Annotated in this window: 94 protein-coding genes and 2 pseudogenes; 24 read left to right on the top strand and 72 right to left on the bottom strand. The window is 72.1% G+C overall.

What is annotated here, in order from left to right; genetic code table 11:
• Positions 1–100: 100 nt before the first annotated feature.
• A complete protein-coding gene (locus ABZ564_RS05655; protein WP_360849922.1) occupies positions 101–505 on the bottom strand; it encodes a DUF5997 family protein in 405 nt (134 codons plus the stop codon).
• A gap of 58 nt (positions 506–563) precedes the next feature.
• Between ABZ564_RS05655 and ABZ564_RS05650 the strand changes: the two genes are divergently transcribed.
• The 4 genes from ABZ564_RS05650 (at position 564) to ABZ564_RS05635 (ending at position 3,495) form a co-directional block, all read left to right on the top strand.
• Positions 564–1,349: a LysR family transcriptional regulator substrate-binding protein gene (locus ABZ564_RS05650; protein ID WP_360849919.1), complete on the top strand. Its 786-nt coding sequence runs from the start codon at positions 564–566 to the stop codon at positions 1,347–1,349.
• A 167-nt stretch (positions 1,350–1,516) separates the two neighbouring features.
• Complete coding sequence (locus ABZ564_RS05645) at positions 1,517–2,029, top strand: DinB family protein (protein WP_360849916.1); 513 nt, start codon at positions 1,517–1,519, stop codon at positions 2,027–2,029.
• A gap of 45 nt (positions 2,030–2,074) precedes the next feature.
• The gene (locus ABZ564_RS05640) at positions 2,075–2,572 is read left to right on the top strand and encodes a peptidylprolyl isomerase (RefSeq protein WP_360849913.1); all 498 of its coding nucleotides are present in this window, start codon (positions 2,075–2,077) and stop codon (positions 2,570–2,572) included.
• 143 nt (positions 2,573–2,715) lie between these two features.
• Positions 2,716–3,495: a Clp protease N-terminal domain-containing protein gene (locus tag ABZ564_RS05635; protein WP_360849910.1), complete on the top strand. Its 780-nt coding sequence runs from the start codon at positions 2,716–2,718 to the stop codon at positions 3,493–3,495.
• Between the two features lie 192 nt (positions 3,496–3,687).
• Here the strand turns inward: ABZ564_RS05635 and ABZ564_RS05630 are convergent, their stop codons facing one another.
• Positions 3,688–5,154: a PLP-dependent aminotransferase family protein gene (locus tag ABZ564_RS05630; protein ID WP_360849907.1), complete on the bottom strand. Its 1,467-nt coding sequence runs from the start codon at positions 5,152–5,154 to the stop codon at positions 3,688–3,690.
• Between ABZ564_RS05630 and ABZ564_RS05625 the strand changes: the two genes are divergently transcribed.
• Together ABZ564_RS05625 and ABZ564_RS05620 are read left to right on the top strand one after the other, a co-directional pair.
• The gene (locus ABZ564_RS05625; RefSeq protein ID WP_360849904.1) at positions 5,153–6,109 is read left to right on the top strand and encodes a DMT family transporter; all 957 of its coding nucleotides are present in this window, start codon (positions 5,153–5,155) and stop codon (positions 6,107–6,109) included. The genes ABZ564_RS05630 and ABZ564_RS05625 overlap by 2 nt on opposite strands.
• Before the next feature lie 47 nt (positions 6,110–6,156).
• Positions 6,157–6,372, top strand: coding sequence for a DUF1918 domain-containing protein (locus tag ABZ564_RS05620; protein WP_360849901.1), 216 nt, complete (start codon positions 6,157–6,159; stop codon positions 6,370–6,372).
• Between the two features lie 23 nt (positions 6,373–6,395).
• On the opposite strand, the gene ABZ564_RS05615 is transcribed toward ABZ564_RS05620, so the two are convergent.
• On the bottom strand, positions 6,396–7,664 hold the full coding sequence (locus tag ABZ564_RS05615) for a family 10 glycosylhydrolase (protein ID WP_360849898.1): 1,269 nt from the start codon (positions 7,662–7,664) through the stop codon (positions 6,396–6,398).
• A 197-nt stretch (positions 7,665–7,861) separates the two neighbouring features.
• Between ABZ564_RS05615 and ABZ564_RS05610 the strand changes: the two genes are divergently transcribed.
• Positions 7,862–8,722 carry a 3-hydroxybutyryl-CoA dehydrogenase gene (locus tag ABZ564_RS05610; protein ID WP_360849895.1) on the top strand — a complete coding sequence of 287 codons (861 nt, stop codon included), beginning with the start codon at positions 7,862–7,864 and terminating at the stop codon, positions 8,720–8,722.
• Between the two features lie 134 nt (positions 8,723–8,856).
• Here ABZ564_RS05610 and ABZ564_RS05605 read toward each other — a convergent pair whose 3' ends face one another.
• From ABZ564_RS05605 to ABZ564_RS05480, 26 genes are all read right to left on the bottom strand, one after another.
• Positions 8,857–10,332 (bottom strand): aldehyde dehydrogenase family protein, encoded by a 1,476-nt coding sequence (locus ABZ564_RS05605; RefSeq protein WP_360849892.1) that lies wholly within the window; start codon positions 10,330–10,332, stop codon positions 8,857–8,859.
• Between the two features lie 38 nt (positions 10,333–10,370).
• On the bottom strand, positions 10,371–11,267 hold the full coding sequence (locus tag ABZ564_RS05600) for an isocitrate lyase/phosphoenolpyruvate mutase family protein (RefSeq protein ID WP_360849889.1): 897 nt from the start codon (positions 11,265–11,267) through the stop codon (positions 10,371–10,373).
• A 55-nt stretch (positions 11,268–11,322) separates the two neighbouring features.
• A complete protein-coding gene (locus ABZ564_RS05595) occupies positions 11,323–11,907 on the bottom strand; it encodes a thiamine pyrophosphate-dependent enzyme (protein ID WP_360849886.1) in 585 nt (194 codons plus the stop codon).
• On the bottom strand, positions 11,907–12,431 hold the full coding sequence (locus ABZ564_RS05590) for a hypothetical protein (protein WP_360849883.1): 525 nt from the start codon (positions 12,429–12,431) through the stop codon (positions 11,907–11,909). Before ABZ564_RS05590 ends, ABZ564_RS05595 begins: the two co-directional genes overlap by 1 nt.
• A 22-nt stretch (positions 12,432–12,453) precedes the next feature.
• Positions 12,454–13,773 (bottom strand): ATP-grasp domain-containing protein, encoded by a 1,320-nt coding sequence (locus ABZ564_RS05585; protein ID WP_360849880.1) that lies wholly within the window; start codon positions 13,771–13,773, stop codon positions 12,454–12,456.
• A complete protein-coding gene (locus tag ABZ564_RS05580; protein WP_360849877.1) occupies positions 13,770–14,801 on the bottom strand; it encodes a hypothetical protein in 1,032 nt (343 codons plus the stop codon). The genes ABZ564_RS05585 and ABZ564_RS05580 overlap by 4 nt, the downstream gene beginning before the upstream one ends.
• 45 nt (positions 14,802–14,846) lie before the next feature.
• Positions 14,847–15,704: a TauD/TfdA family dioxygenase gene (locus ABZ564_RS05575; protein WP_360849874.1), complete on the bottom strand. Its 858-nt coding sequence runs from the start codon at positions 15,702–15,704 to the stop codon at positions 14,847–14,849.
• Positions 15,705–15,737: 33 nt separating this feature from the next.
• A complete protein-coding gene (locus tag ABZ564_RS05570) occupies positions 15,738–16,130 on the bottom strand; it encodes a hypothetical protein (protein ID WP_360849871.1) in 393 nt (130 codons plus the stop codon).
• Positions 16,127–17,485 carry a cation:proton antiporter gene (locus ABZ564_RS05565; protein WP_360849868.1) on the bottom strand — a complete coding sequence of 453 codons (1,359 nt, stop codon included), beginning with the start codon at positions 17,483–17,485 and terminating at the stop codon, positions 16,127–16,129. Before ABZ564_RS05565 ends, ABZ564_RS05570 begins: the two co-directional genes overlap by 4 nt.
• A complete protein-coding gene (locus ABZ564_RS05560; protein ID WP_360849865.1) occupies positions 17,478–18,791 on the bottom strand; it encodes a GTP-binding protein in 1,314 nt (437 codons plus the stop codon). Before ABZ564_RS05560 ends, ABZ564_RS05565 begins: the two co-directional genes overlap by 8 nt.
• Complete coding sequence (cysD, locus tag ABZ564_RS05555) at positions 18,791–19,687, bottom strand: sulfate adenylyltransferase subunit CysD (protein WP_360849862.1); 897 nt, start codon at positions 19,685–19,687, stop codon at positions 18,791–18,793. Before cysD ends, ABZ564_RS05560 begins: the two co-directional genes overlap by 1 nt.
• Positions 19,688–19,707: 20 nt before the next feature.
• The gene (cysC, locus tag ABZ564_RS05550; RefSeq protein ID WP_360849859.1) at positions 19,708–20,271 is read right to left on the bottom strand and encodes an adenylyl-sulfate kinase; all 564 of its coding nucleotides are present in this window, start codon (positions 20,269–20,271) and stop codon (positions 19,708–19,710) included.
• Positions 20,268–22,262, bottom strand: coding sequence for an inositol monophosphatase family protein (locus ABZ564_RS05545; protein WP_360849856.1), 1,995 nt, complete (start codon positions 22,260–22,262; stop codon positions 20,268–20,270). Before ABZ564_RS05545 ends, cysC begins: the two co-directional genes overlap by 4 nt.
• Positions 22,228–23,496 (bottom strand): MFS transporter, encoded by a 1,269-nt coding sequence (locus ABZ564_RS05540; RefSeq protein WP_360849853.1) that lies wholly within the window; start codon positions 23,494–23,496, stop codon positions 22,228–22,230. Before ABZ564_RS05540 ends, ABZ564_RS05545 begins: the two co-directional genes overlap by 35 nt.
• Before the next feature lie 112 nt (positions 23,497–23,608).
• Positions 23,609–24,655 carry an aspartate carbamoyltransferase gene (pyrB, locus tag ABZ564_RS05535; RefSeq protein WP_360849850.1) on the bottom strand — a complete coding sequence of 349 codons (1,047 nt, stop codon included), beginning with the start codon at positions 24,653–24,655 and terminating at the stop codon, positions 23,609–23,611.
• Between the two features lie 107 nt (positions 24,656–24,762).
• A complete protein-coding gene (locus ABZ564_RS05530) occupies positions 24,763–24,978 on the bottom strand; it encodes a hypothetical protein (protein ID WP_360849847.1) in 216 nt (71 codons plus the stop codon).
• Between the two features lie 46 nt (positions 24,979–25,024).
• The gene (locus ABZ564_RS05525; protein ID WP_360849844.1) at positions 25,025–25,897 is read right to left on the bottom strand and encodes a TauD/TfdA family dioxygenase; all 873 of its coding nucleotides are present in this window, start codon (positions 25,895–25,897) and stop codon (positions 25,025–25,027) included.
• Positions 25,898–25,969: 72 nt separating this feature from the next.
• On the bottom strand, positions 25,970–27,226 hold the full coding sequence (locus ABZ564_RS05520; RefSeq protein WP_360849841.1) for a hypothetical protein: 1,257 nt from the start codon (positions 27,224–27,226) through the stop codon (positions 25,970–25,972).
• Positions 27,201–29,144, bottom strand: a complete 1,944-nt coding sequence (locus ABZ564_RS05515; RefSeq protein ID WP_360849838.1) for an alpha/beta fold hydrolase — start codon at positions 29,142–29,144, stop codon at positions 27,201–27,203. The genes ABZ564_RS05520 and ABZ564_RS05515 overlap by 26 nt, the downstream gene beginning before the upstream one ends.
• Positions 29,141–30,205, bottom strand: a complete 1,065-nt coding sequence (locus ABZ564_RS05510) for a histidinol-phosphate transaminase (RefSeq protein WP_360849835.1) — start codon at positions 30,203–30,205, stop codon at positions 29,141–29,143. Before ABZ564_RS05510 ends, ABZ564_RS05515 begins: the two co-directional genes overlap by 4 nt.
• Positions 30,206–30,238: 33 nt before the next feature.
• A complete protein-coding gene (locus ABZ564_RS05505; protein WP_360849832.1) occupies positions 30,239–31,249 on the bottom strand; it encodes a hypothetical protein in 1,011 nt (336 codons plus the stop codon).
• Positions 31,250–31,791: 542 nt separating this feature from the next.
• On the bottom strand, positions 31,792–32,580 hold the full coding sequence (locus ABZ564_RS05500; RefSeq protein ID WP_360849829.1) for a hypothetical protein: 789 nt from the start codon (positions 32,578–32,580) through the stop codon (positions 31,792–31,794).
• A 225-nt stretch (positions 32,581–32,805) separates the two neighbouring features.
• A complete protein-coding gene (locus ABZ564_RS05495; protein ID WP_360849826.1) occupies positions 32,806–32,958 on the bottom strand; it encodes a hypothetical protein in 153 nt (50 codons plus the stop codon).
• A gap of 172 nt (positions 32,959–33,130) precedes the next feature.
• Entirely contained in the window at positions 33,131–33,280 is a 150-nt protein-coding gene (locus tag ABZ564_RS05490) for a hypothetical protein (protein WP_360849823.1), read from the bottom strand.
• Between the two features lie 296 nt (positions 33,281–33,576).
• On the bottom strand, positions 33,577–34,509 hold the full coding sequence (locus ABZ564_RS05485; RefSeq protein WP_360849820.1) for a LuxR C-terminal-related transcriptional regulator: 933 nt from the start codon (positions 34,507–34,509) through the stop codon (positions 33,577–33,579).
• Positions 34,510–34,729: 220 nt separating this feature from the next.
• Complete coding sequence (locus tag ABZ564_RS05480; RefSeq protein ID WP_360849817.1) at positions 34,730–35,182, bottom strand: NUDIX hydrolase; 453 nt, start codon at positions 35,180–35,182, stop codon at positions 34,730–34,732.
• A 210-nt stretch (positions 35,183–35,392) separates the two neighbouring features.
• Between ABZ564_RS05480 and ABZ564_RS05475 the strand changes: the two genes are divergently transcribed.
• Complete coding sequence (locus ABZ564_RS05475) at positions 35,393–35,593, top strand: 3-hydroxyacyl-CoA dehydrogenase family protein (RefSeq protein ID WP_360849814.1); 201 nt, start codon at positions 35,393–35,395, stop codon at positions 35,591–35,593.
• 100 nt (positions 35,594–35,693) lie between these two features.
• Here the strand turns inward: ABZ564_RS05475 and ABZ564_RS05470 are convergent, their stop codons facing one another.
• From ABZ564_RS05470 to infC, 8 genes are all read right to left on the bottom strand, one after another.
• Positions 35,694–37,043: a transcriptional regulator gene (locus tag ABZ564_RS05470; RefSeq protein ID WP_360849811.1), complete on the bottom strand. Its 1,350-nt coding sequence runs from the start codon at positions 37,041–37,043 to the stop codon at positions 35,694–35,696.
• Between the two features lie 310 nt (positions 37,044–37,353).
• A complete protein-coding gene (gene pheT, locus ABZ564_RS05465) occupies positions 37,354–39,864 on the bottom strand; it encodes a phenylalanine--tRNA ligase subunit beta (protein WP_360849808.1) in 2,511 nt (836 codons plus the stop codon).
• Positions 39,864–40,991 (bottom strand): phenylalanine--tRNA ligase subunit alpha, encoded by a 1,128-nt coding sequence (gene pheS / locus ABZ564_RS05460; protein WP_360849805.1) that lies wholly within the window; start codon positions 40,989–40,991, stop codon positions 39,864–39,866. Before pheS ends, pheT begins: the two co-directional genes overlap by 1 nt.
• Before the next feature lie 152 nt (positions 40,992–41,143).
• A complete protein-coding gene (locus tag ABZ564_RS05455; RefSeq protein WP_360849802.1) occupies positions 41,144–42,295 on the bottom strand; it encodes a PAS domain-containing sensor histidine kinase in 1,152 nt (383 codons plus the stop codon).
• Between the two features lie 120 nt (positions 42,296–42,415).
• On the bottom strand, positions 42,416–43,258 hold the full coding sequence (locus ABZ564_RS05450; RefSeq protein WP_360849799.1) for an RNA methyltransferase: 843 nt from the start codon (positions 43,256–43,258) through the stop codon (positions 42,416–42,418).
• Positions 43,259–43,395: 137 nt separating this feature from the next.
• Complete coding sequence (rplT, locus tag ABZ564_RS05445; protein WP_143625552.1) at positions 43,396–43,779, bottom strand: 50S ribosomal protein L20; 384 nt, start codon at positions 43,777–43,779, stop codon at positions 43,396–43,398.
• Between the two features lie 107 nt (positions 43,780–43,886).
• Positions 43,887–44,081, bottom strand: a complete 195-nt coding sequence (rpmI, locus tag ABZ564_RS05440; RefSeq protein WP_003970213.1) for a 50S ribosomal protein L35 — start codon at positions 44,079–44,081, stop codon at positions 43,887–43,889.
• Between the two features lie 122 nt (positions 44,082–44,203).
• On the bottom strand, positions 44,204–44,866 hold the full coding sequence (infC, locus tag ABZ564_RS05435) for a translation initiation factor IF-3 (protein WP_360849952.1): 663 nt from the start codon (positions 44,864–44,866) through the stop codon (positions 44,204–44,206).
• Positions 44,867–45,252: 386 nt separating this feature from the next.
• On the opposite strand from infC, the gene ABZ564_RS05430 reads away from it, so the two are divergent.
• Positions 45,253–45,615: a DUF1844 domain-containing protein gene (locus ABZ564_RS05430; protein ID WP_360849795.1), complete on the top strand. Its 363-nt coding sequence runs from the start codon at positions 45,253–45,255 to the stop codon at positions 45,613–45,615.
• Between the two features lie 81 nt (positions 45,616–45,696).
• On the opposite strand, the gene ABZ564_RS05425 is transcribed toward ABZ564_RS05430, so the two are convergent.
• Positions 45,697–46,425 (bottom strand): SseB family protein, encoded by a 729-nt coding sequence (locus tag ABZ564_RS05425; RefSeq protein ID WP_360849792.1) that lies wholly within the window; start codon positions 46,423–46,425, stop codon positions 45,697–45,699.
• 86 nt (positions 46,426–46,511) lie between these two features.
• Here ABZ564_RS05425 and ABZ564_RS05420 point away from each other — a divergent pair, with 86 nt between their 5' ends.
• The gene (locus tag ABZ564_RS05420) at positions 46,512–47,402 is read left to right on the top strand and encodes a serine hydrolase (RefSeq protein WP_360849789.1); all 891 of its coding nucleotides are present in this window, start codon (positions 46,512–46,514) and stop codon (positions 47,400–47,402) included.
• Between the two features lie 12 nt (positions 47,403–47,414).
• On the opposite strand, the gene mycP is transcribed toward ABZ564_RS05420, so the two are convergent.
• Positions 47,415–48,599, bottom strand: a complete 1,185-nt coding sequence (gene mycP / locus ABZ564_RS05415) for a type VII secretion-associated serine protease mycosin (protein WP_360849786.1) — start codon at positions 48,597–48,599, stop codon at positions 47,415–47,417.
• The gene (locus tag ABZ564_RS05410) at positions 48,596–49,369 is read right to left on the bottom strand and encodes a hypothetical protein (protein ID WP_360849783.1); all 774 of its coding nucleotides are present in this window, start codon (positions 49,367–49,369) and stop codon (positions 48,596–48,598) included. Before ABZ564_RS05410 ends, mycP begins: the two co-directional genes overlap by 4 nt.
• Before the next feature lie 556 nt (positions 49,370–49,925).
• Here ABZ564_RS05410 and ABZ564_RS05405 point away from each other — a divergent pair.
• Complete coding sequence (locus ABZ564_RS05405) at positions 49,926–51,128, top strand: amino acid deaminase/aldolase (protein WP_360849780.1); 1,203 nt, start codon at positions 49,926–49,928, stop codon at positions 51,126–51,128.
• A 105-nt stretch (positions 51,129–51,233) separates the two neighbouring features.
• On the opposite strand, the gene ABZ564_RS05400 is transcribed toward ABZ564_RS05405, so the two are convergent.
• From ABZ564_RS05400 to ABZ564_RS05385, 4 genes are all read right to left on the bottom strand, one after another.
• Positions 51,234–51,539, bottom strand: a complete 306-nt coding sequence (locus ABZ564_RS05400; RefSeq protein WP_360849777.1) for a DUF2510 domain-containing protein — start codon at positions 51,537–51,539, stop codon at positions 51,234–51,236.
• Between the two features lie 38 nt (positions 51,540–51,577).
• The gene (locus ABZ564_RS05395; RefSeq protein WP_360849774.1) at positions 51,578–52,366 is read right to left on the bottom strand and encodes a 3-oxoacyl-ACP reductase; all 789 of its coding nucleotides are present in this window, start codon (positions 52,364–52,366) and stop codon (positions 51,578–51,580) included.
• 7 nt (positions 52,367–52,373) lie between these two features.
• Positions 52,374–53,738 carry an aldehyde dehydrogenase family protein gene (locus ABZ564_RS05390; protein ID WP_360849771.1) on the bottom strand — a complete coding sequence of 455 codons (1,365 nt, stop codon included), beginning with the start codon at positions 53,736–53,738 and terminating at the stop codon, positions 52,374–52,376.
• A 112-nt stretch (positions 53,739–53,850) separates the two neighbouring features.
• Positions 53,851–55,218: a glutamine synthetase family protein gene (locus ABZ564_RS05385; RefSeq protein WP_360849767.1), complete on the bottom strand. Its 1,368-nt coding sequence runs from the start codon at positions 55,216–55,218 to the stop codon at positions 53,851–53,853.
• 109 nt (positions 55,219–55,327) lie between these two features.
• Here ABZ564_RS05385 and ABZ564_RS05380 point away from each other — a divergent pair, with 109 nt between their 5' ends.
• The gene (locus ABZ564_RS05380; protein WP_360849763.1) at positions 55,328–56,053 is read left to right on the top strand and encodes a gamma-glutamyl-gamma-aminobutyrate hydrolase family protein; all 726 of its coding nucleotides are present in this window, start codon (positions 55,328–55,330) and stop codon (positions 56,051–56,053) included.
• On the opposite strand, the gene ABZ564_RS05375 is transcribed toward ABZ564_RS05380, so the two are convergent.
• The 3 genes from ABZ564_RS05375 to ABZ564_RS05365 all read right to left on the bottom strand — a co-directional run bounded on the left by ABZ564_RS05375 (position 56,033) and on the right by ABZ564_RS05365 (position 58,509).
• Positions 56,033–56,995, bottom strand: coding sequence for an aminoglycoside phosphotransferase family protein (locus tag ABZ564_RS05375; RefSeq protein WP_360849759.1), 963 nt, complete (start codon positions 56,993–56,995; stop codon positions 56,033–56,035). The two genes, ABZ564_RS05380 and ABZ564_RS05375, sit on opposite strands and share 21 nt — an antisense overlap.
• Positions 56,992–57,492 (bottom strand): GNAT family N-acetyltransferase, encoded by a 501-nt coding sequence (locus ABZ564_RS05370; protein WP_360849949.1) that lies wholly within the window; start codon positions 57,490–57,492, stop codon positions 56,992–56,994. The genes ABZ564_RS05375 and ABZ564_RS05370 overlap by 4 nt, the downstream gene beginning before the upstream one ends.
• Positions 57,493–57,573: 81 nt before the next feature.
• On the bottom strand, positions 57,574–58,509 hold the full coding sequence (locus ABZ564_RS05365) for a LysR family transcriptional regulator (protein ID WP_360849756.1): 936 nt from the start codon (positions 58,507–58,509) through the stop codon (positions 57,574–57,576).
• 71 nt (positions 58,510–58,580) lie between these two features.
• On the opposite strand from ABZ564_RS05365, the gene ABZ564_RS05360 reads away from it, so the two are divergent.
• Positions 58,581–59,729, top strand: a complete 1,149-nt coding sequence (locus ABZ564_RS05360) for a TDT family transporter (RefSeq protein ID WP_360849753.1) — start codon at positions 58,581–58,583, stop codon at positions 59,727–59,729.
• Between the two features lie 27 nt (positions 59,730–59,756).
• Here ABZ564_RS05360 and ABZ564_RS05355 read toward each other — a convergent pair whose 3' ends face one another.
• The 3 genes from ABZ564_RS05355 to ABZ564_RS05345 form a co-directional block, all read right to left on the bottom strand.
• Positions 59,757–60,302: a helix-turn-helix domain-containing protein gene (locus tag ABZ564_RS05355; RefSeq protein WP_360849751.1), complete on the bottom strand. Its 546-nt coding sequence runs from the start codon at positions 60,300–60,302 to the stop codon at positions 59,757–59,759.
• A 172-nt stretch (positions 60,303–60,474) separates the two neighbouring features.
• Positions 60,475–63,108 (bottom strand): ABC transporter permease/substrate binding protein, encoded by a 2,634-nt coding sequence (locus ABZ564_RS05350; protein ID WP_360849749.1) that lies wholly within the window; start codon positions 63,106–63,108, stop codon positions 60,475–60,477.
• Complete coding sequence (locus ABZ564_RS05345; protein WP_360849746.1) at positions 63,101–64,228, bottom strand: glycine betaine/L-proline ABC transporter ATP-binding protein; 1,128 nt, start codon at positions 64,226–64,228, stop codon at positions 63,101–63,103. Before ABZ564_RS05345 ends, ABZ564_RS05350 begins: the two co-directional genes overlap by 8 nt.
• Before the next feature lie 260 nt (positions 64,229–64,488).
• Here ABZ564_RS05345 and ABZ564_RS05340 point away from each other — a divergent pair, with 260 nt between their 5' ends.
• The 4 genes from ABZ564_RS05340 (at position 64,489) to ABZ564_RS05325 (ending at position 67,901) form a co-directional block, all read left to right on the top strand.
• A complete protein-coding gene (locus ABZ564_RS05340; protein ID WP_360849946.1) occupies positions 64,489–65,397 on the top strand; it encodes a 5'-3' exonuclease in 909 nt (302 codons plus the stop codon).
• Between the two features lie 77 nt (positions 65,398–65,474).
• Positions 65,475–66,317, top strand: a complete 843-nt coding sequence (locus tag ABZ564_RS05335; protein WP_360849743.1) for a siderophore-interacting protein — start codon at positions 65,475–65,477, stop codon at positions 66,315–66,317.
• Positions 66,318–66,558: 241 nt separating this feature from the next.
• A complete protein-coding gene (locus ABZ564_RS05330; protein ID WP_360849740.1) occupies positions 66,559–67,143 on the top strand; it encodes a sigma-70 family RNA polymerase sigma factor in 585 nt (194 codons plus the stop codon).
• On the top strand, positions 67,140–67,901 hold the full coding sequence (locus tag ABZ564_RS05325; protein ID WP_360849737.1) for an anti-sigma factor: 762 nt from the start codon (positions 67,140–67,142) through the stop codon (positions 67,899–67,901). The genes ABZ564_RS05330 and ABZ564_RS05325 overlap by 4 nt, the downstream gene beginning before the upstream one ends.
• A 64-nt stretch (positions 67,902–67,965) precedes the next feature.
• Here ABZ564_RS05325 and ABZ564_RS05320 read toward each other — a convergent pair.
• A pseudogene (locus ABZ564_RS05320) lies at positions 67,966–68,097 on the bottom strand (DUF1295 domain-containing protein); the annotation flags it as partial.
• Between the two features lie 354 nt (positions 68,098–68,451).
• Here ABZ564_RS05320 and ABZ564_RS05315 point away from each other — a divergent pair.
• The 3 genes from ABZ564_RS05315 (at position 68,452) to ABZ564_RS05305 (ending at position 71,389) form a co-directional block, all read left to right on the top strand.
• Positions 68,452–69,999 carry a molybdopterin-dependent oxidoreductase gene (locus tag ABZ564_RS05315; RefSeq protein WP_360849943.1) on the top strand — a complete coding sequence of 516 codons (1,548 nt, stop codon included), beginning with the start codon at positions 68,452–68,454 and terminating at the stop codon, positions 69,997–69,999.
• Positions 70,000–70,110: 111 nt separating this feature from the next.
• The gene (locus ABZ564_RS05310) at positions 70,111–70,758 is read left to right on the top strand and encodes a fasciclin domain-containing protein (protein ID WP_360849734.1); all 648 of its coding nucleotides are present in this window, start codon (positions 70,111–70,113) and stop codon (positions 70,756–70,758) included.
• A gap of 184 nt (positions 70,759–70,942) precedes the next feature.
• Positions 70,943–71,389 carry an SPW repeat protein gene (locus ABZ564_RS05305; protein ID WP_360849731.1) on the top strand — a complete coding sequence of 149 codons (447 nt, stop codon included), beginning with the start codon at positions 70,943–70,945 and terminating at the stop codon, positions 71,387–71,389.
• 107 nt (positions 71,390–71,496) lie between these two features.
• Here the strand turns inward: ABZ564_RS05305 and ABZ564_RS05300 are convergent, their stop codons facing one another.
• From ABZ564_RS05300 to ABZ564_RS05245, 12 genes are all read right to left on the bottom strand, one after another.
• Entirely contained in the window at positions 71,497–74,331 is a 2,835-nt protein-coding gene (locus ABZ564_RS05300) for a DEAD/DEAH box helicase (RefSeq protein WP_360849940.1), read from the bottom strand.
• A 44-nt stretch (positions 74,332–74,375) separates the two neighbouring features.
• Positions 74,376–75,293, bottom strand: a complete 918-nt coding sequence (locus tag ABZ564_RS05295; RefSeq protein WP_360849728.1) for a diacylglycerol kinase — start codon at positions 75,291–75,293, stop codon at positions 74,376–74,378.
• 17 nt (positions 75,294–75,310) lie between these two features.
• Positions 75,311–76,261 (bottom strand): twin-arginine translocase subunit TatC, encoded by a 951-nt coding sequence (tatC, locus tag ABZ564_RS05290; RefSeq protein ID WP_360849725.1) that lies wholly within the window; start codon positions 76,259–76,261, stop codon positions 75,311–75,313.
• Positions 76,262–76,313: 52 nt separating this feature from the next.
• Positions 76,314–76,601 (bottom strand): Sec-independent protein translocase subunit TatA, encoded by a 288-nt coding sequence (gene tatA, locus ABZ564_RS05285; RefSeq protein ID WP_360849937.1) that lies wholly within the window; start codon positions 76,599–76,601, stop codon positions 76,314–76,316.
• Positions 76,602–76,821: 220 nt separating this feature from the next.
• Entirely contained in the window at positions 76,822–77,019 is a 198-nt protein-coding gene (locus ABZ564_RS05280) for a hypothetical protein (protein ID WP_360849722.1), read from the bottom strand.
• 56 nt (positions 77,020–77,075) lie between these two features.
• A complete protein-coding gene (locus ABZ564_RS05275) occupies positions 77,076–77,354 on the bottom strand; it encodes a hypothetical protein (RefSeq protein WP_360849720.1) in 279 nt (92 codons plus the stop codon).
• Between the two features lie 18 nt (positions 77,355–77,372).
• Entirely contained in the window at positions 77,373–78,329 is a 957-nt protein-coding gene (locus ABZ564_RS05270) for a WYL domain-containing protein (protein ID WP_360849717.1), read from the bottom strand.
• 13 nt (positions 78,330–78,342) lie between these two features.
• Positions 78,343–79,296 carry a WYL domain-containing protein gene (locus ABZ564_RS05265; protein WP_360849714.1) on the bottom strand — a complete coding sequence of 318 codons (954 nt, stop codon included), beginning with the start codon at positions 79,294–79,296 and terminating at the stop codon, positions 78,343–78,345.
• A gap of 119 nt (positions 79,297–79,415) precedes the next feature.
• Positions 79,416–79,787 carry an FKBP-type peptidyl-prolyl cis-trans isomerase gene (locus ABZ564_RS05260; RefSeq protein ID WP_360849711.1) on the bottom strand — a complete coding sequence of 124 codons (372 nt, stop codon included), beginning with the start codon at positions 79,785–79,787 and terminating at the stop codon, positions 79,416–79,418.
• A 43-nt stretch (positions 79,788–79,830) separates the two neighbouring features.
• On the bottom strand, positions 79,831–80,787 hold the full coding sequence (locus ABZ564_RS05255) for an FKBP-type peptidyl-prolyl cis-trans isomerase (RefSeq protein ID WP_360849708.1): 957 nt from the start codon (positions 80,785–80,787) through the stop codon (positions 79,831–79,833).
• 148 nt (positions 80,788–80,935) lie between these two features.
• Complete coding sequence (pafA, locus tag ABZ564_RS05250) at positions 80,936–82,297, bottom strand: Pup--protein ligase (protein ID WP_360849705.1); 1,362 nt, start codon at positions 82,295–82,297, stop codon at positions 80,936–80,938.
• A gap of 9 nt (positions 82,298–82,306) precedes the next feature.
• Entirely contained in the window at positions 82,307–83,566 is a 1,260-nt protein-coding gene (locus ABZ564_RS05245) for an MFS transporter (protein ID WP_360849702.1), read from the bottom strand.
• Between the two features lie 131 nt (positions 83,567–83,697).
• Here ABZ564_RS05245 and ABZ564_RS05240 point away from each other — a divergent pair, with 131 nt between their 5' ends.
• A complete protein-coding gene (locus ABZ564_RS05240; protein ID WP_360849699.1) occupies positions 83,698–84,723 on the top strand; it encodes a LacI family DNA-binding transcriptional regulator in 1,026 nt (341 codons plus the stop codon).
• Between the two features lie 67 nt (positions 84,724–84,790).
• Here ABZ564_RS05240 and prcA read toward each other — a convergent pair whose 3' ends face one another.
• The 6 genes and pseudogenes from prcA to arc form a co-directional block, all read right to left on the bottom strand.
• Positions 84,791–85,618, bottom strand: coding sequence for a proteasome subunit alpha (gene prcA, locus ABZ564_RS05235; RefSeq protein ID WP_360849696.1), 828 nt, complete (start codon positions 85,616–85,618; stop codon positions 84,791–84,793).
• A gap of 63 nt (positions 85,619–85,681) precedes the next feature.
• Positions 85,682–86,527 (bottom strand): proteasome subunit beta, encoded by an 846-nt coding sequence (gene prcB / locus ABZ564_RS05230; protein WP_360849693.1) that lies wholly within the window; start codon positions 86,525–86,527, stop codon positions 85,682–85,684.
• Positions 86,479–86,661 (bottom strand): annotated as a pseudogene (locus ABZ564_RS05225) (endonuclease domain-containing protein); the annotation flags it as partial. The gene prcB and the pseudogene ABZ564_RS05225, both read right to left, overlap by 49 nt.
• Before the next feature lie 103 nt (positions 86,662–86,764).
• A complete protein-coding gene (locus tag ABZ564_RS05220; protein WP_360849690.1) occupies positions 86,765–86,983 on the bottom strand; it encodes a ubiquitin-like protein Pup in 219 nt (72 codons plus the stop codon).
• Between the two features lie 130 nt (positions 86,984–87,113).
• Complete coding sequence (dop, locus tag ABZ564_RS05215) at positions 87,114–88,625, bottom strand: depupylase/deamidase Dop (protein WP_360849687.1); 1,512 nt, start codon at positions 88,623–88,625, stop codon at positions 87,114–87,116.
• 238 nt (positions 88,626–88,863) lie between these two features.
• Entirely contained in the window at positions 88,864–90,630 is a 1,767-nt protein-coding gene (gene arc, locus ABZ564_RS05210; RefSeq protein WP_360849684.1) for a proteasome ATPase, read from the bottom strand.
• Positions 90,631–90,872: 242 nt separating this feature from the next.
• Here arc and ABZ564_RS05205 point away from each other — a divergent pair, with 242 nt between their 5' ends.
• Entirely contained in the window at positions 90,873–91,184 is a 312-nt protein-coding gene (locus ABZ564_RS05205; RefSeq protein WP_360849681.1) for a ferredoxin, read from the top strand.
• 19 nt (positions 91,185–91,203) lie between these two features.
• Here ABZ564_RS05205 and ABZ564_RS05200 read toward each other — a convergent pair whose 3' ends face one another.
• The 3 genes from ABZ564_RS05200 to ABZ564_RS05190 form a co-directional block, all read right to left on the bottom strand.
• Positions 91,204–91,791, bottom strand: coding sequence for a hypothetical protein (locus ABZ564_RS05200; protein ID WP_360849678.1), 588 nt, complete (start codon positions 91,789–91,791; stop codon positions 91,204–91,206).
• Between the two features lie 266 nt (positions 91,792–92,057).
• The gene (locus ABZ564_RS05195) at positions 92,058–92,963 is read right to left on the bottom strand and encodes a tRNA (adenine-N1)-methyltransferase (RefSeq protein WP_360849675.1); all 906 of its coding nucleotides are present in this window, start codon (positions 92,961–92,963) and stop codon (positions 92,058–92,060) included.
• 63 nt (positions 92,964–93,026) lie between these two features.
• The gene (locus ABZ564_RS05190) at positions 93,027–94,277 is read right to left on the bottom strand and encodes a site-2 protease family protein (protein ID WP_360849672.1); all 1,251 of its coding nucleotides are present in this window, start codon (positions 94,275–94,277) and stop codon (positions 93,027–93,029) included.
• A 107-nt stretch (positions 94,278–94,384) separates the two neighbouring features.
• On the opposite strand from ABZ564_RS05190, the gene ABZ564_RS05185 reads away from it, so the two are divergent.
• On the top strand, positions 94,385–95,263 hold the full coding sequence (locus ABZ564_RS05185; RefSeq protein ID WP_360849669.1) for a RecB family exonuclease: 879 nt from the start codon (positions 94,385–94,387) through the stop codon (positions 95,261–95,263).
• A gap of 38 nt (positions 95,264–95,301) precedes the next feature.
• Complete coding sequence (locus ABZ564_RS05180) at positions 95,302–95,973, top strand: response regulator transcription factor (RefSeq protein ID WP_360849665.1); 672 nt, start codon at positions 95,302–95,304, stop codon at positions 95,971–95,973.
• Positions 95,974–95,990 lie beyond the last annotated feature (17 nt).

The raw sequence follows: 95,990 nt of genomic DNA, 5'->3' as shown, positions 1-95,990 counted from the left end.
CCGCCCCCCACCTGGGGCCCCCCCCCGCGGCCGGGGGGGGGGGGGGCCGGGGTGCCCCCCCCCCCCCCCACCACCCCGCGTCGCGTCGCGGACTGCCGCGTCAGGAACGGGGCTCCTGCGGCCCGGCGGCGCGCTCGGCGTTCCGCTCCTTGATGCGGATGTTCTCCTTGCGGACGTCCGCCTGAGTGGCGCGCTCCTTCTGCAGCCACTCGGGGTTGTCCTGCTTCAGTGCGTCGATCTGCTCGGTGGTCAGGGGCTCGGTGACCCCGCCGCGGGCCAGGCCCGAGATGGAGACGCCCAGCTTGGACGCGACGACCGGGCGCGGGTGCGGGCCGTTGTCCCGCAGGTCGCGCAGCCACTGGGGCGGATCGGCCTGGAGGGCCGCCAGCTCGGCGCGCGAGACGAGACCCTCCTGGAATTCGGCGGGGGTGGCGTCGAGGTACACACCCAGCTTCTTCGCCGCGGTCGCGGGCTTCATCGTCTGGGCGGTCTGGTGGGACTTCATGAGGTCAAGGGTATCCAGCGCGTGCGGCTCCCTCGACCACGGCCGGTAACCTGGCGGGGTGACAGGCCCGGAAGCAACCCCTTCGTTCCGGCTGGCGTACGTCCCCGGAGTGACCCCCACCAAGTGGGTGCGGATCTGGAACGAGCGCCTGCCCGGTATCCCCCTGACCCTCGTCCAGGTGCCCGCGGACGGGGCCCAGGACCTGCTGCGCGCCGGTGACGCCGACGCCGGGTTCCTCCGGCTGCCGGTCGACGGTACGGATCTCAGCGCGATCCCCCTGTACACGGAGACCACCGTCGTCGTGGTCCCGAAGGACCATCTGATCGCGGCGGTCGATGAGCTGTCCGTCGCCGAGCTGGCCGACGAGATCGTGCTCCACCCGCTGGACGACACCCTGCCCTGGGAGGGGTTGCCCGGCCGCCCGGCGGTCGAGCGGCCGGCGACCACGGCGGACGCCGTCGAGCTGGTGGCGGCGGGCATCGGCGTCCTCGTCGTCCCCCAGTCGCTGGCCCGGCTGCACCACCGCAAGGACCTGACGTACCGGCCGCTGACGGACGCGCCCGAGTCGCGCGTCGCCCTGTCGTGGCCGCAGGAGAAGACCACCGACCAGGTGGAGGACTTCATCGGCATCGTGCGCGGCCGGACCGTGAACAGCTCGCGCGGCCGGGCGGGGGCGGAGCCCGCGGCCCGGGCGAAGGCCAAGGACAAGCCGAAGCGGGCCTCGGGCACGGGGGCGGGGAAGGGTGCCCGGGGCGGATCGGGGAGCTCCGGCGGAGCCAGGGGCACGCGCGGCACCAAGGGCGGCGCGGCCCCCAAGCGCGGAAAGCCGCGCCGGAGGCCGTAGGCCGTCGGTTCGCGCCCGCCTGAGGCCGTGGAGTCGCGCACGCCGGAGGCCGTAACCGGTGGTGCGCGCCCCGACGGCGCCCGCAGACCGGGGCCGGAACCCGCCGGAGGCCGTGGCGCGGCCCGCCGGGGCGCCGTTGTCGGACCCTCCTGGCAGCATCGGTGACCATGACGCACATCGAACGCCCGATGCCACCCCTCGACGCCGACGAGCGCCCCGGCCTGGAGAGCTGGCTCGACTTCTACCGGGCCACCGTGGCCCTGAAGTGCGAGGACCTCTCCGACGAGCAGGTGCGCAGCGCCTCCGTACCGCCGTCGTCGCTGACGCTGATGGGGCTCGTCCAGCACCTCGCCGAGGTCGAGCGGAACTGGTTTTGCCGGGTCCTGACCGGCGAGGACGTCCCGCCGGTGCACGGCGGGCCCGCCCGTCCCGAGGGCCATGACGGAGGCTTCGAGCTCGCCGGGGGCGCCACGTTCGCCGGTGCCCGCGCGGCCTGGCAGGAGGAGATCGCCGTGTCCCGCGCGGTGTGCGCCGAGCGGTCGCTGGAGGACTCGGCGCCCTTCATGGGCGGCGAGGTGAACCTCCGGTGGATCTACCACCACATGATCGGCGAGTACGCCCGCCACAGCGGCCACGCCGATCTGCTCCGCGAGCGGATCGACGGGAGCACCGGTGTCTGAAGGGGCGGGCGTCGGGCCCGTTCGGGCAGATGTCAGGATGGTTGTATGACGAGCCAGGTTTACTTCGACATCACCATCAACGACGAGCCCGCCGGGCGGATCGTCTTCAATCTGTTCGACGACGTCGTTCCCAAGACCGCCGAGAACTTCCGCCAGCTGGCGACCGGCCAGAACGGCTACGGCTACAAGGGTTCCTCCTTCCACCGGGTCATCCCGGAGTTCATGCTCCAGGGCGGCGACTTCACGCGCGGCGACGGCACGGGCGGCAAGAGCATCTACGGTGCCAAGTTCGCCGACGAGAACTTCAAGCTGGCGCACACCAAGCCCGGCCTGCTCTCCATGGCCAACGCCGGCCCGAACTCGAACGGGTCGCAGTTCTTCATCACGACGATCGTGACGTCCTGGCTGGACGGCAAGCACGTCGTCTTCGGCGAGGTCGCCGACGAGGACAGCATGGTCCTGGTCAAGCGGATCGAGTCCCTCGGCTCGCAGAGCGGCCGCACCCAGGCGAAGATCACCATCGCCGACTCCGGCGTCCTCTGAGTCGCGGATTCCCCGCGGACAGCCCCCGGCTGACCGAACGCGCCGCCCGACGTTTCCCGTCGGGCGGCGCGTTTCGTCATTCGGGACACGTGCATCGTCAACCGACAGTTGACACTTCTCCACTGTCAACTTACGGTTGACGCATGACGAATCCCGTAGTCCCGACGCGACCCGTCCGCCTCGACGACCTGATCGAAGCCATCAAGAAGGTCCACTCCGACGCCCTCGAACAGCTCCAGGACGCCGTCATCGCCGCCGACCACCTCGGCGACGTCGCGGACCACCTGATCGGCCACTTCGTCGACCAGGCGCGCCGCTCCGGCGCCTCCTGGACCGACATCGGCAGGAGCATGGGGGTGACCCGGCAGGCCGCGCAGAAGCGCTTCGTCGCCAAGGCCCCCGGCGAAGGCACCGACCTCGACCCGAGCCAGGGCTTCGGCCGCTTCACCCCGCGCGCCAAGAACGTGGTGATGGCGGCCCAGAACGAGGCACGGGCGGCCGGCAACCCCGAGATCGGCACGGCACACCTGGTCCTCGGCCTGCTCAGCGAGCCCGAAGCCCTCGCGGCGGCGTTCATCAAGGCGCAGGGCGTGGCCCTGGACGCCGTCCGGCAGGCGGCCACCGACGCGCTCCCCCCGGCCACCGACGGCGAGATCCCCGAGCTGATCCCGTACAACGGGGACGCGCGCAAGGCGCTGGAGCTGACCTTCCGCGAGGCCCTGCGGATGGGGCACAACTACATCGGCACCGAGCACATCCTGCTCGCCCTGCTGGAGCACGAGGCCGGCTCCGGCGTGCTCAGCGGCCTCGGTATCGACAAGGCGACAGCCGAGCAGGCCATCGCCGAGGCGCTCTCGCTCCTCGCCGCCGGGCAGAAGAAGCCCGCGTCCGAGGCCCCGAAGGCCCCCGGCCAGGAGGGCTGACCTCCACCTCTTCGCACCTCCGCGCCCTGACGCCTCGGCGTGCCCCGGTCTCCGGGCGCGGGCTCCAGCGGCGCGGCAGGCCGGTGAGGGTGACGGTGGACAGCGGACCGACGTCGACGTCCCGGTACGAGGACGACGGGCCTTCAGCACGTAGCCGAGGAGGCCCCGGGGGCCCTGCCCACAGGTCCTGGGTCAGCCGGCGGGGGACGCCGCGGCCGGGGCTCCCTCCCAGGCGGTACGCAGTCGGCGCACGCCCTCCGCGATCTCGGCCGGTCCGGCGACGGAGGCGAAGCTCAGCCGGACGTGCGGGGCGGGAGGCTCGGCGCCGAAGTACGGCCGTCCCGGCGCGACGGCCACCCCGGCGCGCAGCGCCGCCTGGACCATCGCGGACTCGTCCGTACCGGCCACGGAGCCGGGCAGGCGCAGCCAGAGATAGCCGCCGCCGGCCGGGAGGTGCGGCAGCCCCAGGCCGGGCAGCGACTCGCCCAGCGCCGCCGCCATCGCCGTGCGCCGGGCGCCGAGCTCGGCCGCCACGGCACGCAGGTGCCGGCCCCAGGCGGGCGAGCCGACCAGTTCGAGCGCGGCCTCCTGGAGCGGCCGGGGTACGAAGAAGCTGTCGACGACCTGGAGGCCCCGCAGCCGTTCCAGGGCCGGGCCACGGGCGGCGAGCGCGCCCACCCGCAGGCTGGGCGAGGCGGCCTTGGTCAGGGAGCGGATGTGCACGACGACCCCGTCGGGGTCGTCGGCGGCGAGCGGGCGGGGCAGCGGGCCCGCGTCGTCGTGGGCGAGGAGGCGGGCGAAGTCGTCCTCGATGACGAAGGCCCCGGCCTCCCGGGCGATCCGGAGGACCTCGGGGCGCCGCGCCTCGGACAGGACGGTACCGGTCGGGTTCTGGAAGAGGGGCTGGCAGACGAAGACGCGGGCCCCGGTGGCGTGGAAGGCGGCGGCGAGCAGGTCGGGGCGGACGCCGTCGGTGTCCACCGGGACGGGCACCGGCCGCAGCCCGGCCGCCCGGGCGGCCGCCAGCATGCCGGGGTAGGTGGGCGACTCGACGAGCACGGGGGCGCCGGGCGGGGCGAGTGCCCGCAGCGCGGTGGCCAGGGCGCTCTGGCCGCCGGCGGTGATCAGCACGTCGGCGGCCCCGTGCGCGGGGCCGATGCCGCGGGCGAACCAGGCGCGCAGCTCGGTGAGTCCGTCGATGGGCGGGCGGCTCCAGGCACCCGGGCGGCGGCCGGCCCGGGCCAGGGCGGCGGCCAGGGCCCGTTCGGGCTGGAGCGAGGTGTGCAGATAGCCGCCGTTGAGCTCGATGACGCCGGTGGGCGGGGCGACGAGGCTGGCCAGCAGACCGGACACGTCGACGCTGCGGGGCAGCGCCTCCGGGCCGCCGTCGCCACTGAGCGAAACCTCCTGCCAGGAGGTGTCACCGGCCGGGGGTGCCGCCTGGGCGAGGGACCTGGCCCGGTAGGCGCCGGAGCCGGGGCGGGTGACGACGAGCCCTTCGGCGGCGAGCTGAGCGACGGCCCGCGACACGGTGACGGGGCTGGCCCGGAAGCGTTCGACAAGGGCGCGACTGGATGGCAGCTTCTCACCAGGAGAGTAGCGGTTCACCTCCGCCCGCAACGCTGCGACCAACTCCCCCACACTGCTACGCTCTTGCATGAGAGCAGAGGATAGCGCTACTTCAGGAATCAGGATAGCGGTCGAGCCCGTCAACGGTGGACTGCGGCAGCCCGCCCCGGCCCGTCCCGGGGCCCGGCGAGGGACGCTGCTCGCACTGTTGGGCGTGGTGACGTTCTCGCTGACCTTCCCCTCCACCGCCTGGGGTCTGGAGAGCTTCGGCCCCTGGTCGCTGGTGGCACTGCGCAGCCTGCTGGCCACGGCGCTCGCCGGCGGGTTCCTCCTCGCGGCCCGGGCGCGGGTGCCGGCCCGGGAGCACTGGGCGGGGCTCGCCGTCGTGGCGGGCGGCGTGGTGGTCGGCTTCCCGCTGCTGACGACGCTGGCCCTGCGGACATCGACGACCTCGCACGCCGCGGTGGTCGTGGGGCTGCTCCCGTTGACCACGGCGGCCTTCTCCTCGGTACGGACCGGGACGCGCCCGCCCCGCGCCTTCTGGGCGGCGGCGGTGGCCGGGGCGGCCGTGGTGATCGCCTTCACCGTGTCGCAGAGCGGCGGGGCGCTGTCGGCCGGTGATCTCTTCCTGTTCGGCGCGCTGCTGGTGTGCGCGGCCGGGTACACCGAGGGCGGCCGGCTCGCGAAGGTGATGCCGGGGTGGCAGGTGACCGGCTGGGCACTGCTCCTCACACTGCCGCTCATGCTGGCGGGGGCCGCCGTGGCATTGGCGTACGAGCCGGTGCGGCCGAGCGTGCACGGGGTCGTCGGGCTGGTCTGGGTCTCGGCCGTCTCCACGTTCCTCGGGCTGTACGTCTGGTACCGGGGCATGGCGGAGATCGGGGTGGCGCGGGCCAGCCAGCTCCAGCTGGCCCAGCCGCTGCTGACCCTGTTCTGGTCGTTCTTCCTGCTCGGCGAGGAGATCGCGGCGGCGGCCCCGGTGGCGGCGGTCGCGGTCCTGGTCTGCATCGCGCTCACCCAGCGCGCGGCCCGCACCCGGTCATAGACTGGCGGCAGCAGGGCATCACGCCACCCGTGAGGAGGTCACTCCCGATGGAGGCACACACGGGCGACCGGCTGCTGACGCACGGCAGGACCGTGGGTCAGCACGACCGGGTCGCGGAGATCGTCGAAGTGCTCGGGTCCGGGGGCTCTCCCCCCTACCGCGTCCGTTTCGACGACGGACACGAACACCTGCTCGCACCGGGCCCCGACACCGTCGTCCAGCACACGGGCTGCACGTCGGGCCGGGACTCGGACATCACCTAGGTGCCGCGGCACCGGCACGTCCGTCAGCGCGGCGGCCTCGCGTACGTCCGGTAGTGGTCGGCGACCACCCGGTCCATCGCGCCGATCCGGTCCGCGGCCACGCTCTTCGCCGAGAAGTAGACGTGTCCGCGGACCTGGTCGTGCCGGGCCGCGAGGTCCATGTGGCGGGACAGCTCCACGGGGTCCTGCCAGGCCGCGGGCCGGGCTGAGTCGCCGCACTTGTACAGGGCCTCGCCGATGAACAGGTCGACGCCCGTGCCGCGTACGGTGTCGGACCACCAGGGCACGAGGACGGCGTAGTCGGCCGCCGTGTCGCCGATGTGCCAGTACAGCTGCGGGACGACGTAATCCAGCCAGCCCTTCTTGATCCAGCCCCGGGTGTCCGCGTACAGGTCGTCGTACGTCTGCACCCTCGCCCTGGTCGGCGAGCCCTCCGGGTCCGTGACGGCGTTGCGCCAGACGCCGAAGGGGCTGATGCCGAACCGGACGCCGGGCTTCAGCTCCTTGACGCGTTCGGCGGTCTCGCGCACCAGCTTGTCCGTGTTGTCGCGGCGCCAGGCGGCCTTGTCGGGGAAGCCGGCTCCGTACTTCTCGTAGGCGGCGCCGTCCGCGAAGGTCTGGCCGGCCACCGGGTACGGGTAGAAGTAGTCGTCCCAGTGCACGGCGTCGACGTCGTAGCGGCGAACCGCGTCGAGCATCGCGTCCTGGACGAAGGCGCGGACCTCGGGCAGGCCCGGGTTGTAGTAGAGCTTGCCGCCGTACGGCAGTGCCCAGCCCGGGTTGCGGCGCGCGGGGTGGGAAGCGGTGAGCCGTGCGGGGTCGGCGTGGTGCGCGACCCGGTACGGGTTGAACCAGGCGTGCAGCTCCAGGCCCCGGTCGTGCGCCTCCCGGACGGCGGTGCCCAGCGGGTCCCAGCCGGGGTCCTTGCCCTGCGTCCCGGTCAGGCACTCGGCCCACGGCTCGTACGACGAGGGCCACAGCGCGTCGGCGCTCGGGCGGACCTGGAGGATCACCGCGTTCAGCTTCCGCTCCACCGCCTCGTCGAGGTGGGCGGTCAGCTCGGCCCGCTGCGCGGCGGCGGACAGGCCCGGCTTCGACGGCCAGTCGGTGTTGGCGACGGTCGCCACCCACATGCCGCGCAGCTCGCGCCGCACCACATCGCGTCCGGCGGCCGGACCGGGAAGGGCCCGCGCCCGCCGGGGCCGCGCGGCGGCGTCACCGGCCACCGCCACCGCTCCCACCGCACCGGCGACCGCACCGGTCACCAACCCTCTTCGGGCCACTCCTCGCATCGCGTCGCACCCGCTCTCTCTCCGCACTCGACCAAATCCCCGCATTCCTGGCACCGGGGTGTCCGGAGCCGAGCATGCACGCCCCGGCCTGCCATTCCTGGTAAGGCGCGGAGTAACGTCGGGGAGTCGTGGTGGAGTCCGGAACCAGACGGAAGCCGCCGAACGGGAACAGCGAAAGGCACGAGGTGACGGACTCTATGGCCGACATTGCACGCGTCGGAGTGGTGGGCTGCGGCCAGATGGGCGCGGGCATCGCGGAGGTGTGCGCGCGCAGCGGCCTCGACGTCAAGGTGGCCGAGACGACCGGCGAGGCGCTGGAGATCGGCCGCACCCGGCTCCACAACTCCCTGTCGAAGGCCGCCGAGCGCGGCAAGATCACGGCGGAGGAGCGCGACGAGACGCTGGGCCGGCTCAGCTTCACCACGGACCTCGGCGAGTTCGCCGACCGTGACCTCGTCATCGAGGCCGTCGTGGAGAACGAGCAGGTCAAGACCGAGATCTTCCAGGTGCTCGACCAGGTGGTGACCCGCCCGGACGCGATCCTGGCCTCCAACACCTCCTCGATCCCGCTGGTGAAGCTGGCCGTCGCGACCTCTCGCCCGGACCAGGTCATCGGCATCCACTTCTTCAACCCGGCGCCGGTGCAGAAGCTCGTCGAGCTGATCCCCGCGCTGACCACGTCGGACGAGACCGTCAAGCGCTCCGAGGCCGTGGTCCAGGACGTACTGGGCAAGCACCCGATCCGCGCCCAGGACCGCTCCGGCTTCGTCGTCAACGCCCTGCTGATCCCGTATCTGCTCTCGGCGATCCGGATGTTCGAGTCGGGCATCGCCAGCCGCGAGGACATCGACAACGGCATGGAGATGGGCTGCGCCCACCCGATGGGCCCGCTCAAGCTCGCGGACCTGATCGGCCTGGACACCGTCGCCTCGGTCGCCGACTCGATGTACGCGGAGTACAAGGAGCCGCTGTACGCCGCTCCCCCGCTGCTCCAGCGCATGGTGGACGCGGGGCGGCTGGGCCGGAAGACGGGGTCGGGGTTCTACCCGTACGCCTGAGTTCGCGGACGCGCGGGCCGGTGATCTCCCGTGCCGCCCACGAGGGAGGCGTGCGCATGACTGCTCCGCGTCTGCCTTCGTCGCCCGGTGCGGTACCGGGCGACGAAGGCGCTTCTCGTCGGAACGGGACAGGATCAGTAGGAGATGCAGGCCGTGCGCCATTCCGTGTAGAAGTCCCAGACTTGGGGCGAGCACTCGGCGGGGCCGTACTGGGACTCCTTCGCACCGATGTGCGGCATGTGCGGGTACGCGCCCACGCCGGGGCGGTTGACGTGGAGCATGCCCGCCTCGATGCGGTCGAGAGCGGTGAAGGCCAGCGTCGGGTCCTTCGTGAAGATCGCCGCGGCCATGCCGTAGCGGACGGAGTTGACGATGCGCAGGCCGTCGTCGAGACCGTCGCACTCGATGACCGAGAGGACGGGGCCAAAGATCTCCTCCTGCGCGATGTAGCTGTCCGCGCGAACCCCGTCCAGCACCGTGGGGGCCATGAAGTACCCCTCCGGGAGCCCTTCGGTCAGTCGCTCGCCGCCGGTCACCCTGGTCGCGCCCTCGGCGAGGGCCTGGCGCACGCCGTCGACGCAGGCGCGCAGCCGGTCGGCACTGACGACCGGGCCGAGCTGGGCGGCGGCGTCGAGGCCGCCGCCCACACGCAGGGCCGCCGCGCGGTCGGCGAGGCGGCGGACCAGTTCACCGTGGACCGCCTGGTCCACCACGACGCGGCTGGTGGCGGAGCAGCGCTGGCCCGCCTGCCCGAAGGCGCCGGCCGCGATCGCGTCGGCGGCCGCGTCCAGGTCCGCGTCCGCGAGTACGAGCGCGGCGTTCTTGCCGCCCATCTCCAGCTGGGTGCGCAGGAACCGGTGCGCGCCCGCGGTGTGGATGGCCCGGCCCACCTCCACCGACCCCGTGAAGGAGACGCCTGCCACGGCGGGCTCCTTGACCAGGGCCTCCCCCACCTCGCGCCCACCGTGCACCAGGTTCAGCACACCGCCGACGGCGCCCGCACGGACGAAGCACTCCACCAGCAGCGACGCCGTCAGCGGGGTGAGCGGCGACGGCTTGAGCACGGCGGTGCACCCGGACACCAGGGCGGGGGCCACCTTCCACGCGGGGATGGCCAGCGGGAAGTTCCACGGGGTGACCAGGCCGACGACGCCGATCGGCTCGCGCCGGGTCAGCGCCACGGTGCGCGGGTCGTCCGCGGGCAGGGTGGCGCCGCCGAGGCGCCGTCCCTCCCCCGCCGTGTACTCGAGGAGGGCGACCGTGCGGTCGACCTCGCCGAGCGCCTCCTTGAGGAGCTTGCCCTGCTCACGGGTGATCGCCTCGCCGAACTCCTGACGTCGTTCGGCCACGAGGCGGGCCGCCCGCAGGACGATCTCCCCGCGCCGGACCGGACCGAGCGCCCGCCAGGCGGGCAGGGCGGCCTGGGCGGCAGCGACCGCCGCCAGCGCGTCGGCGGGACCTGAGTCCGCGCTGCGGCTGACGACGTCCGTGAGGTCGCCGGGGTTGCGGTTCTCCTGGGTGCGGCCCGACTCTGCGTCGCACCAGCGGTCCGCGATGTGGTTGCGGACCTCGACGACCGGGCGGCGGTCGGCGGTTCGGCGGGGCTCCATCGTGATCCCTTCTGTCGGTCGGGGTGGGCGGCCCTGGATCAGGCGAGGGCGTCGTACGTGGCGGTCAGCTCGTCGTGACGCTGCTGCCGGGCGAGCAGGTCGTCCACGTTCTGGAGCGCGAAGATGTCCTTGAGGCTGGCGATGCTGCCTTCGACCCCGTAGGTCGAGCCGTCGCCGCCGATCTGGGAGAGGACGGTGCGCATCGCGGTGATGGAGGCGCGCAGGCCCTGGTTGGCGTAGATCACGCCGCCGAAGCCGTGCTCGGCCAGCTCCTCGGCGGTCACCTGCGGGTAAGTGGTCGGGACCACGATCACGGGCAGCTCGCCCCGGTAGGCCTCGCGGAAGGAGTAGACCTCCTCGGGGCTGCCGATCTTGGAGTGGATGAGCAGCGCGTCGGCACCCGCCGCCTCGTAGACGGTCGCACGGCGCAGCGCCTCGTCGAGCCCGACACCGGAGATGAAAGCCTCGATACGGGCCACCACGACGAAGTTCTCGTCGGTGCGGGCCTCCTTGGCGGCGGTGATCTTCGCGGCGAAATCGCCGATCGGGGCGAGGTCCTGGTTGCCCGCGACGAAGCTGTTCATCTTCGGGAACTGCTTGTCCTCGATGCAGACGCCGGCCAGGCCGCGGGACTCGTAGGAGCGGACCATGTGGGCGACGTTGCCGACGCCGCCGAAGCCGGAGTCGCAGTCCGCGAGGACGGGGATGCCGACGGCGGCGGCGATCTCGGCGGCGGCTTCCAGGCACTCCGCCATGGACAGGATGTTGGCGTCCGGGAGGGCGCGGGCGGCGGAGATCTCCAGGCCGCTGGCCCACACCGCCTCGAAGCCGGCCTCCTCGGCGAGCTTGGCGCTCAGCGCGCTGTGCGCGCCCATGAAGCGGGTGATGGTGGAGCCGGTGAGGGCGTTGCGCAGGGCGTGGGTCTTGGCGGACATGAGGTGCTCCTTCAGGTGATCAGGGAAGTAACAGAGAACGGGGTGCGGAGTGCGGTTACGCCGCCGCCTGATTGACCGCGCCGTGGACGCGCTCGACGATCTCCCGCGGGGTGTACGTCACACGGCGTCCCGGGCCGCCGGTGCGGGGGCCTGTGAGGGCGTGCAGCAGGGTCGGGCCCTCGGGCAGCTGGACCGTGCGCAGTTCGTCGGCGTTTTCCACGCGCAGAGCGGCGTGGTAGCCGGCGGCTCGGGCGAGGGCGACGAAGTCGGAGCGCTGGACGGTGGTCTGACCGCCCGTGCTCTCGTGCATGCCGTTGTCGATGACGACGTGGAGCAGCGTCGTGCCGGATGCCGCAACCAGCGGCAGGACGCCGAGGTTCATCAGGAGCGAGCCGTCGCCGTCGAGGGCGATGACGGTGCGGCCGGGGCGGGCAAGCGCGATGCCGAGAGCGACGGGTGCGGCCATGCCCATGGAGCCGACGAGGTAGAAGTTCTCAGGCCGGTCCGCCGCGTTGAACAGCTCGCGGGTGGTGAATCCACAGGTCGACACGATGATCGCGTCGGGGTGGCGGTCGATGAGCTCGGTGACGACCTCGGAGAGGCTCAGCTCGGCGGTGGTGACGGGTGACGGTGCGGACATCAGATGCCTTCCCGGACGATGAGCACGCCGCAGCGCTGCTCCTTGTCCATCTGCTCAAGCACGTGGGAGACGGAGCCGGCGGCGTCGGCCGGGTCCAGGACGGTGTGCGGGAGCGCGAACAGGTCGAGCAGGCGGAGCAGCTCGGCGCCGATCACGTCGTGCTCGACGGCGTCGTTGCCGTCGTGGCCGCGCCAGCTGACGACGAGCAGGACGGGCACGTCGTAGATGAGGTTGAACGAGGTGAGGACGTTCAGGCAGTAGCCGAGCCCGGAGTTCTGCATCAGGACGACGGCGCGCTCGCCGGCGACGACGGCGCCGGAGGCGATGCCGACGGCGCTGTCCTCCCGCGGGGCGGAGACATAGCGCAGGGTCTTGAGGCGTTCGTCGTCGCCGGGTTCCTCAAGGAGCCGGAACGCGCCGTTCAGCAGACTGCACGGCACGCCCGTGGCGAGGGAGTACCCATGGTCCACCAAACTGTGCAGCAGGTCGCGGGCCGTGGTCGAGCCCAGGGTTGTCGCGTGCATCGTGACCTTTCGTAAGGGAGCGTCAGCGGGTCGGGAACGGGACTGGGCTGCCGTCGGCGGTCGAGACGAACTCGACGCGGTGCGCGGCCACCACGCGTTCGGCGGTGGCGAGCGCGGACCGGACGTCCTGGTCGGCCACCAAGAAGGTGAGGATGTTGTACGGGCGCTCCGGGTGCAGTTCGGCGCCGGGCGCGAAGCGGGTCTTACAGAACGCCAACTCCGGGAAGTTCGCCAGGAGTTGCTCGGAGGACGTCTGACGGACCAGCGTCACTGGTTCGGCGGGCGGCGGCACCGAGCGGTACAGGGCATACCTGACGGCGGGGTAGGCGCCCTCGATCGTGCGGCCGAGCGCCAGGCGCATGATGTCGGCCTCGATGTCCGAGCCGCCCGCGCCGCGTACAAGGTGGCCCATGGGGCCGCCGAGGCGGGCGTTGAGCTCGATGCACGCCGGGCCGTCCGCGGTGAGCTTGATCTCCACGTGGGTGGCGCCCCAGCGGATGTCCAGGGCCTGGATGATCCGCTCGGCGTGGTCGAGTACCTCCTGGCGCCGGTCGGCGGGCAGCGACGTGGGCATCACGTGCCCGGCCTCGACGAACCCGTCCAGCGGGAGTTTGTCCGTGATGGCCACATGGGTGATCCGGCCGTCCTCGACGAGCGATTCCACGCTGACGTAGTCGCCGAAGCCGGGCCGCCCGTACCAGTCGTCGCCGACGAGCAGTTGCTCCAGGACGAAGACGGGTTCCGGATCGAACAGGGGTGACGCCCGGTAGGCGCGGAACGCCTCCGCCACACGCCGGCGCAGCTCGTCCTCGGTGCGCACCTTGCTGACCAGAAAGCTGGCCGCTCCATGCACCGGCTTGAGCACCGCGGGGAAACCCACTTCGGCGGCCGCCGCCGCAACGTCGTCCTCGCGGGTGATCTCGGCGAAGCGGAGCTTCTCCACGCCCGCCTCGCGCAGGCGGCGCCGCTGCGCGAGCTTGGACTGAGCGGTGCGGACCACCTCCGGTGTGTTGCCGGGCAGGCCGAGGCGTTGCTGCGCCTCGGCCTGTACGACGAGCATCGGCTCGCCGAAGGTGGCGATGCCGTGGACGGGGCGGCGGGCGTGGAGCTTCTCCAGCAGACCGGGGATGCTCGCGTGGTCGTCGGGGGTCAGCCACTCACCGGTGAAGCGGGTGCTCCAGTCGGACCGGAGCCGCTCGACGGCGGCGGCCGGGGCGCCCGCGGTCCCGTACCAGACGACGCTCACCTCGTCCGTCACCTGGCGGGCCACCGTCAGCGCGGTGTCCGGGGAGATGCCCCCGGCACCGAGGAGCAGAACCAAGTGGGAGGCGGTGACGCTCACTTGGCGCCTGCCATGGCGGGCAGCAGCACCTCGGTGACGAGCCGCCGCATGTCCTGCTCGTCGTGCGGGTCGACCAGCTGGACGCCCATGCCCTTGCCGACCCGCTCGCGGGCCGCCATCACGTTGCGGTGCGGCACGCCGTGGACCGGCGGGATGGTGATGCCGTTCTGGGCGAGCCAGGTGTCGGCGCCGAGGGACGCCATGGCGTCGGAAGGCACCAGGACCAGGGCGCGCGCGGCGGCGACCAGGTCGGCGTCGCGCAGGATGTTCGGGATGCCAGCGCCCCAGAGGTCGCCGCCGAGTTCGGCGATGACGATGTCGGCGCCTTCGTCGGTGAGACGGCTCACCAGGTGGCGGGCGGTGCCGACCACCGCTTCGGGTGTGTGCCCGTACGTGGTGGCGAGGCCCGCGTCCACGAAGTCCGCGGCGCAGTGGGCGCCCGCGTCGGCGAGGGTGAGCAGGTCCCGCAGCCGGCCGGTGCCCGCCAGCTTGGTGACGCCGACCCGCAGCCCGTGCCGGGCGGCGAGGTGGTGCACGAGCGCCGAGGCGAAGGTGGTCTTGCCGACCTCGGCGGCGGTGCCGCCGATGAAGACCACGGGCGTGGCGGGGACGGACGCCGCAGTCCGCGGGCGCAGCCGCACCACCTCTCCGCTCTCGTCGGCGGCGAGACCCACCAGTTCGAGGGCGGTCGCCGTGCCGAGCGACGCGGGCGACGAGGCGGCGGTGCCGATGACGCCGCCGACGGCGAGCAGGTCTGCCGGGGCTCCGGCCCTGACGGCGAGTCCGCCGTCGGGCAGCCCGCCGTAGATGGAGGTGGTGGAGTGGCGGTCGCCCAGGACGCCGACGATCTCGTCGCCGACGCGGATGCGGACGTCACGGCCGTGGGTGTTCTCGACCCGGGGGTAGGCGCCGACCCGGACGACGCGGGCGATGACGAGGTCGCCCGCGTGTCCGGTGCCGACCACGGGGGTCAGCTGCTCGGGAAGCGTTCCGGCGCCCCGCGTACAACTCGCGATAACTGTGCTCATGTCTCTTTCCAGAAGGGGGAGTTGATGAGGTGAGGGGCCTTGCGGCTACTGGATGTTGACGCTCCAGATGGCGCGCGGATTCACTGTCTGCCCGCCGTCGGCGCCGGTGCGCGCGGCCACCACGTGCTGGCGGCCGTGGCCGTAGCGGTCGTTGTCGATGACGACGACGTCGCCGGCGTTCATCACGTACCGATGGGTGACCGCCGGGTCGTTGGCAACCTGCTGGAAGCGGGTGACCGCCTCGAACCAGCGCTCACCGTCGTCGAGGGACTCGGCGGCCATGCGGAGCCGGCCGATGTCCTGCGGCAGCCTGACCGCGACGTCGTCGGCGACCGGGGTGTACCGCGGGGTGCCGGGCACGTACAGGAAGGGGACCAGCGAGGGTTCCTCGTCGAGGTGGGAGGCGGGGAAGCTCATCGCCCTGCTGGTGAGCAGGCGCAGGTCCTCGGCCCAGTGCTCGGGATGGCGGCGGCGCACCTCCGCGAGCACGTCGCCCCAGCGGACGATGAGGGACTCGCCGTTACTGCCGGGCTCGAGGTCCTGCCAGCCGGGGTCGGTCATCAGCATGGCCAGGAAGAGCGGGCGGCGGCGGGCGAAGGAGCGGCCGGAGTGCATCGGCAGGGAGCCCGCCTTCTCCTGGACCCGCTCGGGTCCCGCAGCCTGCGGTGCCCGGCAGCGGACGATGTTGATCGCCTCGTGCAGGGTGTAGAGGTCCTTCGTCGAGCCGGCCGCGTAGTTGGGGCACAGCTCGCCGAGGCGGGAGAGCAGGCCGATGTACTGGTCGACGTCGATCGGGAAGTTCCGCAGGTAGGCGAGCCGGTGCTCGGCGACGGACGCGAGCGCCGCCTCTTCGATCTCCTCCGGCGCGCGGCCGGAACAGTCGATGGCAGAGCTGTCGAACATGGGTGACTACTCCCAGGGAAGGAAGGCGGGTGGTCAGCGGGGCAGGGCCAGGCCGTACTCGTCCAGCAGCCGGAACAGGTCGGGCGGAGCGCCGGCCGCGACGGCCGGCTCCAGGAACGGGGTGCCCGCGCTCCGGTGGCGGGCGCGGACCGCGTCCAGGCCCGCCGGCTGTGCGGCGCTGTCGAGGACGACGGCGAGGAATCCGTTGGCGGCGAGGATCTCGGCGACCAGGCCGGTCCGCCGGACGGCGGCCTCAGGGGGCTCGCCGGGGACGTCGCCGACCGCTGTGTCGAGCACGGTGACCCGGCGGTGGTGGCCGGTGGTCAGAAGGGTGGCGAGGTCCTGCGCGGCGGCGCGGGCGGCCGGGCTCGCCGGGAGCCAGAGGGTGGCTCCGGGCAGGCAGGTGCAGACGGGTGTGGCGGTCATGCAGCTTTCGCTCCCACGGGGTCCGGATGGGTGTCGGGTGCGGCCGTGTCCGGATCGTCCGGCTCGTAGTCGTCCGTGCGGGGCAGCAGTCCTCGCCGGATCGCGTGGTCGAGCCAGGTCCCGGCCATCAGGGACGTGATGACGGCGGTGAGCACCAGGGTGGTGAAGAGGGTGGCGTCGACAATGCCCGCGTCGTAGGCGAGGGTGCCCAGGACGATGCCCGGTCCGCCCCGGGCGTTCATGGCCACGGCGAGGTTGACGGCCTTGAGGGGCGTACTGCCGGACCAGCGGGCTCCCGCGTACACGCTGCCTGCCTTGACCGCGCAGGCGAAGGCGATGAAGGCCAGCGTGAGCAGCGGGTCAAAGGAGTGGACCAGGTCCAGCTTCAGGCCAACCACGGCGAAGTACACCGGGATGAAGAAGTTGACCGAGAAGGCGTGGACCACCCGGGCTCCCTCACTCTCCCCCGCCGCCCTGGAGCGGCCCGCGATGAGGCCGACGACAAAGGCGCCGTACATGGGGGTGATGCCGAGGAAGAGGCAGCAGGCCGCCGCGGCCAGGACCAGGGAGACCTGGATCGCGACCGAAGTGGGCCGCCGGGCCTCGGTGGCGGACCGTCCGGCGAGGAAGCGCCGGGCCTGTGCGCCGGCGACCGCCATGAGGCCGAAGAAGACGACCGACGCCGTCGCGTGGTAGACCACGGCACCGGTGCCGGAGCCGACACCGAGCAGGTGCGGGACGCCGAACGCCTCGCCCCCGTGGCCGCCGACCATGCCGAGCGCGGTCGCGATCACCACATTGAGCGCGATGTCCTCCAGGACGGCGACGGACAGCACGATCCGGGCGAAGTTCGTACCGATGATGCCGAGGTCGAGCATGATCCGCGAGATCACCGGGATGCTCGTGATGGCGACGGCGCAGGCGAGGATCAGCGTCAGGGCGGTCCTGTTCCCCGCCGGTCCCAGCAGCCGGTCGGTGTCGATGAACGGCACCAGGGCGAGCCCGAAGAGGAACGGCACGGCCATGCCGACCACCGCGACGACGCCCACGGTGCGGCTCTCGCGCCGGGAGAAGACCTCCCGCATCTGCCGGCCCGCCAGGAACATCAGCAGGAGCATGCCCAGTTGGTAGATCAGCGAGAGTCCCGTCGCGGACGCACCCGTCTTCGGGAACAGCCAGCTCTGTGCGTCCGGCGCGAGCACACCGAACAGGGACGGCCCGAACAGCAGCCCCCCGGCGATCTCACCGATCACCGGGGGCTGACGGAACCGGCCGAAGAGCCGGCCCAGCAGGTGCGCCGCCACGAGGAGCAGCACGAGGCCTGCCAGGAGTCTGAACAGGTCGGCGTCAGTCATCACTGCTCCAGGGGCTGCGGGGGCCGATCATGCCTGCGGTGCGGGTGGTGCCGTCCGCAGGGTCGATCAGCAGGAAGGAGCCGGTGCCTCGATGGTCCGCGTAGATGTCGAAGGCGAGCGGCTCGGCGGTGCGCAGCACGACCCGGCCGATGTCGTTGACGGCGAGGCTGTCGTCGGCGGGGTGTTGGACCAGAGTGTCGATGTCGATCCGGTGGGGGATCTCCCGGACCACCGCGCGGACGGTGCGGTGGGCGTGCTTGACGAGGACCTTCTCCCCCGCCCGCAGGGCTCGTTCGTGGAGGTGGCAGACGGTCGCCTCGATGTCCTGGCCGACCCGGGGGCCCGGCCCGGCGGCGAGCACGTCGCCGCGCGAGATGTCGAGGTTCTCGGCGAGCCGCACGGTGAGGGACTGGCCTGCCGTCACCCGGTCCACTGCGGTGCCGAGGACGTCCAGGGCGGCCACGGTGCCGGTCTGCCCGGAGGGCAGCACGGTTACGGCGTCGCCGACGCCGATCGTGCCGGAGGCGAGCCGTCCCGCGTAACCGCGGTAGTCGCGGAACTCGCCCTGCTGAGCGCGGATCACGTACTGGACGGGGAACCGGGCCGGGGACGCGGCCCGGTCGGTGTCGGTGGGCACCGATTCCAGGTGCTCCAGGAGCGTCGGTCCGGCGTACCAGGTCATGTGGGCGGACGGCTCCACGACGTTGTCCCCGGCGAGCGCGGACAGCGGGATCGCCACGATGTCACCGAGCCCGAGGCGCTCCGCGTACGACGTGAACTCCTCGCGGATCGCGGCGAACACGGCCTCGTCGTGGTCGACCAGGTCCATCTTGTTGACGGCGAGGACCACGTTCGGGACGCGCAGCAGCGCGACGACGGCGGCGTGTCGGCGGGTCTGCTCCAGGACGCCGTTGCGGGCGTCGACCAGGATGACGGCCAGGTCGGCCGTGGAAGCGCCGGTCACCATGTTGCGGGTGTACTGCACGTGCCCCGGAGTGTCGGCGAGGATGAACCGGCGCCGGGGGGTGGCGAAGTAGCGGTAGGCCACGTCGATGGTGATGCCCTGCTCGCGTTCGGCGCGCAGGCCGTCGGTGAGCAGCGCGAGGTCGGGCACGCTCTGGCCACGGGTGCGGGAGACATGCTCGATGGCCTCCAGCTGGTCGGCGAGGACCGACTTGGAGTCGTGGAGAAGGCGTCCGACCAGCGTGGACTTGCCGTCGTCGACCGATCCGGCGGTGGCGAACCGCAGCAGGGTGCCGGCCGAAAGGGCGGCGTGACACGGGGAGTTCGCGGTGGTGGTTGTCATTAGAAGTACCCCTCGCGCTTGCGGTCTTCCATGGCGCTCTCGGAGAGCTTGTCGTCGGCGCGGGTGGCGCCGCGCTCGGTGAGGCGACTGGCGGCGACCTCGGCGATGACGTCGACGACGGTGGCGGCCGTGGAGTCGACGGCGCCGGTGCAGGACATGTCGCCGACCGTGCGGTAGCGGACCACGCGCCGCTCGGGGGTCTCATCGGCCTTGGGGCCGCCCCAGTCACCCGCGGTCAGCCACATACCACTGCGAGCGAACACCTCGCGCTCATGGGCGAAGTAGATCTCGGGAAGCTCGATCTTCTCCTGCTCGATGTACTGCCAGACGTCGAGTTCGGTCCAGTTGGACAGCGGGAAGACGCGGACGTGCTCGCCTGGGTTGTGGCGGCCGTTGTAGAGGTCCCACAGTTCGGGGCGCTGGCGGCGCGGGTCCCACACGCCGAACTCGTCGCGCAGTGAGAAGACGCGCTCCTTGGCGCGGGCCTTCTCCTCGTCGCGGCGGCCACCGCCGAAGACCGCGTCGAAGCGGTGGCGTTCGATGGCGTCGAGCAGGGGCACGGTCTGGAGCGGGTTGCGGGTGCCGTCGGGGCGTTCGGTGAGCCGGCCGTCGTCGATGAAGTCCTGGACGTGGGCGACGTGCAGGGTCAGTCCGTGCTCGGCGGCCATGCGGTCTCGGAAGTCGATGACCTCGGGAAAGTTGTGCCCGGTGTCCACGTGGAGGAGGCAGAACGGCACCGGCGCCGGCCAGAAGGCCTTCAGCGCCAGGCGCAGCATCACGATGGAGTCCTTGCCGCCGGAGAAGAGGAGCACGGGGCGCTCGAACTCGCCCGCCACCTCCCGGAAGATGTAGACGGACTCCGCTTCCAGGTCGTCCAGGTGGGTGGGTCGGAACACGGAGGCTTGCGTCACGGTCGTCACGCCAGTCCCTTCTCGGTCATCAGTCGGTGCAGTTCAGTCACGGATTCGTCGACCGCGCGGCCCTCGGTCCACAGCCTGAGGTCGGGTGCTTCGGGCGCCTCGTACGGGTCGTCGACCCCGGTGAGGTGGGTGAGTTCGCCCGCCGCCTGCTTGGCGTACAGGCCCTTCACGTCCCGTGCGGAGCAGACGTCGAGCCCGGTGGCGACGTGCACTTCCAGGTACGGGGTGCCGGCCGCGCGGTGCCGTTCGGCCACGGCGGCACGGGCGTCGGCGTACGGGGCGATCACCGGGACGAGCACGGTGGCCCCGAGCGAGGCGAACTTTTGGGCGACGAAGCCGATCCGGGTCACGTTGGTGTACCGGTCCTCGCGGCTGAAGCCGAGGCCCTTGGAGAGGAACTCGCGGACCTCGTCGCCGTCCAGGACCTCGGTTCGGTGGCCCTCGGCGGTCAGGCGCTCGGCCAGGGCACGGGCCAGGGTGGTCTTGCCCGCACTGGGCAGCCCGGTGAGCCAGAGCGTCGCCCCGCGCCGGGGCGTGCCGCCGGCGGTGGGCACGCTCATCGCCCCTCCTCCGCGCGGATCGCGGCCAGCAGGGCCTCGGAGTCCTCGGTCCGGCAGATCAGCAGGTCCGGCAGGTAGGGGTCCTCGCGGTTGTAGCGCAGGGGCGAGCCGTCGAGGCGGGAAACGCACAGCCCGGCGGCGATCGCCATGGCCGCCGGTGCGGCGGAGTCCCACTCGTACTGGCCACCCGCGTGGATGTAGGCCCGGGCCCGTCCGCGCACCACGGCGGCGGTCTTGGCCCCGGCGGAGCCCATCCCGGTCAGTTCGGCACCGACGCGCCTCGCAACCCGGGAAAGGAAGGCCGGGGGCCGGGTGCGGCTGCCGAGCACCGGCAGCACGGCAACGTCTGTGTCGGGTGTGGGCGCCGGGGCGGCGGTGGAGAGGGTCACGCCCTGGGCGGGCAGCGCCACGGCTCCCGCGACCAGGCGTCCGTCGGCCCACAGGGCGACGTGCACGGCCCAGTCGTCGCGGCCCGCTTCGGAGAACTCGCGAGTTCCGTCCAGTGGATCAACGATCCAGACGCGGCGTGCCGCGATCCGCGCCGGATCGGCCGCCCCCTCCTCGGAGAGGACGGCGTCCTGCGGGCGGTGCCGGGCCAGTTCGGCCATGAGGAAGTCGTGCGAGCGGGAGTCGCCGAGGTCCTTGAGATGGCGCGGCTCCCGGAAGGCAGCGTCGGTCCGCAGCGTGAGAAGCAGCGCGCCCGCCTCCTCTGCGAGCCGGTGGGCGAGCGCGTGGTCGTCGGCGGAGCAGCCCGTCCCGTCGTACGCGTCGGTGTACGCGGGGCGGCGCCCGCGCACGGTCGTCGCAGCGAACAGCCGCCGCATCCAGGCCTCCAGTTCCGCCGGGTCGGCGCCCGCGACCATGCCCGACAGGGGCAGGTGCTCGGGGCGGTAGGAGTGCTTGAGCGGGGTGGGGGTGCCCGGTGCCACCATCGTGTGGCCGATCACCAGCGGATCGTCCAGGAGTCCTGGGGGGGCCTCGACGGTGACCTCGGCGCCTCCGTGTACATGGCCGGGGAAGAGGAAGAAGCCGTACTTGAGGTCCTCGCGGGCGGCGCCGACAAGGTGGGTGGCCAGGGTGCCCTCGATGTCCGAGGCCATGTCGAGGGCGTGCAGGTGGGCGCCGGTGCGCAGTTCGGTGGCGCGGACGATGTAGCCGCCACCACAGCGGGCCGCGACCTCCATGAAGACGGGGCCGTCCTCGGTCATGATCGCTTCGAGGTGGAAGGTGAGGGTCTCGCCGCCCAAGGCCCGGACGCAACGCACCGCCCAGTCCGTCAGTTCGGGGTCGTCGAACTGGACCGAACCGACCGGTTCGCCGTTCTCGAAGCGCAGCGGGGTGCCCACGTAGCGGGAGGGCTGGGCGACGACGACCTCGCCCTGGAACAGGAAGCCGTCGATGTGCCAGATGGGGCCCTCGACGTACTCCTCCAGCTCGTAGCGGGCACGGAAGTCACCGTCCTGCCCGGCTTCCTGCTCGCGGACGTACGCCAGGGCTTCGGTGACGGTGCCGAAGGACCGCACGCCCTGGCTGCCGCCCTCGTCACGGGGTTTGACGATGGTGCGGCCCTGCCACGGAACCGCCGCCGCGTCCGCAGGGCCGAGGGTGTCGAGCGACAGGTAGCGCGGCACGCGGAAGCCGGCGTCGGCCAGGGAGTGCTTCATCGCGACCTTGTCGCGGAAGTTGCGGGCCGTGTCGGGTCGCATTCCCGGGATGCCGAACTCGGCTCGCAGATCGGCGGCCGGAGTGATCAGCTGCTCGTGCCGGGCGATGATCCGGTCGTACGGGGGGCGGTCGGCCAACAGGGGGCGCAGCTGGTCCGCGACTGGGCGGGCCGGGTCCCAGGCGAACGTGTCGCAGCGGATGTGGGCGGGGATGTTGTCGAGGTATGCGCGGGCGCCCGCGTATGTGACCTCGTGTCGATCGTGGTCGATGGCCCGCTCGTAGCCGAGCCGGTCAAACAGGTTCTGGTGAAGCACCAGTATCCGCAACGGAGTTCTCCCTGAGGGTGAGGTGGACGACGGCCAAAGCGGCCAAGCCGCACAGGCCCATGAAGAAGAAGAGGGCCGGGTTTCCGCACACGCCCAGCACCAGGCCGCCGGCCGCAGGGCCCACGCCCATGCCGAGGTTGCGCAGGGTGGAGGCGCCGAAGTAGGTGCCGCGCAGGTCTGCGGGGGCCAGTTCGTCGACGACGATGCTGACCGTGGGGACGACGAGCACCTCGGCGAGGCTGATCACGACGACGAGGGCGACGAGGCCCGCCTTGCCAAGGTCCAGGAAGCCGAAGATCAGGCACACCGCCGCGAACAGCGCGTTGCCGAACAGGATGGTCCGCCGGGAACTGAGCTGCTTGGCGATCGCGGTGGCGAGCGGTTGCAGCACGATGACACCGACCGCGTTGACGGCGAGCAACAGCGAGAAGAACCGCACGCCGTCGCTGAATTCCTCGCTGACGAGCACGGAGAGGTTCGACCCGATCTGGCAGTACGCCAGGGCGAACAGGATCATCGACACGGTCAGGCCGAGGAAGATGCGGTCGGTGGCGAGGACCTTCAACGCGCCGGTGAAGGTGGGACGCTCGGACGGTCCGCCCGCGTGCTCGAAGGCCCGGCCGCGGGTGATCCACCAGAAGGCCAACGCGAAGACCAGGTAGGCCAGGCCCGAGACGACGAAGGCTGCCCCGGCGGAGGCGAGCCCGAGGAGGACTCCGGCGGGCGGTCCGACCGCGACGGCGCAGTTGGTCAGCACGTAGCGGTGCCGGAAGACGGCCGGGCGGTGCTCCTTGGGCAGGCTGTCGGCCATGAGGACCTGGGTGACGGGCCAGAAGAAGGCGGACATGACGCCGTAGCCCGCGTTCAGCACGCCGAACAGCACGGGGAAGGCGGCCGTCCCCTTCAGGAACGTGGCCACCAGGAAGAACAGCAGGAAGATCGCGGCGCTGCCGAACAGCCCCACCAGGAGCACCAGTCGTTTGCCGACCCGGTCGGAGAGGACGCCGCTGAAGAAGCCCGCGCCCAGTGAGCCGATCTGGCTGAGTCCGACGATGACGCCGATGACGTAGGGCGGGACGTCGACGTTCTCGCTCAGGTAGATCGTCATGAACGGGATGCAGAGGAAGGAGACCATCTTCAGAAAGAAGGTGCCGGCCATGGTGACCGAGACAAGCGGGCTCCGGTACAGGGCGAAAGCCGCGCCCCGGGTCTCTTTGGGTGATGCGACAGTCATGGCGCCTCTTTCTGACTCCGAGTCCGCGGTCGGGAACGGGAAACGCCGGGGCGGTCCGGTCGTGGTGACCGGTCCGCCCCGGCGTTCCGGGGATGCTGTGTGAAGTCGCCGTCTACAAGGCGGTGTTGCGGTAGAAGGGGGCATCGTCCGGGCCGGTGTACTCCGGCCGGTACCAGGTCGCGGGGCGCAGGGCGTCGGGGATCTGCTCGGCGACGCCGAGCACGGACGCGAACAGCGCCATCCGCACGGGAATCCCGGAGTCGGTCTGGCGGAAGATCGCGAGGCGGGAGTCGGAGTTGAGGTCCATGGCCAGGTCGTTGGAGCCGGCCCTGCTGTCCCGTGGCAGCGGGTGCATGATCACCGTGTCGGCCCGGCAGACCCTGCTCACCAGGGACTTGTCGATACGGAACTCCTCGCCGTACGACACCGGCCCCCCGCCGAAGCGTTCGGTCTGCAGCCGGGTCGCGTAGACAACGTCCGCGTCCTTCAGTGCGATCTCGGGGGATTCGCTCAGCTCGATCCGGTGCCCCCGCATCTCGGCCCGCTCCAGCAGGGCGACGGGCATCCCCAGATGCGCAGGGGCGACGCACACGATGGTCAGGTCTTCGTAGAGAGAGATCAGGTTGATCAGCGAGTGGACCGTGCGGCCGTACCGCAGGTCGCCGACGAGAGCGACCCGGCGGCCGTCCAGGCCGCGGCCGTCGCGCCCGAACTCCCGATGCAGGGTGAACATGTCGAGGAGGGCCTGGGTCGGATGCTCACCGGCACCGTTGCCCCCGTTGATCACGGGAACGTTGGTGGCGGCCATGAACTCGTGCACGGCGTCGTCGTCGGGGTGCCGCACCACCATGAGGTCGCAGTAGCCGCTGACCACACGGCTGGTGTCGGCGTAGGACTCTCCTTTGGAGATCGACATCAGCTCCGCGTTAGTGCAGCTGAGCACTCCGCCGCCCAAGCGCAGGAACGCCGACTCGCAGCTGAGCCGGGTGCGCGTGCTTGCCTCGAAGAAGAGGCTCGCCATCACGGCACCCTCCAGGACCCGGGCCACCTTGCGGCCGCGGGCGACCGGCACGAGCAGGTCCGCGAGGGAGAACAGCCTCTCCAGTTCGTCCCGGTCGAAGAGTTCGCTGGACAGAACGTGCTTTCCGGTGAGAGACATGCCGAACCGACCTTCTTTAGTTGCTGAACAGTGTGCAAATTGCCAACAGGCTAAGGGTACGGTTCCGGTCCGCCGCCCTCTGGCCGCGGACCGGAACCGGACTGTGATCAGCCGCTGGTCAGGGCCACCAGCTGGACCGACGAGACGTTCCGCTGCTCGACCTCCTTGAGGGAGGCCACCGCGGTGTCCAGCGACTGGGCGGCCGCCGAGCCACCGGACGCGCCGATCAGGGCGTCGAGTTCGCCCTGGAGCTCCGCGCAGACCTCGACGAGGTCGGCCTGCTCGTCCTGCTCTGCCGCGGGCTTGTCCTGAGAACTGCTCATGACGTCAATCTCCTTGTCGGTGTGCGAACACGAGGCCGGACGGCGCTCAGTGAACGGTGACGCTCCACAGTTCACGGTTGTTCGTCCGGGCCTCGCCGTCGACGACGTACTCGCCGACGATCTTGAGGCGGCCGTGCGCGAAGCGGTGGTTGTCCAGGAGCAGCAGGTCGCCGCTGTCCATCGGGAAACAGGCGAAGTACCGCTCCTCGGCGCTCGCCTCCATCAGGTACGCGAGCGAGTCGCGGTAGGCCTCGAATTCCGGGATCTGGTCCCGGATGCCCTCGATCTTGTCGCCAAGGTCCTGCTTGAGGCGGACGCCCACGTCGTACGGGCCGCGGGCGTCGTCCAGCGTGTACAGCACCGGCTGGGAGCTGAGCTCCTCGCGGACGTTGTTCGCCTGGAAGGTTATCGGCGTGCTCGACAGCCGGGCGAAGTGCTCCTGGAACACCTCGCCGTCACGCTCGGCGAGCTGCGTGAACAGGTCGTTCCAGCCGACCACGACGGACTCGCCGCGCTCGCCCTCCGGCACCTCGCGCCAGCCGGGATCGACCATCAGCATCGCGAAGTGCGAGGGGCGCGGGGAGCGCCAAGAGCGGGCCGAGTGCGGGCGCAGCCCGCCGGCGACGTAGTGCACCGACTGGGCGCCGGTGGGCTTCTTCTTGTACTTGACCCGGTTGATCTGCGGATGCGGGTCGGTCTTGGCCAGTTCGCTGAGCGAGGAGTAGTTCGTCAGCGGCTCGCCGAAGTGGCCGAGGAAGGCGAGGTACTGGTCGGGGTCCAGGGGGAAGTCCCGGATCAGGCAGATCCGGTGCTTCTCCATGACCTCACGGGCGTCGTCCGCGATCTGCTCGACCGTGCGGCCCGCGCCCTTGATGTGCTCGTCCTGGATGACCCGAGCCAGCCGGCTCTCTGTCTGCATCGTGCGTTGCCTCCTTGGCAGGTGGGTGCGGAGCGGCGCGGTGGGCCGGCCGCTCCGGGAAGGTTCCGCCGCTCAGGCTGCGGTGGCCGTGGCGCGGCGCTGGAAGTCGCGCGCTTGGGCGACCCGGCCCGACCGGGCCAGCAGGGAGGCGTGCGTGAGCAGCGTCAGGCGGTCCGCCTCCGGGCGCTCGACCTCGGGGCCCAGCAGGGCGAGGGCTTCGTCGAGGCGGTCCCGGCCGGCGAGGAAGTTGGCGAACTCCACGCGGAGTTCGCTCTGGTTCGCATTGGCGGCGAGGCTCTGCCGGTAGAAGACCTCGGCGAGTTCCGGGTCGGCGAGCTCGCCCGCGGTCAGACCGGCCAACTTGCCGAGTGTGTACGGGTGCTGGGGGCGGACCGCGAGGGCACGGAGCATGAGGCTGCGGGCCTGGTCGGTGTCGCCCTCGTGTGCGGCCACGTGGAGCGCGTAGTTGCACAGGGTGCGCGGGTGCAGCGGGTCGAGACGCAGCGCCTCGCGGTAGCGTCCGCCCGCATACGCGGCGTCCTGCCTCTTGTGCTCGGCGAAGAGCGCGAAGTTGCTGTTGACGCGAGCGTAGCGGGTGTCGGCGGCGACCGGACGGCCCGCCTCCCGCTTCTTGTCGTCGGGGGCCCAATGGATCTTCTCGGTCCAAAGGCACAGCAGCCGCAGGTCGTTCGCGTCCTCGGGGAAGCGCGCCTGGATCTCGGCGAGGCCGATCGGGTCGGGGCGGTCGGCGAGGTAGCCGAAGCGGCCCATGGTCTCCCACTCGGAGAGAGTGATCAGCTCCTTGAGTTCCTCCGGGTAATCGGGCCGGATCGTCGTGGCGTTGACCCGGCTGCTGTCGAAGAGGACTGACCGGTCGAACGTCTCGCCGGCCTGCTCCAGGAAGCGGGCGAAGTCCTCGGCGAGGTTCTCCTGCTTCCCGATGAAGTCGATCTCGTCGTCGGGGGCGCCCACGTACGAGGTGTAGATGTTGCCGAGGGCGCCCGGCAGGAGGGTCGCGGCGCGGCGCACGAAGGTCTGGAAGTCGTCGCTCTGGCAGTGCTCGTCGAGCGGGTACTGCGGCCGCCAGCCCTTCTCCATGCGGTACGACCAGTAGGAGCGGTACCACTCCAGCGGGTCACGCACGAAGGCGCCGACGAAGCCGTACCGGGAGCGGTCGAAGGAGGCGAGCAGGTCGTGCTCCCGCATCGCCGGGTCGCCGAGGTCCTCGAAGGCGAGGCCGAGTTCCCGTATCTTCCGGCGTATCCAGGTACTGCCCGTCTTGGGGGTCAGCAGCAGCAACGCGTTACTGCCGGTCAGGTGAATTGCCATGCTCTGCTCCAGAGTTCAGCGCCTCGGCCGCCTTGCGGCGGGCGGCGCGGGGTGAGTCGAACACCTTCAGCGTGGTGCTTTCGACCGGTGTCCCGGGCACCGTGCAGGTGGCTGGAGCCAGCCAGCGGTCCAGGTGCTCGGCGATGAGCCGGTCCAGTGCGGCCCGGTTGCCGGTGGTCACCACTTCGTGGCCCTCGTCGGGGAACAGGGCGAGGCAGGCGTCGCGGTCGGCCCTGGCCAGCGCCATGAACATGCGGGACGCCATCTCGGCGGGCACCCGGCTGTCGTTGGCGCCGTGCACCAGGAGCACCGGGCAGCGCACCCCGTCCGCCCGGTTCACCGGTGAGGCCGCCGTCAGCGCCGCACGCTGCTCGGGCACGGCCGGGTCGCCGATGCGGCGGCGCAGCATCGGGGCCGCCGACCGCCAGAACGCCGGGGGTTCCTCGACGAACCGTACGAGGTCGGTCAGGGGCGAGGTCGCCACCACGCAGCGCAGGGGGCGCGCGGTGGTCGCGGCCATCTGGAGCACCGCGTATCCGCCGTAGCTGCCGCCCATGAGCGCGATCCGGTCCGGGGCGGCGAGCCCTTCGGCGACCGCCCAGTCGAGGGTGTCCTCCAGGTCGTCCTGCATGGCAGCCCCCCATTGCCGGTCCGCGGCGTTGATCCACCCCGCGCCGAAGCCGGTGGAGCCACGGAAGTTGGGCTCGATCACGGTGTAGCCAAGGGCGGCGACTGCGGCGCGACGCTCGGCGTACCGCCAGCCGCTGCGCCGCCAGGGCCCGCCGTGAACCAGCAGGACGGCCGGGCCGGGTGTGCCGTCGCGCCGCTCTTCGGTGCGGCGGGTCACGTAGGTGACGGCGTGGCCGCCGCCGCGCAGCGGGACCCGGACGGGTCGGCACTCCACGGGCAGCGGTTCCTGTTCGGGGCGGGCCCGGCTCAGCGGCCAGGTCTCGCCGCGCGCCACGTCGTGCAGCGCGTAGTGCGCGTCGCGATCCGGCCGGTGCATGGCGACCAGCCATAGGGGCCCTCGTCTTTCCAGGACGGTGAGCTCGGTGGCGAGTTCCTCTCGCAGCCGGGCGACGGGCGCCGTCCACCGCTCGTCGAGCGGCACGCAGGACGTTCGGGCCCGCTCGGTGTGGACCAGGTCCGGGGCTCCGGTGTCCGTGGCGAAGAGGACGTCCGCGTAGTCGCCGCCCTCGACCCGGTGCAGCGTCCGCGGCGTTCCGGCCGGCTCTCCCGGTCGGCAGTCGAGCTCCGCAAGACGTACGCCGCCGGGCCCGTCCGGCAGCACCATGTACAGCCGGTCCGGGTCGTCGCCGAAGCGCAACACCCTGGCGGTGAGCGCCTCTTCGTGCGGTATCCGCAGGAAGAGGGCACCGGCCGGGTCGCCCGCGGCGGGCACGTGGCGCAGTTCACGGGTGCCGTCCGCGAGGACGGACTCGGTCAGCCGGGGCTGCAGTTCGCGGTCGAAGTACACCGCGGCGTGCGCGCTGTCGCGCAGGGCCGGGGTGGTCTCGCCGGTGCGCAACGAGATGTGCAGGTAGTCACGGTGTCCGGGCTCCGCGCCGTCGGCGGAGACGACGACCTCGTCGGGCCGCCGCTCGGACAGGCCGACGACCCGGGTCCGCCGCAGCGAGCCGTCGCCGAGCGGGCGCCACTCACCGGACTCGACCCGGACCAGGAAGTGGCTCCAGTCCTCGGCTCCGTCGGCGTCCGCCTCGGCGAGGCCGACGCCCGGCAGGTGGGTCCAGGTGAAGGCGCGGCAGCGGGCCGCTCCCACGTGGGAGCGGCCGAGTTCGCGGCGCGCCGCCACGTCGTACAGGACGAGGCGGGGGGCCTCGGAGCCGCCGCACAGCCATCCGGCGAAGCAGCCGTCGGCGCTGAGCGCGGGCCGCCCGTGGAATTCGCCGCCGCTCACCCCGTGGTCCGGGCGCGCTCGCCCGCCTCGTGCGCTGCTGCGACGCACTTCACGACGGCGTCGATCTCGCTCTCCCGCGGCACGCTGATCCGTACGCCGACGGGCCAGTCCTCGGGGTAGTCCTTGAGGTCGTGCAGCAGGCGGGTCAGGTATCCGGCGGCGCGCAGCTCGGCGACGATCCTGGCCGCGTGCGGGCTCTCCAGACAGATGTAGTTGGCGTCGGAGTGCCAGACCCGGATGCCGTCGATCCGCGCGATCCCGACCACCAGGCGTTCGCGGCACTCCAGGGTCCGCCGGATGCTGTCCTCGACGGCGGCGGGCTCGGCGAGCAGGCGCAGCGCGGTGTGCTGAGCGACGCCCGAGACGCTGTTGGGCATGAGCCAGAACGGGAAGCCGTCGCGGGTGAACGCCTGGGACACGGCGAAGCCGATCCGCAGGTTCGCGAGGCCCCATGCCTTGGAGAAGGTGCGCATCACCACGAGGTTGGGGAACTCGGACACAAGGCGCATCGCGGTGTCCGGGGCGAAGTCGGCGTACACCTCGTCCACAACGACGAGTCCGCGGGCACGCTCCAGGAGGGCCGCGATGTCGGCGGTGGGGAACTGGTAGCCGAGCGGGTTGCGCGGCGAGCACAGGACGATGATCGCCTCGGGCCGGTCGAGGTACGGCTCCAGGGAGGGCAGCAGGTCCTCGGGCTCGCGCACGGGCACGCTCGCGTAGTTCCAGCCCTGCTGCCGGGAGATGGTCGCGGTGAGGTGGAAGTTCGGGGTCACGTCGACGACGAGGCCCTGGTAGGCGCCGCGCAGCAGGGTGTCGATGAGCTGGGTGGCGCCCGCGCCGACCCGGACGTACGGCGCGGGGAGGTCGAAGCGGGCGGCGACGGCGGCCGCCACCTCGTCGCTCCAGACGTCACCTCGGTTGGTGATGTCCATGGCCTCGGTGGCCGACCGCATCAGGTCGGTCTGCTCTTGGGCGTCCAGGAACTGGTTGCCCGTCCAGGTCAGGTTCAGGTGCGTGGTGTCGGTCCGGTTCGCCGGGTCGGTCTGGTTCTTCTGGGGCATCGGGTCTCCGCCTAGGTGTGGTGACGCTGGGATTCAGAGGTGGAACCGGCGCTTCTTCCCACCGGGCGGGGTGATGCGGGCGCACCGCTCCCACCGGACGTCCTCGTCGGGCAGCAGGCCGGCCAGGGCGTCGCGCAGCGCGGCGGCCAGGGCGTCGGGGGCGTCGTACGTCGTCTCGGCGGCCCAGCGCAGGAGTGTCCCGCCGTCGTCCGGCCGCCGGGCCAGCTGGAAGTCCGCGAGGCCGGGCAGGAATCCGAGGGCGCGGGTCACCTCGTCGGCGGGGAGTTCCCGCGTGCGGAAGCGGACCGTCTCCGGTTCCCGCCCCCACAGGCGCGTCAGCCGCTGGGTGCCGTCCGGGCCGGTGGCCAGCTCGGCTCGGTCGCCGGTGCGGTAGCGGACGAAGGCGGTGCTGTGGTTGACCAGGTTGGTCAGCACCAGCTCTCCGGTCCCGGACGCGGAAGTCCCGCCCTGCTCGTCCAGGACTTCCAGCCGTACGTTCTCGCCGAAGACCCGGTACGTCGTCCCGTCCGGCTCGGTCGCGGCGATGAGGCCGCCCTCGGTCGAGGCGAGCGCGTCGATCACAGGCGCGCCGAAGTAGTCGGTGAGCCGTCGGCGGTCGTCGGCGTGCAGCGGTTCACCGCTGACCAGCAGCAGCCGGGGGTGCCAGGGCGCGCGTGCGAGGCCCAGGCCGAGGAGGGCGGTGCGCAGTTCCAGCAGGTAGGTCGGCTTGCCATAAAGGACGGGGGCCGGGAACTTCCGCAACACGGGCAGCACGGCGTCCGCCGACTCCGGGAGCTGAAAGCGCAGGTAAAGCCCGTCGTTCAGGGATGGCAGGGGCCTTACGAAACTGGGGCGTCCCGGCTTGTTGCTGACGAACAGAACGGCCGGCCGGCCGCGTTGGAAAAGATCTTCGGGAAGACCCGCATGGTCACGGATCTGGGCGAAAAAATAGTAGTTGACGGCGTACCAGGCGGCGTCGTCGAGCGTGACGTTCAGCGGATTCCCTGTGGTTCCGCTCGAGCTGAGCGTGTACAGGCCGTTCATGGAATCCGAAAGCCGGAATCGAGTCCCGTCCGCCTGGTGATCAGCGCGACCGACGAGTGGCCACCCGACCGTCACGTCCGCGTCTCGCGGAAGATCACGGTAGAAGGGCGCACTCTCGCGTACGCGGCGCAGGAATTGCTCGTACGGACTCGAGCGCGGGCCGGACGCGGCAGCCGTTCCGGCCCGCTCCTCCCATGCGGTCCGTGCCCGACGGACCACTTCCAGCGAGTCCGCTATGGCGTCGTTCGAATCGGGAAACATTGCCCCTGCTTCTTCGGCGAGCGGAAAGAAAAAGGGGCCACCGCGACACTGGGAAACTACACCAGTCGCGTGACACCCGATCAGAGCGGGAAAGTCGTCGGCTGAAAATTTCGACACTTCTTCCGCCGCGAAGAGTGTGACACTTCGACGAGGCGGTGTCAAACAGCGGCGAAAGATTTGTCCGAGGAAACACGGGAACCCCCGAAAGGGTCCGGTCGATGGCTTTCAAGAAGCCGGACCAGACCCTTTCAAGGGCTGCGATACATTCCAGGCGGCAAGAACTACCCGGCAGCAAGAGACGCCAATTCATCGACGTCATATTCGGCCCGCGCATGACTTCCGTAACGCGTCAGCTTGCCTCGGCTGGCCCATTTACGAATGGTCGCCTCGGTGACACCGGCCGCTTGGGCCGCGAGACGCGTGGGCAGGGTCTTGCGGGTGCGTGTCGACGCGACGGCGGCTCCGGCCAGCGACCGGTGCAGCGTCAGCCACGCGTCGGCGGCCCAGACGTGGCCCGCTCCGCAGCGCACCGCTCCGACGGCCATCTCCACGGCCGTCCCGCACCCGGGCCGGGGGCAGGGGCCCAGGGAGACGGGGCGCCGCACGGAGTGCCCGACGAGGGCCCGGGCCGTCGCGACCAGGGCGGACATCTCGTCGACCAGTTCCGCGTTGGCACCTGGCCGGACGGCGAGAACGTCCAGGTGCCGCAGGAGGAAGGAGACGAGGGCCCGTACCTCGCGTTCGGGTGCCGGGGCCGCCACCGCCCCGGTCAGTGATCCGGCCCAGCAGGCCAGAACCGAGACCATCCGCGTGCGGGCCGCGGACGCCTCCTCGTTGAGGACGAGGCCGAACTGCCGACTGCCGCTCACCCGCTCACCCCTGCTGTTGCCGGCGGGCGTCAGGAGGTACTCGATCTCCCGGTGGAGCCGGGGCAGTTCGGCGAGGTCCCCGGCGACGCCGTCGCGGCAAGCCCGGCACAGTCGCGAGTCCGTGGGGTTCGGCGGGGCCGGTACTCGGCTCGTCGCACAGGTGGTGACCGGACACCGGGCGGTGTCGGCGGAGTGGTGCATGATGCTTCCCGGGGCTCGGACTCGAACGCTCGCGGACACGGCGGTTCGGCTGGGGAGTGTTTCGAAAGTAGCGCCGTCCGCCCGGAGGGCGGGCCGGGCGGCGTCTGGTGCGTGCGATCGCAAGGCGGGGGGACGCCCGCATACCGGATGCATTCGGTCGTTCCGACAACGCGGCGAGGCGCCGTAGCTGTCGTCGTGCGCCCGCCGGAGGTTACGGGACAGCCCTTAGTCCCAGCCCCAGCTGTCGGTGGAGGCCCCGTCGGCGCGCGTCTCGTGGGCGGTGACCGCCTGGCTCGCCGAGGTGGCGGACGCGGTGGCAAAGACGGCGGCGAGCACAGCGCCGGAGCAGGCGAGGGCAGTCAGAAAGCGCTTAGACATGTTCGTCCTCTTCGAAAAGCACGGTTCATCGTTTGTTTTTCCGGGAAGCGGAAGATCCTCAAGAGAGTTCCGAGGAGTTTCTCCGCCTGCGGCCGGTTAAAAGTGACACACGATCCGAGCACATCTCCAGGGATACCTTTGGCCTCAAGGTGCCCAGTCACCAAGGTGCCATTCAGTGTTCGGCCCGGTCGGCCGAGGAGTTCACGAGAATCGCGGCGTCGCACAGCCCGGCGGCCCAGGGTTCGGCGGGAAACGTCAGATCGGCCCGCATCGGATCGCCCCCGATGAGCTCGCGCACCGCCCGCAGAACCCGCTCGCTCACGGCCCCGACATTCTCCCCGTTCATATAGAGAACACCGCTATGCCCGAATTTGCTCGTTCTAGGCGCGTAGACATGTTGAAGGTCTGATGCCGACGCCTCGGACAATTTTCGGGCGACATCACGAATGTCGACCGGCCCGGCTCCTGCCCGCAGTATGGCGAACCGGATATGGATTGCATACATGACGGCCCATGATGGCATCAAGAGACCGCAAAAAAACGTGGCACGAAGGCCGCAAACTGCCATGACACCAGACGGCCAGGCCCGACGCCCGGTCTGCCCGGAAAACGGCTCGTTCAGATCCACCCGGCGCGCGTCGCCAGCACCCCGGCCTCGAAGCGGCTGCGTGCCCCGAGGCGCCCCATGATGTCCGCCATCATGCGGCGCACCGTGCGCAGCGAGACACCGAGCTTGCGGGCGGCCATCTCGTCCGTGTTGCCGAGTTCGAGGAGCTTGAGCAGCTCGGCCTCCTGGGGCGTCAGCCCGTCCGGTGAGCTGGCCACCCTCGCTCCGCCCAGGGGCCGCGCCTGCGACCACGTCGACTCGAAGAGATGGACCAGGGCGGCCAGCACTCCGGGTGCCCGCACCACGATCGCCCCCGCCTTGCTGTCCTTGGTGTCCACAGGCAGGAGCGCCACCGACCGGTCGACGACGAGCATGCGGACGGGAAGGGACGGGATGGTCCGGATCTCGCCGCCGAGTTCCGCGAGCCAGCGGGCGTACTCGGTGGTCGCCCGGTCGTTGCGGACACTGTCGAGGTACAGGGTGCGGATTCGCACGCCCGCCGTCAGGCTGCGCTCGTCCAGCGGCCGGCTGGCGTCCAGGGCCTCCTGGCTCTGCGCGCCGCCGGGCATGAAGGAGAGGAGTTCCTCCTGGGCCCGCTCCGCGAGTTCGGCGAGGCGGGCGCGCACGGAGGCGATGTTGTCGAGCCGTTCGAGGCCGAGGTTGCCGCGTTCCCCGCGCTGCACCGCGTAGACGGCCACCAGTTCGGCGGCCTCCCGGCGTGCCATCGCCAGCCGCGCCTGCTGGGCCCGGATCTCGCTCTCCCGCTGGTTGAGCAGGGCGGCCAGGCTGGCCTCGGGGTTGAGCGCTATCGGTGTGACCGTGTCACCGTGCGCGTAGAGCATGGAGAGTTCGGCCAACTCGTCCAGACTGTCGCGTACATCGGACTCGGTCCTGGCCAGGTGCGCGGCGATCTCGGCGACTCCCCAGTGCGGAAACCCGACCAACGTCCGATATACGTCCAGCGGCCTGTCGCTCAACCCCAGGAACGACGCGAGTATCCCCGGCTCCCCCGACTCCGGCTCACCCGGGCCCCGCCCCTCCGCATGCATCAGCCAAAGCCTCTCACCAGCACAAACAAAGAATCTTCACAGACCAATAGTAGACTCGCCCTCTCGTCCCGGTCATGGGGGCTTGATCTGTCGGGCCCGGCCTCGCGTCGGCGGCTCAGCGGCCGACCGGTACGCCGTCCACCAGTTCCACCGGCCCGGTCCCCGCCGTACGCACGGCGAGCGACTCCCGCAGCTGCCCCCAGAGCGCGGTGGACAGGAGATCCTCGGCCTCGCGCGGCGGACACATGCGCCACTCCACCAATTCCGCCTCGTCAAGGCGTACGCGGGCCAGACCGCTGCCCCGCACCTGTCCGCCGTCGAACACGTGCACCGTCCGCGGACAGTCGCCGGGCCGGTTCACCCAGTCCACGCTCAGCAGCCGGCCGGGCTCGACCGACAGCCCGAGTTCCTCCGCCACCTCGCGAACGGCCGCCTCGCGCGGGGTCTCCTCGCCCGCCTCCACGGTCCCGCCGGGCAACCCCCAGCCCTGCCCCGTGGCCGGCGCTCTGAGCCGCACCAGAAGGACGCGCCCCTGCTCGTCACTGAAGACGACCCGCGCCTTGGCCATGACTCCTGGCCGCGCCGTGCCACTGGACCTCCGTCTACGGAAGTCGATCGGGAAGAACCGCATGCCGGGAGCGTACCCACCGCGCTTGCCAGCGCCCTCGCCGGCGACCGTCCGCTCCGTCCGAGGACCCGGTCCGGCGGCTGAACCGCCTGCGTGCCGCGTCCGGGGTCACGACGGGGCGCCCCATGCTGCGCGGGCTACTGTGGGCTGGTGGGCGACTACGCCCTGCGTGAGATCGTCGCTTCCGCTCTACGGGCTTTCAAGGCAGCTCTGCTCACGAGGGTGGACTGCCGGCCGACCTCGCGCTCCGGGCCGGAGCTCACTGCCGCCGCTCCCCCGCCGCTCCAGCGCATGGTGGACGCGGGGCGGCTGGGACGGAAGACGGGGTCGGGGTTCTACCCGTACGCCTGATCGCTCCGGTCCGTGCGTGCGGGGGTCGCGTCGCCCTCGCGCGTACGGGGCCGCGGCGCGGCCCAGCCGTGGGCGCTGCGGCGTCCTCGGTGACTGCCGCTCACAGCGGTACGCGCAGCGCCCCCTCCACGCGTTCGGCGGCCCGCTCCGCGTCGGCGCTCCCGCTGGCGACCAGCTCCGCGCGCACCGCCCGCAGCCGGTCGCGCAGCCGCTGCGACTCCATGCCCCGGACCCGGTCCGCCATCTCGGTGGCCGTCGCCGCCGCCCGGTCCGCCTCGCCCCGGCGCAGTTCGATCGTGGTGAGCATGGCCAGGCGGTGGACCCGCCCCCGGTCGTGCGCGGGCGTGCGGACCGCCGCCACCGCGTGCTCCCGGGCCGCGGCCAGGTCCCCGAGGCCCAGCAACGCCTCCGCCACCTGCACATCGACCAGACCCGGCTGGACGTACCCCGTCTCGTCCGGCTCCCGGCCCGGCCGGATGCGGGCGGCCTCCGACTCGGCGCGGCCGATGCACGTCAGCGCGCTCGCCCGGTCGCCGAGCCCGGCGTACGCCTTGGCCTGCATCGCGTGGAGGTCGGCGGCGAGCGCGGGGGTGATCTCGCGCCCCGCCGCGCGCAGGGCCGCCTCCGCGAAGGCGACGGACTGGCGGTACTCCGCGAGGAACAGCGACTGGTTGACCAGCAGCGCGATCACATAGCCGCCGAGGCCCCGGTCCCCGCTCGCCTTGGCCAGCCGCAGCGCCTGGTGGAAGTAGCGCTGGGCCAGACCGTGCGCGTCGGAGTCGTAGGCGCAGATGCCCGCCACGGCCACCAGCGCGCCCGTGGCGCGGTGCAGTTGGCGGCCCGTCGCATCGCTGTAGCCGCCGCGCAGCAGGGGGGCGGCCCGGGCGTTGAGGAAGCCGACGACGCGTGGACGCGTCGCGATTCCACCCGCCTTGCGGTACATCAGTTCGTAGTGGTCACGGGCGGCCCGCAGGGTTGCCATGTCGGCCGCGTCCACCCCGGCCGGCCCGGTCCGCGACACATCGGCGTCCTCCGGCGGGTTCTCCCACTCCCAGACGGGCATCACGGCGCCGGTCCCGGTGACGGCCGGAGCGGCGACGACGTGCGGGCGCTGCTGGGCGTCGGAGCGCCACACGGCGGTGGCCCGTTCGACGAGACCGCTGAGCGAGGAGCCCTGGGCGGGCGCGTGGCCGTCGGGGACCGCCATGCCGATGTCGTCCAGCGACACGGCCCTGTCCAGGCGGTTTCCGAGCACCTCGCAGATCAGGTCGGGCACCTGGCCGCGCGGGCGCTGGCCCTTCAGCCAGCGGGCGACGGCGGTGTGTTCGTAACGCAGGCCGAGCCCGCGCGCGCGGCCGGCCCGGTTCACATGGGCGGCCAGTCCGGCCCGGGAGACGCCCGCCTCCTCGATCAGGGCCTCCAGCGCGGTGTTGGGCTCCTTGGGCCCCATGTCCCCCTCCGGTGGGTCGGCACGCCAGGACGTGTCGCCCCAGTGGAGCACGATTCACACGGGGTGTGAACGGAATGCCCGAACCGTCCCGCCGCGCACGCTGCCGGAGCGGCCGGGGGCTCGCTTGAATGGATCCCTCGCAGGGCGCGGACGGGCCGTCGGCTCCCCCTCGTACAGCACGGCGGCCCGCCTCCGCGCGGTCCACCCCGCCGGCCTGCCCGACACTCCGCGGCGGGGACGGACGGGCGAGCACACAGGAGGGGCGTATCCGGTCGCCGGATACGCCCCTCCTTCTTGTGCCGGGGTGGGACTACGCTCCGCGCAGTACCGCGCCCGTGCGCTCGGCGGCCAGGGCCACCGCGGCGTCGCGGGCGGCGCTCGCCTCGTCGACCGTCAGGGTGCGGTCGGCGGCGCGGAAGCGCAGCGCGTACGCCAGGGACTTGCTGCCCTCGCCGATCTGCTCGCCCGTGAAGACGTCGAACAGCCGCAGCGACTCCAGGAGCTCGCCCGCGCCCTCGCGGAGCGCCCGCTCCACGTCGGCTGCGGGCACGTCCTGGCCGACGACCAGCGCGACGTCCTGGGTCGCCACCGGGAAGGCGGAGATCCGCGGAGCCCGCAGGACGCCGTCGACGGCCTGCTCCAGGACGTCGAGGTCGACCTCCATGGCACAGGTGCGCTCGGGCAGGTGGAGCTCCTTGATGACGCGCGGGTGCAGCTCACCCGCGTGTCCGAACAGGGTCTCCTCGCCGGCCACCGTCACGTACAGCGCGGCGCAGCGGCCCGGGTGCCAGGGGGCGTGCCGGTCGGCGCGGACGGTCACCTCGACGCCGGCCTCGCGGGCGACGGTACGCGCCGCCTCGACGGAGTCCGCCCAGTCGGCGGGGCGGCCCTTGCCCCACCAGCCGGCCTGCTCGCGGGCACCCGCGAGGACGACGGCGGCACGGCGCGGCTGGTGCGGCAGCGCGGCGTCGAGCGAGGCGACCTCCTCGCCGGAGGGGCGCCGGTCGACGGGGAGCCGGACGGGCTTGGTCTCGTCGCCGGTCGGCCTGAAGACGAGGCCGGTCTCGAAGAGGGCGAGGTCGTGGCTGCCCCGGCCGTCGTTGCGCCGCAGCGCGCCGAGGAGGCCCGGCAGCAGCGTGGTGCGCAGCGAGGGCTCCTCGTCGGAGAGCGGGTTGACGAGCCTGACCGTGCGGCGGCGGGCGTCGTCCGCCTCCAGGCCGAGCTGGTCGAGGACCGCCTCGCCGATGAACGGGTAGTTCAGCGCCTCGACGTAGCCCGCGCCCGCGAGCGCCCGGCCGACGCGGCGGTGCAGCCGCTGGCGGTCGGTGAGGCCTCGGCCGGACGGCGGCGTCGGGAGCGTGGAGGGGAGGTTCTCGTAGCCCTCGAGGCGGATGACCTCTTCGGCCAGGTCGTTCGGCTCGGTGAGGTCGGGGCGCCAGGACGGCGTGGTGACCAGGAGCTCGTCCTGCCCGTAGACGTCGCAGCCGACCTCCTGGAGGCGGCGCACGACGGTCTCACGGCCGTAGGCGACACCGGCGACCTTGTCGGGGTGGTCGGCCGGCATCGTGATGGTGCGGGGCGCGGACGGGGCGCTGACCTCGGTGACGCCCGCCTCGGCGGTGCCGCCGGCCAGGAGGACCAGCAGGTCGACGGTGCGCTGGGCGGCAGCGGCGGCGGCCTGCGGGTCGACGCCGCGCTCGAAGCGCTTGGACGCCTCGGAGGGCAGCTTGTGGCGGCGCGCGGTGCGGGCGATCGAGATCGCGTCGAAGTGCGCGGCCTCGATGACGACCTCGGCGGTGTGCGCGTCCTCGGCCGTGTCGGCGATCTCCGTGTCGGCGCCGCCCATGACGCCCGCGAGGCCGATGGGCCCGCGGTTGTCGGTGATGACGAGGTCGCCGGAGTCCAGGACTCGGACGGCGCCGTCGAGCGTGGTGAGCTTCTCGCCCTGCTCGGCGCGGCGGACCCCGATCGGGCCGTCGATGCGGCTCCGGTCGTAGGCGTGCAGCGGCTGGCCGAGTTCGAGCATCACGTAGTTGGTGATGTCGACGGCGAGCGAGACGGTCCGCATGCCGGCCTTCTGCAGCCGGCGCTGCATCCAGATCGGGGTGCGGGCCTCGGGCTGCAGGCCGACGACGGTGCGCGCGGTGAAGCGGGAGCAGCCGATCGGGTCGGAGATCTTGACCGGGTAGCCGTACGCGTTGGGCGCGGGCACGTCCAGGAGGGCCGGGTCGCGCAGCGGCAGGCCGTAGGCGATGGCGGTCTCGCGGGCGACGCCGCGCATGGACAGGCAGTAGCTGCGGTCGGGCGTGACGGCGATGTCCAGGATCTCGTCGCGGAGCTCCAGCAGCTCGATCGCGTCGGTGCCCACCTCGTACTCCGGCGGGAGGACGATGATGCCGTGCGTGCCGTCGTCGCCCATGCCGAGCTCGTCGGCGGAGCAGATCATGCCGTGCGAGGTCCTGCCGTACGTCTTGCGGGCGGCGATCGCGAAGTCGCCGGGCAGTACGGCGCCGGGCAGGACCACGACGACCTTGTCGCCCACGGAGAAGTTACGGGCTCCGCAGACGATCTCCTGCGGCTCGCCGGTGCCGTTGGCGGTGCCGACGTCCACCGTGCAGAAGCGGATCGGCTTCTTGAAGCCCTCCAGCTCCTCGATGGTCAGCACCTGTCCGACGACCAGCGGGCCGGTGAGGCCGGCGCCGGTCTGCTCGACCGTCTCGACCTCGAGGCCGACGGCGACGAGCTTGGCCTGTACGTCACGGCCGGTCTCGGTGGCCGGCAGGTCGACGTATTCCCGCAGCCAGGAAAGCGGGACGCGCATCAGATCTCCATCCCGAAGGGCCGGGTGAACCGGACGTCACCCTCGACCATGTCTCGCATGTCTTCGACGTTGTGGCGGAACATCAGCATCCGTTCGATGCCGAACCCGAAGGCGAATCCGCTGTACTTCTGGGGGTCGACGCCGCAGGCGGTGAGCACCTTGGGGTTGACCATGCCGCAGCCGCCGAGCTCGATCCAGCCCTCGCTGCCGCAGGTGCGGCAGGGGCGGTCGGGGTTGCCGACGGACGCGCCGCGGCAGACGTAGCAGACCATGTCCATCTCGGCGGACGGCTCGGTGAACGGGAAGAAGTTCGGCCGCAGCCGGGTCTTCATGTCCGGGCCGAAGAGCGCCTGGACCATGTGGTCGAGGGTGCCCTTCAGGTCGGCCATGGTCAGGCCCTCGTCGACGGCGAGCAGCTCGATCTGGTGGAAGACCGGGGTGTGCGTGGCGTCGAGCTCGTCGGTGCGGTAGACGCGGCCGGGGCAGACGACGTAGACCGGGGGCTCGCGGTCGAGCAGGGTGCGGGCCTGGACCGGCGAGGTGTGCGTACGCAGGACGACACCGGACTCGTCGTTCTTCCTGCCGTCGGCGCCCTCGACGAAGAAGGTGTCCTGCATCTGCCGGGCCGGGTGGTCGGGCACGAAGTTGAGGGCGTCGAAGTTGAACCACTCGGCCTCGACCTCGGGGCCCTCGGCGACCTCGTAGCCCATGGCCACGAAGACGTCGGCGACGCGCTCCATGAAGGTCGTCAGCGGGTGACGGGCGCCGGCCGGGGTGCGGTCGTAGGGCAGGGTGACGTCCACCGCCTCCTCGACCAGGACCCGGGCGTCCCGCTCGGCCTCCAGCTCCGTCTGGCGGGCCGCGAGGGCGCGGCCCACGGCGGCGCGGGCCTGGCCGACGCGCTTGCCGGCCTCGGCCTTGGCCTGCGGGGGCAGCGCGCCGATCTCGCGGTTGGCGAGCGACAGGGGCGAGGTGCCACCGGTGTGCGCCGTCTTCGCCTGGGCGAGCGCTTCGAGGTCACCCGCGGCGGCGAAGGCGGCGAGCGCCTCGTCCCGGATGCGCTCGATCTCTTCCGGTTTCAGTGCCTCGACCTCGACTGGGTCGTACGACTTGTTCGGTGCCGACATCTCTTCCCGTGCTTCCGATTGGCTGAGTGCTGCGCTTACCGGGGGTACTCCCGGACCCCCGTGACCTCGCTCGAAGACCGGAGGACGCAAAGGTGCCAAGGGTCGAGTCTAAGGGTCGCGGGGCGGGTGGGGCGCCCGTGGGCCGCTCGGCCTTAACCGAGGTAGGCCGGCGTGCTCACGGGCAGCATAAATCGGAACTCCGCTCCGCCTCCGGGGCCGCGGCCGACCGTGATGGTGCCGCCGTGGGCCTCGACGATGCCCTTGACGATGTAGAGGCCCAGGCCCGTGCCGCCGCGCTTGCTCCCCCGCCAGAAGCGGGTGAAGACGCGGCCCATCGACTCCTCGGGGATGCCGGGACCTTCGTCGCTCACGGTGACGGCCGCTCCCCTCTCGTCGCTCTTCGCCGGTGCGGGTGCCACGTCGATGGTGACAGTCCCCTCGCCGTGCCGCACGGCGTTTTCCAGCAGGTTGCCGAGCACCTGGTCGACCTTGTCCGGGTCGGCCCACACCGCGGGCAGCGGCTGGCAGGTGCGGACGAGGAAGCGGCCGGGGTCCTGGCCGGCCGCGGTGTGCGCCCGGACGTGGCGTTCGACGGCGGCGGACAGGTCGACGGGCTGGCGGCGCAGTTCCAGGCGCCCGGAGTCGATCCGGGAGATGTCCAGGAGTTCGGTGATGAGGCGGGTGACCCGGTTGGCGTCGGCGTAGACCGTCTCCAGCATCAGGCGCTTCTGGTCGTCGGTGAACCGCTCCCACTTGGCCAGCAGGGTCGCGGTGAAGCCCTTGACCGAGGTGAGCGGGGAGCGCAGTTCGTGGGCGACGGTCGCGATCAGTTCGGCGTGGCTGCGCTCGGTGCGGCGGCGGGCCTCGGTGCCGCGCAGGCTGATCACCAGGCGGCGGACCGGTCCGGCCGGCGTCTCGCGCACATAGCGGGCGGAGACCAGGACCTCGCGCCCGCCGGGCAGCAGGAGGTTGCGCTCGGGCTGGCCGGTCCGGGTGGCGAGGCCGCCGTAGGGGTCGGTCAGCTCCCACCAGCGGCGGCCCTTGAGGTCCTCCAGCGGGAGCGCGTGCTCCACCGGGCGGCCGAGGGCGGCGGCCCCGGGGACGGCGGTGATACGGACGGCGGCGGCGTTGAAGCAGATGATCCGGCCGGACTCGTCCGCGACGACGAGCCCGTCGGGGAGGTCGTCGGGGTCCAGCCCGAGGCCGCCCGCCGCGGCGTCCGCGACGGCGGGGCCGTCCAGTTCGCCGGCGGCGCGCACGACGGCCGCGTGTGCCGCGCGCGGCCCGCTCATGCCGACAGCCATTCCCGTCCCCCACCTCTCGAACCGGTGCAGTGGGCCCCGAGTTCGTCACCCTACTAGTCGTCGGTGACGGAGCGACACCCTGCGGGGGCTCTCCGTCGGCGGCAGGGGGTGCGTCAGGGGTCAGCCGGTGGTGCGGCGCGGGCGCTGGGCGCGCGCCGAGGCGTAGAGGCAGACCGCGGCGGCGGTGGCGAGGTTGAGACTTTCCGCCTTGCCGTGGATCGGCACCCGCACCACGGCGTCGGCCAGGGCGCGGGTCTCCTCGGGCAGCCCCCAGGCCTCGTTGCCGAAGACCCAGGCGGTGGGTCCGCCCATCGTGCCGGCGTCGAGTTCGTCGTCGAGGTCGTCGCTGCCGGCGCCGTCGGCGGCCAGGATGCGGACGCCCGCCTCGCGCAGCCCCCGTACGGCCTGCTCGACGGGGACGCCCACGGCGACCGGCAGGTGGAAGAGCGAACCGACCGAGGCGCGTACCGACTTGGGGTTGTACAGGTCGACGGAGGCGTCGGTCAGGACGACCGCGTCGGCGCCCGCCGCGTCGGCGCAGCGCAGCACCGTGCCGGCGTTGCCGGGGTCGCGGACGTGGGCCAGGACGGCGACCAGCCTGGGCCGGGCCGCGAGGATCGCGTCGAAGGGCGAGTCGAGGAAGCGGCAGACGCCGATCAGCCCCTGCGGGGTGACGGTCTGGGAGACGTCGGCCAGGACGTCGCCGTCGGCGAGGTGGACGCGGGCGCCGGCCGCATGGGCGGCGTCGACGATGGGGGCGTAGCGTTCGGCGGCCTCGACGGTGGCGAAGAGTTCGATGAGGGTCGGCTCGCCGTCGGCACCCCGGTGATCGGCGGCCTCGCGCACGGCCTGCGGCCCCTCGGCGATGAACCTGCGCTCCTTGCCGCGGAAGTTGCGCCTGGCCAGCCGCCGGGCGGCGGCGACCCGCGGCGATCGCGGGGAGATCAGTTCGGGGGTGCCCATGTCGGCGAGGAGCCTCTCTGCGTGACGAAGGTCCGGTTCGTGCGCCGCGCCCTGCGACACAGGGCGTGCAACGCACCGGACCCGCAGGCGGCGGGCGCCTGCGGGTCCGGCGGGGAAGCCAGGAAGTGCGGCCTGGGTCAGGCGGCCTTCGGGGCGTTGACGTCGCTCGGGAGGGCCTTCTGGGCGACCTCGACGAGGGCGGCGAACGCGTTGGCGTCGTTGACCGCGAGCTCGGCCAGGATCTTGCGGTCCACCTCGACGTTGGCGGCCTTCAGACCCTGGATGAGGCGGTTGTACGTCATGCCGTTCTGGCGGGCAGCGGCGTTGATGCGCTGGATCCACAGCTGACGGAAGTCGCCCTTGCGCTTCTTGCGGTCGTTGTAGTTGTAGACCAGGGAGTGGGTGACCTGCTCCTTGGCCTTGCGGTACAGGCGCGAACGCTGACCGCGGTAGCCGCTGGCCTGCTCGAGGATCGCCCGGCGCTTCTTGTGGGCGTTGACTGCCCGCTTGACGCGTGCCACTTGTTAACTCCTTGTAGCGGGGCCGTGGTCGTACTCACACGGCCCGGAAACGAATTGGTCCCGGTCGGATCGAGGGCGCGTCCCCGGCCTCACCGGGGACGACGGCCTCACTTGCCGAGAAGCTTCTTGATCTTCTTGGCGTCGGCCGGAGCCACGACGACCGTGCCGGTCAGCGAGCGGGTCTTCTTGGACGACTTGTGCTCGAGCAGGTGGCGCTTGCCGGCCCTCTCGCGCAGCACCTTGCCGGAGCCGGTGATCTTGAAGCGCTTGCTGGCACCGCTGTGCGTCTTGTTCTTCGGCATCGCGCCGTTCTCTCCTCGTCAGTGGCGCCCCTCTCGGTGCGGGCACCGGACTGCAGGGGCGTCAGATCTTGATGGGATTCCGGGGGGAACCCGGGGGGCGCCTGGATGGCGGCCCCCGGAGGTCACGCCTCGGAAGGTGTCTCGGCCTCGGGCGCCGCCTCGGCCGGAGCCTCGGGGGCCTTCTCCGCGGACTCGGCGTCGGGGGTGGTGTTCCCCTGACGCTCCGCCTTGCGGGCGGCCTGGGCCTCACGGGCCTCGGCCATGGCTTCGGTCTTCTTCTTGTGCGGGCCCAGAACCATGATCATGTTCCGGCCGTCCTGCTTCGGGTTGGACTCGATGAAACCGAGTTCCTCCACGTCCGAAGCGAGACGCTGGAGCAGCCGGAAGCCCAGCTCGGGGCGGGACTGCTCACGACCACGGAACATGATCGTGATCTTGACCTTGTCGCCCTGCTTGAGGAACCGGACGACGTGACCCTTCTTGGTGTCATAGTCGTGCGGGTCGATCTTCGGCCGGAGCTTCATCTCCTTGATGACCGTGTGCGCCTGGTTCTTGCGCGCCTCACGGGCCTTCATGGCCGACTCGTACTTGAACTTCCCGTAGTCCATGAGCTTGCACACGGGCGGACGGGCGGTAGCCGCCACCTCGACCAGGTCGAGGTCGTACTCCTGTGCGAGTTCCAGGGCCTTGGCAAGCGGCACAATCCCGACCTGCTCGCCACTGGGACCGACAAGTCGCACCTCGGGCACGCGAATCCGGTCGTTGATGCGGGGCTCGGCGCTGATGGATCCTCCTCGGTAGCACCACGCGACCGCCTGGCGGACAGCCGCGTAACGTCTGTTTCAGACAGACCAACCGCGGCGGAGCACAAAAAATGCCCCGGACGGGACACAGGCGGGGCTCCTGGAAAACCGGAACACCGCCACAGCGAACCGCGGGGCGCATCGGGCGGCTCCATCGTCCGTACGGAACGATGGGCACCACCTGACCGGTGACCCGCCGCCCTGTGGACGGCAAGGTGGGAGAGCGGAGCCTCCACTTGTGGGCCGGGCACATAACTGCCCAGCCGGTCGTTACACAAGGTTAGCAGCTCGGCCGGGCGGGCACCAACCGGCGTCCGCACCCGCTCCCGCGGGCGGAGGGCCGCCGCCGGGGGCCTATCGTAAGGCGCATGAGTGACGCGACCCCCAGCAGTGATTCCCCCGGCTTCGACGAGATGGCCCGCGACATCGCGGAGGTGCCCGCCGTCGAGGTGATCGTGACGGTCGCCGTCAACCTGATGAGCGCCGCCGCCGTGAAGCTCGGCCTCACCGAGGAAGGCGACGCGCACAAGGACCTCGACGAGGCCCGCAAGCTGGTCCACGCGCTGGCCGGCCTGCTGGACGCGAGCACCACCGAGATCAGCTCCTTCCACGCGGCCCCGCTGCGCGACGGCCTGAAGTCCCTCCAGCTGGCCTTCCGCGAGGCCTCGCTCGTCCCGGACGAGCCGGGCCAGGGCCCGGGCGAGAAGTACACCGGCCCGGTCTTCGGCTGAGAGCCGCCCCTTCCCCTTCCGTACGCGGACGAGCCCCCTGCCGGTCTTCCGGCAGGGGGCTCGTCGCGTCGGCCCGGGCGGTCAGCGCGTGAACAGAGGCTCACCGGCCGGATGCGCGCCGGCCGGGAGCAGCGCGAGGTCCAGTCCCCGGACCAGCCGGGCACGCAGCACCTCGTCCGCCGCGAGCGCCCGCGCGACACGGCCCGCCGCCTGTGCCGGGTCGGCGTCCGCCGCGAGGACCAGGGCGAGGGTGCCGTCGGCGCTGCCGGGACCGAGGTGGGCGCGGAGCACGGCGGGCTCGGCGGCGACCGCCGCCCGTACCGCGGCGGTGACGGCGGGGTCGTCCAGCGGGTCCGCGCTGGTACGGCCCTCGGCGAGGGCGCGCAGCGCGGCACCGGTCAGCTCGAAGGCCACCGGCCCGGCGAGGTCCAGCACCACCGTGTCGGCCTTCTCGTGCGCGGCGGCCTGCAGCGCCTGGTGCAGGGGTACGGCGACGGGGCGCGCCTGCGGGTCCCAGCGGGCCAGTGCGGCGGTGGAGGTGAAGGCGGGCAGGGCGCGCCGGCCGCCGGCCTGGAGGGTGGGCACGGCCATGTCACTGGTCTTCTCCCGGCGCAGCCCCCGCTCGTCCTCCTCCACCTCGCCGAGGACGGCGACCACGGGCACCAGGAGCCGGGCCCCGGCGAGGGCTTCGAGCACCGGTGCGACGGCGGTGCGGTCCTCGGCCCAGGCGGCGAGCGCCGAGGCCAGGGCGGGGTCGGCGGTGCCGTCGTCGTCGGAGTAACCGGGGTCCGGAATGTTCTTCTGCGCCACAGGGCGAGCGTAGTGCCTGGGCGTTCTCATCCTGCCGACAGGTCGGACCCAGCCGGTTCTCAGCCACGGTTCCTAGTGTCCGGGCCATGCCCCGACACCGCGTACGCCGATCCGCCCTGCCCGTCTCCCTGACGGCCGCCGCCGTGCTGGCCGTCTCGGCCGCCGGAGGCGCGTACGTCGTCGGCCGTGCGCCGGCCGCGGTCTTCTCCGTATCGTCGGCGTCGGAATCTCCGGAAGCGAGCGAGGAACCGGTGGTGGATCTGGACGCGGAGCTGGCCGGGGCGGTGGAGCCGCTGCTGAGCGGGGCGTCGGGGGCGGCGCTCTCGGTCGCGGTGCTGGACAGCGACAGCGGGGCGCGTGCGGTGTACGGGGGCGCGGCGGAGACGTACGAGACGGCGAGCATCGTCAAGGTGGACATCCTGGCGGCGCTGCTGCTGCGGGCCCAGGACGAGGGGCGCCGGCTGACCGCCGCCGAGCGCGGCCGGGCGGCCGCGATGATCGAGCGGAGCGACAACGACTCCGCCACCGCGCTGCTGGCAGCGGTGGGCGGGGCGACGGGGCTGGACGCGGCGAACGAACGGCTGGGGCTCACCGCGACGACCGCCTCGCACGCCTGGGGGCTGACCGGCACCACGGCGGCCGACCAGCTGACGCTGCTGGGAGCGGTGTTCGGTACGGAGGCGGACGCGGCGCTCAGCGAGGAGTCCCGGGCCTACGTACAGGGGCTGATGGCCCGGGTGGAGGCCGACCAGCAGTGGGGCGTGTCGGCGGCGGGCGACACGTGGGCGCTGAAGAACGGCTGGATGCCGCGCACCGCCACCGGGCTGTGGAACGTCAACAGCATCGGGCGGGTGACGGCGGACGGGCACATCTACCTGGTGGCGGTGCTCTCCGGCGGCCAGACGTCCGAGGAGAGCGGTATCGCCCTCGTCGAGTCGGCGGCGAAGGCGGCGGTGGGGGTGCTGGCCGCGCGGTGAGTCCGCGGGCGCTCAGCGGCCCCGGGCGGACGGGGAGCGGCCGTCGCCCCCGCGCCGGAGCAGCGCGCCCGCCGCGAGCAGGAGCGCGCCGAGGACGCCGGCCGCCGGGGCGAGCCATCCGGCCGGGCCCTCGTCCTCGGGCCCGGGCGTGGGCCCGGCGCCGAAGTACCGCTTGCGGTAACCGGCGGAGTCGCTGCGCACCTCGGCGGGGCGCACCCGGCCGCCCGCCTCGATGGCCGCGGCCGGGTCGACGATCCCGTAGCCCCGTGCGTCGTCGCGTCCGGAGGCGGGGGCGTCGCGTGCGGTGTCGGTGAGGAGCTTCCTGACCTGCGCGGGTGACAGCCCGGGGTGCGCGGACCTGACGAGGGCCACCGCCCCGGAGACGAACGCGGCGGCGGCGGAGGTGCCCCACTCCACGTAGTACTTGCGGTCGGGTGCCGGTACGACGATGTCGTCGCCGGGGGCGCTCACGGTGGCGTACCAGCGGCGGGTGGAGAACGAGGCGTGGGTGCCGTACCGGTCCACGGCCGCGGCGGCGATGACCCCGGGGTAGGCGGCGGGGTACGAGATGTGGTCGCCCTTCTCGCCGCCGTTGCCGGCCGAGGCGACGACGACGGCGCCCTTCTTCAGCGCGTACTGGACGGCGGCGTCCTCGCCGGGCTCGGGGTGCGCGGACTCGCTGTCGTCGCCGAGGGAGAGGTTGATGACGTCGGCGCCGTGGTCGGCGGCCCAGCGGATGCCGTCGGCGAGGGCCGTGCCCCGGGTCCTGCGGGCCTCGGCGCGGGCCGGGTCGCCCGCTTCGAGGATGACGCGGACCGGGAGGATCTTCGCCTCGGGTGCGATGCCGAGGACGCCGTCGGCGCGTCCGCTGCCGTGGCCCCGGCCCGCGATGATCCCGGCCATGGCGGTGCCGTGCCTGGCCCAGGCCTTGTCGCCGCGCGCCGCGCCGAAGCCGATGAGGTCCTTGCCGGGCAGCACCTGGCCCGCGAGGTCGGGCAGGCTGCCGTCGACCCCGGTGTCGACGACGGCGACGGTGACGCCCTTGCCGCGGGTGGTCTCCCAGGCCCGGTCGGTGTGCAGGGCGGCCAGGCCCCACTGCTGGGCCCGGATGGTGTCCGCCCCGGCGGGGGGCGCGGGGAGGAGGGCGAGGGCGGTGGCCGCGCAGAGTGCGCCGACGAGGTGGCGGGCACGGGTCATTCCGGCTGCTCCGTGAGGTCGGCTACGTGGGTGCGGAGCGCGCGTTCGACGCGGTCGGCCACACCCTTGGCCTCGTGGCCGAGACCGGCCTGGGCGGCGGCGGTCGTGGCGCCGGACGCCATGGCCTGCTCGGCGGGCCGGGGAGGGGTGCTCACGCGCCCGTCGGCGAACCCGGACACGGCGAAGGCGACGACGGGGATCCCGGTCAGCACGTGCACGGACCAGCTGGCCCGCTGCCGGTCGCCGAACGAGGCCGCCGGGCTGTTCTCCACGGCGTAGGCGCGGGGCAGCAGGTCGGTGCGCCGGTCGAGGCGCTCGTCGGCGAACCGGGCGCTCAGGGCCCGCATCGCGTCGGTGTCGGCCTCGGTGAAGACCAGTCCGACGGTGGTGACGCTGCTGGCCGTCGCGTCCGTGTACGTGGCCCGCAGGACGCGGGCGCAGCCGACCGTGCGCAGGGTCTTGGCGAGCAGCGGGTCGAGCGCGGTGGCGCAGCCGCTGTCCGGGGCGGCGGCGAGCCGCGTCCAGACCCGGTCGGCGCCGCCGGGCCCGGCGCCGTCGCCCTTCAGGGTGCGGGGGAAGAGGGTGTCGACGGGGAGGCTGTGCCAGGCCTCCCGGCCCACGGTGTACGCGCTGCGGGCGGCGGGCTCGTCGGTGGAGTACCCGACGATCCAGCCACCGGTGGCGGCCCCGCCGATCAGCCCCAGTCCGAGAACCGCGCAGACAGCGGCGACGGCCCGGGGCGGGCGCCGGGTGCGGGCCGGGGGCGCCACGGGCGCCGCTTCGGGGCGCGGCGGGGTGGCGGGGTGCGGCGGGGTGGCAGGGGGCGGCAGGGCGGCGGGGGGCAGCCAGGCGGCGGGGGGCGGCAGGGCGGCGGGACCGGACCCGACGGTCCCGGCGGGGTGCGATGGGGCGGGGCGGGGCCCGGGGGTCTCGTCGGGGTACGGGTGCGATGGGGCGGGGCGGGGTCCGGCGCTCTCCCGCACCGGCGGGGGCGGTGGGGTGGCCGGGCGGGGCCCCGCGGGCCTCTCCGGGGCCGGGCGCGGAGACGCGGGTTCCCCGGAAGGGGGAGACGGCGGCCGGGAGGGGCGCGGCGGGGCGGTGGGGCGGGGCGGGACGGGAGCGGGCTGCGCCTCGGTACTCATCCGCCCCCCTGATCCGTTCCGTACCGCGCACGGACCCCGCCCGCACAGACAGGATCCCGCTCGCCGCGTGGGCGTCACTCTACGGGCTGCGGCGACCCGGGTGGGAGCGGGCGGCCCGCGCACCGGACGATCTGCGCGGATCGTCCCCCTACCCAGCGGTAGAACCGTCTGGCAAGCTGCGGCCATGACCGCCCGTGCCACTGACCGGGCCCGTTACGACCGGGCCACCGCCCATCTCGACGCTCCCGTGGCCGTCGTCGATCTGGAGGCCTTCGACGCCAACGCCGACGATCTCGTACGCCGGGCGGCGGGCAAGCCGATCCGGGTGGCGAGCAAGTCGGTGCGCTGCCGGGCCCTGCTGGAGCGGGTGCTGGCCCGGCCCGGGTTCGCCGGGATCATGTCGTTCACGCTCGCGGAGTCGCTGTGGCTGGCCCGGGCCGGCTTCGAGGACGTGCTGCTGGCCTACCCCTCCGCCGACCGGCCGGCGTACGCGGAGCTGGCCGCCGACCCGAAGCTCGCCGCCGCCGTGACGGTGATGGTGGACGACCACGCCCAGCTGGACCTCATCGACGCGGCGCGGGCGGGCGGCACCCGGGAGATCCGGGTCTGCCTGGAGCTGGACACCTCGCTGCGGATGCTCGGCGGCCGGGTCAGGATCGGGGCCCTGCGCTCGCCGCTGCGCTCCCCCGCCCAGCTGGCCGAACTGGCCAGGTCCGTGGTGCGGCGGCCCGGTTTCCGGCTGGTCGGCCTGATGGCGTACGAGGGGCACATCGCGGGCGTCGGCGACTCGGTGGCGGGGCGGCCGCTGCGGTCCCGGGCGGTCCGCCTGATGCAGGCCACGGCCCGTAAGGAGCTGGCGGTCCGGCGGGCCGAGGTGGTGCGGGCGGTCCGGGCCGTGGCGCCGGAGCTGGAGTTCGTGAACGGCGGCGGCACGGGCAGCGTGCAGCACACGGCGGCGGAGGACGCGGTGACGGAGATCGCCGCCGGTTCGGGGCTGTACGTGCCGCGCCTGTTCGACAACTACACCTCGTTCACCGCCCGCCCGGCCGCGCTGTTCGCGCAGCCCGTGGTGCGCCGGCCGGGCGTGGGTGTGGTGACGGTGCTCGGGGGCGGTTACCCGGCGTCGGGCGCGGCCGGGGCGGACCGGCTGCCGGTCCCGTATCTGCCGGAGGGGCTGCGCTACGACCCGCAGGAGGGGCCCGGCGAGGTGCAGACCCCGCTGCTGGGCGCCCCGGCGGACGATCTGCTGATCGGCGACAAGGTGTGGTTCCGGCACGCGAAGGCCGGTGAGCTGTGCGAGCGGTTCGACACGCTGCACCTGATCGAGGGCGACCGGGTGACGGCGGCCGTGCCGACGTACCGGGGCGAGGGACGTACGTTCCTCTGACGCGACGAGTGCTCGACGGAGCTGCCGGCGCCGCCGTCCGTCGCGCCGGCGCCGAGCGGCCGGGTGCCCCGGGTGAGGGTATCCATGAGGGCGAGCGGCGGTCCGTCACGGCCCGCGTCGAAGGCGTACCGCACGGGTGACGGCGAGGCGTGGGTCGGCGGGGGCGCCGGTTCGTCGCTCCCGGTGAGCAGCACGGCTCCGGTCACGACGGAGCCGACGACGACCGCTCCGGCCGCCAGGAGCGCGACGGCCCGGGCGCTGCCTCCCCCGTTCCGCGGAACCGGCTGCGGGGCCGGACCGGGGACGGGGCGCCGCACGGGTGCGGGCGGTCCACGCCCTCCCGTCCCACCAGCGCTCGGTGCCGGGCGCGGCGGTGTCCGGGTACCGGCCGGGCGGGGTGGGACAGCTCATCGCTCCACTCCAGGAGAGGCGCCCCGGGCGGGTGGCACCTACAGGGGCGTGACGTAGGCGCCGGAGATGCCGCCGTCGACGAGGAAGTCGGTGGCGTTGACGAACGAGGAGTCGTCGCTCGCCAGGAAGGCGACGGCGGCGGCGATCTCGGTCGCCTCGGCGAACCGGCCGAGCGGGATGTGCACGAGCCTGCGGGCCGCCCGTTCGGGGTCCTTGGCGAACAGCTCCCGGAGCAGCGGGGTGTTGACGGGCCCCGGGCAGAGCGCGTTGACGCGGATGCCCTCGCGGGCGAACTGGACGCCCAGTTCGCGGGTCATCGCCAGCACCCCGCCCTTGGAGGCGGTGTACGAGATCTGGGAGGTGGCCGCGCCCATCCGGGCCACGAAGGAGGCGGTGTTGATGATGGAGCCCCTCCCCTGGCGGCGCATGTAGGGCAGGGCGGCCTTGCAGCACAGGTAGACGGAGGTGAGGTTGACGTCCTGGACGCGTTTCCACGCCTCCAGTTCCGTGGTGAGGATGGAGTCGTCCTCGGGCGGCGAGATGCCGGCGTTGTTGAACGCGACGTCGACCGAGCCGTAGGTGTCGTCGGCCGTCCGGAACAGCTCCGCGACTTGTCCGGGATCGGTCACGTCGACGCGTACGAAGGTGCCGCCGACCGCTTCGGCCGCCGCCGTGCCCGCTGTCGCGTCGATGTCGCCGCAGACGACGTGCGCGCCTTCGGAGGCGAGCCGGTGGGCGGTGGCCAGGCCGATGCCGCTGCCGGCGCCGGTGATGACGGCGGTGCGGCCGACGAGGCGGCGGCAGATGATCTCGTGGTCCGTGGTCATGGGCGGTTCAGGCCTCCGTACTCAGGAAGACGTTCTTGGTCTCGGTGAAGGCGGTGAGGGCGTCGGGCCCCAGCTCGCGGCCGATGCCGGACTGCTTGAACCCGCCGAAGGGCGTCCAGTAGCGGACCGCCGAGTGGGAGTTGACGGAGAGGTTGCCCGCCCTGACGGCCCGGGACACGCGCAGGGCGCGCCCCACGTCACGGGTCCAGAGCGAGCCGGCGAGGCCGTAGTCGGTGGCGTTGGCGAGCCGGACGGCGTCCGCCTCGTCCTCGAAGGGCAGCACGACGGCGACCGGCCCGAACACCTCCTCGGTGGCGACGGGCGCGTCCGGCGGGACGTCGGTGAGGACGGTCGGCGGGAACCAGAAGCCGGGCCCCTCGGGGGCGCTCCCCCGGATCGCGGCGGCGTCCTCGGGAACGTAACCGCGTACCCGTTCCAGCTGGGTACGGGAGATGAGCGGGCCCATCCGCGTCTTCTCGTCGGCGGGGTCGCCGACGGCGAACGCGGCGACGGCCGGGGCGAGGAGTTCCAGGAAGCGGTCGTACGCGGAGCGCTGGACGAGGATGCGGGTGCGGGCACAGCAGTCCTGGCCGGCGTTGTCCAGGAACGAGAGGGGTGCGGCGGCCGCCGCGGTCTCGATGTCGGCGTCGGCGAAGACGATGTTGGGGCTCTTTCCGCCGAGTTCGAGGGTGACGCGCCCCAGTCGGCCGGCGCACTTGGCCATGATCCGCTTGCCGGTGCGGGTGGAACCGGTGAAGACGATCTTGGCGACGTCCGGGTGCTCGACGAGGGCGTTGCCGGCCTCGTCGCCGGCGCCGGGCAGCACCTGGAAGAGGTGCTCGGGCAGGCCCGCCTCCAGGGCGGTCTCCGCGAGCCGCAGCGCGGTCAGCGGGGTCGTCTCGGCGGGCTTCAGGATCACCGCGTTGCCGGCGGCGAGGGCGGGGGCGGTGCCCCAGGCGGCGATCGGCATCGGGAAGTTCCACGGGGCGATGACGCCGACGACGCCGAGGGGCTCCAGGAGGGTGAGGTCGATGCCGCCGGGGACGGGGATCTGCCGGCCGGTGAGCCGTTCCACTCCCCCGGCGGCGTAGTCGAGCAGGTCGCGGACGTTGCCCGCCTCCCAGCGGGCGTTGGCGATGGTGTGGCCGGCCTCCCGGACCTCCAGCAGGGCCAGTTCCTCGGTGCGGGCGTCGACGGCGGCGGCGAACCGGCGCAGCAGCCGGGCCCGGTCGGCGGGGGCGAGCGCGGCCCAGGTGCGCTGGGCGGCGGTGGCACGGACGACGGCGGTGTGCACGCCGGAGGCCGGGGTGGCGGGGACGGTGGCGATGGTCTCCCCGGTCGCCGGGTTCAGGACGTGGTGCTCGTGGATCACGCGGGCCTCACAGGTGTACGAGGATGCGGTCGGGCCACGCGGGCCTCACAGGTGTACGAGGATGCGGTCGGGTCACGCGGGCCTCACAGCGGACGCGGGAGGAGCGCTCGGGTCACAGGCGCTCGAAGGAGCGGCGCAGTTCCCAGTCGGTCACCGCCGCGTCGAAGGCGTCCAGTTCGACCCGGGCCATGGTGCGGTAGTGCGCCACCACGTCCTCGCCGAAGGCTTCCCGGGCGATCTCGCTCTCCTCCCAGAGCGCGGCGGCCTCGCGCAGGGTGGCGGGCACGTGGTCGTAGGCGGCGGTGTAGGCGTTGCCCTCGCAGGGGTCGGGGAGTTCGAGCTTGTGCTCGATGCCGTACAGGCCGGCGGCGACGAGTCCGGCGACGGCCAGGTACGGGTTGACGTCGCCGCCGGGGAGCCGGTTCTCGAAGCGCAGCGAGGGGCCGTGGCCGACGACCCGCAGCGCGCAGGTCCGGTTGTCGTGGCCCCAGGCGACCGCGGTCGGGGCGAAGGAGCCGGGGCGCAGGCGCTTGTAGGAGTTGATGTTCGGCGCGAGGAGGAGGGAGAGATCGCGCAGGGCGGCGAGCTGGCCGGCCAGGAAGTACCGCATCACCGGTGACATGGCGCCGTCCTCACCGGCCATGACGGAGCGTCCGGGGTCGTTGGTGGAGCGCAGCGAGAGGTGGATGTGGCAGGAGTTGCCCTCGCGTTCGTTGAACTTGGCCATGAAGGTGAGCGCCATGCCCTCCTGGGCGGCGATCTCCTTGGCGCCGGTCTTGTAGACGGCGTGCTGGTCGCAGGTGACCAGGGCCTCGTCGTACCGGAACACGATCTCGTGCTGGCCCGGGTTGCACTCGCCCTTGGCCGACTCGACGGCGAGGCCCGCGCCCGCCATCTCGTTGCGGATGCGGCGCAGCAGGGGCTCGACGCGGCCGGTCCCGAGGACGGAGTAGTCGACGTTGTACTGGTTGACGGGGGTGAGGTCGCGGTAGCCGCGGTCCCACGCCTGTTCGTAGGTGTCCTTGAAGACGATGAACTCGAGTTCGGTGCCGACGTGGGCCGTGTAGCCGTGCTCGGCGAGGCGTTCGAGCTGGCGGCGCAGGATCTGCCGGGGCGCCGCGGTGACGGGCGAGCCGTCGGCCCAGGCGAGGTCGGCGAGGACCAGCGCGGTGCCCTCGTGCCACGGCACCCGGCGCAGGGTGGTGAGGTCGGGGCGCATGGCGAAGTCGCCGTAACCGTTGTCCCAGGAGGACATGGCGTAGCCGTCGACGGTGTTCATGTCGGTGTCGACGGCGAGGAGGTAGGCGCAGCCCTCGGTGCCGTGGCGCACGACCTCGTCGAGGAAGAAGGGGGCGGCGAAGCGTTTGCCCTGGAGCCGTCCCTGCATGTCGGGGAAGGCCAGGACGACGGTGTCGATCTCCCCGCTGTGCACGAGGCGGCGCAGGTCCGGGAGTGCGAGCGGGGCGGTGCGGTCGGACACGGGCGGGTCCTCTCCTCGCGGGCCGGCAGGCGCGTACAAATCTATGGCGAGAGCGGGTGTTGTGGGTACGGTGCCGGGGTGTTCCGCGCGCCGTACGAGGGAGGACACCTTGAATCGTCCGCTGGTCGGGATCAGCACGTACCTGGAGGCTTCGGTGCGCTGGGGCGCGTGGGACCTGCCGGCGGCGCTGCTGCCCGCCGGGTACGCCCGGATGGTTCGGGAGGCGGGTGGCCTGGCCGTGCTGCTGCCGCCGGACGCGCCGGAGTCCGCGGGGCAGGCGGTGGCCCGGCTGGACGCGGTGGTGGTGGCGGGCGGTCCGGATGTGGACCCGGCGCGGTACGGGGCCGGGCGCGACCCGCGCACCGGGCCGCCGGCGCCCGAGCGTGACGCCTGGGAGGCGGCGCTGATCGGGGCGGCGCTGGCGTCGGGGACGCCGTTGCTCGGGGTCTGCCGGGGGATGCAGCTGCTGAACGTGGTGTGCGGGGGCACCCTGACGCAGCATCTGGACGGCCACGGCGGCCCGGGCGGGGAGGCGGGTGTGTTCGGTTCGCATCCGGTGACGCCGGTGCCGGGCACCCGGTACGCGACGCTGGCGCCGGACGTGTGTGCCGTCCCCACGTACCACCACCAGGCCGTCGACCGGATCGGCGCCGGCCTGGTGGCGTCGGCGCACGCGGCGGACGGCACGGTGGAGGCGGTCGAACTGTCCGGTGAGCACTGGGTCCTCGGCGTGCAGTGGCATCCGGAGATGGGCGACGACCTCCGGGTGGTGCGGGGCCTGGTGGAGGCCGTCGCGCCGGCCCGGGAGGCGCGGCTAGCCGAGCCGGTGGCGTAGCCAGTCCAGGGCGGCGGCACCCTGGGCCGCCTGGAAGGCCCGGAGCGTCGGCAGGCCGGGCGGGTCGGGGCGCAGCGCGCGCTCGGCGAAGTAGCCGGCGACGGCGGCGAGTACGGCGGTGACGGCCTCGGGGTCCGCGTCCCGGCCCAGCGGGTGGGCGGTGAACAGGGCCTCCGGGCCGGGGCCGCCCTCTGCGGAGGCGTACCCCTGGGCCGCCACGCACGGGAGCATCACCAGCAGGTCGAACCAGGGCGCGGCCCGTACCGCGTGCGGCCAGTCGACAAAGACGACCCGGTCCTCGGTGAGCAGGATGTTGTCGGCGCGCAGGTCGCCGTGGGCGAGGGTGTCCCCGGTGGCGGCCTCCTCCCAGCCGGTCTCCAGTTCCGCCAGGGCGGCGAGCCGGCCGGCCGCCCAGGGGTGCAGGCGGGCAGTGTCCCCGGCCGCGTGCAGGGTGCGCCAGCCGTCGAACAGCGAGGACTTGCCCCAGGTCGCGGAGGGCACATCGGCCGGGGCCGGGGTGAGGAGGCCCGCGAGGTCTCCCACCGCCGCCAGGACCCGGTCCAGCTCGCTCCGGTCCCAGGGCACGCCGGGCTGCCGGCCGTCGATGTCCTCCAGCACGAGGGCGACACAGCCGCCGTCGTCGTACGAGCCGAGCAGCCGGGGCACGGGGGCACGGGCCGGCAGGCACGCCGTGAGGCGGGCTTCGGCGCGGTGCATGTCCGGGCTGTCGGGGTTCACCTCGGCGCTCACCGCCTTGACGAAGGCCCGGCCGCCGTCGGCGAGCCGGACCCGGGCGGCGACGCCGGGCGAGAAACCGCCGTTCTGGGTGCGGGCCTCGACGACCGGGGCGCCGAGGATGTCCTCGACGCCGCTGCGGACGGCGGCGGGCAGGTCGGCCCAGTGGTGGCGGACGCCCTGGGCGGGCGGGGCGGCGGCGGTCATCGGTGCGTCCTTCCCGCCTCGTCCGGCGCGTGGTCGGCCGTCCACGTCAGGGGCATGGGGCCGCTGGGGTCACCGTAGCCCAGGGAGCGGTAGAGCCCCTCCCCCTCGGGGGTGGCGGTCAGGCTGATCCGGGAGCAGCCGGCCTCGACGAGGTGGTCGTGGACGGCCCGGAAGGTCCGGCGGGCGTACCCCTGCCGCCGGTGGCCGGGGTCGGTGGCGACCGAGGCGATGTGCCCGGCGTACGGGGCGCGGCCGGGCCGGGGCAGGGACCACATGTACTGGCCCACCGTGCTGGACAGCAGCCGGTCGCCGGCGTCGATCACATAGGCGACGAAGTGCGGGTCGGTGCCGAGCCGCTCGCGGAAGTACGCCTCGCACACCGAGGTCCAGTCGGCCTCCGGGACGTCACCGAGGGAGGCGAGCATGACCAGGCGCAGCCGGGTGACCTCGGCGGCGTCGTCCACGCCCGCCCGCCGCAGGTGCGGCGTGGTGCTCATGGGGCTCACGAAGGGGTCCTTTCGCTGAGGTGCCGTGACCCGCAAGGGTGCCGTTCCTCGGTGCGCGCGTCGCCCCAATTTTCAGGAGCCGGCAGGTGCCCCCGACCGGGTCAGTGCGAGCAGGTCGCGGGCCGGGCCCGTGGGCCGGTGTCCCGAGGGCCAGACCGCGCGCAGTTGGCGGCGCAGGCGGGCCCCCGCGATGGGGACCTTGACCAGGCGGCGGGCGGACAGCTCCTCGCCGAGCGCGAGTTCGCTCAGGACGCAGGGGCCCGCACCGCTCTCCGCCGCGCCCTTGACGGCGGTGGTCGAGGAGAGTTCCAGGAGCGGCGGGGCCAGCGGGCCGTGGAGGGCGAGCGCGGCGTCCAGTACCTGGCGGGTGCCGGAGCCGTGCTCGCGCAGGATCAGCGGGGTCGCGGCCAGTTCGGGCGGGGTCAGCGGGGTGCGGCGGCGGGCCCAGGGGTGGGAGGGGGCGACCACGACGACGAGGCGGTCGTGGGCGATGACCGTGCCGTCGAGCCCTTCCGGGACGGACAGGCCCTCGACGAAGCCCAGGTCCGCCTCGCCGCCCAGCAGCCGCTGGGCGACCACCGCGGAGTTGCCCGCGAGCAGCGAGACCGCGGTGCCGGGCCGCTCGGCGCGCAGGGCGATGAGCCAGCCGGGGAGCAGGTATTCGGCGATGGTCATGGAGGCGGTGACCCGCAGCCGGGAGTCGCGGCGGTCGCGCAGGGCCTGGGCCCCCGCGTCGAACGCCTCGGCGGCCTCGACGACCCGGCGCGCCCAGTCGGTGACGAGAGCGCCCGCGTCGGTGAGGCGGGAGCCCCGGGGCGAACGGTCGAGGAGGGTGAGGCCGAGCTGCCGCTCCATCGAGCGGACGCGGCTGCTGGCGGCGGGCTGGGTGATGCCGACGTCGCGGGCGGCCCGGCCGAGGCTGCCGTGCCGGGCGACGGCGAGGAGCAGTTCCAGCGCGCCGAGGTCGGGCACCCGGTGGGACAGCGGGGCGGGCGGTTCACTGGACATAAATCCAGCTTATGACCTCATAGAGCGGCGCTCCCTGGTGGGGTCCCGGCACGGACCGGAAGAATCATGGCATGGCCATCTATCCGCGGATCCGCACCCGTTCCCCGCACTCCGGCACCGTCCGGCGGCCCTCCCTGCGGCACTTCGGCCCCAACTGGTACGCGACCGTCATGGGCACCGCGATCGTGGCGAGCGCGGGTGTGGCGCTGCCCGTGCACATCCCCGGGCTGCGGGGCGCCTGCACGGTGGTGTGGATGCTGTCGGCGCTGCTCCTCGCCGCCGTACTGGCCGCCCGGGCCGGGCACTGGGCGGCCCACCGCGACCAGGCCCGCGCCCATCTCGCGGACCTGACCGTCGCACCGTTCTACGGCTGCCTCTCGATGGCCCTGCTGGCGGTCGGGGGCTCCGGCATGACCGTGGGCAAGGACGTCATCGGACATCGGGCGGCACTCGCGCTGGACGTGGTCCTGTACGCGGCGGGTACGGTGACCGGGCTGGTGGCGGCCGTGGCGGTGCCGTATCTCATGATCGTGCGCCACCGGCCGGAACCGGGCACCGCCTCCCCGGTGTGGCTGCTGCCGGTGGTGGCCCCGATGGTGTCGGCCGCGCTCGGCCCGCTGCTCGTGGCGGAGCTGCCGGCGGGCCAGGGGCGGGAGGCGCTGCTGCTGGGCTGCTACGCGATGTTCGGGCTGAGCCTGCTGGCGACGCTGGTGATGCTGCCGCTGGTCTTCGGCCGCCTGGTGCACCGGGGGCCGCTGCCGCTCGCCCTGACGCCGACCCTGTTCCTGGTGCTCGGGCCGCTCGGGCAGTCGACGACCGCGGTCAACGCGCTGGCCGATGTGGCGCCGGGTGCGGTCGGGGGCGCGTACGCCTCGGCGCTGGGCGCCTTCGGGGTGCTGTACGGGGTACCGGTGATGGGGTTCGCCCTGCTGTGGCTGGCTCTGGCGGTGGCGCTGGTGGTGCGGGCGGTGCGGGGCGGGATGACGTTCTCGATGACGTGGTGGGGCTTCACGTTCCCCGTCGGCACGTGCGTGACGGGCGCCGCGGGTCTGGCCCGGCACACCGGTCTGACCGCGTTCACCTGGCTGGCCGTCGCCCTGTACGTGCTGCTGGTGTCGGCCTGGGCGGTGGCCGGGGTGCGCACGGCGCGCGGACTGCTCAGCGGGGTGCTGCTCGCGCCGCCGCGGGGACCCGCCCCGGTGGCGGCCCGTACCGCCTGAGCGTCCCGGCCGGCGGTCCGCGGGTGGTCAGCGCCGGGGGTCGGACGTGGCGTCGATGTGCTCGGCCACCGCGACGCACAGCAGCCGGGTGCCGGGGAGGGTGGCCCGCCAACGGTGGCGCACCCCGCCGGACAGGAACAGGGTGTCGCCCTGGACCAGCCGGTAGGCCCGGCCCTCGGCCTCCACCTCGGCGGCACCCTCCGCGACGTACATGATCTCGTCGTTGCGGTGCTGGAACTCGCGCCCGAGGTCGAGTTCCCCACTGAACTCCAGGGCGCTGAGCTGGTGGCGTCCGCGCACCACCCGGTGCGCCCCGTCCTCCCGGGCGGCGCGCACGACGTCGACGGCGCGTGCGGAGTCCGCCGCGGCGCGCAGCCGGGCGGGGGTGGTCTCCAGCGCTTCGGCGACCCGGTCGAGCGACCGGGCGCTGGGTCTGGCGCGTTCGTTCTCGATCTGGCTGAGGAACGGTACGGAAAGACCGCTGCGCGAGGCGACCGCGGCCAGGGTGAGTCCCAGGGATCTGCGCTGTCGGCGGACGGCGGCGCCCACCCGAAGTGTTTCCTTCTCGTCCATGTCCGGCTCCCTCCCGACTCGCCATCCTTCCGGTTGTGGGCGCCTCGCGCACACCGTTACGGCAGGACAGCCCGGAAAATGACCGCGCGCAGACACCGGAAGGGGTGGATCACACCGTCGGCGTGACCCACCCCTTCCTGGGCTGCGGCCCCGGTGGGGCCGGTCGCGGCTCCTACTGGGGAGCCATCTTGTCCGCGATGCCCGGGTTCTTCTTCATCCAGGCCCTCACGGCTTCCTCCTCGTGTCCCGTACCGAGCTTCTGGATCTGGTTCTCCAGGCCGGCGAGCTGGTCCTCGCTGAGCTTGAAGTCCTTGAACCACTTCGTCAGCCGCGGGTAGTTCTCCGGGAACTCCTTGGAGGCGATGGTGTGCAGCCGGTCGCCCTCGCCGAACGCCTTCTTCGGGTCCTGGAGCTTGGTCATCCCGTACTCGCTGTACGCCCAGTGCGGGGTCCACAGCAGGACGGCGATGGGCTCCTTCTTGGCGTACGCGCGCTTCAGCTCGGCGAGCATGCCGGGCGTCGAGGAGTCGACGACCTTGTACTCGTCGTCCAGGCCGTAGGCCGGGAGCACGTTCTTCTTGAGGTTCTCCATGGTGGCGGTGCCGGGTTCGATGCCGATGATCCGGCCCTTGAACCGCGACGCCTTGCCCTTGAGGTCGGCCAGGGACTTCACGTCCTTGACGTAGTCGGGCACCGCGACCTCGATCGAGGTCGGGCCGTACCAGGAGCCGATGTCGGTGAGCTGGGAGCCGTACTTGTCCCAGTAGTTCTTCTGGGTGTACGGGAGCCAGCCGTCGAACTGCACGTCGAGCTGGCCGCGCGACATCGCGGTGTACATCGGACCGACCTCGAACTGCTTGAGGTCGATCTTGTAGCCGCGGTCCTCCAGGACGGCCTTCCACAGGTACGTGGCGGCGATGTCCTCCTCCCAGGGGAACCAGGCCATCTCGACCGTGCGGTCGCGCTCGTCCTTGCCGTTCGCGCCCTCGGCGGAGGCGGACTTCTTGACCGGGGTCCACTTGCCGGCGACGTCCGGGTTGGCCTTCAGCCAGGTGCGGACGGCCTCCTGCTCCTTGCCGGAGCCGCTCTTCTGGATCTGGGCCTCCAGGCTGGTGAGCTGGTCCTCGCTCATCCGGAAGTCCTTGAGCCACTTGCCGACCTCCGGGTTGTCCCCGGTGAAGCCCTTGCGGGTCAGCGTGTGGATGCCGTCGCCCTTGCCCCAGAGGTTCTCGGGGTCCTTGAGCTTGGTCAGCTCGAACTGGTCGTACGCCCAGTGCGGCGACCACAGCGGGACGACGATCGGTTCCTTCTTGGCGTACGCGCGCTTCAGCTCGGCCAGCATGGACGGCGTGGAGCCGTCGACGACCTTGTACTCCTCGTCCAGGCCGTAGCCGGGCAGGATCTTGTCCTTGAGCAGGCCCATCTCACCGGCGCTCGGCTCGATGCCGACGATCCGGCCCTTGAACCGCGACGCCTTGCCCTTGAGGTCGGCCAGGGACTTCACGTCCTTGACGTACGAGGGGACGGCCAGCTCCAGCGAGGTGGGGCCGTACCAGGAGCCCACGTCCTCCAGGCGGTCCTTGTACTTCTTCCAGTACGAGGCGTGGGTGACCGGCAGCCAGGAGTCGGTCTGGAAGTCGATCTGGCCGCTCGCCATGCCGGTGTACAGCGCGCCGGCCTCGTACTGCTTGACGTCGACCTCGAAGCCGCGCCGCTCCAGCAGCTCCTTCCACAGGAACGTGGAGGCGATGCCCTCGTCCCACGGGATGTAGCCCATGCTGATCTTCTTGCCGGCACCGATGTTCGCCGGGTCGGAGGCCGCGGCGGCCTCGTCGTCGGAGGAACCGAACACGCCCATGCCGCCGGCGACGAGCGCGAGGGCGACGACGCCCGCGACGGCGACGACGGGCTGCGGGCGGTGGTGCCAGATCTTCAGGCCGCCGGCCATCGACCGCGCCTTGGCGAGCGCGCGGCGGGCGAGCGGGGAGACCTCACGGCCCAGGGCGCTCGTCATCCGGTCCAGGTACATGGCCAGGATGACGATGGAGACACCGGCCTCGAAGCCGAGGCCGACGTCGACGTTGCCGATGGCGCGGTAGACGGAGCCGCCGAGGCCGCCGCCGCCGACCATGCCGGCGATGACCACCATGGACAGGCCCAGCATGATGACCTGGTTGATGCCCGCCATGATCGTGGGCAGGGCCAGCGGCAGCTGGACCCGCAGCAGGGTGTTGCGGGAGGTGGTGCCGAAGGCCTCGGCCGCCTCGACGAGCTCGCCGTCGACCTGGCGGATGCCGAGTTCGGTCATCCGGACGCCCGGGGGCAGCGCGAAGATGATGGTGGCGATGATGCCGGGGACGACACCGACGCCGAAGAAGATCACGCCGGGGATCAGGTAGACCATGGCGGGCATGGTCTGCATGAAGTCCAGGACCGGCCGCGTCACCGCGCTCACCGTCCTGGAGCGGGACGCCCAGATGCCGAGCGGAACGGCCAGCACCAGCGTCACGATCGTGGCGACGAGCACCAGCGTGAGCGTGTCCATCGCCTCGTCCCACAGTTCGACCGAGTCGATGAGGGCGAAGCCGACGAACGCCAGGACACCGGCGAGCAGGCCGCGCAGCCACCAGGCGATGACGGCGACGATGCCCGCGAAGAGCAGGGGCGCGGGGGCGGAGAGCACGGCGGCGATGCCGTCGAACATGCCGCTCACCACGGAGCTGATGGCCTCGAAGAGCCAGGCCAGGTGGGTCTGGAGCCAGTCGACCGCGGAGTCGACCCAGTCGCCGAGAGGGAGCCTAAACACCGGCCACCTTCTTCGGGGAGGTCGGGGCGGCGTCCTGCGGGGCGCCGGCGGGGGTCATCGGCTCGCCGAGCACGGCGAGCAGCCTGGCCCGGGGCACGACGCCGGTGAGCTTGCCCTTGTCGTCGGTCACGGCGACCGCGACCCCGCTCTGCGAGCAGGGCGTGAACAGCTCGATGATCGGCGTGGACTCGGTGACGGTGGCGGGGGCGGCCCGCAGCACGTCGGCGGGGGTACGCAGTTCGTTGCCGTCGTCGTCGGGGGCGCCCATGACGGTGTGCGGTTCGGCCATGATGGCGCCCGCGGTCAGCACCCGGGAGCGGTCCACGTCCTGGGTGAAGGAGGCGACGTAGTCGTTGGCCGGGGTGACGAGGATGTCCTCGGCGGTGCCGAGCTGGACTATCTCGCCGTCGCGCATCACGGCGATGCGGTCACCGAGGCGCATGGCCTCGTTGAGGTCGTGGGTGATGAAGACGATGGTCTTCTTCAGCCGCTTCTGCAGTTCCAGGAGCTGGTCCTGCATGTCGCGGCGGATCAGCGGGTCGAGCGCGCTGAAGGACTCGTCCATCAGCAGCAGGTCGGCGTCGGTGGCGAGCGCGCGGGCGAGGCCCACGCGCTGCTGCATCCCGCCGGACAGCTCGTCGGGCCAGGACTTCTCCCAGCCGGCCAGGCCGGTCAGCTCCAGGGCCTCGGCGGCGCGGCGGTGGCGCTCGCCGCGCGGCACGCCCTGCACCTCCAGGCCGTACGCGGCGTTCTCCAGGACGCTCCGGTGGGGGAAGAGCGCGAAGTGCTGGAACACCATGCTGATCTTGGTGGAGCGGACGTGGCGGAGCTCCGCGGGGCTCAGGGCGGTCAGGTCCTGGCCGTCGAAGAGCACCTGGCCGGAGGTGGGCTCCAGCAGGCCGTTGAGCATCCGCAGCAGCGTGGACTTGCCCGAGCCGGACAGACCCATCACGACGAAGATCTGCCCCGGCTCCACGGTGAACGACGCGTCGATCACCGCTGCGGTCGTTCCGTCGGCGCGCAGCGCGTCGCGGCCGGTGCCGCTCCGCAGCTTCTGCACGGCTTGATCGGGTCGTCTGCCGAACACCTTGTACAAGTGCTCGGCCTGCAGCCTGGACACATACACCTCACGCGTTGAACCGAAAACGGTCTGCCACCCCCGCCGGCAGACCGTGGAGCGGTACGGATTCCGTCCGCATGGCACGTGCACTGGTTGAAAACGCAACGTGGTCCGCTCCGATGCCGCGCCTGCCCCCGCTTACCCGGAGCAAACACGACAGTGGCTTGGATCACACCGACCGGGCCGGTTTTCCGGGAACCGCGTCCGCGGCGGCCGCTGTCGGCGCCGTGCGGCATCATCGGCGTGTGACGCGACGCCTGATGCTCCTCGATACCGCCTCCCTTTACTTCCGCGCCTACTTCGGCGTGCCCGATTCGGTGCGCGCGCCGGACGGGACGCCGGTCAACGCCGTGCGCGGACTGCTGGACTTCATCGGCCGGCTCGTGCAGGACCACCGGCCGGACGACCTCGTCGCCTGCTGGGACGCGGACTGGCGGCCGCAGTGGCGGGTCGACCTCATCCCCTCGTACAAGGCGCACCGCGTGGCGGTCGAGACCGGGGAGGGTGTGCCCGACGAGGAGGAGACGCCGGACACGCTGGCCCCGCAGGTGCCGGTCATCGCGGACGTGCTGGACGCGTTCGGCATCGCCCGGGTGGGCGTCGAGGGGTACGAGGCGGACGACGTGATCGGCACGCTGACCGGCCGGGCGGCCGGGCCGGTCGACATCGTCACCGGCGACCGGGACCTCTACCAGCTGGTGGACGACGCCCGGGGGGTGCGGGTGCTCTACCCACTGAAGGGGGTCGGCACCCTCCAGGCGACGGACGAGGCGTGGCTGCGCGAGAAGTACGGGGTCGACGGCCCGGGGTACGTGGATCTGGCGCTGCTGCGCGGTGACCCGAGCGACGGACTGCCCGGCGTGCCCGGCATCGGCGAGAAGACGGCGGCGAAGCTGCTGGACGCCTTCGGTGACCTGGCCGGGATCATGGCCGCCGTGGACGATCCGGCGGCCCGGCTGACGCCCTCGCAGCGCAAGCGGCTCGACGAGGCCCGCGCCTATGTGGCCGTGGCGCCGAAGGTGGTGCGGGTCGCCGGTGACGTACCGCTGCCGGACTTCGACCCGGCGCTGCCCGCCGGACCGCGCGACCCGGCCGCCCTGGAGGCCCTCGCGGTCCGGTGGGGGCTGGGCGGAGCGGTGGGACGCCTCCTCGACGTACTGCACCCCTGAGGTGTTAGGTTAGGACACCCTAAGAATGTCGGCTCCGGCCGGCGGTCCCCAATTTCCGGCAGCAGGGAGCAGACCTCGTGGCAGAACGACCGGAGCGGCGGGCACCGAAGGCTCGGGGGGCGCAGGTCCTGCGCACCGAGCAGATCACCCCGCACATGATCCGGGTGGTGCTCGGCGGTGACGGTCTCGCCGATTTCGCCCTCGCGGGTTTCACCGATCACTACGTCAAGCTGTGCTTCGCCCCCGAGGGCGCGGACTACGCCCACCCCTTCGACGTCGCCCGCATCCGCGAGGAGTACCCGCGCGAGCTGTGGCCCACCACCCGTACGTACACGGTGCGTTCCTGGGACGCCACCAGCCGGGAGCTGGCGATCGACTTCGTGGTGCACGGCGACGAGGGCCTCGCCGGGCCCTGGGCGGCGCGCGCGAAGGCGGGTGACCAGGTGACGTTCCTGGGGCCCGGCGGCGGTTACGCCCCCGACGCCTCGGCGGACTGGCACCTGCTGGTGGGCGACGAGAGCGCCCTGCCCGCCGTCGCCGCCACGCTGGAGCAGATGCCGGCGGGTGCGGTGGTGCACGCGTTCGTCGAGGTGGAGGACGCGGCGGAGGAGCAGAAGATCGCCACGCCGGACGGCGTGGCGGTCACCTGGCTGCACCGGTCCGGCCGCCCGGTCGGCGAGGCGCTCACCGCGGCGGTGAAGGAGTTGGAGTTCCCGCCCGGCGACGTCCAGGCGTTCGTCCACGGCGAAGCGGCCTTCGTGAAGGAGATCCGCCGCCACCTGCGCCTGGAGCGCGGGATCCCCCTCTCCCAGCTGTCGATCTCGGGCTACTGGCGGCTCGGCCACGACGACGAGTCCTGGCGCTCCGTCAAGCGCCAGTGGAACGAGCAGGTGGAGCGCGAGCAGGAGGGCGCGGCCTGACCTTCCCACGCCCTCACTGTGCCCCGGTCCGGCGGACCGGGGCACAGTCGCGTCACCGCAGCGCGCCAGGGCTGTTCGCCGGACCGGCTCCCGGTACGAACGGAACCCGGACCGGCTCCCGGTACGAACGGAACTACGAGTGGGCCGCCGGGCCCTGGAAGGATCTCCGGCTCCCGGCCAATCCGCACCGGCACCGGCTACGAATCACCCGGAGAGCGATGACCACCGAAGGGAACCCCGCGTGAAAGAAGCCGTGTACATCGGCGGAACGGCCTCGGTGGGGCCCGATCTCCAGGAGCTGATGGGAAGCGTCGCCCGGGGCGACCACGACGCCTTCGCCCAGGTCTACGACGTGGTGAGCGGGCCGGTGCTCGGGCTCGTGCGCAGCGTGCTGCGCGATCCCGCCCAGTCGGAGGAGGTCGCCCAGGAGGTCCTGGTCGAGGTGTGGCGCACCGCGTCCCGCTTCCAGGCCGCCCGGGGCAGCGCCATGAGCTGGGTGCTGACCCTCGCCCACCGTCGTGCCGTCGACCGGGTCCGCTCCGCGCAGGCTTCGGCCGCCCGCGAGCACAAGGCCGCCCTGCTCGACCGCACGCCCGCCTTCGACGAGGTCACCGAACAGGTCGAGACCCGGCTGGAACGCGAGCAGGTGCGCCGCTGCCTGCGGACGCTGTCCGAACTCCAGCGGGAGTCCGTCACCCTGGCGTACTACCGGGGGCTGACCTATCGCGAGGTGGCCGAACTGCTCGCGGTGCCGCTCGGCACGATCAAGACTCGACTGCGCGACGGGCTGATCCGGATGCGCGACTGCCTCGGGGTGACCTCATGAGCGACGCCGGACTCCACACGCTGACGGGCGCCTATGCCCTGCACGCCCTGCCGGACACCGAACGCCGGTGCTTCGAGCGGCACCTGAGCGACTGTGAAGCATGCGCGACCGAGGTCCGAGAGTTCTCCGAGACCGCGACCCGCCTCGGCCTCGCCGTCGCCGCGCCGGTCCCCCGGGGACTGCGGGAGCGGGTACTCCGGGAGATCACGACCGTACGCCAGGAGCCGCCCTCCCTTCCCCGCCGCGCGCGCTCGCCCGACCGGCGGGGCGGGGCGGGGCGGTGGTCCCGGTTCGCCCTGGCCGCGTGCCTGGCCGCGGCGGCGGGCTTCGGCGGGATCGCCGTGTGGCAGCACCAGGAGGCACGGGACGCCCAGCGGCAGGCGGACGCGGCCCGGCTCCGGGCCGAGCAGGTGGCCGAGGTCCTCGCCGCGCCCGACGCGAAGACCTCCTCGGGCACGCTGGAGGACGGGGCGAAGGGCACGGTGGTGGTCTCCCGGAGCGAGGACCGGGCGGTGTTCCTGGCCACCGGCCTCGCCGAGGCGCCCGCGGGCAAGGTCTACCAGCTGTGGTTCGCCGACGGCGGCACGATGCGCCCGGCGGGCCTGATGCACGCCTCGGGCCCGTCCTCCACCACGTACACGACCCTGCTCGACGGCCCGGTCGACGGGGCCACGGGCATGGGCGTCACCGTGGAACCGGCGGGCGGTTCGACGCGGCCGACCTCGGACCCGGTGGCACTGATGGAGCTGCCGGCGTGAGCGGCCGGCCCGGGGAGGACGGCCCGGGCCGGCCCTTCAGACCCGCCTCGGCGGGAGCGGGAGGAAGCCGCTGGTCCATGATCCTCCCCCGGTTGCCGGGGTCGGCCTTGAACCGGGCCGGCTGGTGGTCGCCCCCGGCCTCGAAGAACATGCCGACCGCCCGGAGCGCGATGCCGGCCCGGGCGAGGACGTTCACCTTGATTCTCCCGGGATGCCCAGCCCTGAAGGACCGGGCATCCCGGGAGAATCAAGGTGAACGGCGGTCAGTCCCGCCACCCCGCCGCCCACGGCGGCCGTGCGTCGCCGCATGTCACTCATACCGCTCCCTCCGGAACACCTGCGCCGCGCGCCCTTCTCCCGGTGGTGAGGGAGCGGCAAACGCCTTCCGGAGGTGGTTCGTTACAGGTGGCGCGGCAGAAGGACCGGCACCGACTCTCATCCGATCGGGTGACAGACCAATCCGCGGGCCCGCGGGCTCCGAATCCCGGCCGTGAGTGAAGATCAGAACGATCCGGAGACCGGGGCCACCGAGCCCCGGCGGTCCCGTGCGCTGCGGGCGGCCTGGGCCGCGCTCAGCGGCGGGATCGCCGGGTTCGGCGCCCTGGCCTTCGCCGAGCTGGTGGCGGCGGTGGTGGTGCGCCCCGAGGCGGGGCCGGTCACGGCGGTGGGCGGGGCGGTGATCGACCGCACTCCCCCAGCACTGAAGGACTTCGCCGTACGGAACTTCGGGACGAACGACAAGCTGGTCCTGGAGCTCGGCATCCTCGCGGTCCTGGCGCTGTTCGCCGTGGCCGTCGGGCTGTTGGCGCTCCGCCACCGGATCGCCGCACCGGCGGCCGTGCTGGTCTTCGGCGCGGTCGGCGCGGTGGCGGCGATCGGGCGGCCGGAGGGCCGGGTCCCGGACGCGCTGCCCTCCGTGGCGGGCGCGCTGGCGGGGGCGGGGGTGCTGTACCTGCTGGCCGGGCGGCTGATCCCGGCCCGGCCGTCCGGAGGGCGGGCTGCCGGGCGCTTCGACCGGCGCGGGTTCGTCGTCGCGGCGGGCGTCGCCGCGGTGGCCTCCGCCGGGGCCGGACTGCTGGGGCGGCGGCTCACCTCCGCCGGGCAGGCCGATGCCGAGGCGTCCCGGCGCGATCTGGGTCTCCCCGCGCCCGGCTCGCCCGCCCCCGCCGTGCCGGCCGGTGCGGACCTCGGCATCCGGGGGCTGAGCCCGTTCGTCACGCCCAACAAGGACTTCTACCGCGTCGACACAGCCCTGGTCGTGCCGAGGGTGGACGCCGGGGCGTGGCGGCTGCGGATCCACGGCAAGGGCGTGCCCCGTCCGGTGACCCTCACCTTCCAGGACCTGCTGCGCCGCGAGGTCGTGGAGCGCGACATCACCCTGACCTGCGTCTCGAACGAGGTGGGCGGACCGTACGTCGGCAATGCCCGGTGGCTCGGCGTGCACCTCGCCGATCTGCTGCGCGAGGCGGGGGTGCGGCCCCCGTCCGAGGGCGGACCGGCCGACCAGCTCGTGGCGCGTTCGGTGGACGGCATGACGACCGGCACCCCGGTCGAGGACGTCATGGACGGCCGCGCCGCCCTGCTCGCCGTCGGCATGAACGGGGAGCCACTGCCCTTCGAGCACGGCTTCCCGGTCCGGATGGTCGTCCCCGGCCTGTACGGATACGTGTCGGCCTGCAAGTGGATCAGGGACCTCGAGCTGACCACCTTCGACGCGTACGACGCGTACTGGGTGAAGCGGTCCTGGTCCCGACGGGCGCCGGTCAAGACCCAGGCCCGTATCGACACCCCGCGTCCCTTCGCCTCCCCGAAGGCCGGCACGGTGCCGGTCGCCGGGGTCGCCTGGGCCCAGCACCGCGGCATCGTCCGGGTCGAGGTCCGGGTGGACGGCGGCCCGTGGCACCCGGCGCGGCTCGCGGCGCCGGCCGGCCGGGACGTCTGGCGCCAGTGGGTGTGGGAATGGCCGGCCACCCCGGGCGGCCACACCCTGGAGGTCCGCGCGACCGACGGGAGCGGCGCCACGCAGACCTCCCGCCGCGTCGGCACCGTGCCGGACGGCGCCACCGGCCGGCACTCGGTGGTGGTCGACGTGTCCTGAACACGCGGTCCCACCGCCTCCGCCCCACATGCGCACCGCCCGTCCGGGGCGGCGCACACCCTCAGCCAATTACCGTAAGCAATCAATCGGCTACCCAAACAGGAGAACACCATGAAGGTCATCCACGCCCGCCGCGCCGCCGTAGCGCTCTCCGCCGCGGCGATCCTGCCGCTGGCCCTGACGGCCTGCTCCAGCGACTCCAAGGACAGCGCGTCCGGATCGAGCGCCAGCTCCGCGAAGGCCACCGCCTCCCCGTCCGCCGCCGCGTCCACGGCCCCGGACAAGCCCTTCGGTCCGGCCTGCGCGTCGGTCCCGAAGAACGGCGCGGGTTCCTTCACCGGCATGGCGAAGGAACCGGTCGCCACGGCGGCCTCGAACAACCCGGCCCTCTCCACCCTGGTCACCGCGGTCAAGAAGGCCGGCCTGGTCGACACGCTCAACAGCGCGCAGAACATCACCGTGTTCGCGCCCACCAACGACGCCTTCGCCAAGGTCCCGAAGGAGGACCTCGACAAGCTGCTCGCCGACAAGGCCGCGCTCACCAAGGTCCTCACCTACCACGTGGTGGGCCAGAAGCTGACACCGAAGCAGCTGGAGAAGGGCTCCTTCGAGACCCTGGAGAAGAGCGAGCTGACGACGTCGGGCTCGGGCACGACGTACACCGTGAACGACTCGTCGAAGGTCGTCTGCGGCAACGTCCCCACCGCCAACGCCACGGTCTACATCGTCGACACCGTCCTGATGCCGCCCGCCGCCTAGCGGCTCCCCTCGCGGTGGGTCCCCACGCCCACCGCGAGGACCCCGGACCGGCGCGGATCCCGCGGACACCAAGCCGCCTCGAACCTGCGCATAAGAGACAGATAAGAGCAGAATGGGCAGTGCGGGCCGCTCCCCGCGCGTGGCGGTGACCTGGTCCGCCCGATCCGAAGGGGGACGAACACTCATGTCAAACGTCTCGCATGCCGGCCACGACATGGCCGGGCACCCCGATGTCTCGGAAATGAGCGACCGTTACGCACGGATGCTGGGCGGCCGCGACGTGGCGCTGGTGGACGCGCCGGTCTTCCTGGTCGGCCTGTACTGCGCCGTGTCACCGTGGGTGCTGCACTTCACCACCTCGCAGTCCGCTCTGGTGACGCACAACCTGGTCATGGGCATAGCGATCGCCGTGCTCGGCCTCGGGTTCACCGCGATGCCGCAGCGGATGTACGGCCTGAGCTGGGCCATCTGCGCCATGGGCGCCTGGATGATCATCTCGCCCTGGGTGGTCGGCAGCAGTCCGGACGCCGGCGTCATCCTCAACAACATCATCATCGGCGGCCTCGCGGTCCTGCTGGGTCTGGTCTGCGCGGGCGCGTCGATGAAGATGAGCCGGGGCGGCCGGGCCTAGGCAGCCATTCCGGAAAGGGCACCCGCACGAATGCCGGCCGGACAGCTTGTCCGGCCGGCATTCCGTGTGCTGGGACGCTGCGTTACGAGAACGGGGCGCCGCCCTCCTCAGCCGAGGGAGCTGTACGCCACCACGCCCCGCAGCACCTCGTCGACCGCCTTGCGGGCGTTGCGCGCCACCGAGCTGTTCTCGCGCGGCGCGGCGGCTGCCACCTGGCCCAGCACGTCGATGACCTGCTTGCACCACCGCACGAAGTCGCCCGCCGGCATGTCCGCCTCGCGCAGCACCTCGTCCAGCGAGCGGCCGGAGGCCCACATGTACACCGCCCAGGCGAAGCCGAGGTCCGGCTCGCGCTGGCCGACCCCCTCCGCCTGGTTGATCTTGAAGTCCTCCTCCAGGGCGTCGAGCCGCCCCCAGATGCGGACCATCTCGCCCAGCGCCGTCTTCGCGGGCCCCGACGGCAGCTTCGGCGCCACCGCGTCGTCGGCCTGCCGCGCCTCGTACACCAGCGCGGAGACGCACGCCGCGAGCTCGGCCGGGTTCAGCCCCTCCCAGACACCGGCCCGCAGGCACTCGCTCGCCAGCAGGTCCAGCTCGCCGTAGAGCCGGGCGAGGCGCCGCCCGTGCTCGGTGACCTCGCTGCCGCGCAGGTAGTCCAGCTCCGTGAGCAGGGCCACGATCCGGTCGAAGGTGCGGGCGATCGTGTTGGTGCGCCCCTCGATGCGGCGCTCCAGCTGCCGGGTGTCGCGCTGCAGCCGGTAGTAGCGCTCGGCCCAGCGGGCGTGGTCCTCGCGCTCGTCGCACCCGTGGCAGGGGTGGGCGCGCAGCTCGGCCCGCAGGCGCGCGATCTCGCGGTCGTCGGCGGCGGGGGCGCGTCCCCGGCGGTGCCGGTCCGGGACGATGTGCCCGGCCTTGGTGCGCAGCGCGGAGGCCAGGTCCCGGCGCGACTGCGGCGAGCGCGGGTTGAAGGACTTCGGCACCCTCATCCGCTCCACGGCCTCGACCGGCACCGGGAAGTCGATCGAGGCGAGCCGCTTCACCTGCCGCTCGGCGGTCAGCACCAGCGGGCGGGGCCCGTCGTGGTACTCCATGCCGCGGTGCCCGTGTCCGTTGGTACGGCCGGCCGGCAGCCCGGGGTCCAGGACGAGCGCGAGGCCGGCGAACTTGCCGGTCGGCACGTGGATGACGTCGCCGGGCTTCAGCTTCTCCAGGGACGCCGCGGCGGCGGCCCGCCGCTGGGACGCGCCCTGCTTGGCCAGCTCCGTCTCCCGGTCCTTGAGGTCGCGGCGCAGCCGCGCGTACTCCTCGAAGTCACCGAGGTGGCAGGTCATGCCCTCGCGGTAACCCTCCAGGCCCTCCTCGTTGCGCTGGACCTGGCGGGAGATCCCGACGACCGACCGGTCCGCCTGGAACTGCGCGAACGAGGTCTCGAGGAGTTCGCGCGAGCGGTGCCGCCCGAACTGCTGCACCAGGTTCACGGCCATGTTGTACGAGGGGCGGAAGCTGGAGCGCAGCGGATACGTGCGCGTGCCGGCGAGTCCGGCCAGCGCGCCCGGGTCCATGCCGCGCTGCCAGAGCACCACGGCGTGCCCCTCGACGTCGATCCCGCGCCGCCCGGCCCGGCCGGTCAGCTGGGTGTACTCGCCGGGGGTGATGTCGGCGTGCTGCTCGCCGTTCCACTTGACGAGCTTCTCCAGGACGACCGAGCGGGCGGGCATGTTGATGCCGAGCGCCAGCGTCTCCGTCGCGAAGACCGCCTTGACCAGGCCCCGGACGAACAGCTCCTCGACGATCTCCTTGAACCTCGGGAGCATCCCGGCGTGGTGCGCGGCGATGCCCCGCTCCAGGCCCTCGAGCCACTCGTAGTAGCCCAGGACGTGCAGGTCCTCGGGCGGGATGGACGCCGTCCGCTCCTCGACGATCTCCCGCACCAGCCGGCGCTTGTCGTCGTCGTTGAGCCGGAGCCCGGCGTGCAGGCACTGCTGTACGGCGGCCTCGCAGGCGGCCCGGCTGAAGATGAACGTGATCGCGGGGAGCAGCCCCTCGGCGTCCAGCCGGTCGATGACCTCGGGGCGCGAGGGCGTCCAGATCCGGCTGCGCTGGCGCCGCTCGCGCTCGCGGTCCGCCTCGCGCACCATCTTGCCGCGCCTGCGGTCGCGCGGGTTGTACCCGCGCTGGTTCTCCATGCGGGCGAGGCGGACGAGGTCGGGGTTGACCTCGCGGCGGCCGACGCCCCGGCCCCCGTGGTCGCTCTCCTCCTCGAAGAGGTCGTACATCCGCCGGCCGGCCAGCACGTGCTGCCAGAGCGGCACGGGCCGCTGCTCGGAGACGATCACCTCGGTGTCGCCGCGCACCGTGTCCAGCCAGTCGCCGAACTCCTCCGCGTTGGACACGGTCGCCGACAGGGAGACCAGGGTGACGGACTCGGGCAGGTGGATGATCACCTCTTCCCAGACCGCGCCCCGGAAGCGGTCGGAGAGGTAGTGCACCTCGTCCATGACCACGTGTCCGAGGCCGTTCAGCGCCTGGGAGCCCGCGTACAGCATGTTGCGCAGGACCTCGGTGGTCATGACGACGACCGGGGCGTCCGCGTTGACACTGTTGTCGCCGGTCAGCAGGCCGACCTTGTCCGCGCCGTAGCGCCGGACCAGATCGGCGAACTTCTGGTTCGACAGGGCCTTGATCGGGGTGGTGTAGAAGCACTTGCGGCCCTGCTCCAGGGCGAGGTGCACGGCGAATTCGCCGACGATCGTCTTGCCCGAGCCGGTCGGGGCGGCGACGAGCACGCCCTTCCCGGCCTCCAGCGCCTTGCACGCCTCGATCTGGTACGGGTCGAGATCGAAGTCGTACATCTCGCGGAACGGCCCGAGAGCGGTCGCCTGCTCGGCCGCCCGGAGCCGGGAAGCCTGGTAGCGCTCAGCTGGTGAGAGGTCCTCTGTCATCTTGTCCACGAGCCTACCCGCCGCCTCCGACAGTGACGCGATCTTTAATCGCCCTTGGCCGGGGGCGGGGAAGCTCCGAGCACCCGAACCGCCTTCGGCACGCAGACGGCGGTCACCGGCAGGTCGCCGAGCGGTTCGCCGTCCGCGTACGCGGTGACGCCGACGGCTTCGAGGGTGACCGAGGAGGCCCGGTGCACGGTGACGACGGGGTGACTCAGGTGGGTCCCCCTGTACACCCGGGGGAACACCCTGAGCAGGGTCGTCCGGCTGCACTCGCCGACCACCGTGACGTCGAAGAGGCCGTCGTCCATGACCGCGTCGGCGCAGATGCGCATGCCGCCGCCGTAGGACGTGCCGTTGCCGACCGCGACGAGCGTCGCCGCTATCTCGCGGGGCGGCCCGTCGTCGAGAGTCATGCGGTACGTGACCGGCCTGAAGGCGGCCAGCTCGGCGAGGATCGCCACGTCGTACTTGAACCGGCCGCGCACCCAGCGCATCCGGTTGCCCCGGTCGTTGACCCGGGAGTCGAAGCCGGAGGCGAGGACGGAGCCGAACCAGCGCTCCCCGACCCGGCCGAGGTCGATCTCGCGCACGGGCGCCCGGCCCTTGAGCGCCTCGGCGGCGAGCCGGCCCGCCGCCTCCGGGTCGCGTATCGGCAGGCGCAGGGCGCGCGCGAAGTCGTTGCCCGTCCCCACCGCCACCACGCCCAGCGGGGTGAGCGTCCCGGCCACCGCCCGGAGGGCGAGCGACATGAGCCCGTCCCCGCCGACGGCTATCAGCGCCCCGGTCCCCTCCGCGACCGCGTCGCGCGCCCGGCGCAACGCGTCACCGGCGTCCTCGCCGAGGATCGTGCGTACCGCGAAGCCGGCCTCCCGCAACGCCGAAGCGGCCGGCCGCGCGGCTCGCGCGCCCCGGCCGCGACCCGCGGTGGGATTGACGAAGAGGGTGATCTCGCTGGTCACCCGGGGACCCTACAAGCTCAGGTGATGTCGTCGTAACCGTCGCGCACCGAGGGCCGGCCGCCGTCGGCCTGGCCGGGCAGGACGGGCGAAGCCGACACGTGCTCCATGTCGCCGATGTCCTCGGGGGTGAGGTCGAGCTGCGAGGCCTCGTCGTCGTCGAGGTCGGCGTCGGGGTTGTTGCGCTTGCGGCGCTTGTCGTTGGCCAGGCAGATGCCGAGCGCGATGAAGTACAGCAGCACGATGGGCGCGGCCAGCACGGCCATGGTGAGCGGGTCGCCGGTGGGGGTCGCCACCGCGGCGAAGATCGTGATGCCCATGATCATGGCGCGCCACCAGGAGGCCAGCCGCTTGGCGGTGAGCACTCCGGTGAAGTTGAGCAGGATGAGCAGCAGGGGCAGCTCGAAGGCGAGGCCGAAGACGACCACCATGCGCGTGATGATGTTGAGGTAGTCGTCGACGGGCAGCAGGTTCGTCGTGTGGTCCGGGGTGAAGTCGAGCAGCACCTCGGCGGTCTTCGGCATCAGCACGTAGGCGAGGGCGGCGCCCGCGAGGAACAGCGGCACACCGGCGCCGACGAAGCCCAGCGCGTATCGCTTCTCGTGCTTGTGGAGACCGGGGGCGAGGAACGCCCACAGCTGGTAGAGCCAGACGGGAGTGGAGAACACCACTCCTGCCATGAGGGAGACCTTGAGGGCGATGGAGAAGGGCGCGACGAGGCCGTTCACCGTCATCTCGGCGCACGGGTTCCCGTTGTTCTGCCTCTTCTCGCCGTTGGCGCACCCGACCGACTCCAGGATCGGGCGGATCAGGAAGTTGATCAGCTCGTTGTAGAAGAAGGCCGTGATCGAGGTGATCACGATGATCGCCAGGACCGCGATCAGCAGTCGGTTACGCAGCTCTCGCAGGTGATCAGCGAGGGGCATCCGCCCCTCGCTGTCCTTCTCCTGCTTGCGGGCAGACTTGAGCAACCCACTTCCCTCGTCTCGTGCGGCGGCCGGCGGAAGAACCCGTCGGCGCGGGTCAGCTCTGGGTGGTGGGCTTCGCTTCGCTCACCGGGCGGGAGCTCGTGACGTCGCCGGGCGCGGCCTGGATCGTACGCGCGGCCTGCTGGGTGCCCTGGTCGGCGGCGGCGTCCGGGGTGGTGGCCGTCGGCTCGTCGTCCTTCTTCATGGCCTTGGCCTCGCTCTTGAGGATGCGGGCGGACTTGCCCAGCGAACGGGCCATGTCGGGAAGCTTCTTGGCGCCGAACAACAGCAGGATGACAGCGATGATCAGAAAGATCTCGAGAGGCTTCAGATTGCCCATGATGTGCTTCCTTCTAGCTGAGGCGGCTGGAGGCGGGCTCGCTGCCCTTGAGTGCCGGATACACATCCGACCATTCGCCGGCAGCGATCGTAACCCGCGGGAGTAAACGCGAGGCAATGCCCGTGCGTACTTTTGATAGCGGCCCGCACCTCCCTGCCTGGGCCGTCTGCAGCAGCGTACCCCTCGGACCCCGGAAACTGGAGGGCGCGTCTTCCGGGCCTCTCTACGGCAGCGACTCTCCGGTCGCGGCCAGGCGGATGGCCGCGCGCTCCAGGTCCTCGGCGGCGCGGTTGACGCGCTCCGTGGTGCGGGTCACCTGGTGGCCGAGGCGCTGGGCCTCGACGAACACCCTGATGGCCAGCACGCCGAGCACGGCGATCCCGAGGAATCCCAGGGCGATGGCGAGCATGGGCCAGAACATGCGCAGAGCCTCGATGTGTCTAGTGTCCGGAAGGTCCCGGCGCGTCGCGGAACGTCTCAGGGACCGGTGTGCAGGCGCAGCGTGCGTACGCCGCCGTCGGTGAGGAGCTCCACTATCCGCTCCCCCGCCGGCTTGCGGACGCACGCGGCGCACTCGGGGCAGGTGAAGGAGTAGAACGTGGTGCGGCTGGTGGCGCCGATCACGAGCCGGAACTCCGCCGCCGCCAGCTCGAACCGCGCGCGGCAGTCCGGGCAGGCGGCCTTGAAGCGCGCGGACTGCGGCACCGCCACGGTGGGCACGGCGGTGAGGCCCGGCAGTGCGGACAGGTTCCCCATCTCTCCTCAGCCGTCCCTTCAGGCCGCGCCGTCGTACGCGGCGAGCGCCGCACGGGCCGCGTCCCGCGCGCTCTCGGCCAGCTCCGGGGGCGAGACGATGCGCCCCTCCCGGCCGAGCCGCAGCGCGAGCCGGCGCAGCGAGGCCGGGTCGGGGGTGCGCAGGCTGATCCGCAGTCCGCCGTCGGGCAGTTCCTCGGCCCGGTCGTGCGGGTAGTACTCGGCGACCCAGCGTCCGCCGGGGCCGACCTCGATCACGACCTCCGGGTCCTCGGCGGCCGGCTGGACCAGTCCTGCCGACAGGTCCCGCAGCTCCAGCTCGGGCGGGGCGGCGGGCTCGTCGAGCAGCCGGATCTCGGCGACCCGGTCGAGGCGGAAGGTGCGCCGGTCCTCGGAGGAGCGGCACCACGCCTCCATGTAGGTGTGGCCGACGGCGAACAGCCGGATCGGGTCCACCTCGCGCTCGGTGAGCTCGTCGCGGGCGGGCGAGTAGTAACGGAGCCACAGCCGGCGCCGCTCCGAGATCGCCCGGTCCACCTCGGCGAAGACGCCGCCCTCGGACTCGAAGGTCACCGAGAGCCGGGAGCTGGCCGCGCCCACCTCGCCGGCGGCGGTCTCCAGCTTCGCGGTGGCCCGCAGCAGCGCCTGGCGGTCGCTCTCGCGGAGCCCCGGCAGGGTCGCCACGGCGCGGGCGGCGACCAGCAGGGCCGTCGCCTCGTCGGCGGCGAGCCGCAGCGGTTCGGCGACGTCGTCCGGGTTGTGCCACCAGATGCGGTCGCCGTCGGTGTCGATGTCGAGCAGGTCGCCGCCCCGGAAGCTGGTCCCGCACATGGGCAGCACGTCGAGGTCGGAGATCAGCTCGTCCTCGGTGATCCCGAAGGCCCGGGCGACGTCCTGGACGTGGGCGCCGGGGCGCTCACGCAGGTACGTCACCAGGGAGAGCATCCGGCGCGTCTGATCGATGGCGTTCGTGGCCATGAATACGGTCCCCTCAGTCCTTGGCCACGGCGCGCAGCCGGTCCACCACGTCGGCCCGCAGGTCCTCGGGTCCGGTGACGACGACGTCGGGGCCGAACTCGACGAGCCAGGCGTCCAGGCCGTGGCCGTACGGGATCTCCAACTCCTCCCACCCGTTCCCGAGTTCCCGGACCGAGAGGGCCCGGGCGCGCAGCGGGTAGCCGGAGTCGGTGCGCAGCCTGATCAGGGCGGTCCGGGTGGCCGTCTCGCCCGCCCAGCTCTCGACGGTCTCGCGGACGGTGACCACGTCGGGCACCTCGGCGGTGAAGGCGCCGGCCCGGGAGCGGACCCTGCCGGTGATCCGGGAGAGCCGGAAGACGCGCTCCGCGCCCCGCTCCCGGTCCCAGCCGGCCAGGTACCAGTGGCCGCGCCAGCATTCCAGGGTCCACGGCTCGACCTGGCGCTGCTCGGGCTGGGCGGCGTTGGCCTTGCGGTAGTCGAAGGTCACCGGGCGGCGGTCGCGGCAGGCCAGCATCAGGGGTTCGAAGGCGGCCTCGTGGACGGGGATGCGCGGTTCGAGGGCGCTGTGCACCTCGTAGGCGTCCTCGGTCTCGGGCATCCCGGCCGCCCGCAGCTTCTGCAGGGCGCCGCTGGCCGCGCCGGCGAGGCGGGCCTGCTGCCAGACCTTGGCGGCCAGGCCGAGCGCGGCGGCCTCCTCGGCGTCCAGGGTGATGGGGGGCAGCCGGTTGCTGTCGCGGCGGGCGAGGTAGCCGGTCTCGCCGTCCAGGTTCTCCACGGTCTCGATGACCAGACCGAGCTCGCGCAGATCGTCCTTGTCCCGCTCGAACATCCGGTTGAAGGCGTCGTCGGAGGCCGCTTCGAGGTAGGCCTCGATGGAGCCGCGCAGTTCGCGCTTGCTGAGCGGGCGCCGGGTCCCCAGCAGACACAGCGCCAGGTTCATCAGCCGCTCGGCCTTGGCAATCGCCATCGACGCCCTTTCCCTCGTGCTCTACGACGCTCGACCGTACCGCCCCGGGGTGTCCGGACAAAAGCGAGGGCCCGTGCCGGCCGGCACGGGCCCTCGGAGCGCGGGGCGCGGGGCGCGGATCAGACGGCGACCAGGTCGCAGACGAAGATCAGCGTCTCCCCCGGGGCGATGCGGCCGCCGGCGCCGCGGTCACCGTAGGCGAGGTGCGCGGGGATGGTCAGCTGGCGACGGCCGCCGACCTTCATGCCCTGCACGCCCTGGTCCCAGCCCTGGATGACCTGGCCGGCACCGAGCTGGAACTTCAGCGGGGTGCCGCGGTTCCACGAGGCGTCGAACTCCTCGCCGGTGGAGAAGGCGACCCCGACGTAGTGGACGGAGACGGTCTGGCCGGCCCTGGCCACCTCGCCGTCGCCCTCCCAGATGTCCTTGATCTCCAGACCGGCCGGCGGCTCGCCACCCGGGAAGTCGATCTCGGGCTTCTCGATGCTCACTGACTTGCTCCTCTTACTGATGAACTGGGCAACCGGGACAGTCTTACATCTTCGCCAGGATGTCCACGGCGAAGACCAGCGTGGAGTTGGCGGGGATGGACTGCTGCTCCTTGTCGCCGAGGCCCTGGTCCGGCGGCACGACCAGCAGCACCCGGCTGCCGATCTTCTTGCCGACCAGACCGTTCTTCAGGCCCTTGAGGGTGACCTGCGCCAGCGGGAAGGTGGCCGTCTTGCCCGTGGTGTACGTGTTGTCGAACTCCTTGCCGTCCTTCCAGAGCTTGGCCACGTAGTTCACGACGACCGAGTCGGTCTCCCCGACCACGTCGCCCTTGGACTCCAGGACGTAGTTGGAGACCAGCTTCTTCGGCGGGTCGACCTTGCTGGGGATGGTCAGGCTCGGCGCCTTGCCGTCGGTGTTGGTGCCCACCTTGGGGAGGTCCGCGTCGTCCTGGGCGACGGCGGTGCCCTTGGCGGACGCCGGGATCTGCTTCGCCTTCAGGATGTCGACGACGAAGACCAGGGTGGCGTTGGCCTTGATGTCGCCCTGGCCCTGGGCGCCGTAACCCAGGTCCGGCGGAATGATGAGCTGGACCCTGCTGCCGACCTTCTGGCCGAGCAGGCCCTTCTCCCAACCCTGGATGACCATGCCGGCACCGAGCGTCAGGTCGAACGGCTGCTTACGGTCGAAGCTGTTGTCGAACGGCTCGGTGGAGTCGTACTGCTGGCCGAGGTAGTTGACCTGGGCCACGTCGCCGTTCTTGAGCTTCGCGCCGTCGCCCTCGCTGATGACCTTGGTCTTCAGCTCCTTGGGCGGCGTTCCCGTGCCCTTGGCCAGGGTGGGCTTCTCACCGAACTTCGCGCCCGCGGTGATGGCGGGGAAACCGCCCTGGGAGGGGGCGGACGCGGAGGCGGAAGCGGAGTCGGAGCCCTTGTCGTCGCTGCCGCAGGCCGCTGACAACAGCAGCAGGGGGACGACGAGAAGGCCGGCAAGTCGGCGCACTGGTTCCTCAGATCTCAGACGGCATATGTGGGGGACATGCCCGGGAGGCTCCCGGGGCCCCCGTTACTCTAGGCCGTGCGAAGGGCCCCGTACGAGGAACGTACGGGGCCCGGGTCGCGCCGGGTGGCGGGGCGTGTCCCGCGCCGGCTCACATACCCGCGATCAGCTTCTCCACGCGGTCGTCCACGGACCGGAACGGGTCCTTGCACAGCACCGTGCGCTGCGCCTGGTCGTTGAGCTTGAGGTGGACCCAGTCGACGGTGAAGTCCCGCCGCTGCTCCTGGGCCCGCCGGATGAAGTCGCCGCGCAGCCGCGCCCTGGTCGTCTGCGGGGGCACCGACTTGCCCTCGAAGATCTTCAGGTCGTTGCACACCCGGGCTGCCTGCCCCTTGCGCTCCAGCAGGTAGTAGAGACCCCGGCGGCGGTGGATGTCGTGGTAGGCGAGGTCTATCTGCGCCACCCGCGGATTCGACATGGTCATGTTGTGCTTGGCCCGGTACCGCTCGATGAGCTTGTACTTCATGACCCAGTCGATCTCGGTGCCGATCCGGTCGAGGTCCTCGGCCTCGATCGCGTCGAGCGTGCGGCCCCACAGTTCGAGGACGCGCTCGACGTTGCCCGTGCGGATGCCGCGGCGGTCGACGAAGTCCACGGCCTTCTCGTAGTACTCGCGCTGCACCTCTATGGCCGACGCCTCCCGGCCACTGGCGAGCCGGACCTTGCGCTGCCCGGTGGTGTCGTGGCTGACCTCGCGGATCGCCCGGATCGGGTTCTCCAGGGTCAGGTCGCGCATCACCGTGCCCGCCTCGATCATGCGGAGCACCAGGTCGGTCGCGCCGACCTTGAGCAGCATGGTCGTCTCGGACATGTTGGAGTCACCGACGATGACGTGGAGGCGGCGGTAGCGCTCCGCGTCCGCGTGCGGCTCGTCACGGGTGTTGATGATCGGTCGCGAGCGCGTCGTCGCGGAGCTGACGCCCTCCCAGATGTGCTCGGCACGCTGGCTGACGCAGTAGACCGCGCCCCGGGGGGTCTGCAGCACCTTGCCGGCGCCGCAGATCAGCTGCCTGGTGACGAGGAAGGGAATGAGGATGTCCGCGAGACGGGAGAATTCTCCGTGCCGGGCCACGAGGTAGTTCTCATGGCATCCGTAGGAGTTTCCCGCCGAGTCGGTGTTGTTCTTGAAGAGATAGACGTCGCCGGCGATTCCCTCCTCGTGCAGGCGGCGTTCGGCGTCGACGAGCAGGCCTTCGAGAATGCGCTCGCCGGACTTGTCGTGGGTGACCAGCTCGGTCAGGTTGTCGCATTCGGGGGTTGCATATTCCGGATGCGATCCCACGTCGAGGTAGAGGCGGGCGCCGTTCCGCAGAAAGACGTTGCTGCTGCGGCCCCATGACACAACACGGCGGAAGAGGTAGCGCGCCACTTCATCAGGAGACAGTCGGCGCTGTCCCCTGAACGTGCACGTGACGCCGTACTCGTTCTCCAGCCCGAAAATGCGGCGGTCCATGACTGAACATTACGCCTGATGGCCCGAGCTGAAACCGGGTTCGACGGCACCGTTTCGATCATTTTCGGATCCTCGCACCGCGACGGCGGTACGGGCGGGAGCCGTGAGCACCGTTCCGGTGGCGAGCAGCACCAGCAGCGCCGCCACTCCACCGGCCCCCGCGACGGCGAAGCTCCACACCGTCCCGCCCAGTTCGACGGCCGGGCCGGCCACCGCGGTCCCCGCGGCCGCGCCCACCCCGAAGGTCGTCACGAGCCACGAGAACGCCTCCGTCACCGTCCCGCGCGGGGCGTGCCGGTCGACGACGATGAACGAGCACGCGATGGCTGGGGCGAGGAACACCCCGGAGACGGCAGCCAGCAGGGTCATCGCGACCGGACCCGGCGTCAGCATCAGCGGCAGGTAGCCCAGCGCGAGCAGTCCCACGATCACCCGCAGCCGACGCTCCGGCGCCCCGGCCCACTGCCGTGCCCCGTACACCGCCCCGCCGGTCAGAGCGCCGAGCCCGAGGGCCGCCATCAGCCAGCCGTAGACGGAGTCCCCGCCGTGGTCGTCGGCGTACGCCAGGCCCGCCACGCTGATGGAGCCCAGCGCGAGGCCCACGAAGAAGAACGAGCCGAGCAGCGCCAGCAGTCCGGGCGAGCGCAGCGCGCCCAGCCAGTGCGCCTCGCGCGGGGCGGAGCGCCAGGCCCGCGAGGGCTCGGACAGCACGACCGACAAGGCGCCGAGCACGCCGATCGCGTTGATGACGAGCAGGGCGGCGGCGGGCGACCAGAGGGAGACCAGCAGGGTCACGAGCAGCGGGCCCGCGGTGAACATGACCTCCTGCGCGACGGCGTCCATGGCGTAGGCCCGGTGCACCCGGTCCTCACCGCCCAGCACGCTCGGCCACAGCGCCCGCAGGCCGCCCTCCAGCGGTGGCGTGAAGAGCCCGCCCACGGCCACCGCCGCGTAGGCGAGCGGCAGGAAGCCGCAGCCCGCCACGGCGAGCACGCCCATGCCCAGCGCGGAGAGGACCGCGGCGGGCAGTTGGACGCGCGGCTGCCCGTACAGGTCCACCGCGCGGCCGAGCAGCGGCTGTCCCACCGCCGTGGCCAGCCCGTACACCGCCGCGAGCGCGCCCGCGAGCGTGTAGCTGCCGCCCTCGTCCCGGACGAACAGCACGATCGCGATGCTCGCCGTGCCGTTCGGCAGCCGGCCCACCAGGGTGCCCGTCAGCAGCCTGACGACGTGCCGCGCCCGGAGGATGTCCAGATATCCCGCGGCCATGTCCCGCCCCTCTCCCTCCGGTGCCCGTGCGGACCTGCGAGGTTTTACGTATAACTTCGAGGTTCATACGTACCATGAGCCCGTCCGCAGGTCCACCTCACGGGCCTGCCCCGACCGGCCCGGAGGCCCGCGTGACCAGCCCAGCACCGCCCGGCCCGCCCCGGCCCACCAGCCGTGACGTGGCCCGGGCCGCAGGCGTCTCCCAGGCCACGGTCTCGCTCGTCCTCGGCGACAAGTGGCGGGGACGGGTCTCCGAGTCCACCGCCGGCCGGGTGCGCGACGCCGCCCGCGGCCTCGGCTACCGGCCCAATCTCGCCGCCCGCAACCTGCGCCTCGGCCGCACCAGGACGGCCCTGCTGGTCGTTCCCGCCCTCACCAACGAGTTCTTCGCCCGGGTCTACACCGGCGCCGCCGCGGTCGCCGCCGAGCACGGCTTCGGGGTCGTCCTCTACCCCTCCCCCGACGGCACCGGCCCGGCCCGCGACCCCTTCCCGTCGGCCCGCGCGGCGCTGGACGGGGTCATCGCCTCGTCCATGGCCGCCGACGCGCTCGACGCCCTGCACGGCGCGGACGTCCCGCTGGTGATGCTGGACAGCGACCCCTCGGCGCCGGGGCCCGCCGCCCGGGTCAATCCGGACATCGCCGACGGGATGCGCCAGGTGGCCCGCCATCTGCTCGCCCTCGGCCACCGGCGCTTCCTCCACCTCGCCTCGGCCGTCGACACCTGGACCTTCGGCTGCCGCGCGGACGCCCTGCACGAGGAACTGCGCCGGGTCCCCGGCACCGAGGTGCGCACGGTGCACGCGGCGCTGGACGTACGGGCGGGGCGGGACGCGGCGGAACACGCGCTGGGTCTCCCCGGGACCCGTCCGACCGCGATCGTCTGCGACGACGACATCCTGGCGGCGGGCGCCTGCAAGGCCGCCCGTCGGTTCGGGCTGCGGGTGCCCGACGACGTCTCGGTCACCGGCTTCGACGACCTGGCCCTGGCCACGGCCGTGGAACCGGAACTGACCACGGTCCGGCTGCCCGCCGAGCAGGTCGGTGAGCGCGGCATGGCCGCCCTGCTGGCCGTGCTGGACGGCCGGCCCGCCGAAGCCGGCAGCCTGCCGGTGCGGCTGGTCGCCCGCGGTTCGACGGCGCCCCCGCCCGCATGACGAAGCCCCGGTCCGCCCGCGTTTGCGCGGGCGGACCGGGGCTCGGTGGATCAGGCAGCGGGAACCGCTACTCCACGTCCCCGCCGGAGTCCGTCGTGTCGGTCGTGCCCTTCGGCCCCTTCGGGTCCGTGGTGGCGGTGGGGGTCTCGCCGTCCTCGGCGTCGGACGGGGCGTCGGTCGGCGTCGACGCGGCGGCCTCGGCCTCCAGCAGCCGGGCCAGCTGCCGGCCGACGATCCGCTTGAACTTCCGCTGCTGCGGCCGCGTACGGTCCAGGACCGCGACCTCGAGCCGCTCTGCGGGGATCTCCCGCTCGCTGCCGTTGGGGTCGCGGGACAGCGCCTGCACCGCCAGCTTCAGCGCCTCGGCGAGCGACATCCCGTCACGGTGGCGCTGGTCGAGGAAGGTGCTGATCTGCTCCGCGTTGCCGCCGACCGCGACCGAGCCGTGCTCGTCCACGATCGAGCCGTCGTGCGGCAGCCGGTAGATCTGGTCGCCCTCCGGCTCGGTGCCCACCTCGGCGACCACGAGCTCCACCTCGTACGGCTTCTCGGCCGCACTGGAGAAAATGGTGCCGAGCGTCTGCGCGTAGACGTTCGCCAGCCCACGGGCCGTCACATCGTCGCGGTCATAGGTGTATCCGCGCAGATCCGCATAGCGGACCCCGCCGATGCGGAGGTTCTCGTACTCGTTGTACTTACCGGCGGCGGCGAAACCGATCCGGTCGTAGATCTCGCTGAACTTGTGCAGCGCACGGGACGGGTTCTCGCCGACGAACACAATGCCGTCGGCGTACTGCAGCACAACCAGGCTGCGACCACGGGCAATGCCCTTCCGGGCGTATTCCGCCCGGTCGGCCATGGCCTGCTGAGGTGAGACATAGAACGGCGTCGACACCGGCTATCCGTCCCTTTCTGTCAGTGGCAGGAGCATCGAAGAAGCCTGGATACGAACGCTTGCTCAGAGCAGCGCGGCGCGCGGGCCGTCGGGCTGTTCCAGGCGGCGTTCCAGAATCGAGCGGGCGATCTCGGAGGATTCCGCGTCGGTCAGCTTCCGGAAGCCCTCGTCCGTGATGACGGTGACGATCGGATAGATACGGCGGGCCACGTCCGGGCCGCCCGTCGCCGAGTCGTCGTCCGCCGCGTCGTACAGCGCCTGCACGACCAGCGTCAGCGTCTCCTCCTCCGTCAGGTCCTCGCGGTAGAGCTTCTTCATCGAGCCTCGCGCGAAGATGGAGCCGGAGCCGGTGGAGGCGTATCCGTGCTCCTCGGAACGCCCGCCGGTGACGTCGTAGCTGAAGATGCGTCCGCGCTCGCGGTCGACGTCGTAGCCGGCGAAGAGCGGGACGACGGCGAGGCCCTGCATGGCCATCGCCAGGTTGCCCCGGATCATCGTCGAGAGCCGGTTCGCCTTGCCCTCCAGGGAGAGCTGGGCGCCCTCCACCTTCTCGAAGTGCTCCAGCTCCAGCTGGAAGAGCTTGACCATCTCCACGGCGAGACCCGCCGTACCGGCGATGCCCACCGCCGAGTACTCGTCGGCCGGGAAGACCTTCTCGATGTCGCGCTGCGCGATCATGTTGCCCATGGTCGCCCGCCGGTCACCGGCCAGGACGACACCGCCGGGGAAGGCCGCCGCCACGATCGTCGTGCCGTGCGGCGCCTCGATGGCGCCCTTCATGGGGGGCATCTGCCGGTTGCCGGGCAGCATCCCGGGCGCCTGGTCGGACAGGAAGTCCATGAAGGAGGACGATCCCGGCGTCAGGAAGGCAGCGGGTAGACGCCCGGTGCTACGAGTGTTGGCTTCCACGCGTTTCCCTCCAGGTATGCGATGGCCCTGCGCAAGGCGTCAGGAGCATCTCCCAACTTGCCGATGGCCGAGTTGCAGTTGAAGCACGGTATGCCCCGGACCCTACCCGTCCGGCGGCAGTGATCCACATAGGAGGCGGAGGCAATCGGACCGGCAGCGCGGTCCGCGCCCGCGGTGTGCGGCACGGGCCGACCGCCCGTGCCGCACACCCGCCGCCGGCCTCCGGCGCGGAGCCGGTTACTCGCCGCCCTTCTGAACAAATGAGCGAACGAAGTCCTCGGCGTTGGCCTCGAGCACGTCGTCGATCTCGTCGAGGACGTCGTCCACGTCGTCGCTCAGCTTCTCCTGGCGTTCCTTGAGGTCCTCGGATGCCTGCGCGTCCTGCGCCTGCTCCTCGACCTCCTCCGTGGAGCGCGTCGCCTTCTGCTGTCCGCCGTCGGTGTCCTTGGTCGCCATCTAGCTCACCCCGCTCGGTTCGAAGCACTTGATCAGACCCTACCTACGGGGTCCGACATTGGCCCGGTACTTGTCTCAACGTCCGGAGGTCATCGGAATGATTCCCAGCCGGGAGCCCTTTCAGGCGCCTTCAGCCACCCGAGAGGACCTGGACCAGTTCCTGCGCCGTGCGGCACCGGTCCAGGAGGGATTTCACGTGCTCCCGCGTGCCCCGCAGCGGCTCCATGGTGGGCACCCGCTGCAGCGAGTCCTGGCCCGGCAGGTCGAAGATGACAGAGTCCCAGGAGGCCGCGGCCACGTCGTCCGCGTACTGTTCGAGGCAGCGGCCGCGGAAGTACGCCCTGGTGTCCTCGGGCGGCGCCGTACGCGCCCGCTCGACCTCGCGCTCGTCGAGGAGGCGCTTCATCCGGCCCCGGGCCACCAGACGGTTGTACAGGCCCTTGTCCTGCCGTACGTCCGCGTACTGCAGGTCCACCAGGTGCAGGCGGGCCGCGTCCCAGTCCAGGCCGTCGCGGCGCCGGTAGCCCTCCATGAGCGCCCGCTTCGCCACCCAGTCCAGCTCGTCGGCCAGGCTCATGGGGTCGTTCTCCAGCCGGTTCAGAGTGTCCTCCCACCGGCTGAGGACGTCCTTGGTCTGCTCGTCGGCGTCCGCCCCGTACCGCTCCTCGACGTATTTGCGGCCCAGCTCGAAGTACTCCATCTGGAGCTGCACCGCGGTGAGTGTCCGGCCGCTGCGCAGCGTGATCAGCTGCCGGAGGCCGGGGTCGTGGGAGACGTGGTGCAGCGTGCGCACCGGCTGGTCGACGGCCAGGTCGACGTTGATGAAGCCGTCCTCGATCATGGACAGGACGAGCGAGGTGGTGCCCAGCTTGAGGTACGTCGAGATCTCGGAGAGGTTCGCGTCGCCGATGATCACATGGAGCCGGCGGTACTTCTCGGCGTCGGCGTGGGGCTCGTCGCGGGTGTTGATGATCGGGCGCTTGAGCGTGGTCTCCAGGCCGACCTCGACCTCGAAGTAGTCGGCGCGCTGGCTGAGCTGGAAGCCGTGCTCATGGCCGTCCTGGCCGATTCCGACCCGTCCGGCGCCGGTCACCACCTGCCGCGAGACGAAGAACGGCGTCAGGTGCCGCACGATGTCCGAGAACGGGGTCTCCCGCTTCATCAGGTAGTTCTCGTGCGTCCCGTAGGAGGCGCCCTTGTTGTCGGTGTTGTTCTTGTAGAGGTGGATCGGCTGGGCGCCCGGAAGCTGCGCGGCGCGCTCGGCAGCCTCGGCCATGATGCGCTCGCCGGCCTTGTCCCACAGGACCGCGTCCCGGGGGTTGGTGATCTCCGGGGAGCTGTACTCGGGGTGCGCGTGGTCGACGTAGAGCCGGGCCCCGTTGGTGAGGATGACATTGGCCAGGCCGATGTCCTCGTCCGTGAGCTGGCTGGAGTCGGCGGTCTCGCGGGCGAGGTCGAAGCCTCGCGCGTCCCGCAGCGGGTTCTCCTCCTCGAAGTCCCAGCGGGCGCGGCGCGCCCGGTGCATCGCCGCCGCGTAGGCGTTGACGATCTGGGACGAGGTGAGCATGGCATTGGCGTTGGGGTGTCCGGGGACGGAGATCCCGTACTCGGTCTCGATGCCCATTACTCGCCGTACGGTCATGCGGCCCTCCTTGCCCGGCGGCGCTCCCTTCCGGGGCGGCGCTCAAGTACCGCTGCTTGTTCGGTGCGTGCGCGGTCTGCCCGTCCCGCGCTGCGTGAACGGGCGGTACGCCAGAGCCTAGAACGCCTCCGTGCCGGTGGGGAGATCAAATGCGTCGTCATTACCGCGGTGTCGCCGCGGCTGTCCGGAAAGCAACCGGCTGCGGATGCCCGGCGGGCATCCGCAGCCGGCCCGCGTCCTACAGGTACTGCCCGGTGTTGGCCACCGTGTCGATGGAGCGGCCGGTGTCCGCGCCCTGCTTTCCGGTGACGAGCGTGCGGATGAAGACGATCCGCTCGCCCTTCTTGCCGGAGATACGGGCCCAGTCGTCCGGGTTGGTGGTGTTCGGAAGGTCCTCGTTCTCCTTGAACTCGTCCACGCAGGCCTGGAGGAGGTGGGAGACGCGAAGGCCCTTCTGGCCGTGGTCGAGGAAGGCCTTGATGGCCATCTTCTTGGCCCGGTCGACGATGTTCTGGATCATCGCGCCGGAGTTGAAGTCCTTGAAGTACAGGACTTCCTTGTCGCCGTTGGCGTACGTGACCTCGAGGAAGCGGTTCTCCTCGGACTCGGTGTACATCCGCTCGACGACCGACTGGATCATGGCGTGCGCGGCGGCTTCCTTCGAGCCGGTGTGCTCGGCCAGGTCGTCCGCGTGCAGCGGCAGCGAAGGCGTGAGGTACTTCGCGAAGATGTCCTTCGCGGCCTCCGCGTCGGGGCGCTCGATCTTGATCTTCACGTCGAGCCGGCCCGGGCGGAGGATCGCCGGGTCGATCATGTCCTCGCGGTTGGAGGCGCCGATGACGATGACGTTCTCCAGGCCCTCGACGCCGTCGATCTCGGCGAGCAGCTGGGGGACGATGGTGTTCTCCACGTCCGAGCTGACGCCCGATCCACGGGTGCGGAAGAGCGACTCCATCTCGTCGAAGAAGACGATGACGGGGGTGCCCTCACTCGCCTTCTCACGGGCACGCTGGAAGACCAGGCGGATGTGGCGCTCGGTCTCGCCGACGTACTTGTTGAGGAGCTCGGGGCCCTTGATGTTGAGGAAGTAGCTCTTGCCGGCGGGCTGGCCGGTGACCTCGGCGACCTTCTTCGCCAGGGAGTTGGCGACGGCCTTGGCGATGAGCGTCTTGCCGCAGCCGGGCGGGCCGTAGAGCAGGATGCCCTTCGGCGGACGGAGCTCGTGCTCCTTGAAGAGGTCGGGGTGGAGATAGGGAAGTTCGACCGCGTCGCGGATCAGCTCGATCTGGTCGCCCAGGCCGCCGATCTTGTCGTAGTCGATGTCCGGCACTTCTTCGAGGACGAGCTCTTCGACCTCGCTCTTGGGCACGACTTCGTAGACGTAGCCGGACCGGGGTTCGAGCAGCAGGGCGTCGCCGGGACGGATGGTGACGTCCAGCAGCGGCTCGGCGAGCCTCACCACCCTTTCCTCGTCGGTGTGCCCGATGACCAGGGCGCGTTCGCCGTCCTCAAGGATCTCCTTGAGGGTGACGATGTCCCCGGCACGCTCGAATTCCATGGCGTCGACCACGTTGAGCGCTTCGTTGAGCATGACCTCCTGGCCGCGCCGGAGGTCTTCGAGTTCGACGCTGGGGCTGACGTTCACCCGGAGCTTGCGGCCCCCGGTGAAGATGTCGCAGGTGCCGTCCTCGTTGGCCTGCAGGAACACCCCGAAGCCGGCCGGCGGCTGTGCGAGCCGGTCGACCTCCTCCTTGAGGGCCACGATCTGGTCGCGGGCCTCGCGGAGTGTGCCGGCGAGCCGCTCGTTCTGGGCGGACACGCCTGCGAGGTTGGTCTGCAACTCGACGATCCGCTCTTCGAGAATCCTCGTATGACGCGGAGAGTCGGCGAGCTTACGTCGCAGGACGGCGATTTCCTGCTCGAGATAGGCGACCTGGCCGGCTGGGTCGTCGGACCCCCGCCCGGGCCGGATGCCGCGGTTGATGTCGTCGTCGTGGGCTGCCACGGTCCTCACCTCCTCCAAGGGGAGCTGGACGCTTCCTGACCCTACCTGCGTGGGTGGTGATTGAAACCCCTAGATCACAAAGACTGTGAGGTGTGTCCGATCTTCACCCTTGCGCTCTCCCCGTCCCAGGGGGGATACCCACCGTTCAACATCGGAAAGCGGCCGGTTGTATCGTCGAAGCGTTCAACACCCGTCAGGGCTGGCTCTTTCCCGGTCCGGATACGCAGGAAACGGCAGGCGACATGACCGTGCAGCAGGACGCTCCCACCGACGGCGCGGCGCAGGACCTGGAGGTCTGGATCGACCAGGACCTCTGCACGGGCGACGGCATCTGCGTGCAGTACGCCCCCGAGGTGTTCGAGCTGGACATCGACGGTCTGGCGTACGTGAAGAGCGAAGAGGACGAGCTGCTGCAGGACAAGGGCGCGACCACCCCGGTGCCGCTGCCGCTGCTCCAGGACGTCGTGGACTCGGCCAAGGAGTGCCCGGGCGACTGCATTCACGTGCGGCGCGTTTCGGACAGGGTCGAGGTGTACGGCCCCGAGGCGGCCTGACCGTCCGACGGCCCCGGGGTCAGATGCCGGTGCCGGCGGGATCGGCGCTCCGGCCGTCGCGGACGAAGGCGCCGTTCCGCCACTGCCAGGTGACCTTCTCCTGCTGGTCGGGGCAGCAGGAGGGCACCGAGGACGAGGAGTAGCCGAGGAGCGTGGCGGAGATGACGCGGTCGCGGACCGTGAAGTCGCCGACGCTCAGTTGCTGGGCGGGGTCCACCAGGGTCGCGACGATCCTGGGCGCGGCCCCGTCCGCCTGTGTGAGGACGTAGACGCCGCTGGGCGGGGTACCGGATCCGGCCGCGCAGTGGACCACCGCGACGGTCTCGGGCCGGCCGTCGCCGTCCAGGTCGCCGGGTGCCTGCTTGGCGACGGTGTTGCCGACGTTGCCGCAGTCCAGGGGGAAGGCGGCCCTGGCCGGGTCGGGGGCGGGGAGCCGCGCCGCGTGCTGCTGGGCCGTGGTGCGGTGGGGGGCGGACGCCGAGGCGCTGGTGTCGGGCTGGAGCAGACCGGCTGCCGCGACGACGGCGGCCATGGCCGCCGCGGTGGCGAGCCAGTGCATCGGCCTGGTGTCGGTGTGCGCCAGGTCCGGGAGCGCGGAGGTCTGCACGCGGGCTGTCTCCTGTGGTTCCTGTGGTGCGGCCGTCGGCGTCGGCGGTGCGGGGGTGGCCAGCATCGTGCCACACCTCACACGGCGGCGGAACGGTGGGGTGCGCAAGGATCACGGGGCCCGGCGCGGGCCGGGAGCCGAGCCGTGACGAGCCGCCCGCGAGCGGGCCCCGAGCCGGTGCGGGCCGCATACGAGAAGGGCGCCGCCGCCGGGTCTCCGGGTCGGTCCGGGAACCCGGCGGCGGCGCCGGTGCGTTGCCGCGGGGGTCAGTCGCGGGCGGAGCCGCTCTGGCCTCCCGGGCCGTCGTAGTCCTCGCCGTAGGCGCCCTTGGAGGGGCGGCGGCGCCGGGCCGGGGCCTGGACGCCGTCGGCGAGCCTGCGGGCGGTGACGAGGAAACCGGTGTGACCGATCATGCGGTGGTCGGGGCGGACGGCGAGACCCTCGACGTGCCAGTTGCGGATCATCGACTCCCAGGGCTGCGGTTCGGCGAAGCAGCCGATCTCGCGGATGGACTCGACCGTCCGGGAGAGCTGGGTGGTGGTCGCGACGTACGCGCAGAGGATGCCGCCGGGGACGAGCGCCTTGGAGACGACGTCCAGGCACTCCCAGGGGGCCAGCATGTCCAGCACGACACGGTCCACGTCGGTGTCCGTGAGGTTGTCCTGGAGGTCGCCGACCGTGAGCTGCCAGGCGGGGTGGGGGCTGCCGAAGTAGCGCTCGACGTTCTGCTGGGCGATCTCGGCGAAGTCCTCGCGGCGCTCGTACGAGTGCAGCATGCCCTGTTCGCCGATGGCGCGGAGCAGGAAGGTGGAGAGCGCGCCCGAGCCGACGCCGGCTTCCACGACGCGAGCGCCGGGGAAGATGTCACCGAAGGCCAGGATCTGTCCCGCGTCCTTCGGGTAGACCACGGCGGCGCCGCGGGGCATGGACAGGACGTAGTCGGGGAGCAGGGGGCGCAGCGCGAGGTAGGCGACGTTTCCCGTGGTACGGACCACACTGCCCTCGGGGGCGCCGATCAGCTCGTCGTGCGGGAAAGAACCCTTGTGGGTGTGGAAGTTCTTTCCGGCTTCGAGCGTGAAGGTGTGGTGGCGTCCCTTGGGATCGGTGAGCTGGACCTGGTCCCCGACCTTGAAGGGCCCGCGTCGGCGGGCGGCACCGGTCGGTTCAGACATGTGACCAGCGTACCGGTGTTTCGGGGGGCGCCGACCGCACGCCCGTACGGGGGGGGGCGGGCCTCAGGCGGTGGGGCGGGCCATGGCGGCGACGAAGGCCCGCTCGACGTCGGCGGTGGAGAGGACCCCGTAGATCTCGCCGGTCTCCTCGACGACGAGGTACTCGGTGGCGGGGGTGGCCTTGAGACGGTCCAGGAGGGCTTCGCCGGCGAGTTCGGCGGAGACCTTCATGCCGTCGGTGAGGTCCTGCGCGAGGCCGCTGACGGCGACCCAGGGGCGGCGGTGTTCGGGGACGGCGACGATGGCGGTCTCCCGGACGAGGGCCTTGGGCTCGCCGCTGTTGTCGACCACGACGAGGGCACGGGCGCCGGCCTCGTTGGCCCGGCGCAGGGCCTCGGAGAGCGGGGTGGCGGCCTCGACGGGGACGGCCCGCCGGGTGAGGCTGCGGGCGCGCAGGGCGGGGAGGTGTTCCCGGAGCCGGGCCATGCGCAGGCTGTTGCCGGCGCCGGTCCAGATGATCGCGGCGAGGATCGCGGCGAGCAGGGCGTCGGTGACGGTGTCCATGCCGCTGATCTCACCGGCGTCGTTGCCCAGGGATCCGCTGCGGGTGAGGAGGGGCAGGCCGACGAGGGTGCCGACGGCGAGGGCGCGGCCGACCCAGGCCGCGGCGACGGTGCCGCTCATCGGGCGGCCGGTGATCTTCCAGACGACGGCCCTGAGCATGCGGCCGCCGTCGAGCGGGAGGCCGGGCAGGAGGTTGAAGGCGGCGACGATGAGGTTGGAGATCATCAGCCCGCCGAGCAGGACGGCGGGGACGGTGCCGCGTTCGACGAAGCGCAGCGGTACGTAGAAGAGTCCGCCCAGGACGAGGGAGAGCAGCGGGCCGACGAAGGCGAGGACGAATTCGCGGCCGGGGGTCTCGGACTCCTTCTCGATCTCGGAGACGCCGCCGAAGAACTGGAGCTGGATGCGCCGCACGGGGAGCTTGTAGCGCAGGGCGGCGACCGTGTGCGCCAGTTCGTGGACGAGCACGGAGGCGTAGAAGGCGATCGCGAAGAAGAGGGCGACCAGGTAGCGGGCGGCGCCGAGGTCGGGCAGGACACGGTCGAGCTGGCCGCCGAAGACCCAGGTGATCAGAGCCGCCACCAGGAACCAGCTGGGGGCGACGTAGACGGGCACGCCGAAGGGGCGGCCCATGAGGATGCCGCCTCCGGGATCGTCCCGGCGTGGGGGCGTGCCCTTGCCGGGGCCGTCGCCGGGGCCCGTACCCGCTGGGCCGGGCTGCGGCCGCCGGCTGTCGCCGCTCTCGTCCACGAGGTCCCTTCGGTTCGGTGCCTTCCGGCACGATGACGCGGTGTTTCGAGGGTCTGGGGTCGATGGTATGCCGGTTGGTGTCAGTGGCGGGTCGTAGGGTCTTCGTCATGACCTCCGTTCCGCCGCCGGCCCGGCCGCCCTCGTCGCTCTCCCCCTCGCGGGCGAGCGACTTCATGCAGTGCCCCCTGCTGTACCGCTTCCGGGTCATCGACAAGCTGCCGCAGAAGCCCAGCGAGGCGGCTACCCGGGGGACGCTGGTCCATGCGGTCCTTGAGCGGCTGTTCGACAATCCGGCGGCGGAGCGCACGCCCGGCCGGGCGGCGGAGCTGATCCCGGGGCAGTGGGAGCGGCTGCTGGAGTCCAAGCCGGAGCTGGCGGAGCTCTTCGCGGAGGATCCGGGGGGCGAGCGGCTGGCGCGGTGGCTGGCTCAGGCGGAGCAGCTCGTGGAGCGCTGGTTCTCGCTGGAGGACCCGACGCGGCTCGAGCCGGCGGAGCGCGAGCTGTTCGTCGAGACGGAGCTGGAGTCGGGGCTGCGGCTGCGCGGGGTGATCGACCGGATCGACGTGGCGCCGACGGGCGAGGTCCGGATCGTCGACTACAAGACGGGGAAGGCGCCGCGTCCTGAGTACGCGGAGGGGGCGCTGTTCCAGATGAAGTTCTACGCCCTGGTGATCTGGCGGCTGAAGGGTGTGGTGCCGCGCCGGCTCCAGCTGGTCTACCTCGGCAGCGGCGAGGTGATGACGTACGACCCGGTGGTGGCGGATCTGGAGCGGGTGGAGCGCAAGCTGCTGGCGCTGTGGGAGGCGATCTCGCTGGCGACGCGGACGGGCGAGTGGCGGCCGCGGCCGACGAAGCTGTGCGGCTGGTGCGACCACCAGGCGCTCTGTCCGGAATTCGGCGGGACTCCCCCGGTCTATCCGCTGACCGTCCGCCCGGCCGGTCCGGCGGATGATGACCCGGGGCAGAATGGACCCGGTCCGGGCTGAGGCCGGCCTGTGGCCTCGACGGGCATTGAGGAGATCTGGTGGCTATCCGCGTCCTTCTGGTCGACGACCAACCGCTGCTGCGCACCGGCTTCCGGATGATTCTGGAGGCCGAGGGCGATCTGGCGGTGGTGGGCGAGGCGGGTGACGGCCTCCAGGCCATCGACCAGGTGCGCGCGCTGCAGCCCGATGTGGTGCTGATGGACATCCGGATGCCGCGGATGGACGGCGTCGAGGCGACGCGGCAGATCACCGGACCGGGCCGGGACGGTCCGGCGAAGGTGCTGGTGCTGACGACGTTCGACCTCGACGAGTACGTGGTGGAGGCGCTGCGGGCGGGTGCGAGCGGCTTCCTGCTGAAGGACGCGCCGGCCGATGAGCTGGTGCAGGCGATCCGGGTGGTGGCGAACGGGGAGGCGATGCTCGCCCCGAGCGTCACGCGCCGGCTGCTCGACAAGTACGCGGACCATCTGCCGTCGGGCGAGGAGCCGGTTCCGGACACGCTGCACACGCTGACGGACCGGGAGGTCGAGGTGCTGAAACTGGTGGCGCGCGGCCTGTCGAACGCGGAGATCGCCGCCGACCTGTTCGTCAGCGAGACGACGGTGAAGACGCATGTGGGCCATGTGCTGACGAAGCTGGGGCTGCGCGACCGGGTGCAGGCCGCGGTGTACGCCTACGAGAGCGGCCTGGTGCGCCCCGGCGCGCAGTGACGCCGGGGCGCGGCGGG

It is taken from the genome of Streptomyces sp. NPDC019224 (assembly GCF_040632605.1).
Lineage (GTDB): Bacteria > Actinomycetota > Actinomycetes > Streptomycetales > Streptomycetaceae > Streptomyces.
The sequence above is the reverse complement of the archived record's forward strand: the minus strand, read 5'-3'. Positions and strand labels throughout refer to the sequence as shown.

Excerpts from the sequence above, each read along its gene's own strand:
- ABZ564_RS05655 (WP_360849922.1), bottom strand. The coding sequence starts at position 505 with ATGAAGTCCCACCAGACCGCCCAGACGATGAAGCCCGCGACCGCGGCG.
- ABZ564_RS05645 (WP_360849916.1), top strand. The coding sequence starts at position 1,517 with ATGACGCACATCGAACGCCCGATGCCACCCCTCGACGCCGACGAGCGC.
- ABZ564_RS05640 (WP_360849913.1), top strand. The coding sequence starts at position 2,075 with ATGACGAGCCAGGTTTACTTCGACATCACCATCAACGACGAGCCCGCC.
- ABZ564_RS05635 (WP_360849910.1), top strand. The coding sequence starts at position 2,716 with ATGACGAATCCCGTAGTCCCGACGCGACCCGTCCGCCTCGACGACCTG.
- ABZ564_RS05625 (WP_360849904.1), top strand. The coding sequence starts at position 5,153 with ATGAGAGCAGAGGATAGCGCTACTTCAGGAATCAGGATAGCGGTCGAG.
- ABZ564_RS05630 (WP_360849907.1), bottom strand. The coding sequence starts at position 5,154 with ATGCAAGAGCGTAGCAGTGTGGGGGAGTTGGTCGCAGCGTTGCGGGCG.
- ABZ564_RS05620 (WP_360849901.1), top strand. The coding sequence starts at position 6,157 with ATGGAGGCACACACGGGCGACCGGCTGCTGACGCACGGCAGGACCGTG.
- ABZ564_RS05615 (WP_360849898.1), bottom strand. The coding sequence starts at position 7,664 with ATGCGAGGAGTGGCCCGAAGAGGGTTGGTGACCGGTGCGGTCGCCGGT.
- ABZ564_RS05610 (WP_360849895.1), top strand. The coding sequence starts at position 7,862 with ATGGCCGACATTGCACGCGTCGGAGTGGTGGGCTGCGGCCAGATGGGC.
- ABZ564_RS05605 (WP_360849892.1), bottom strand. The coding sequence starts at position 10,332 with ATGGAGCCCCGCCGAACCGCCGACCGCCGCCCGGTCGTCGAGGTCCGC.
- ABZ564_RS05600 (WP_360849889.1), bottom strand. The coding sequence starts at position 11,267 with ATGTCCGCCAAGACCCACGCCCTGCGCAACGCCCTCACCGGCTCCACC.
- ABZ564_RS05595 (WP_360849886.1), bottom strand. The coding sequence starts at position 11,907 with ATGTCCGCACCGTCACCCGTCACCACCGCCGAGCTGAGCCTCTCCGAG.
- ABZ564_RS05590 (WP_360849883.1), bottom strand. The coding sequence starts at position 12,431 with ATGCACGCGACAACCCTGGGCTCGACCACGGCCCGCGACCTGCTGCAC.
- ABZ564_RS05580 (WP_360849877.1), bottom strand. The coding sequence starts at position 14,801 with ATGAGCACAGTTATCGCGAGTTGTACGCGGGGCGCCGGAACGCTTCCC.
- ABZ564_RS05575 (WP_360849874.1), bottom strand. The coding sequence starts at position 15,704 with ATGTTCGACAGCTCTGCCATCGACTGTTCCGGCCGCGCGCCGGAGGAG.
- ABZ564_RS05570 (WP_360849871.1), bottom strand. The coding sequence starts at position 16,130 with ATGACCGCCACACCCGTCTGCACCTGCCTGCCCGGAGCCACCCTCTGG.
- ABZ564_RS05565 (WP_360849868.1), bottom strand. The coding sequence starts at position 17,485 with ATGACTGACGCCGACCTGTTCAGACTCCTGGCAGGCCTCGTGCTGCTC.
- ABZ564_RS05560 (WP_360849865.1), bottom strand. The coding sequence starts at position 18,791 with ATGACAACCACCACCGCGAACTCCCCGTGTCACGCCGCCCTTTCGGCC.
- cysC (WP_360849859.1), bottom strand. The coding sequence starts at position 20,271 with ATGAGCGTGCCCACCGCCGGCGGCACGCCCCGGCGCGGGGCGACGCTC.
- ABZ564_RS05540 (WP_360849853.1), bottom strand. The coding sequence starts at position 23,496 with ATGACTGTCGCATCACCCAAAGAGACCCGGGGCGCGGCTTTCGCCCTG.
- pyrB (WP_360849850.1), bottom strand. The coding sequence starts at position 24,655 with ATGTCTCTCACCGGAAAGCACGTTCTGTCCAGCGAACTCTTCGACCGG.
- ABZ564_RS05530 (WP_360849847.1), bottom strand. The coding sequence starts at position 24,978 with ATGAGCAGTTCTCAGGACAAGCCCGCGGCAGAGCAGGACGAGCAGGCC.
- ABZ564_RS05525 (WP_360849844.1), bottom strand. The coding sequence starts at position 25,897 with ATGCAGACAGAGAGCCGGCTGGCTCGGGTCATCCAGGACGAGCACATC.
- ABZ564_RS05520 (WP_360849841.1), bottom strand. The coding sequence starts at position 27,226 with ATGGCAATTCACCTGACCGGCAGTAACGCGTTGCTGCTGCTGACCCCC.
- ABZ564_RS05510 (WP_360849835.1), bottom strand. The coding sequence starts at position 30,205 with ATGCCCCAGAAGAACCAGACCGACCCGGCGAACCGGACCGACACCACG.
- ABZ564_RS05505 (WP_360849832.1), bottom strand. The coding sequence starts at position 31,249 with ATGAACGGCCTGTACACGCTCAGCTCGAGCGGAACCACAGGGAATCCG.
- ABZ564_RS05500 (WP_360849829.1), bottom strand. The coding sequence starts at position 32,580 with ATGCACCACTCCGCCGACACCGCCCGGTGTCCGGTCACCACCTGTGCG.
- ABZ564_RS05495 (WP_360849826.1), bottom strand. The coding sequence starts at position 32,958 with ATGTCTAAGCGCTTTCTGACTGCCCTCGCCTGCTCCGGCGCTGTGCTC.
- ABZ564_RS05480 (WP_360849817.1), bottom strand. The coding sequence starts at position 35,182 with ATGGCCAAGGCGCGGGTCGTCTTCAGTGACGAGCAGGGGCGCGTCCTT.
- ABZ564_RS05470 (WP_360849811.1), bottom strand. The coding sequence starts at position 37,043 with ATGGGGCCCAAGGAGCCCAACACCGCGCTGGAGGCCCTGATCGAGGAG.
- pheT (WP_360849808.1), bottom strand. The coding sequence starts at position 39,864 with ATGCGCGTCCCGCTTTCCTGGCTGCGGGAATACGTCGACCTGCCGGCC.
- pheS (WP_360849805.1), bottom strand. The coding sequence starts at position 40,991 with ATGTCGGCACCGAACAAGTCGTACGACCCAGTCGAGGTCGAGGCACTG.
- ABZ564_RS05455 (WP_360849802.1), bottom strand. The coding sequence starts at position 42,295 with ATGGCTGTCGGCATGAGCGGGCCGCGCGCGGCACACGCGGCCGTCGTG.
- ABZ564_RS05450 (WP_360849799.1), bottom strand. The coding sequence starts at position 43,258 with ATGGGCACCCCCGAACTGATCTCCCCGCGATCGCCGCGGGTCGCCGCC.
- rpmI (WP_003970213.1), bottom strand. The coding sequence starts at position 44,081 with ATGCCGAAGAACAAGACGCACAGCGGTGCCAGCAAGCGCTTCAAGATC.
- ABZ564_RS05430 (WP_360849795.1), top strand. The coding sequence starts at position 45,253 with ATGAGTGACGCGACCCCCAGCAGTGATTCCCCCGGCTTCGACGAGATG.
- ABZ564_RS05420 (WP_360849789.1), top strand. The coding sequence starts at position 46,512 with ATGCCCCGACACCGCGTACGCCGATCCGCCCTGCCCGTCTCCCTGACG.
- mycP (WP_360849786.1), bottom strand. The coding sequence starts at position 48,599 with ATGACCCGTGCCCGCCACCTCGTCGGCGCACTCTGCGCGGCCACCGCC.
- ABZ564_RS05405 (WP_360849780.1), top strand. The coding sequence starts at position 49,926 with ATGACCGCCCGTGCCACTGACCGGGCCCGTTACGACCGGGCCACCGCC.
- ABZ564_RS05400 (WP_360849777.1), bottom strand. The coding sequence starts at position 51,539 with ATGAGCTGTCCCACCCCGCCCGGCCGGTACCCGGACACCGCCGCGCCC.
- ABZ564_RS05395 (WP_360849774.1), bottom strand. The coding sequence starts at position 52,366 with ATGACCACGGACCACGAGATCATCTGCCGCCGCCTCGTCGGCCGCACC.
- ABZ564_RS05375 (WP_360849759.1), bottom strand. The coding sequence starts at position 56,995 with ATGACCGCCGCCGCCCCGCCCGCCCAGGGCGTCCGCCACCACTGGGCC.
- ABZ564_RS05370 (WP_360849949.1), bottom strand. The coding sequence starts at position 57,492 with ATGAGCACCACGCCGCACCTGCGGCGGGCGGGCGTGGACGACGCCGCC.
- ABZ564_RS05365 (WP_360849756.1), bottom strand. The coding sequence starts at position 58,509 with ATGTCCAGTGAACCGCCCGCCCCGCTGTCCCACCGGGTGCCCGACCTC.
- ABZ564_RS05360 (WP_360849753.1), top strand. The coding sequence starts at position 58,581 with ATGGCCATCTATCCGCGGATCCGCACCCGTTCCCCGCACTCCGGCACC.
- ABZ564_RS05355 (WP_360849751.1), bottom strand. The coding sequence starts at position 60,302 with ATGGACGAGAAGGAAACACTTCGGGTGGGCGCCGCCGTCCGCCGACAG.
- ABZ564_RS05340 (WP_360849946.1), top strand. The coding sequence starts at position 64,489 with ATGCTCCTCGATACCGCCTCCCTTTACTTCCGCGCCTACTTCGGCGTG.
- ABZ564_RS05325 (WP_360849737.1), top strand. The coding sequence starts at position 67,140 with ATGAGCGACGCCGGACTCCACACGCTGACGGGCGCCTATGCCCTGCAC.
- ABZ564_RS05310 (WP_360849734.1), top strand. The coding sequence starts at position 70,111 with ATGAAGGTCATCCACGCCCGCCGCGCCGCCGTAGCGCTCTCCGCCGCG.
- ABZ564_RS05305 (WP_360849731.1), top strand. The coding sequence starts at position 70,943 with ATGTCAAACGTCTCGCATGCCGGCCACGACATGGCCGGGCACCCCGAT.
- ABZ564_RS05300 (WP_360849940.1), bottom strand. The coding sequence starts at position 74,331 with ATGACAGAGGACCTCTCACCAGCTGAGCGCTACCAGGCTTCCCGGCTC.
- ABZ564_RS05280 (WP_360849722.1), bottom strand. The coding sequence starts at position 77,019 with ATGTTCTGGCCCATGCTCGCCATCGCCCTGGGATTCCTCGGGATCGCC.
- ABZ564_RS05275 (WP_360849720.1), bottom strand. The coding sequence starts at position 77,354 with ATGGGGAACCTGTCCGCACTGCCGGGCCTCACCGCCGTGCCCACCGTG.
- ABZ564_RS05270 (WP_360849717.1), bottom strand. The coding sequence starts at position 78,329 with ATGGCCACGAACGCCATCGATCAGACGCGCCGGATGCTCTCCCTGGTG.
- ABZ564_RS05265 (WP_360849714.1), bottom strand. The coding sequence starts at position 79,296 with ATGGCGATTGCCAAGGCCGAGCGGCTGATGAACCTGGCGCTGTGTCTG.
- pafA (WP_360849705.1), bottom strand. The coding sequence starts at position 82,297 with ATGGACCGCCGCATTTTCGGGCTGGAGAACGAGTACGGCGTCACGTGC.
- ABZ564_RS05245 (WP_360849702.1), bottom strand. The coding sequence starts at position 83,566 with ATGGCCGCGGGATATCTGGACATCCTCCGGGCGCGGCACGTCGTCAGG.
- ABZ564_RS05220 (WP_360849690.1), bottom strand. The coding sequence starts at position 86,983 with ATGGCGACCAAGGACACCGACGGCGGACAGCAGAAGGCGACGCGCTCC.
- dop (WP_360849687.1), bottom strand. The coding sequence starts at position 88,625 with ATGACCGTACGGCGAGTAATGGGCATCGAGACCGAGTACGGGATCTCC.
- ABZ564_RS05205 (WP_360849681.1), top strand. The coding sequence starts at position 90,873 with ATGACCGTGCAGCAGGACGCTCCCACCGACGGCGCGGCGCAGGACCTG.
- ABZ564_RS05195 (WP_360849675.1), bottom strand. The coding sequence starts at position 92,963 with ATGTCTGAACCGACCGGTGCCGCCCGCCGACGCGGGCCCTTCAAGGTC.
- ABZ564_RS05185 (WP_360849669.1), top strand. The coding sequence starts at position 94,385 with ATGACCTCCGTTCCGCCGCCGGCCCGGCCGCCCTCGTCGCTCTCCCCC.